The 110,796-nt window shown below is 65.7% G+C and carries 103 protein-coding genes and 5 pseudogenes (1 of these 108 only partly in view); 41 read left to right on the forward strand and 67 right to left on the reverse strand.

The features are described 5' to 3' along the window. Positions 1-508: 508 nt before the first annotated feature. The gene (yghU, locus tag MJ122_RS05705) at positions 509-1,345 is read right to left on the reverse strand and encodes a glutathione-dependent disulfide-bond oxidoreductase (RefSeq protein ID WP_239742873.1); all 837 of its coding nucleotides are present in this window, start codon (positions 1,343-1,345) and stop codon (positions 509-511) included. Between the two features lie 177 nt (positions 1,346-1,522). Next, positions 1,523-1,651: a hypothetical protein gene (locus MJ122_RS30015; RefSeq protein ID WP_275590610.1), complete on the reverse strand. Its 129-nt coding sequence runs from the start codon at positions 1,649-1,651 to the stop codon at positions 1,523-1,525. Positions 1,652-2,125: 474 nt separating this feature from the next. Here MJ122_RS30015 and MJ122_RS05710 point away from each other — a divergent pair. Then, positions 2,126-2,257 (forward strand): annotated as a pseudogene (locus MJ122_RS05710) (hypothetical protein); the annotation flags it as partial. 147 nt (positions 2,258-2,404) lie between these two features. Here MJ122_RS05710 and MJ122_RS05715 read toward each other — a convergent pair. The 12 genes and pseudogenes from MJ122_RS05715 to MJ122_RS05770 form a co-directional block, all read right to left on the reverse strand. Then, positions 2,405-2,848, reverse strand: a complete 444-nt coding sequence (locus MJ122_RS05715; protein ID WP_239742875.1) for a hypothetical protein — start codon at positions 2,846-2,848, stop codon at positions 2,405-2,407. Between the two features lie 964 nt (positions 2,849-3,812). Continuing rightward, a complete protein-coding gene (locus MJ122_RS05720; RefSeq protein ID WP_239742877.1) occupies positions 3,813-4,118 on the reverse strand; it encodes a hypothetical protein in 306 nt (101 codons plus the stop codon). Positions 4,119-4,576: 458 nt separating this feature from the next. Continuing rightward, positions 4,577-5,122: a hypothetical protein gene (locus MJ122_RS05725; protein ID WP_239742879.1), complete on the reverse strand. Its 546-nt coding sequence runs from the start codon at positions 5,120-5,122 to the stop codon at positions 4,577-4,579. 90 nt (positions 5,123-5,212) lie between these two features. After that, the gene (locus tag MJ122_RS05730; protein ID WP_239742882.1) at positions 5,213-7,477 is read right to left on the reverse strand and encodes a M23 family metallopeptidase; all 2,265 of its coding nucleotides are present in this window, start codon (positions 7,475-7,477) and stop codon (positions 5,213-5,215) included. Between the two features lie 22 nt (positions 7,478-7,499). Beyond that, positions 7,500-9,869: a type VI secretion system Vgr family protein gene (gene vgrG / locus MJ122_RS05735; RefSeq protein WP_239742884.1), complete on the reverse strand. Its 2,370-nt coding sequence runs from the start codon at positions 9,867-9,869 to the stop codon at positions 7,500-7,502. A gap of 157 nt (positions 9,870-10,026) precedes the next feature. Beyond that, positions 10,027-10,302, reverse strand: a pseudogene (locus tag MJ122_RS05740) (helix-turn-helix transcriptional regulator); the annotation flags it as partial. A 3-nt stretch (positions 10,303-10,305) separates the two neighbouring features. Beyond that, positions 10,306-11,046: a UTRA domain-containing protein gene (locus MJ122_RS05745; protein ID WP_239742886.1), complete on the reverse strand. Its 741-nt coding sequence runs from the start codon at positions 11,044-11,046 to the stop codon at positions 10,306-10,308. Between the two features lie 8 nt (positions 11,047-11,054). Continuing rightward, a complete protein-coding gene (gene pnuC, locus MJ122_RS05750; RefSeq protein WP_239742888.1) occupies positions 11,055-11,642 on the reverse strand; it encodes a nicotinamide riboside transporter PnuC in 588 nt (195 codons plus the stop codon). Positions 11,643-11,654: 12 nt separating this feature from the next. Then, a complete protein-coding gene (locus MJ122_RS05755; RefSeq protein ID WP_239742890.1) occupies positions 11,655-13,826 on the reverse strand; it encodes a TonB-dependent siderophore receptor in 2,172 nt (723 codons plus the stop codon). A gap of 112 nt (positions 13,827-13,938) precedes the next feature. Then, positions 13,939-14,814, reverse strand: coding sequence for a rhodanese-like domain-containing protein (locus MJ122_RS05760; protein ID WP_239742892.1), 876 nt, complete (start codon positions 14,812-14,814; stop codon positions 13,939-13,941). A 1-nt stretch (position 14,815) separates the two neighbouring features. Next, on the reverse strand, positions 14,816-15,961 hold the full coding sequence (locus MJ122_RS05765; protein ID WP_088421026.1) for a phosphotransferase: 1,146 nt from the start codon (positions 15,959-15,961) through the stop codon (positions 14,816-14,818). Beyond that, a complete protein-coding gene (locus tag MJ122_RS05770) occupies positions 15,958-16,878 on the reverse strand; it encodes an ABC transporter substrate-binding protein (protein WP_239742894.1) in 921 nt (306 codons plus the stop codon). Before MJ122_RS05770 ends, MJ122_RS05765 begins: the two co-directional genes overlap by 4 nt. Positions 16,879-17,087: 209 nt before the next feature. Here MJ122_RS05770 and MJ122_RS05775 point away from each other — a divergent pair. Beyond that, positions 17,088-17,247 (forward strand): annotated as a pseudogene (locus MJ122_RS05775) (class II aldolase/adducin family protein); the annotation flags it as partial. Positions 17,248-17,272: 25 nt separating this feature from the next. Here MJ122_RS05775 and MJ122_RS05780 read toward each other — a convergent pair. After that, positions 17,273-18,742 (reverse strand): sensor domain-containing diguanylate cyclase, encoded by a 1,470-nt coding sequence (locus MJ122_RS05780; protein ID WP_239742896.1) that lies wholly within the window; start codon positions 18,740-18,742, stop codon positions 17,273-17,275. A gap of 254 nt (positions 18,743-18,996) precedes the next feature. Between MJ122_RS05780 and MJ122_RS05785 the strand changes: the two genes are divergently transcribed. After that, the gene (locus MJ122_RS05785; protein ID WP_239742898.1) at positions 18,997-19,884 is read left to right on the forward strand and encodes a LysR substrate-binding domain-containing protein; all 888 of its coding nucleotides are present in this window, start codon (positions 18,997-18,999) and stop codon (positions 19,882-19,884) included. Positions 19,885-20,030: 146 nt separating this feature from the next. After that, positions 20,031-21,146, forward strand: a complete 1,116-nt coding sequence (gene aguA / locus MJ122_RS05790; RefSeq protein ID WP_239742900.1) for an agmatine deiminase — start codon at positions 20,031-20,033, stop codon at positions 21,144-21,146. 52 nt (positions 21,147-21,198) lie between these two features. On the opposite strand, the gene MJ122_RS05795 is transcribed toward aguA, so the two are convergent. Then, a complete protein-coding gene (locus tag MJ122_RS05795) occupies positions 21,199-22,380 on the reverse strand; it encodes a GGDEF domain-containing protein (protein WP_088421031.1) in 1,182 nt (393 codons plus the stop codon). 227 nt (positions 22,381-22,607) lie between these two features. Between MJ122_RS05795 and MJ122_RS05800 the strand changes: the two genes are divergently transcribed. Beyond that, complete coding sequence (locus MJ122_RS05800; protein WP_239742902.1) at positions 22,608-22,775, forward strand: hypothetical protein; 168 nt, start codon at positions 22,608-22,610, stop codon at positions 22,773-22,775. A 155-nt stretch (positions 22,776-22,930) separates the two neighbouring features. Next, the gene (gene hemN, locus MJ122_RS05805; protein WP_239742904.1) at positions 22,931-24,328 is read left to right on the forward strand and encodes an oxygen-independent coproporphyrinogen III oxidase; all 1,398 of its coding nucleotides are present in this window, start codon (positions 22,931-22,933) and stop codon (positions 24,326-24,328) included. Positions 24,329-24,373: 45 nt separating this feature from the next. Here the strand turns inward: hemN and MJ122_RS05810 are convergent, their stop codons facing one another. Next, a complete protein-coding gene (locus tag MJ122_RS05810; protein WP_239742906.1) occupies positions 24,374-24,868 on the reverse strand; it encodes a helix-turn-helix domain-containing protein in 495 nt (164 codons plus the stop codon). Between the two features lie 111 nt (positions 24,869-24,979). On the opposite strand from MJ122_RS05810, the gene fabF reads away from it, so the two are divergent. Beyond that, positions 24,980-26,251: a beta-ketoacyl-ACP synthase II gene (gene fabF / locus MJ122_RS05815; protein WP_239742908.1), complete on the forward strand. Its 1,272-nt coding sequence runs from the start codon at positions 24,980-24,982 to the stop codon at positions 26,249-26,251. Positions 26,252-26,310: 59 nt separating this feature from the next. Here fabF and MJ122_RS05820 read toward each other — a convergent pair whose 3' ends face one another. The 3 genes from MJ122_RS05820 to MJ122_RS05830 form a co-directional block, all read right to left on the reverse strand. Further along, complete coding sequence (locus MJ122_RS05820; protein ID WP_239742910.1) at positions 26,311-26,646, reverse strand: hypothetical protein; 336 nt, start codon at positions 26,644-26,646, stop codon at positions 26,311-26,313. A gap of 4 nt (positions 26,647-26,650) precedes the next feature. Continuing rightward, on the reverse strand, positions 26,651-27,250 hold the full coding sequence (locus MJ122_RS05825; protein WP_239742911.1) for an NAD(P)H-binding protein: 600 nt from the start codon (positions 27,248-27,250) through the stop codon (positions 26,651-26,653). A 95-nt stretch (positions 27,251-27,345) separates the two neighbouring features. After that, positions 27,346-28,128 carry a helix-turn-helix transcriptional regulator gene (locus MJ122_RS05830; RefSeq protein ID WP_239742913.1) on the reverse strand — a complete coding sequence of 261 codons (783 nt, stop codon included), beginning with the start codon at positions 28,126-28,128 and terminating at the stop codon, positions 27,346-27,348. A 135-nt stretch (positions 28,129-28,263) separates the two neighbouring features. On the opposite strand from MJ122_RS05830, the pseudogene MJ122_RS05835 reads away from it, so the two are divergent. Both MJ122_RS05835 and MJ122_RS05840 read left to right on the forward strand, forming a co-directional pair. Further along, a pseudogene (locus MJ122_RS05835) lies at positions 28,264-28,436 on the forward strand (VOC family protein); the annotation flags it as partial. 180 nt (positions 28,437-28,616) lie between these two features. Then, positions 28,617-28,871, forward strand: a complete 255-nt coding sequence (locus MJ122_RS05840; protein WP_088421038.1) for a hypothetical protein — start codon at positions 28,617-28,619, stop codon at positions 28,869-28,871. A gap of 33 nt (positions 28,872-28,904) precedes the next feature. On the opposite strand, the gene MJ122_RS05845 is transcribed toward MJ122_RS05840, so the two are convergent. The 5 genes from MJ122_RS05845 to MJ122_RS05865 all read right to left on the reverse strand — a co-directional run bounded on the left by MJ122_RS05845 (position 28,905) and on the right by MJ122_RS05865 (position 33,873). Beyond that, entirely contained in the window at positions 28,905-29,117 is a 213-nt protein-coding gene (locus MJ122_RS05845) for a hypothetical protein (RefSeq protein ID WP_239742915.1), read from the reverse strand. Between the two features lie 15 nt (positions 29,118-29,132). After that, positions 29,133-31,169 carry a pyridoxamine 5'-phosphate oxidase family protein gene (locus tag MJ122_RS05850; protein WP_239742917.1) on the reverse strand — a complete coding sequence of 679 codons (2,037 nt, stop codon included), beginning with the start codon at positions 31,167-31,169 and terminating at the stop codon, positions 29,133-29,135. A gap of 54 nt (positions 31,170-31,223) precedes the next feature. Further along, positions 31,224-31,847 (reverse strand): glutathione S-transferase, encoded by a 624-nt coding sequence (locus tag MJ122_RS05855; RefSeq protein WP_088421041.1) that lies wholly within the window; start codon positions 31,845-31,847, stop codon positions 31,224-31,226. Between the two features lie 215 nt (positions 31,848-32,062). Then, the gene (locus tag MJ122_RS05860) at positions 32,063-32,965 is read right to left on the reverse strand and encodes a LysR substrate-binding domain-containing protein (RefSeq protein ID WP_239742919.1); all 903 of its coding nucleotides are present in this window, start codon (positions 32,963-32,965) and stop codon (positions 32,063-32,065) included. Beyond that, positions 32,962-33,873: a LysR family transcriptional regulator gene (locus tag MJ122_RS05865; protein WP_088421043.1), complete on the reverse strand. Its 912-nt coding sequence runs from the start codon at positions 33,871-33,873 to the stop codon at positions 32,962-32,964. The genes MJ122_RS05860 and MJ122_RS05865 overlap by 4 nt, the downstream gene beginning before the upstream one ends. A gap of 188 nt (positions 33,874-34,061) precedes the next feature. Between MJ122_RS05865 and MJ122_RS05870 the strand changes: the two genes are divergently transcribed. Beyond that, positions 34,062-34,955 (forward strand): DMT family transporter, encoded by an 894-nt coding sequence (locus MJ122_RS05870; protein ID WP_239742922.1) that lies wholly within the window; start codon positions 34,062-34,064, stop codon positions 34,953-34,955. An 18-nt stretch (positions 34,956-34,973) separates the two neighbouring features. Here MJ122_RS05870 and MJ122_RS05875 read toward each other — a convergent pair whose 3' ends face one another. Beyond that, positions 34,974-35,663, reverse strand: a complete 690-nt coding sequence (locus MJ122_RS05875) for a GNAT family N-acetyltransferase (protein WP_239742924.1) — start codon at positions 35,661-35,663, stop codon at positions 34,974-34,976. Positions 35,664-35,809: 146 nt separating this feature from the next. Here MJ122_RS05875 and MJ122_RS05880 point away from each other — a divergent pair, with 146 nt between their 5' ends. Next, the gene (locus MJ122_RS05880; protein ID WP_239743299.1) at positions 35,810-36,754 is read left to right on the forward strand and encodes a Dyp-type peroxidase; all 945 of its coding nucleotides are present in this window, start codon (positions 35,810-35,812) and stop codon (positions 36,752-36,754) included. Positions 36,755-36,758: 4 nt separating this feature from the next. Here the strand turns inward: MJ122_RS05880 and MJ122_RS05885 are convergent, their stop codons facing one another. Further along, complete coding sequence (locus MJ122_RS05885; protein WP_017519157.1) at positions 36,759-37,664, reverse strand: LysR family transcriptional regulator; 906 nt, start codon at positions 37,662-37,664, stop codon at positions 36,759-36,761. 174 nt (positions 37,665-37,838) lie between these two features. On the opposite strand from MJ122_RS05885, the gene MJ122_RS05890 reads away from it, so the two are divergent. Both MJ122_RS05890 and MJ122_RS05895 read left to right on the forward strand, forming a co-directional pair. After that, positions 37,839-38,588, forward strand: coding sequence for a glucose 1-dehydrogenase (locus tag MJ122_RS05890; RefSeq protein WP_239742927.1), 750 nt, complete (start codon positions 37,839-37,841; stop codon positions 38,586-38,588). A 117-nt stretch (positions 38,589-38,705) separates the two neighbouring features. Next, a complete protein-coding gene (locus MJ122_RS05895) occupies positions 38,706-39,464 on the forward strand; it encodes a class I SAM-dependent methyltransferase (protein WP_239742928.1) in 759 nt (252 codons plus the stop codon). A gap of 33 nt (positions 39,465-39,497) precedes the next feature. Here the strand turns inward: MJ122_RS05895 and MJ122_RS05900 are convergent, their stop codons facing one another. The 5 genes from MJ122_RS05900 to MJ122_RS05920 form a co-directional block, all read right to left on the reverse strand. Next, positions 39,498-40,013 carry a hypothetical protein gene (locus MJ122_RS05900; protein ID WP_239742930.1) on the reverse strand — a complete coding sequence of 172 codons (516 nt, stop codon included), beginning with the start codon at positions 40,011-40,013 and terminating at the stop codon, positions 39,498-39,500. A 2-nt stretch (positions 40,014-40,015) separates the two neighbouring features. After that, on the reverse strand, positions 40,016-40,393 hold the full coding sequence (locus tag MJ122_RS05905; RefSeq protein WP_239742932.1) for a hypothetical protein: 378 nt from the start codon (positions 40,391-40,393) through the stop codon (positions 40,016-40,018). A 38-nt stretch (positions 40,394-40,431) separates the two neighbouring features. Then, a complete protein-coding gene (locus MJ122_RS05910; RefSeq protein WP_017519162.1) occupies positions 40,432-40,827 on the reverse strand; it encodes a hypothetical protein in 396 nt (131 codons plus the stop codon). After that, positions 40,824-41,411 (reverse strand): hypothetical protein, encoded by a 588-nt coding sequence (locus MJ122_RS05915; RefSeq protein WP_239742934.1) that lies wholly within the window; start codon positions 41,409-41,411, stop codon positions 40,824-40,826. Before MJ122_RS05915 ends, MJ122_RS05910 begins: the two co-directional genes overlap by 4 nt. 173 nt (positions 41,412-41,584) lie before the next feature. Next, entirely contained in the window at positions 41,585-41,854 is a 270-nt protein-coding gene (locus MJ122_RS05920; RefSeq protein ID WP_239742936.1) for a hypothetical protein, read from the reverse strand. A gap of 99 nt (positions 41,855-41,953) precedes the next feature. Between MJ122_RS05920 and MJ122_RS05925 the strand changes: the two genes are divergently transcribed. From MJ122_RS05925 to MJ122_RS30025, 3 genes are read left to right on the forward strand one after another with little or no spacing between them, the layout of a single operon-like run. Then, positions 41,954-42,319, forward strand: a complete 366-nt coding sequence (locus MJ122_RS05925; protein ID WP_088421051.1) for a hypothetical protein — start codon at positions 41,954-41,956, stop codon at positions 42,317-42,319. A gap of 19 nt (positions 42,320-42,338) precedes the next feature. Then, on the forward strand, positions 42,339-42,770 hold the full coding sequence (locus tag MJ122_RS30020; RefSeq protein WP_275590611.1) for a DinB family protein: 432 nt from the start codon (positions 42,339-42,341) through the stop codon (positions 42,768-42,770). Positions 42,771-42,786: 16 nt separating this feature from the next. Further along, positions 42,787-43,044 carry a DinB family protein gene (locus tag MJ122_RS30025; RefSeq protein WP_275590616.1) on the forward strand — a complete coding sequence of 86 codons (258 nt, stop codon included), beginning with the start codon at positions 42,787-42,789 and terminating at the stop codon, positions 43,042-43,044. Positions 43,045-43,072: 28 nt separating this feature from the next. Here MJ122_RS30025 and MJ122_RS05935 read toward each other — a convergent pair whose 3' ends face one another. Further along, positions 43,073-44,287 (reverse strand): MFS transporter, encoded by a 1,215-nt coding sequence (locus tag MJ122_RS05935; RefSeq protein WP_017519166.1) that lies wholly within the window; start codon positions 44,285-44,287, stop codon positions 43,073-43,075. A 313-nt stretch (positions 44,288-44,600) separates the two neighbouring features. On the opposite strand from MJ122_RS05935, the gene MJ122_RS05940 reads away from it, so the two are divergent. Next, entirely contained in the window at positions 44,601-45,002 is a 402-nt protein-coding gene (locus MJ122_RS05940) for a GFA family protein (RefSeq protein ID WP_239742938.1), read from the forward strand. Between the two features lie 213 nt (positions 45,003-45,215). After that, entirely contained in the window at positions 45,216-47,153 is a 1,938-nt protein-coding gene (locus MJ122_RS05945) for a tyrosine-protein phosphatase (protein ID WP_239742940.1), read from the forward strand. A 174-nt stretch (positions 47,154-47,327) separates the two neighbouring features. On the opposite strand, the gene MJ122_RS05950 is transcribed toward MJ122_RS05945, so the two are convergent. Next, positions 47,328-48,380 carry an AraC family transcriptional regulator gene (locus MJ122_RS05950; RefSeq protein ID WP_239742942.1) on the reverse strand — a complete coding sequence of 351 codons (1,053 nt, stop codon included), beginning with the start codon at positions 48,378-48,380 and terminating at the stop codon, positions 47,328-47,330. 93 nt (positions 48,381-48,473) lie between these two features. After that, complete coding sequence (locus tag MJ122_RS05955; protein ID WP_239742944.1) at positions 48,474-48,959, reverse strand: GFA family protein; 486 nt, start codon at positions 48,957-48,959, stop codon at positions 48,474-48,476. Between the two features lie 130 nt (positions 48,960-49,089). Between MJ122_RS05955 and MJ122_RS05960 the strand changes: the two genes are divergently transcribed. Beyond that, positions 49,090-49,989: a LysR family transcriptional regulator gene (locus MJ122_RS05960; protein ID WP_239742946.1), complete on the forward strand. Its 900-nt coding sequence runs from the start codon at positions 49,090-49,092 to the stop codon at positions 49,987-49,989. Between the two features lie 3 nt (positions 49,990-49,992). Here MJ122_RS05960 and MJ122_RS05965 read toward each other — a convergent pair whose 3' ends face one another. Further along, positions 49,993-51,174: an iron-containing alcohol dehydrogenase gene (locus MJ122_RS05965; protein ID WP_239742948.1), complete on the reverse strand. Its 1,182-nt coding sequence runs from the start codon at positions 51,172-51,174 to the stop codon at positions 49,993-49,995. Positions 51,175-51,277: 103 nt separating this feature from the next. After that, entirely contained in the window at positions 51,278-52,774 is a 1,497-nt protein-coding gene (locus MJ122_RS05970; protein WP_239742950.1) for an APC family permease, read from the reverse strand. A gap of 373 nt (positions 52,775-53,147) precedes the next feature. Here MJ122_RS05970 and MJ122_RS05975 point away from each other — a divergent pair, with 373 nt between their 5' ends. Genes MJ122_RS05975 through MJ122_RS05985 form a run of 3 tightly spaced genes read left to right on the forward strand, consistent with a single transcriptional unit; the run spans position 53,148 to position 57,330 of the window. After that, positions 53,148-53,924 carry an efflux RND transporter periplasmic adaptor subunit gene (locus MJ122_RS05975; protein ID WP_239742952.1) on the forward strand — a complete coding sequence of 259 codons (777 nt, stop codon included), beginning with the start codon at positions 53,148-53,150 and terminating at the stop codon, positions 53,922-53,924. After that, the gene (locus MJ122_RS05980) at positions 53,921-55,237 is read left to right on the forward strand and encodes an HlyD family efflux transporter periplasmic adaptor subunit (RefSeq protein WP_239742953.1); all 1,317 of its coding nucleotides are present in this window, start codon (positions 53,921-53,923) and stop codon (positions 55,235-55,237) included. Before MJ122_RS05975 ends, MJ122_RS05980 begins: the two co-directional genes overlap by 4 nt. Then, positions 55,237-57,330 carry an efflux RND transporter periplasmic adaptor subunit gene (locus MJ122_RS05985; RefSeq protein ID WP_239742955.1) on the forward strand — a complete coding sequence of 698 codons (2,094 nt, stop codon included), beginning with the start codon at positions 55,237-55,239 and terminating at the stop codon, positions 57,328-57,330. Before MJ122_RS05980 ends, MJ122_RS05985 begins: the two co-directional genes overlap by 1 nt. A 97-nt stretch (positions 57,331-57,427) precedes the next feature. Here MJ122_RS05985 and MJ122_RS05990 read toward each other — a convergent pair whose 3' ends face one another. Next, positions 57,428-58,273: a nitrilase family protein gene (locus tag MJ122_RS05990; protein WP_239742957.1), complete on the reverse strand. Its 846-nt coding sequence runs from the start codon at positions 58,271-58,273 to the stop codon at positions 57,428-57,430. Further along, complete coding sequence (locus tag MJ122_RS05995; protein ID WP_088421061.1) at positions 58,270-59,799, reverse strand: cytosine permease; 1,530 nt, start codon at positions 59,797-59,799, stop codon at positions 58,270-58,272. Before MJ122_RS05995 ends, MJ122_RS05990 begins: the two co-directional genes overlap by 4 nt. Positions 59,800-60,084: 285 nt before the next feature. Here MJ122_RS05995 and MJ122_RS06000 point away from each other — a divergent pair, with 285 nt between their 5' ends. Further along, the gene (locus MJ122_RS06000) at positions 60,085-60,999 is read left to right on the forward strand and encodes a LysR family transcriptional regulator (protein WP_088421062.1); all 915 of its coding nucleotides are present in this window, start codon (positions 60,085-60,087) and stop codon (positions 60,997-60,999) included. Between the two features lie 112 nt (positions 61,000-61,111). On the opposite strand, the gene MJ122_RS06005 is transcribed toward MJ122_RS06000, so the two are convergent. The 11 genes from MJ122_RS06005 to MJ122_RS06055 form a co-directional block, all read right to left on the reverse strand. Further along, positions 61,112-62,218 carry a response regulator gene (locus MJ122_RS06005; RefSeq protein WP_239742959.1) on the reverse strand — a complete coding sequence of 369 codons (1,107 nt, stop codon included), beginning with the start codon at positions 62,216-62,218 and terminating at the stop codon, positions 61,112-61,114. Continuing rightward, positions 62,208-63,971 (reverse strand): ATP-binding protein, encoded by a 1,764-nt coding sequence (locus MJ122_RS06010; protein ID WP_239742962.1) that lies wholly within the window; start codon positions 63,969-63,971, stop codon positions 62,208-62,210. The genes MJ122_RS06005 and MJ122_RS06010 overlap by 11 nt, the downstream gene beginning before the upstream one ends. Continuing rightward, the gene (locus MJ122_RS06015) at positions 63,964-64,938 is read right to left on the reverse strand and encodes an ATP-binding SpoIIE family protein phosphatase (RefSeq protein WP_239742963.1); all 975 of its coding nucleotides are present in this window, start codon (positions 64,936-64,938) and stop codon (positions 63,964-63,966) included. Before MJ122_RS06015 ends, MJ122_RS06010 begins: the two co-directional genes overlap by 8 nt. After that, the gene (locus MJ122_RS06020) at positions 64,935-65,285 is read right to left on the reverse strand and encodes an ATP-binding protein (protein WP_172419278.1); all 351 of its coding nucleotides are present in this window, start codon (positions 65,283-65,285) and stop codon (positions 64,935-64,937) included. The genes MJ122_RS06015 and MJ122_RS06020 overlap by 4 nt, the downstream gene beginning before the upstream one ends. A gap of 7 nt (positions 65,286-65,292) precedes the next feature. Beyond that, the gene (locus MJ122_RS06025; RefSeq protein ID WP_017519182.1) at positions 65,293-65,718 is read right to left on the reverse strand and encodes an STAS domain-containing protein; all 426 of its coding nucleotides are present in this window, start codon (positions 65,716-65,718) and stop codon (positions 65,293-65,295) included. Positions 65,719-65,728: 10 nt separating this feature from the next. Beyond that, complete coding sequence (locus MJ122_RS06030; RefSeq protein ID WP_088421066.1) at positions 65,729-66,571, reverse strand: STAS domain-containing protein; 843 nt, start codon at positions 66,569-66,571, stop codon at positions 65,729-65,731. Between the two features lie 98 nt (positions 66,572-66,669). Next, positions 66,670-67,356, reverse strand: coding sequence for a ligase-associated DNA damage response endonuclease PdeM (gene pdeM, locus MJ122_RS06035; RefSeq protein ID WP_088421067.1), 687 nt, complete (start codon positions 67,354-67,356; stop codon positions 66,670-66,672). Next, positions 67,353-69,953: a ligase-associated DNA damage response DEXH box helicase gene (locus MJ122_RS06040; protein WP_239742965.1), complete on the reverse strand. Its 2,601-nt coding sequence runs from the start codon at positions 69,951-69,953 to the stop codon at positions 67,353-67,355. Before MJ122_RS06040 ends, pdeM begins: the two co-directional genes overlap by 4 nt. Further along, the gene (locus MJ122_RS06045; protein ID WP_088421069.1) at positions 69,953-71,608 is read right to left on the reverse strand and encodes an ATP-dependent DNA ligase; all 1,656 of its coding nucleotides are present in this window, start codon (positions 71,606-71,608) and stop codon (positions 69,953-69,955) included. Before MJ122_RS06045 ends, MJ122_RS06040 begins: the two co-directional genes overlap by 1 nt. After that, complete coding sequence (locus tag MJ122_RS06050; RefSeq protein ID WP_239742967.1) at positions 71,605-72,618, reverse strand: ligase-associated DNA damage response exonuclease; 1,014 nt, start codon at positions 72,616-72,618, stop codon at positions 71,605-71,607. Before MJ122_RS06050 ends, MJ122_RS06045 begins: the two co-directional genes overlap by 4 nt. Before the next feature lie 87 nt (positions 72,619-72,705). Further along, positions 72,706-74,478 carry a S8/S53 family peptidase gene (locus MJ122_RS06055; RefSeq protein ID WP_239742969.1) on the reverse strand — a complete coding sequence of 591 codons (1,773 nt, stop codon included), beginning with the start codon at positions 74,476-74,478 and terminating at the stop codon, positions 72,706-72,708. Between the two features lie 672 nt (positions 74,479-75,150). Here MJ122_RS06055 and MJ122_RS06060 point away from each other — a divergent pair. Next, positions 75,151-76,135, forward strand: a pseudogene (locus MJ122_RS06060) (SDR family oxidoreductase). A gap of 85 nt (positions 76,136-76,220) precedes the next feature. Here MJ122_RS06060 and MJ122_RS06065 read toward each other — a convergent pair. Then, entirely contained in the window at positions 76,221-77,123 is a 903-nt protein-coding gene (locus tag MJ122_RS06065; RefSeq protein ID WP_239742970.1) for a MerR family transcriptional regulator, read from the reverse strand. 121 nt (positions 77,124-77,244) lie between these two features. Between MJ122_RS06065 and MJ122_RS06070 the strand changes: the two genes are divergently transcribed. The 7 genes from MJ122_RS06070 to MJ122_RS06100 all read left to right on the forward strand — a co-directional run bounded on the left by MJ122_RS06070 (position 77,245) and on the right by MJ122_RS06100 (position 82,776). Then, positions 77,245-77,697 carry a PAS domain-containing protein gene (locus MJ122_RS06070; protein ID WP_017519191.1) on the forward strand — a complete coding sequence of 151 codons (453 nt, stop codon included), beginning with the start codon at positions 77,245-77,247 and terminating at the stop codon, positions 77,695-77,697. 110 nt (positions 77,698-77,807) lie between these two features. Then, positions 77,808-78,230: a nuclear transport factor 2 family protein gene (locus tag MJ122_RS06075; RefSeq protein ID WP_239742972.1), complete on the forward strand. Its 423-nt coding sequence runs from the start codon at positions 77,808-77,810 to the stop codon at positions 78,228-78,230. Further along, on the forward strand, positions 78,227-78,982 hold the full coding sequence (locus MJ122_RS06080; RefSeq protein ID WP_088421076.1) for an SDR family NAD(P)-dependent oxidoreductase: 756 nt from the start codon (positions 78,227-78,229) through the stop codon (positions 78,980-78,982). The genes MJ122_RS06075 and MJ122_RS06080 overlap by 4 nt, the downstream gene beginning before the upstream one ends. A 3-nt stretch (positions 78,983-78,985) precedes the next feature. After that, positions 78,986-80,233 (forward strand): FAD-dependent oxidoreductase, encoded by a 1,248-nt coding sequence (locus MJ122_RS06085; RefSeq protein ID WP_239742973.1) that lies wholly within the window; start codon positions 78,986-78,988, stop codon positions 80,231-80,233. Beyond that, positions 80,230-81,045: a DUF1365 domain-containing protein gene (locus tag MJ122_RS06090; RefSeq protein ID WP_239742975.1), complete on the forward strand. Its 816-nt coding sequence runs from the start codon at positions 80,230-80,232 to the stop codon at positions 81,043-81,045. The genes MJ122_RS06085 and MJ122_RS06090 overlap by 4 nt, the downstream gene beginning before the upstream one ends. Next, positions 81,017-82,285 (forward strand): cyclopropane-fatty-acyl-phospholipid synthase family protein, encoded by a 1,269-nt coding sequence (locus MJ122_RS06095; RefSeq protein WP_239742977.1) that lies wholly within the window; start codon positions 81,017-81,019, stop codon positions 82,283-82,285. Before MJ122_RS06090 ends, MJ122_RS06095 begins: the two co-directional genes overlap by 29 nt. Further along, entirely contained in the window at positions 82,285-82,776 is a 492-nt protein-coding gene (locus MJ122_RS06100) for a DUF2878 domain-containing protein (protein WP_239742978.1), read from the forward strand. Before MJ122_RS06095 ends, MJ122_RS06100 begins: the two co-directional genes overlap by 1 nt. On the opposite strand, the gene MJ122_RS30030 is transcribed toward MJ122_RS06100, so the two are convergent. Genes MJ122_RS30030 through MJ122_RS06120 form a run of 5 tightly spaced genes read right to left on the reverse strand, consistent with a single transcriptional unit; the run spans position 82,741 to position 85,892 of the window. Next, on the reverse strand, positions 82,741-82,896 hold the full coding sequence (locus tag MJ122_RS30030) for a DUF2256 domain-containing protein (RefSeq protein ID WP_081596681.1): 156 nt from the start codon (positions 82,894-82,896) through the stop codon (positions 82,741-82,743). The two genes, MJ122_RS06100 and MJ122_RS30030, sit on opposite strands and share 36 nt — an antisense overlap. Beyond that, on the reverse strand, positions 82,893-84,434 hold the full coding sequence (locus MJ122_RS06105; protein ID WP_239742980.1) for a cryptochrome/photolyase family protein: 1,542 nt from the start codon (positions 84,432-84,434) through the stop codon (positions 82,893-82,895). Before MJ122_RS06105 ends, MJ122_RS30030 begins: the two co-directional genes overlap by 4 nt. Continuing rightward, complete coding sequence (locus MJ122_RS06110; protein WP_088421082.1) at positions 84,431-84,736, reverse strand: DUF6482 family protein; 306 nt, start codon at positions 84,734-84,736, stop codon at positions 84,431-84,433. The genes MJ122_RS06105 and MJ122_RS06110 overlap by 4 nt, the downstream gene beginning before the upstream one ends. Positions 84,737-84,783: 47 nt before the next feature. After that, a complete protein-coding gene (locus MJ122_RS06115) occupies positions 84,784-85,338 on the reverse strand; it encodes a DUF3833 domain-containing protein (protein ID WP_088421083.1) in 555 nt (184 codons plus the stop codon). Continuing rightward, positions 85,335-85,892 (reverse strand): chalcone isomerase family protein, encoded by a 558-nt coding sequence (locus tag MJ122_RS06120; protein ID WP_239742981.1) that lies wholly within the window; start codon positions 85,890-85,892, stop codon positions 85,335-85,337. The genes MJ122_RS06115 and MJ122_RS06120 overlap by 4 nt, the downstream gene beginning before the upstream one ends. Positions 85,893-86,180: 288 nt before the next feature. Here MJ122_RS06120 and MJ122_RS06125 point away from each other — a divergent pair, with 288 nt between their 5' ends. Then, entirely contained in the window at positions 86,181-87,245 is a 1,065-nt protein-coding gene (locus MJ122_RS06125) for a catalase family peroxidase (protein WP_239742984.1), read from the forward strand. Beyond that, positions 87,242-87,808, forward strand: a complete 567-nt coding sequence (locus MJ122_RS06130; RefSeq protein WP_345772974.1) for a cytochrome b/b6 domain-containing protein — start codon at positions 87,242-87,244, stop codon at positions 87,806-87,808. Before MJ122_RS06125 ends, MJ122_RS06130 begins: the two co-directional genes overlap by 4 nt. A 57-nt stretch (positions 87,809-87,865) precedes the next feature. On the opposite strand, the gene MJ122_RS06135 is transcribed toward MJ122_RS06130, so the two are convergent. Both MJ122_RS06135 and MJ122_RS06140 read right to left on the reverse strand, forming a co-directional pair. Beyond that, the gene (locus MJ122_RS06135) at positions 87,866-88,081 is read right to left on the reverse strand and encodes a hypothetical protein (protein WP_239742985.1); all 216 of its coding nucleotides are present in this window, start codon (positions 88,079-88,081) and stop codon (positions 87,866-87,868) included. Between the two features lie 214 nt (positions 88,082-88,295). After that, positions 88,296-89,795 carry a sensor domain-containing diguanylate cyclase gene (locus MJ122_RS06140; RefSeq protein ID WP_088421088.1) on the reverse strand — a complete coding sequence of 500 codons (1,500 nt, stop codon included), beginning with the start codon at positions 89,793-89,795 and terminating at the stop codon, positions 88,296-88,298. A gap of 486 nt (positions 89,796-90,281) precedes the next feature. Between MJ122_RS06140 and MJ122_RS06145 the strand changes: the two genes are divergently transcribed. Then, on the forward strand, positions 90,282-91,583 hold the full coding sequence (locus MJ122_RS06145) for an MFS transporter (RefSeq protein WP_239742987.1): 1,302 nt from the start codon (positions 90,282-90,284) through the stop codon (positions 91,581-91,583). A 15-nt stretch (positions 91,584-91,598) separates the two neighbouring features. Then, entirely contained in the window at positions 91,599-92,375 is a 777-nt protein-coding gene (locus MJ122_RS06150; RefSeq protein WP_239742990.1) for a substrate-binding domain-containing protein, read from the forward strand. Here MJ122_RS06150 and MJ122_RS06155 read toward each other — a convergent pair. From MJ122_RS06155 to MJ122_RS06180, 6 genes are all read right to left on the reverse strand, one after another. After that, positions 92,361-93,269 (reverse strand): LysR family transcriptional regulator, encoded by a 909-nt coding sequence (locus MJ122_RS06155; protein WP_088421091.1) that lies wholly within the window; start codon positions 93,267-93,269, stop codon positions 92,361-92,363. The genes MJ122_RS06150 and MJ122_RS06155 overlap by 15 nt on opposite strands. A 158-nt stretch (positions 93,270-93,427) precedes the next feature. Further along, complete coding sequence (locus MJ122_RS06160; RefSeq protein ID WP_239742991.1) at positions 93,428-94,483, reverse strand: ABC transporter ATP-binding protein; 1,056 nt, start codon at positions 94,481-94,483, stop codon at positions 93,428-93,430. Positions 94,484-94,497: 14 nt separating this feature from the next. Continuing rightward, a complete protein-coding gene (locus tag MJ122_RS06165) occupies positions 94,498-95,343 on the reverse strand; it encodes an ABC transporter permease (protein ID WP_239742994.1) in 846 nt (281 codons plus the stop codon). After that, the gene (locus MJ122_RS06170) at positions 95,340-96,248 is read right to left on the reverse strand and encodes an ABC transporter permease (RefSeq protein ID WP_239742996.1); all 909 of its coding nucleotides are present in this window, start codon (positions 96,246-96,248) and stop codon (positions 95,340-95,342) included. Before MJ122_RS06170 ends, MJ122_RS06165 begins: the two co-directional genes overlap by 4 nt. 101 nt (positions 96,249-96,349) lie before the next feature. Continuing rightward, a complete protein-coding gene (locus tag MJ122_RS06175; protein ID WP_239742997.1) occupies positions 96,350-97,453 on the reverse strand; it encodes an extracellular solute-binding protein in 1,104 nt (367 codons plus the stop codon). 361 nt (positions 97,454-97,814) lie between these two features. After that, positions 97,815-99,437: a 5-guanidino-2-oxopentanoate decarboxylase gene (locus MJ122_RS06180; protein ID WP_239742999.1), complete on the reverse strand. Its 1,623-nt coding sequence runs from the start codon at positions 99,435-99,437 to the stop codon at positions 97,815-97,817. Between the two features lie 182 nt (positions 99,438-99,619). On the opposite strand from MJ122_RS06180, the gene MJ122_RS06185 reads away from it, so the two are divergent. The 5 genes from MJ122_RS06185 to MJ122_RS06205 all read left to right on the forward strand — a co-directional run bounded on the left by MJ122_RS06185 (position 99,620) and on the right by MJ122_RS06205 (position 105,432). After that, positions 99,620-100,519, forward strand: coding sequence for a LysR substrate-binding domain-containing protein (locus MJ122_RS06185; RefSeq protein ID WP_239743001.1), 900 nt, complete (start codon positions 99,620-99,622; stop codon positions 100,517-100,519). Positions 100,520-101,056: 537 nt separating this feature from the next. Further along, entirely contained in the window at positions 101,057-101,899 is an 843-nt protein-coding gene (locus tag MJ122_RS06190) for a TIM barrel protein (RefSeq protein ID WP_239743003.1), read from the forward strand. Between the two features lie 25 nt (positions 101,900-101,924). After that, positions 101,925-102,968, forward strand: coding sequence for a 2-oxoglutarate and iron-dependent oxygenase domain-containing protein (locus tag MJ122_RS06195; protein ID WP_088421098.1), 1,044 nt, complete (start codon positions 101,925-101,927; stop codon positions 102,966-102,968). 32 nt (positions 102,969-103,000) lie between these two features. Then, positions 103,001-103,810 carry an ABC transporter substrate-binding protein gene (locus MJ122_RS06200; protein ID WP_239743005.1) on the forward strand — a complete coding sequence of 270 codons (810 nt, stop codon included), beginning with the start codon at positions 103,001-103,003 and terminating at the stop codon, positions 103,808-103,810. Between the two features lie 65 nt (positions 103,811-103,875). Continuing rightward, a complete protein-coding gene (locus tag MJ122_RS06205; protein WP_239743006.1) occupies positions 103,876-105,432 on the forward strand; it encodes an amino acid ABC transporter permease/ATP-binding protein in 1,557 nt (518 codons plus the stop codon). A gap of 251 nt (positions 105,433-105,683) precedes the next feature. Here MJ122_RS06205 and chrA read toward each other — a convergent pair whose 3' ends face one another. From chrA to MJ122_RS06220, 3 genes are all read right to left on the reverse strand, one after another. Next, positions 105,684-107,048 (reverse strand): chromate efflux transporter, encoded by a 1,365-nt coding sequence (chrA, locus tag MJ122_RS06210; protein WP_239743008.1) that lies wholly within the window; start codon positions 107,046-107,048, stop codon positions 105,684-105,686. A 224-nt stretch (positions 107,049-107,272) separates the two neighbouring features. Next, positions 107,273-108,565, reverse strand: coding sequence for a glycosyltransferase (locus MJ122_RS06215; protein ID WP_239743010.1), 1,293 nt, complete (start codon positions 108,563-108,565; stop codon positions 107,273-107,275). An 86-nt stretch (positions 108,566-108,651) separates the two neighbouring features. Next, positions 108,652-109,584 (reverse strand): GntR family transcriptional regulator, encoded by a 933-nt coding sequence (locus tag MJ122_RS06220; protein WP_239743012.1) that lies wholly within the window; start codon positions 109,582-109,584, stop codon positions 108,652-108,654. 202 nt (positions 109,585-109,786) lie between these two features. On the opposite strand from MJ122_RS06220, the gene MJ122_RS06225 reads away from it, so the two are divergent. Next, on the forward strand, positions 109,787-110,796 hold the 5' portion of the coding sequence (locus MJ122_RS06225; protein WP_239743014.1) for a spermidine/putrescine ABC transporter substrate-binding protein. The gene runs 40 nt beyond the window's last position; the window shows 1,010 of its 1,050 coding nt (coding positions 1-1,010); it begins with the start codon at positions 109,787-109,789; its stop codon lies beyond the right edge, outside the window.

The following is a 110,796-nucleotide window of genomic DNA, read 5'->3' on the forward strand; positions in this document are numbered from 1 at the left end:
TGGTTTCCCGCGTCGCTTCGGCGTGCGCGCGAACTTCCTGTTTCGCCCCCTCGGGCGACCTTCTTTGGCAAACGCCCCAAAGAAGGCAAAGGTCTTGCCCCGGACATCCGGTTTTTCGCCTAGGCGAAAAATGCCCTCGTTGAATCGAAGTTTCAGGGGCACGAACTAGGCGTCCCCCCACGAAGGGCCATCCCTGGCCCATCGCCGCTCTCGCGGCATCCATGCCGCTCAACCCCTGAAACTTCAATTCAACGAGGCCTCCTGAACGGGCAGTTCGGAGCGTGCGGATGTTTCTATGGAAACCCTCAAAATCCAGAGCCAAAGCCGGGATTGAAGGCACGCCTTCGCAGGAACAGAAAGTTCGTGCCTGCGTTTTCCCCTCTCCCCAGCCCTCTCCCTTCAGGGAGAGGGCTGGGGAGAGGGCAAGCCTCCGCTGAGGAATACCAAACTACGTAGGAGCGGGCCCTGCCCGCGATCCGCCGGCAGGAACGGCGTCAGGCCGGATGACTCAGCGCGTGAAATCTTCCGCGCTGTGCCGCTCCGGCAACGCATCATCGCCCCAGGTGCGGTTGACCCGACGGCCTCGCTGCACGGCCGGGCGCGCGGCAATTTCGTCGGTCCAGCGGCGCACGTGGGTGTAGCTCTCCACGTCGAGGAACTCGGCCGCCTCGTACACCTGGTTGTTCAGCAGCGCGCCATACCAGGGCCAGATTGCCATGTCGGCGATGCTGTATTCGTCGCCGGCGATGTAGCGGTTCTCGGCCAGCTGGCGGTCGAGCACGTCGAGTTGGCGCTTGACCTCCATCGCGTAGCGGTTGATCGGGTACTCGTACTTCTCCGGCGCGTAGGCGTAGAAGTGGCCGAAGCCGCCGCCGAGGAAGGGCGCGCTGCCCATCTGCCAGAACAGCCAGTTCAGCGTCTCGGTGCGCTGGGCCAGGTCCCTGGGCAGGAAGTGGCCGAATTTTTCCGCGAGGTACACCAGGATCGAGCCCGATTCGAAGATGCGCAGCTCCGGCTCGACGCTGGTGTCCAGCAGGGCGGGGATCTTCGAGTTCGGGTTGATCCCGACGAAGCCGCTGCCGAACTGGTCGCCGTCGCTGATCCTGATCGGCCAGGCGTCGTACTCGGCGCCGGTCACGCCCAGCTCCAGCAGTTCCTCGAGCAGGATGGTGACCTTCACGCCGTTGGGCGTGGCCAGCGAATACAGCTGGAGCGGGTGCTTGCCGCGCGGCAGATCCTTGTCATGGGTCGGGCCGGCGATGGGCCGGTTGATGCTGGCGAAGGTGCCGCCGTTGCTCTTGTCCCAGGTCCAGACGCGGGGGGGAATGTAGGTTTCGTTCGCCATCTCGACTACTCGCTTCCGGGTTGAATGCTCAGGATGCTAACCGTCCTCCTGCGGACGCGTCAGCCGTTTTTTTGGCCGCTATTGCTGGGCGAACAGCGAGGGGCGCTGCTTGCTGATCTTCTCCTTGCCGTGCCCCCGGACCAGCGCGAAATACAACTCGGTGTGCAGCCACTGCGCCTATGCCGCGCGTGTGGGGGCGCCCTGCAGGGTCGAGCTGTTGGGGTTGGTGGTATGGACGGAAGCAGCGGGGGGAGCGCAGCCGAACAGCGACAGGGCGAGGCTGGCGGCGAACAGATGGCGCAGCATCGGACTTCCTTGCGATGGGGAAATTTGAACCAGGTCGCCACTATAGAAGCTCGTCTGTTATTTCCCTAAATATTAAAAGTGCATTTCCATATGCCTGAATTGGCGGGCCAGAAAATGGCGTGAAAGCGCTCTGGGACGTGGCTCGCCGCCGGAAACGAAATTTTGCAAGCGGGTTAGGTTCAATATTCACGACAGTTCTTTCTACACACTGGATGGGATATCCATGTTGCCGGAGCTCACTCCAGGGATTCGCTGGAATTTGTTTCAGCGTCGTGAGTGAAGCTATTGCGAATAACACCGCCATCATCGAACCGCGAATCGCGGGAAGACACGACAGAAACCGCCGTTCCCCCGCCATCTTGTCCCGCCGCCGCGCCTTCCTAGAATCGACCCCATTCGCAGCACTTCATTCCAATCGATTCAGGGAGCTCCACCATGATGAACGCCATGCAGATGCCGATGAACACCGACGCCGTGATGCCGATGATGGGCATGAACATGGACATGCTGAAGAACTGCTGCCAGCTGATGAACAAGATGATGGACTGCGGCATGCCCATGATGATGAGCTGCAACGGCATGCCGATGATGTGCTGCACCTGCTGATCTCGGGGCGCGGAAATGAGAAAGGCCCGGCAGGGGAACCTGCTGGGCCTTTTTTATTCAGGGGAGCTGAAAAAATGTGGACGCACTTTTGCCATAGGTACGGTTGGTGTTGGAGCAGTGGTAGTAAGCAAATGTATTCCCAAGTTTCTATAGTTTTGTGTGGCAGAGCTTTGGGATGTTGTCTTCAAATATGGTGATTACGATTGTCTTTGTTTTTTTGTCTGTTCTGATGTTTATGAATTCGTCTCCACACTTGGACTGTGCTTCAGAGAAGGTTTTGGTTTTTTTGTTGTATAGAAATATCCTGTATATCTTGTGCGTCCCCATTCCATCGTCGGAATGCCATATGGAAAAGTCCAGAGCTTTGTCAAAGTTATAATCAGAAATTTCTATGTTCAATGGTTTTTCAGTGTCGAATTCTATTTTCTTTTCCAGGGCGTTGGCGTTAAGTATCTCAACTTCGTTGTTTTCAATTTTTATTGTGGCTTTGTTTTCGCCTGATGGGAAGAAGTCAATAATTTCTGCTCTTGTGGGGGTGCAAGTAAAAAGGGAAAGAATAGGAATTGCCAATAGGTGGGGTTTTATATTCATTTCGATATCTGCATATTTGTTAATGTGCGAAAGTGGATGGATTTATTTCTCTGCTATTGGTCTGATTGATGAGTCAGGGTGTGAAATAAATATTTTAACTTTCTGTTCTTTTTAATATAAGAGAAGTGGTTCAATTAGCCTCCCCTTGTGGATTGTTTAGAAAGTCTTGAAGTGCTTCGCAATTTTCTTTTCTTGCTAATGTCTGCCTATGATTGTCGCGCCAAACACAGATAGGATTACTGTAGGAGCCTATCATTGTTGTGCAATGGTTAGATGTTCTCGATCTATACACGCATTGTGAGTCAGAGAATACGAGTTCGTAACTGGGTTGGGAAATAGTCAATTGTCGACCATCTATTTTGTATGTTGTCTGAAACAGGGAGCCTCCTACTTGGAATATGTCTCTGAAGGTTCCGCCGCCCACGAAGTCTGCTCTGATTGGGATTGAACCGATGTTTTTCGCGATTGACTTGTCTGATGTTGCCAGGTAGATATCATTCTGCGCATTGATCCCCAGTTCGTCTGTGTCAGGCCCTACAAGGATTATGAGACTGTCATCGTTGATTGGAATATATGCGTAATTAACTTTGCAGTCTTTGTCTCCTGTCTCAAGGAGGTAGGATTTATGTTTTAATATTATAGTTATGTTGTTCTTTGGTTTCGTGTTTTCTTTGCAGATTGGTTGCTCATATGGTTTATCGGCTAGTGCGTTAGTTGCGGAAAGGAGTGTGAAAATAAGGATGGTTTTTGATGGAGTGTGCATGGCTTTGTTTGTGTTAGTGGTTATGGGGTGTTGATATATCTTTTATGATATTTTTAATTTTCAGGGCTTCTCTTTTGGATAATGGAGTGGAAGGGTCTATGTCTATATAGAAGCACGGATTCCTAGAGTTCTTTGGGCATGCTAGGAATTGGTCGGGAGTGGCGCTTCTCTGTCTGTCCCAAAATATTGAGTTGACGTAGGTCATGGTTCCCTGCCAGTTGCTTCCGTGTATTTCTTTTCCCAGTTTACTATTCGATAATATCGGCCGCCGGAGTCTCCTTTTTCTATTTCCAGCTTTGCGCTTGTGGATTCTTCTGTTGTGATTGGAATGGGGTTGTAGCAAGAGATATTTATTCTGGCTAGTATGTTTTTGTCGCCTGCTCCTATTGTTGTTGATATTTTGTTTGTTTGTTTGTTTGTTTGTTTGTTTGTTTGTATTCTGCTGCTTGGCGTTGATTCGATATTTTTAATGTTATTTAATGTTTTTCTCTGATTTTGTAGCCGCAAATAATATTCTTTTCATTTTCAGTGGTGGCCTGTGATTCTCCCCTAATAGGGTTTGACAATAAAAGTGCTGTTATTGTCGTAGCGATATATATTGCTCTCATGGTAGTTTCATGGGTTGGCTGTGTATTTTGTTACTTACCGCTTCCAGCGGTAGCCTGATTCGGTGCTGATTTCGGTGTTTGGGTCTAGCGTGAAAAAATATTTCTCCCCATTCTTGCGTTTAGTGTAGTTGAAATCATAAGCATAATACTTCGGTTTTTATGTCTCCGAGAGTTGTATCGGAAATGCATAGAGGAATTGGCGTGTGTTGTTCGTGTCATGGCTGAGTTGGCAGGTTTTTGATTTAAAGGGGTGGTTTAAAGAGGTTGATTTGTTTTGTAATCTCAAGTGGCTCGGGTATTCATGGTTGGATTGGGAGTGTAAGTCCTTATTTAGGTTGAGTGGGTTTCATGGTGAGGTTATTTCAGGTTGTTTTCAAGGTTATTTATTTCCTGGATGTCCTCTTCATAGAAATCGCTGCATTTTATCAATGCTTTGATTGTCTTCTTTTTTGTATTCAATAACGTTAGACAGACCAAGGTCTGTCCGTTTTCTTCATTTGCGCCTTTATATTCGATTGTTCTCATGTCAATTAGTTTCCAGTCTGGGTGCGCGATTTTTTTTCTCGCTGTTGATGAGGAGGGCGATGAGTTATTAGGTGTTGGTAGATTAAATAGCTCTGTATAGATTTTTGAGGATGATATTCTTCTTGTAATGAAATGCGGTTTGTCACCAACAATTAAAGTTGTTGGGATGTTGTCTAAATTTGTTGCGTATGCGGATTTTTCGACGTTTCGTTGTGCCGTAATTATAGTCATTTCCTCTGTTTTTTTGCACTCCGTTCTGTAGTTTGATGGAAACACTCCTCTCGCATCGCAGTACTGGCTGTCTTGGTCTGCTAGGGCTGGGTTGGATTGAGCTGCGTTCGCCAGAAGTATGAATATAATTCTATTCAGTTTTGTCATTTAGTGTTCTCCAGATTATGGCAAATGCTTGAGTTCTTAAGCTGTTCCCGTGAGGTGTGCCATTTGGATGGCCTAAATTGACAATTGATCCTACTTTTCTGGAAACGTCGGGTGTCGCTCCGATGTCTGCACTTCTGTTGATTTTTTCTCTCCCCCAATAGAATCCGGATGCATCGCATGCATTGTAATCATTAGTGGCAAGAAGGTTTGGGTTCGGGTCTGAGGTGAAGTCTTTACTTCGATATATTGGTATCCTCGATAGTTTCTTCGCCCTGTGATTTGGAGGAAACCCCTTCCGTGGAACCTAGCGCCGTCGCCTACTCGTCCTCCATGCGTTGAGTTTGCAACTCCGTTGTCCATTCCAGCTGCTTTTTGAGATATCTGTCCGGGGCGTGAGTTTATATAGTTTGGTTTGTTTATTGTTGGCTGTGGGTTTGGGCCGGGGTTGGCGAGCTCAATCGGTCTTCTCCCTGATGGGAGATTTCTTTGCAAGGTTAATGCTCGGTCATAATCTTCTCCTGCTTCAGTAGGTGTGATTACCTCGTACATAGTTCTAAAGTAACGTTCATTGCCGATTTCTTCCCGGTATTGCCACCATCCAGTTTCTACTCCTACTTGAGATAGGAAGTGGGAGATTCGGGTTTTTGATGTGTTTATTAGATACTTTGAGAGCATTAGGTTCATTTGAGGTCTTAACTCTTCTGCGCGTTGAATGCCAATGGTTGGTGCTGGCTGAAGAGATATCTTTAATTCATCTTTGGAAAACCATCCACACTTTCGCCATACTAGAACTATTTCTTTCGGTGGAAAGTGCCAATGTTTGTTTTTTATCTCCCCTAAGCCAACCTCCTCCCAAAACGCCAACGCGTGATGGTGTCGCTCAAGTTTCTTGAAATCATCCTCAGACATTGGCCCGTTATCCGCGACCCGCTTCAACCACCCATAGCGAAGCTCAAAATCATTCTTCGACCATTCAGTGGGGAACTTGCAGATCAGGCGTTTGAGCTTGCCCTGGTTCTCAGGCTCTTTCAGTCGGGTCGTGTTCAGCTCCCTCTCGGCCACGTACTGCTCGGACAGCCGCCGCCGGTCGCCCTCATACATGCTCTCGTACTCCGCCGAGGTGGCAATCGTGGCGGCATCGGGTTGGCGCGGTGGCGGGTCGCTCACGTAGCTCGGCGGTTCGAGCAGGCCGCGGATGTAGTCGGATTGGCAATGGCTGTCGGAGTCTTGGTCATCGTCGATCAGGCGCCAGCCCATCCAGTGAGGGAAGTCGGCGTCGCTGAACCGGGTGACGCCGGGGGCGTTGAGGTTGAACCAGGCGCTGGTGGCGGGCGGGTTGGTGCGCTCCGGCAGGCTGATCTTCCGCCAGTGCGCGGCATTGGCCGGTTGCAGGGTGTCCGGCCCCAGTACGCGGCCGAAGCGGAGCAGTTCATAGCCGGCGCTGGGGCAGCCGGGGTAGCGGCGGGTGGCGGTAGTGTAGAGGTTGTATTCGAAGTCGGTGTCTTCCTGCTGGGTGCCGATGAGTTCGCCGCTGGCGAAGTAGGTGGTCAGGGTGCATTGCCCTCGGTCGTAGGCCATGCGTACGAACAGGCCTTCCTTGAGTTTTGCGCCGACCAGGGCGTTGTAGCCTTCGCTGCCGATGAAGCCGTCCACGCTGTTCCAGGCGCCGGTCGGCTGCGGGCAGCGGTAGGTCACTTCGGCCTGGTTGCTGGTTTGCGTGGGAGCAGTTGGCGCTGTGGCGTAACCCAGCGCGGTGGCGGGAATGTAGAAGTACATGTCACCCCAGCAACTGTCGGTGCGGCCATCGTGAGTCTGGTAGTCGAGGTCGCGTTGCTGGCGGCCGGTGAGGTGGGCGATCTGGCTGTCGTCGGCGATGATCTCGAAGTGGATCTTGCCGGTACTGCCGTAGATCTGCCCGGCTTCGCCCATGCTGTCCTTGCGGTAGATGCGCTGCTGGAGCTGCGGATGGGGAATGTTGATTTTCGACAGGTGCATGTAGATCGAATAGAACACCACTTGGCCGCGTTCGCCTTCGCCGATCTCGGTTTCGTGACGCAGGACGATGCAGCCGTTGTCGGTCCAACCGTCGCCGTAGTTAAGAGCATGCGTGGGGTCGTCGGTTTTTTCTGTCGGCGGGCGGAAGTAAGCCAGGGTCCCATCTGCGATAGCTCTGACGGGCAACACGCGGCCATTTTCCTGGGGGGCGCGCAAGTGCACGCCGCCATGCCAGTTGAGATCGAAGCTCAGCGGGTAGGCACCATCGCCGACCGCGCCGCCAGGCATGGCGCGTTCGACGAAGGCTTCGTCGGTTTCTCCCGCTATCGGGGCGGGAAGGAAGGGAGGGCTGATGATCATCGAAAGGGTCCTTGCACTTCGCTTACAGGGAGAGGCGGTAGTCGCTTTGCGACTTGGCTTCGTCGTTCAGGTCGCGGGGTAGCCAGGGGACGTCCGGATGCAGCTTGGCCGGCCCGCGCATGTCGAAGTGCGCCGACTTGATCAGGTGGTCACCCTGGGTGCCGGACTCTATGCCGCAGTTGTCCATCGTTATGTAGGTGCCGCCGGCGTTGAGGATGATCCTCTTCTTGGCGGTGAAATGGATTTCGTCTTCCGTGCTGACGATGTCCATCCCCATGCGGGAGAGGATTTCCATCCGGTCGTTCTGCGCCTGGATGCTCACCGGGCCCTGGTTGGCGAAGAGCTTCATGCCCAGCTTGCGCGCAAAGACGCTGATGTTCTGGCCGACGGCGGCGGTGAAGCGCTTGACCACACTGACGTCCATGTTGCCGCCAGCGGTGGCGAGCAGGTTCTGCGCGGCGGCGATCTGCAGGTGCTGGCCGCTGGTGAGGGCGATGCCGTCCGGGGCGCTGGCGAGGATGCCGGGTTGCTGCAGCAGGTCGAGGGCGCCCTTGAGTTGTTCGGGGGCATACAGGTCCGGCGCTTCGACGATGGCCAGGGCGGCATCGCGGGCCATGTTGCGCAGTTGTTCGAAGGACTCCTGCAATTCCCGCAGGGCAGCCTGCATGTCCAGGGTCTGGCCCTGGGCGCCGGGCTGGGCGTCGGCGCTGATGAACAGGCCCTTGCCGGCACGCACGGCGCCGTGGCCGTCGGTGCGCAGCTCAAAGCCTTCGCCGCGTTTCTGTTTCTGCGCGTCCACCAGGTGCCCGAGGTTGAGCTGGCTCTTGCCGCTGTGCTCGGTGCTGAGCTTGATATGCTCCTTGCCCCGCGAGTCCTCCATGCGCAATTTGTTGTTGGCCGGCGTGCGCAGGACGTTGCGTTTGTAGTTCTGCAGGGTGACGAGGTCGGGATGCCGCGAGTCGTGCATGGCGTGGGCGATGTAGGGCCGGTCGGGGTCGCCGTTTTCGAATTCGACGCGGATTTCTGTGCCTTGGATCAGCGGAAAATGCAGGCCATAGGTATCCCCGGCATAGGGGCGCGCCAGGCGCAACCACAGGGATTCACGCCCGGCCGGCCAATGGTCGCGGTCGAACAGAAAATGGCATTTGTAGCGGCCTTCCTTGTCGATGTGGCCGTAGAGATCGTTCGGCTCGGGGCTGGTGACACGCGCCGGGAGGCTGCCGGCGATGACGGGTTTGGCCGGTACGTCGGGGCGGAAGCAGACCTGCTCGTGATAAGGGATGGCCTCGAACTGCACCTCGAAACTGCGATCGCGGGCGGCACTGCAGTTCAGGCGGACGACCACCGCGCCCTGCAAGTAGGCCGCGTCGACGTCATCGAGTTTCAGCACCTGGCCGGGGAGCAGGACGGGGCTGCTGGTGCTGCCGGTCAGCCGCGTGCGCGCGTTGAGGTAGCGCTCGTGGGCGAGGCGCGCGTAGAAGTAACCGCTCTCGCTCTCCAGGTCTTCGTCCTGGGCGTAGGCGTCGCCGAGGGTCTGGTGCGGCTCGCCGTAGTGGTAGGCCTCGCCATAGGTGGTTTGCGGCGACTTGAGCAGGTCGACCTGTGCATCCAGCGACGCGCCGGCATCGCGGTAGTGATAGGCCCGGTTGCTGACTTGCTGCGGTACCCGTTCGTAGCGGCTCTGTAGGCCCCAGACGGCATCCTGCCCGCTGGACTCCAGCGATGACAGCGGACGCAACGGCAGGGACGGCGCGGGCAGGTAATGGCGTTGGTCGTCATGGAACTCCACCGTCTCGATGCGCAGCTCCGGGTTCATCGAGAAGCGATACCAGATGCCTACTTCGGCAGTGAGGCGCTGGATGAAGGCGAGATCGTCCTCGCCGTACTGCATCACCTGTTCGCGCTGCGGGTACTCGCGGGTCAGCTGGAAGAGGAAATCCTGCCCGGCGAAGTCATTGCGCCGCAGCACCTGCTCGACGATCTCCGGCACGCTCTGGTTCTGGTAGATGCGGTACTGGCGGGCGAGCCCCAGCAGCTTCAGGCGCGGCACGAAGGTCACTTCGTAGCGCGACTCATCCCGCGAGACGGCCAGCAGGGCGAAGCGAGTGATGGTGCCGTACAGGGTGCGCAGCGGCGGGGCAATCGGTGGCGTGTAGCCGGGGATGCCGAGTTGCTCGGGCGGGGCGCGCAGGCTGAAGCTGGCGTCCTTGAGCAGGAAGGTATCGGCAGGCAGATCGAGGTGAGTGCTGGTGAATTCGATGCGGTAGGCGAAGGGCTGGCTGAGGGCTTCTTCACCCTCGAAGGCGAGCACGTCGAGCGGGGCTTCAACGCCCCGGATTTTCAGGGTATGGCGGCTGTGATCGAAGAACCGGTGAGCGGCGTTGATGAGCATGGCGGGCGTCCGTTCCAGGGGAACGACGATCCCACCAGTTGGGCAGCAGCCTTGTCATTCAGACCTGTCCGGAAACTCCGTCCGACCCTTCGTTAGGTACGACGGACTCAACCTCAGTCCAACTCCTCAGCAAGTCGTCACCCGATACGCCACCGCCTTGCTGTCCGGGTGCGTGGCCGTTGGAGTGTTCGCTGGTCAGGCCCTTGAGGCGCAGTTCGTAGAGTTCCACCTGGCGCGAGACGTCGAAGGGGAACAGCGCGCGGCTGACGAAGGCGGCGACCGAGACCTTCAGGCCCTGGGCGATCTTGCATAGCACCTTGATCGACGGGACGCTGCGCCCGGATTCGATCTGCGCGAGCATGGTACAGCTCATGCCGCAGAGCCGGGCGAGGCCGTCGAGGGAGAGGTCGCGCTTGGCGCGCAATCGGGTCATTACTCATTCATGAAGCCGCGACGGGAAATCCGCCTGCACGGCCACCGACACGGCGTCCGGCCGCCAGAATTCCTGGTCGAACTCCACCAGCAGGCCGTCCTCGGCGTAGTTCAAGCGCTCCAGCACCAGGTTGCTGGCGCCCGAGGCCAGTTGCAGCAGCTCGGCCTGGTCGTCGTTGACGGTGCCCAGGCGCAGGTTCAGCGTGCAGCGCGTCTGCACCTTGCCGAAGCGCTCGCGCAACACGGTGGTCAGCGAGCGGTCCAGGCGCGCGTCGAGCAGGTCAGGGCACCAGCTGGCGAGCAGGGTATTGATCTCCACCAGCACCGGGCGGCCGTCGATCAGCCGGCGGCGGTGCAGGCGGAACACCGGTTCGTCCGGCGAGGGCAGGCCCATGCGCGCGGCCAGCCAGGCGCCGGCACGGCGGCGTTCGGCGCTCAGGCATTCGGTGAGCGGCTCGCGGCCCTGCCGGCGCACGTAGTCCATGAAACTGACCAGGCGCGTCGGGTCGTAGTCGATGCGCGGCGGGCTGAGGTACCAGCCGCGACGGTTCTCGCGATAGATCAGGCCTTCGGTTTCCAGTTGCTGCAGGGCCTGGCGCAGGGTCACGCGGGTGCAGTCGAATCGCTCGGCGAGGTCGCGCTCGGGGGGCAGTTTCTGCCCGGCGAGGAAGCGCCCCTGGGCGATGTCCGCGGCCAGCTGGTCGCGGATACGCGCGTAGTGTGGCGGGATGGCCTGGTAAAGCATGGCAATCCTCAGGAATGGCCGGCGGCGAGGGCTGGCGGTTGCTCGTGCAGCTCGCGCTGCCAGGCCAGCAGGCCGTAGATCGCCAGCACCACGAAGCCGGCGTAGAGCCCGGCGGTGAGGTACAGCGCCTTGTAGAGGAAGACCCCGGTGTAAACGACGTCGAGGATGATCCACAGCCACCAGCTGGCGACGTACTTGCGCGCCGCCCAGAAGCTCGCCACCAGGCTGAAGGCGGTCAGCGCCGCGTCCAGCCAGGGCAGGGCGGCGTCGGTGTGGGTATGCATTGCCCAGCCCAGCGCGAAGGCGCCGACAGCGCCGGCCAGGCAGCTGGTGACGGCGGTGGTGAGGGGCAGGCGTTCGATGCGCACCTTGCCGTGGTCGCTGCCGCCCTGGCTCCACTGCCACCAGCCGTAGAACTGCAGCACCACGAAGACCAGCTGCAGGAGCATGTCGGAGTAAAGCTTCACGCTGAAGAAGATCCACGCGTAGAGCAGCACGGCCACCACGTTCACCGGCCAGCACCAGCGGATGCGCCGGGCGGTGAGCCAGACGCCGAGCACGTTGACGATCACCGCGATGATTTCCAGAGCAGACATCTTGCGCTTACCTCAGAAGTTGACGCTCGCCGTCAGGCGAGCCGTGCGCGGCGCACCCTGGAACAGGTAGCCGTCGCCGAAATATTCACCGACATCGCGCCAGTAGCGCTTGTCGAACAGGTTGTCGACGCTCAGCCGCAGCACTGTCGGGTAGTCGCCGATGCGCGTGCTGAAGCGCGCCCCGGCGTCATAGACGGTGTAGCCGCCGACTTCGACGGCACCATCGCGGTCGGCGTACTTGGCGCCGCTGTAGCGCGCCGCGCCGAGCAGGGAAAGTCCCGGCACGCCGGCCAGTGCATAGTCCGCTTGAAGACTGGCGCGCAGGCGCGGGACGTTGATCGCCTGGTGGCCTTCGTAGTCGTCGGTACCGCTGTTCACCACGCGCGAGCGGATCGCCGCGACGCTGCCGCTCAGTTGCAGGGCGGAGGTTACCCGGCCACTGGCGGACAACTCCAGCCCGCTGTTCTTCTGCTGGCCCTGCTGCACGTAGGTGAAGGTGCCGTCGCCGTTGGGCCGGGCGAACTGGTAGGCCTGGTGGATCTGGAACAGCGCGGCGCTCCAGTCGAAGCCGACCAACTCCTGCTTGATGCCGAACTCGACCTGGCGCGAGGAGGTGGGCGCCAGGGTATCGCCGGCATTGCTGGCAAACCACGGCGCTTCGCCGCCCAGGGACAGGCCCTTGCTGTAGCTGCCGTAGATCGAGATATCCGCGCGTGGCTTGAAGATCACCGCGCCATTGGGCAGGAACTCCGAGCGGCGGGTATGCCGGGTGGTGTCGCCTTCGCTGTCGAAGGTGCGTTCGTCGAGGCGGACCTGGCGACCACCCAGCACGACCTGCCACTGGTCATTCAGTGAGACACGGTCGCTGGCGAACAGGCCGTACTGGCGGCTGTCGAGGTGGCGGTAGCTGTGGCCGGGCTCGCCGTCGAAAGGCTCCACCGCGCCGATGCCGGTGTAGATGTTGCCAGTGCCGACCCATTCGTTGAGTTCCGGGCGGCTGTCCAGCACGCGGCGGAAGGCCGAGGTGCCGACCGTCAGCTCGTGGCGCAGCCAGCCGGTGGCGAACTGGCCGTGCAGGGCGGCTTCCAGTTCGTCGTTGCGGCGGGTGTCGTCCGGGCTGCGGAAGTCGTAGAGGTCGTAGTCGCCTTCCGGGCTGAAGTAGTTGGGTACTGCCGAGTCGGCGCAACTGGCGGCGCCGTAGCAGCCCCAGGGGAAGGCGCTGTAGTCGTCGATCACCACCTTGCTGCGCGAGGCGCTGAGGGTGCCGGTCCAGGCGTCGTCGAAGCGGTATTCGAAGCGCGTGTTGAGGTTCAGCGACTCGATGCGCACCGGGTCGGCCCAGCTCTGGTAGCCGAGGCGGTCGTGCGGGTCGATGCCGTGGGGCAGCTGCGTGCCGCCGAGCAACTGGTAGCCGGGCGCCGAGGGCTGGCGGCGGTTCTGGTATTCGGCGTCGAACTGCCAGAGGGCGTTGGCCGAGAGGTTCCAGTCCAGCGCCAGGGAGGCGAAGTCGCGCTGGCCGTCGGTGTGGTCGATGTACGAACGCAGGTCGTCGTGGGCGAGGTTCACGCGCACGCCGACGGTCTGCTCGCTGCCCAGCCAGGCGCCGACGTCGGTAGCGATATAGCGGCCGCCTTCATCGTCGGTACCGAGGGTCACCGAGCGCACGTCCTGGGGACGCTTGGTGACGTAGTTGATCACCCCGCCGGGTTCGGAGACGCCGCTCTGCAGGCCCGACAGCCCCTTGAGCACCTCGACCTGCTCCTTGTTCTCCAGCGCCACGTTCTGCTCGCCGGTAATGGTGCGGCCGTTGATCTTGTAGCTGCTGGCGGCGTTGAGCGAGTAGCCGCGGATCTCGAAGTTCTCGTAGTAGCCCACCGGTGCGTAGGCCTCGCCGGTGGAGGCGTCGTTCTTCAGCACGTCGCTGAGCAGGCGCGCCTGCTGGTCCTTGAGCAGGGCCTGGTTGAACACCGAGATGGACGCCGGCGTGTCCAGCAGCGGGGCTTCGCCGAAGCCGCCGACCGAGGCGCGATTGCTGGCGTAGCTCTCGGTGTCGTGGCCGACTACCGTGATGGTATCCAGGGTCGTAACGTCTTCGGCGTGGCCGGGACCGCTGGCCAGCAGCACGGCCAGGGTCAGCAGGCTGAGGGGAAATCTCGTGCGCGCGGGGCGCGACAGGTACTGCATGAAACGCTCCTGAATAGTGCCGGGGCGTGCGCCGGGAATGCACGGGGCCTAGCCCCTCCCGCGCGAAACGGTTGGCCTTGGATGTGAAACGGGATGGCCCGTGGAAGGGCTGTCAGGCCGGAGCTGCTCCGGTGGTCAATGGCAGCGAGGGCTCTGCGGCCCACTCCTGCAGCGAGCCGTCGTAGATCGCGACCCGCGTTTCCCCGGCCAGTGTCAGCGCCAGGGCGAGGGCGGCGGCGGAGATGCCGCCACCGCAGTACAGCAACAATGGCGGCTCGGCCTGGCACAGCCCGGCAAGGGCTTCCCCCAGCGCCGCGCCGCGCCGGTAGCAGCCGTCGTCGTCGAACAGGCTGCGCGCCGGCAGGTTGCGGCTGCCGGGGATGTGCCCTCGGCGGGCATAACGGCTGACCGCGCTGCCGTCGAACAGGGCGGCGGACAGGGCGCAGACCAGCGTGCCGTCAGCTTTGCCGGCCACGACTTGCTCGACGTCGCGGCGGTCGATCCAGAAGCCCTCCCGGTAGTTTGCCGGGGTCGACAAGGTGCCGCTTTCCGCCTCGGTGGATTCGCCTTGCTGCAGCGCAAAGCCGGCGGCGATCCATGCCCGCAGGCCACCATCCAGCACGGCCGCGTCGATGCCCAGGCTGCGCAACATCCACCACAGGCGCGCCGCCCAGAAGCCGTCGCTGCGGTCGTAGATCACGATCAGCGAATCGTCGTGAAGGCCCAGTTTGCGCAGGGCGTCCTGCGCCCGTTGCGGATCAGGCAGGGCGAAACTGAAGGACGCTTGCGGGTCGGCCAGGTCGCTGAGCAGATCGGCATGCCGCGCGCCGCGAATGTGCCCGGCGAGCCAGCCGGCGTGGCCGCTCTCGACACGGTAATCGCCGTCGAACTCCGGTGCCGCAAGTTCGACGCTGGCGTCCAGCAGGCACAGGCGCGGATCGTCCAGCGTGGCGGCGAGTTCCTTGGCGCTGATCAGAATGTCGCTCATTTCAATCCACCTTCGCGGCCAGTTGGCGGATATGGTCCAGCAGGCGCTGGCCTTCGCGGTCGAGGAACCAGCGCGTGTGGCCGATCAGGTAGTTGTCGTAGGCCAGCGAGGCGCTTTCGGCCGAGCCGAGGATGCCGTGGAAGTAGATGACCTCGGACAGCGCGAAATCCGCATGCACCAGCGGCAGCAGCGCCGCCAGGGCGAGCAGGTCGTCGCGGCTCAGCGGGCGCACGCTGGCATAGCCTTGCAGCAGGGCGTCCAGTGCATCCAGGTCGGCGACGGCGGCGCGGCCCTGGTCCAATTCCAGCCAGGGCACCAGGTTGCGTTCGATGGCGGTGGCCAGGTCGAACAGCGCGAAGCTGCGATCGCTCAGGCCGAAGTCCAGCACCGAGGCCACTTGCGCCTGCGGGCCGTCCTCGCTCCACAGCAGGTTCGAGGCGTGCCAGTCGTTGTGGGTCCACAGCGATGGCTGGCGCTGCAGGTAGGGCAGCAGTTCGCGTTGCAGCGGCAGGTGCAGCTCGCTGAGGGTTTCCTTCCATGGGCGTGCCTGCAGGTACTCGGCAAGGGCGGGCGCCTGCTTGAAAGTCGCCTCGATGGCGGCCAGCGGGTCCGGCGCGCCGAACAGTTTGAGGTTGCTCAGCAGCACGCCGGCAGTGCGCGAGGGGGCGTCGAAACCTTCGGCGGCGCGGTGCAGTTTCGCCAGCGCGGCGCCGGCAGCGAAGGCGTGGGCGTTGTGCTGGAACGGCGTCCAGGACAGCGCGTCGCGGTACAGGTCCAGGCCTTGGGCTTTCTCGTGGACTTCATAGGTCCAGCCGTCGCGTTCGATAGCGCTGCGCCCCTGGCGATCACGCAGTACCTGCGCCACTGGCGCACCGCGCCGGGCCAGGTGATCGAGGAAGGCATGCTCCTCCGCCAGCCATGCCGCCGTGCGCACGCGGGGCGAGTGGCGTTTGACGAACAGCGTGCCGCTGGCGGACTCCACCAGCGCGGCGGCGGAGAAGGGCCGGGGGCTGTGCCAGGTCAGGCGTGCCTCGTCGCCGGCGGCCGGAAAGTCGGCGAGCAGCGCGCGGACTTCCGCGGCGGTCAGCACCGGCCAGTCGGGCTCCACCGGGTCCAGGCCCATGCCGTGGCTCAGGCGTTTGGTCATGCTGGGTTCTCCACTTGCCAGGCATTGCTGGTCGCGCCGCGCCAGACCTCCGGGTCGCGCAGCACGCCGTATTCGTGCAGCCACTGGGCGTAGGGCTGCAGCAGTTCCTCGCGCTGCTCGCCCCAGCGGCCCTGGTGCAACCAGCTGGGCGCGATGCGCCGCAGGGATTCTGCCAGCATCGGCTGGGGAAAGTAGGGAATTGTGCGTTCGTAGACCGGCAGCGCGGCTTCCGGATCGGCCGCTGCCGCGAGGAATCCGCGCGCCGTGACCGCGAGGAAACGCCGTGCGATCTCGGCGTTGGCGTCGAGCCAGTCCTCCCGCGCGCCGAGCAGATAGCTGTGGTAGGGCGGGGCGCCGATTTCGTCCACCGGCAGCACCACGCGGCGCTCCTCGGCGATGGGGCTGGGCAGCAGGGCCTCCCAGGCCCAGTAGCCGCCGAAGCTGGCGTCGGCGAGACCGGCGGCCAGGTCCTCGGGGCGCAGCTCGCGGAAGCCTGCGTCGACCAACTCCACCGCATCCGGGTCGCCGCCATCGCGGGACACCAGGTGCCGCACCATGGCCAGGCCGCGCGGCGTGGGGTTCAGCGCCAGGCGTTTGCCCTGCAGGTCACGGGGGCGGCGGATGCCGCTGTCCGTCAGGGTCTGGATCGACTCCAGGCCGCGATGGTTGATCGCCGCCACGCCCAGCAGCGGCTGGCCCAGCTCGCGGCGCACCAGCAGGCGGTTGCTGGGGAATACGCCGAAAGTGGCGGCACCGCGCGCCAGGTGTTCCAGGGTGTCGCCGTGGTAGGGGTCGTGTACCACCAGTTCCACGTCCAGCCCTGCCTCGCGGTACCAGCCGCGTTCACGGGCGAGATAGAAACCGGCCGAATTGGGCCAGGGATGGAAGTATTCGAGCATGACCCGCAAGGCAAACATGGAAGCTTTCTCCGATACGGCCAACGGCCGGCTACTGCGATGGGCGTATTGAAGAGGAGGCTATTTGGTATATACCAATATGAATTTTACTGGTTTTTATAATTTAAAAGAATAACAGGGGCTGGTCGTTGCCAGCAAATAGAACCGCGACAGAAGTTCGGCAACTCGCTCTGGCGCGGGCGTCGCGGGTCATGACCTCATGTGATCGTGACCAGGACGTCGCCCGCCTGGCCGCCCGGGTGCAGCCCCGGCTGGAGGCCCGGACTGCCCCGGCTTCCTGATTCGCGGCCATGGCCTCTACACCTGGGAGCGCGCATGAGCGATGCGTTGCGCCAGGTAGAGGCGTTCGAGTTTCTCTTCGAGTGCGAACCGAGAAGGTGCGGAGCCTGCGCGGCTAGGAGGCCTCGACTTCGGCGCAGTGGAAGGCGACCACCCGGTTGCGTCCGCCGTTCTTGGCCTGGTACAGCGCACTGTCGGCGGATTGCAGCAGCTCGGCCCAACTGGACGGCTTGCAGCGTGAGGTGCTGGCTACGCCGATGCTCAGGGTGAGCATGCCCAGCGGGCCGTGCTCGTGGGGTACCGCGAGCGCCTGCAGGCTGGCGCGTATCTGCTCGGCCAGCTCCAGGGCTTCCGCTTCGCCGCTGTCGCCCAGCAGCACGACGAATTCCTCGCCGCCAAAGCGCGCCGCGCAATCGGCTGGCCGCCGCGACCATTGGGCGATCACGCCGGCAACCGTCCTCAGCGCAACGTCGCCGGCCGGGTGGCCATAGTGGTCGTTGTAGGCCTTGAACTTGTCGATATCCATCAGCATGACCGACAGCGACGCGCCGCTGCGCTGGTAGCGCGACCATTCATGGTCGGCGCGCAGGTCGAAGGCGCGGCGGTTGTTCAGGCCGGTCAGCGGGTCGGTGCTGGCGGCCAGGCGCAGCTCGGCTTCCTGGCGATCGCGCTCGCGTATCTGGCGCAGGGCGATCATTGCCAGACCCATCACCGTGCCGACCAGGGACATACCCAGCAGGCCGATCAGGCCGGCGCGCCAATACCAGTCTTCGTAGATCTCGTCGGAGGGCAGGGCGACGCTGAATACCAGCGGGTAGCCCTCGACCGGGCGGAAGTCGTGCCAGCGCTCCAGGCCGTCGCTGTTGGTGTCGAAGAAGTTCTCCGCGTCGTTGCTGCGGTAGTGCTCGAAGGATTCGTTCAGCGTCTCCACCGGCACCGAGTCGGGCCAGTGCGCCAACAGTGTGCCGTCGCGCATGTGCAGGCTGACGGTGCCTCTATCGCCCAGGTTGAGGCCGCTGAACAACTCGTTGAAGTAGGCCAGTTCCAGGTTCGCGCCGACTATCCCGGAGAAGCTGCCGTCCTCGCGCTCCAGCCGGCGGCTGATGGCGATACTGTTGCGGGCGTCGCTGGAGTAAGGGATGTAGGGGTGGCTGAGATAGGGCGCATCCGTCCGCGAAATGCGCAGCGCCTGGAAGTACTCGCGACCGGAGAGGTCCATGCGCGTGGGGATTTCCTTGCCGAAGCTGTAGGTGGCGATGCCGTCGGCGTTGGTCAGGAATACCGAGCCCATCCCGCGGGTGGGGGCGGTGTAGGCCCGAAGCAGCAGGTTGCGGGTTTCCGTGGACAGGCCACGTATCTCCGGCTGGGTGTGAGCGCGGGCTATGGCCTGCAACGTCATGTCGTAGAGGTCGAGGTTGCGCTGGATGTCGCGCTGCACCAGCAGGGCGATGTTGTGGCCGTTGGCGCTGGCGACTTCCAGGGCGTCGTGGCGCATTTCCAGAATGGCAGAGAATGACAGCGCGCCGATGGCGGCGGTCAGACCCAGGCTGGCAAGAAGGACGGTGCTCGAATGGCGGATCGGCATGCCGGTATCCATACAAGGCCACAATGGGGGCGGCGGCATATCAGTACGCGCCTCAAGGCATATAGCAGCTAATGGACGGGTTGTCCGGTATTCCACGGCCTGCTCCCAGGGACTGGTCGGGGGGCGTCACGTGTCGATGAGCGGCCCTGCTACAGACCGGTGGTTTGAAGCACGGGGCTCGTTATCGCCTTGCGCTCTGCGCGGCGCCTCGGTCAGCATGCCGGCCGCCACTTTGCTGAAAAGAACCGCCGACCATGCGCCGCCTGCCTTCGCTCACCGCCTTGCGCACCTTCGAATCCGCCGCCCGCCATGCGCACTTTGGCCGCGCTGCTGCCGAGCTGTGCGTGACCGACAGTGCGGTCAGCCACCAGATACGCCAGTTGGAAGAACAACTGGGGGCAACGCTGTTCGAGCGCCAGGGCCGCCAGGTGCAGCCTACTGCCCAGGCGCGGAAACTGCTGCGCAGCCTGCAACAGGCGTTCGAGCTGATCGGTTCGGCGTGCGACGAGTTGCGCGACCCCGGTTCCCAGGCGCAACTGCATATCGCGGTGACGGTGGAGCTGGCGCAGAAGTGGATGGTGGGCCGGCTGGCCGACTTCGCCGAGCGTCATCCGGAGATCGTCCTGCACCTGCATGAACAGCCGCTGGAGGCAGCGGGGCCGGCGGCGGATATCGATCTGGCGATCACCTACGGCACCGGGCCGGCGGACGCCAGCACCTATTTCGTGCGGCCGTTGCCGACCCTGCAGTTCTTCCCGGTGTGCAGCCCCGGCCTGTTCAACCAGTCGCCGCTCAAGCACCCGCGCGACCTGGCGCGCCATTGCCTGCTGCACGACGACCAGGACGGCAAGTCCTGGACCGCCTGGCTGACCACCCACGCCGGCGACATCCGCCCCAGCCGCCATGTCTATCTCGGCCACGCCGGACTGACCATGGAGGCAGCCGTGCGCGGGCAGGGCGTAGCCATTGGCGACAACCTGACGAGCGCCGAAGACCTGGCCAGCGGGCGGCTGGTACGGCCCTTCGCGGCGCAGATCACTTCCCTGGGGCAGTACGCGCTGGTGTGCGAACGGTTGCGCCTGGAAAAACCGGCGGTCAGCGGTTTCATCGAATGGTTCACCGACCAGTTGAGCGAGACCTGACCTTGGCCTATGTCACTGTTGGATTCATCGATTTCCTGGTGGAGTGTTGAATCCAATTCAGGTATTCCGCGAATTTCATCAATGGTCCCCGGCGCTCCGGGCGGGCAATCTTGGGCCATACCCTGACGCATTCCGGAGTACCGCCGATGTCCCGCACCCACAGCACAATGCCCAAGGCCGACGGCTTCCGCCTGCCCGGCGAGTTCGAACCCAAGGCCCGCTGCTGGCTCGGCTGGCCCGAGCGGCCGGATGTCTGGCGCAATGGCGGCAAGCCGGCACAGAAGGTCTGGGTCGAGGTGGTGAGCGCCATCGCCAGCAGCGAGCCGGTGACCGTCTGCGCCTCTGCCGCGCAATATGCCAACGCCCGCCGCATGCTTCCCGAGCACGTGCGGGTGGTGGAGATGACCTGCAACGACACCTGGTTCCGCGACAGCGGCCCGGCTTTCCTGGTCAATGACGCCACCGGCGAGAGGCGTGGCGTGGACTTCCAGTTCAACGCCTACGGCGGGCTCGATGGCGGCCTCTACTATCCCTGGGACAAGGACGACCAGATCGCGCAGAAAATCCTCGAAATCGAGGGTCTTGACCGCTACCGCGCTTCGATCATTGCCGAGATGGGCAGCATTCGCAGCGACGGCCAAGGCACGTTGCTGACCACCGAGCAATGCCTGCTCAACCGCAACCGCAACGCCCATCTGGGCAAGGAAGAGGTTACCCGCCGGCTCTGTGACTACCTGGGCGCCGAGCAGGTGATCTGGCTGCCGCGCGGCTGCAGGTTCGACGAAACCGATGGCCACGTCGACGACCTCGCCTGCTTCGTGCGGCCGGGCGTGGTGGTGATGCAGTGGACGGACGACCGCAGCGACCCGCAGTGGGAAATCTACCAGGAGGCCTACGACGTGCTGCGCAGTGCGCGCGACGCCCGTGGCAACTCTTTGCAGGTGCACAAGCTGCCGCAGCCGCAGGTGCTGGAATGGACGGCTGCCGAGGCCGAGGGCCTGGATCAGGTCGATGGCAGTTTCGACCGCCAGGAAGGCACGAAAATATGCGCCTCCTATATCAACTTCTACACCGGCAACTCGGCCATCGTCATGCCGTTCTTCAACGATCCCAACGACCGCATCGCCCAGGGCGTGCTGGCTGAGCTGTTCCCGGACAAGCGCGTGATCGGCATCGACAACTCACGGGAAATCCTCCTGGGCGGCGGCAACATCGGTTGCATCACCATGCCGCAGTACGCGGCGCCGTCGCGCCGCGGCTGAGGTTCCCGCACGGCCCGCCCCGTGCAAGCCGCGTTGTTCGCATCAGCGCGAATCAGCCCAGCCGCAGCGGGTCGCCACCGGTAACCGTGCGGTCCATCAGGCGGATGCTGTCGCGGCCGCCGCGCTTGGACTCATAGAGCGCGGCATCGCCTTGCTCGATCAGCGCGGCAAGGCTGGTCGGCGGCTGGTCGAACAGGTTGGCGCCGATGCTCAGGGTCACCGCCTGAGGCGTGGCGAAGTTCTGCGTGGCGGTGTTCTGGAACTGCTCGCGCAGCTTGCCGGCCAGCTCCATCACCTGTTCGCCGCCGACATTGCTCAGCAGGATGACGAACTCGTCACCGCCCAGGCGCGCCGCCACGGCCCGCTCGGGCAGTGCGGCGCGGATCATCTCGCTGAGCGCCACCAGCAGGCGGTCGCCGGCGCTATGCCCGTGCAGGTCGTTGACCTGCTTGAAATTGTCGATGTCGATCAGCAGCAGCGCACCGGGGCGCTCCGGGGAGATGTCCTCGAACACGCGGGGCGCGCGGACTTCCAGCGCACGGCGGTTGTACAGGGTGGTCAGCGGGTCACGGGCGGCCAGTCGGGCGATGCGTTTCTCTCGGCGATAGCGCTCGGTGCCGGTCATCGACAGGGCGATCAGCATGATCGCCATCGCACCCTCGACCAGAGAAATCTGGATGATCTCGCCACGGAAGGCGGCGAGGTCGATCAGCGTGCCGGGGATGATCACCGTCGCACCCTTGGCCAGGTAGAAGGCGCCGTGCACCAGCATCACGTAGCGCAATTGCACCGCGCCCACGCTCAGGGACTTGCCGTGGGAGCGCAGCAGGTAACTGGCGCGCAGGGAGAGCAGGGCGACCAGCCAGGAGTTGGCCAGCAGCATGAGCTTGGACCACAGCGGGCCACCGTCGGGCAGCGCCAGCAGGGCTATCCAGGTGAGTGGGACGAGCAGCCAGCCGCGTGACAACCGCGCCTCGGTGAACTTCGCCACGCCGCTGAGGAAGAACCAGTGGGCCAGCACCAGCAGGCCGTTGGCGAACCAGACGCCGACCAGCAGGTAGCCGCTCATGCGCAACAGGGCGAGGGTAGAGCCGAGGGTGATGGTGGCGAAGCCCGCGCTCCAGTAGAGCAGCGAGCGTTCGCGCACGCTGCGCCATTCGATGGCCAGATACAGCGCTGCGGCCGCCGCAAGGGCGACCGAGATAGTCAACATGGTGGGTGGATCGAGCGCCATTTTCGAAAACCGTACTGCACGAGCGGCAAAACCGCGATTGTAAGCGCCCTTGCTGGCCTTTCGGTACGCCGGCAGGCCTCATTCGGTCGGGTTTGCACCACTCCCGTCGCCTCCACGATGCTTTTGCCGGGCGTCTCTGCAGCTCAGCTCGGATGGCCAGGGCAGCCAGTGGCCATCAGGCTGTCCGGGTTCACGAGTGTTCGCTCTGGGGCCGGGAGGCCGGAACCATGGAAAAGCCACCGCGCCGGCGCTGGAGCCCGCTCTGGTTGCTGATCGTTGTCGCCAGCTACCTGCCGCTGGGCAGCGGCGGCGTGATGCTGGCGGTGTCGGCCTGCACTCTGCTGATGTCGATTCCCACCCGCTTCATCTCCACCATCCGCCGCGACGATTCTTGAATCCGTGCCGGCTGTCGGTTGCCACCGCATGAGTGCCGCGCTGTGCCTGACTGGAGGGAAGTCTTGATCCTGCGCAGGGCGTGGGATCGGGGACAGCGGTAAGGTTGCCGCGCGACTCGCAGCGTCAGACTGCCAGCGCCTCAGGAGCCCGTGTCATGCCCGAATCGATGAGTTTCAACCGCGCGCTGGTGGAGAAGTACGACCGTCCCGGCCCGCGCTATACCTCCTATCCCACCGCACCGCAGTTCCATGGCGCGTTCGCTGCCGACGACTACCGAGCGGCTGCCCGGCGCAGCAACCATCCTGCCGACGGGAGCCCGGCCAAGCCGCTCTCGGTGTACATCCATATCCCGTTCTGCAGGAGCCTCTGCTACTACTGCGCCTGCAACAAGATCATCACCCAGAAGACCCACCGCGCCGTGGAATACCTGGACTACCTCAAGCGCGAGATTGCCATGCAGGCCGAGCTGTTCGACGGCACCCGCAAGCTTACCCAGCTGCACCTGGGCGGCGGCACGCCGACCTACCTGACCAGCGAGCAGTTGGGTGAGGTGATGGACAGCCTGCGCCAGCACTTCAACCTCGACGAAAGCGACGCCCACGAGTTCTCCATCGAAGTCGACCCGCGCACCATCAGCCGCGAGCGCATCGCCGAGCTGCGCGCCCAGGGCTTCAACCGCCTGAGCTTCGGCGTGCAGGATTTCGACGAGCAGGTGCAGCAGGCGGTCAACCGTGTGCAGAGCGAACAACAGGTCTTCGACCTGGTGCAGGCTGCCCGCGAGGCGAAGTTCAAGTCGGTGTCGGTGGACCTGATCTACGGCCTGCCGCTGCAGACCGTGGCGAGCTTCGACACGACGCTGGCCAAGATCATCGCCCTGCGCCCCGACCGCATCGCCGCCTACAGCTATGCGCACCTGCCCGAGCGGGTGCGCGCGCAGCGGCTGATCCGCCGCGAGGATATGCCACCGCCGGGGCGCAAGCTGGAACTGCTGGAGCTGACCATCCAGCGATTGACCGAGGCGGGCTATGTCTACATCGGCATGGACCACTTCGCGCTGCCCGACGACGAGCTCGCGGTGGCTCGCAGCAACGGTACCCTGCAGCGCAACTTCCAGGGTTATTCGACCCATGCCGATTGCGACCTGATCGCCCTGGGCGTGTCGTCCATCAGCAAGGTCGGCGATACCTACGGGCAGAACGTGAAGGAGCTGTCGCAGTACTACGCGCGGCTCGACGAAGGCCTGCTGCCGGTGCACAAGGGCTACGGCCTGACCGACGACGACCGCCTGCGCCGCGACGTGATCAGCACGCTGATGTGCCATGGCCGCGTGGACTACGCCCCGCTGGAAGAGCGCCACGGCATCCGTTTCGGCGACTACTTCGAGGGCTCGCTGCGGCAACTGAGCGAGCAGGTCGGCGATGGCCTGGTGGAGCTGCACGACGACGCGCTGGTGCTGCTGCCGCAGGGCCAGCTGATGATGCGCAGCGTGGCGATGGCCTTCGATGCTTACCTCGGTGGCGCGCAGCAGGAGCGCTTCTCGCGCACCATCTGATGCGGTTCGCGCAGTCGGAACAGCCCGTCGTGAGAGCGGGCTGTCTTACTCCTGACGGGCCCTGATCCCGGCGATCCTCTCGCGCATTTCGTCGCTGGCGCCAGGGCCTGCGATCACCTCGCAGTCTTCCCAGGGCACGACTTTGCCCGACTCGACATCGACCATCATCGGTTGAACGGTCCTGCCCGTGGCTTTCTCGACTACCCGGACACTGTCTTCACGCTGGGCGAAGTGCTCGTTGCCCCACGCGATGAAGGCAAAAATCACCCCGATCAGGTCGCGTCCTCGTCCAGTCGGGACGTATTCGTGGCGCAAGGGCCGGACGCTGTAGGCGCGTTTCTCCAGCAGCCCGGCTTCCACCAGGGCGTTGAGCCGGCGGGTCAGCATGTTCGGGGCGATTTCCAGGCTTCTGGAGAACTCATCGAATCGACGCAGGCCCTGCAGGGCGTCGCGCATGATCAGCAGGCTCCACCATTCGCCGACGTGTTCAAGGCTCAGCGCCACGGGGCATTCCGAATTCAACAGTGTCTTGCGCTGCATCGAGGTCGCTCGCTCCTGTCTGGAAAAAAGTGAAGACAGATTGTTACTTTCATTATGATAGTAACGTCTTTCATCCAGATCGTACCAAACCGCGAGAGGAATGAGGTCTTCATGAAAAAGCGCATCGTCGTTACGGGAATGGGGGCGGTCACGCCGCTGGGTTGTGGCGTGGGTCTGGTCTGGGAGCGGCTGCTGGCGGGCCGGTCCGGCATTCGGGAACTGCCGGTGGAGCTGGTTGGCGACCTGCCGGTGCGCATCGGCGGCCAGGTGCCCGGCCGGGGCGAGGACCCGCAAGGTGGTTTCGATCCTGATCGGGTGCTGCCCGCTAAGGAGCAGCGCAAGGTCGATCGTTTCATCCTGTTTGCCCTGGCAGCGGCCGAGGAAGCGCTGGCGCAGGCCGGCTGGCATCCCGAGCAGCCCCACCAGCAGGAACGCACCGCCACCATCATCGCCTCGGGCATCGGCGGCTTCCCGGCCATCGCTGAGGCCGTGCGCACCACGGACAGCAAGGGCCCGCGCCGACTGTCGCCCTTCACCATTCCCTCCTTCCTGTGCAACCTGGCGGCCGGCCAGGTCTCCATTCGCCATCGCCTGAAAGGGCCGCTCGGCGCGCCGGTGACCGCCTGTGCGGCGGGCGTCCAGGCGATCGGCGATGCGGCGCGGATGATCCTGGCAGGCGAGGTGGACGTGGCGCTCTGTGGTGGAGCGGAGGCTGCCATCCACCGTGTCAGCCTCGCCGGATTCGCCGCCGCCAGGACCTTGGCCAGCGAATTCAACGACCGCCCCGCATCCGCCTCGCGGCCCTTCGATGAGGCGCGCGAAGGTTTCGTCATGAGCGAGGGCGCCGGGCTGCTGGTCATCGAAGAACTCGAACACGCCCTGGCGCGAGGGGCGACGCCGCTGGCGGAACTGGTGGGCTACGGCACCAGCGCCGACGCCCACCACATCACCTCGGGCCCGGAAGACGGCGAAGGCGCCCAGCGCGCGATGAGGCAGGCCTTGCTGCAGGCCGGGGTCTCGCCGGAGCAGGTGGGGCACCTGAACGCCCATGCCACGTCAACCGCGGTGGGCGACAAGGCGGAGCTGGCGGCCATCAGGGCGGTCTTCGACGGCGTGGCATCGCCTGTCATCAGCGCCACCAAATCCTCCACGGGCCATCTGCTGGGGGCTGCCGGAGGGATCGAGGCGATCTTCACCGTCCTCGCGCTGCGGGACCAGGTGGCGCCGGCGACGCTCAACCTGATCCACGCGGACCCCTTGGCCGCAGGGCTCAACATTGCGGCAGGAGAGCCCCGCGCGCTGGATACGGACTTTGCCCTGTCCAATGGTTTCGGCTTTGGCGGAGTCAACGCCAGCGTGCTGTTCCGTCGTTGGTCTGCATAGCGGCAGTCACCTTGCCGCTCGGCCCGGTGCAACCCGGGCCATCAGCGGGCGGCGGGGCTTCAACGGGGGCGTCTTGCACGCCCTCCCGCGCCCTTGCTCTCGCGCATCATCCGCCGCAGCACGTAGGCGACGCCCGCGCCGAGAATCCCGCCCACCAAGGTGGCGAGTACCTGCGCCAGCAGCCCCATGGCGCTGTCCAGGCTCGTCTGACGGAAGAAGGTGCCCAGCTCCGGCCAGAGCGCGAGCCAGAGGCCGACGAAAACCAGCACCAGGTCATACCAGAGAGCGCTGACGCCTGCGGGGCGGTAGCCGCGCACGAAGAGGATGAAGGCGCTGAAGGCCAGTGCCAGAAGCAGGGTGGCCAAGGATTGGCTGAGCGCATCGGGCCCGGACATGACGTTACTCCTCGCCGCTGCGCAGGCGCAGGCATTGACCGCTGTGCAGGCTCAGCTGCATTTCGTCGAGCAGCGCCTCGGCATAGGAGAGCGCCAGCGTGGTGTCCTGCTCCGAGGCGGAGCCGGCCCGGCTGAAATCATCGATGCGCAGCCCCTCGGGCATTGGCGGCGCTTCCACCAGTGTCCAGTCGAGCCCGCTCACTTCCAGGCTGCGGGCAAGACCTGCGGCGAGCTGTTCTTCATCGGCGTCGGCCGGTTCCACCAGCCATCGCCAATGGCCGATCAGCAGCAGGCGCGGCACTTCCGAGCGCAGCGCGCCATCGATCAGCGCACCGCAGATCGGCGGCAGTTTTTCCGGTGGCTGATCGGCGAGGAAGGCGAAGATCACGTCGAGCCCGGCCACCGCCTCGCTGACCGAGATCGAGGATTCCAGCGTGCCCAACTTGCAGCGCAAGCCAGGGCGCGCCTGAAAGCGGTTGAGGTCGTCCAGCAGCGCGGTAACTTCCTGCTGGCGGCGCAGGGCGCCAGCGATCAGCGCCTGGCCAAAGCTGTCGAAAGGGTGGAACAGGCCCAGCTTCAGGGTCGGTGTTTCCAGGTTGTGCATGGTCACTCCTGCAACGGCGGTGGTGCGGCGGATGCGCCATGTGCATATCGAAGGAGCGAGGTGGGCCGGGGTTCCGTCAAATTGCCTGAGCGGCGCTAGGCCCCGGCGCTGGCTCTTGCAACCTGATAGCTGCTGGGCGCCACGCCCAGGCTGCGGCGGAACATGCTGGAGAAGGCGCTCGGGCTGTCGTAGCCCAGCTCCAGCGCCACGCGGGTGACCGCACTTCCCGCCGCGAGACGGGTGACGGCAGCCAGCAGGCAGGCTTGTTGGCGCCAACCACCAAAGGAAAGACCGGTCTGCTGGCGGAACAGGCGGCTGAAGGTTCGCGTACTGCAATGCAGTTCGGCAGCCCAAAGGTCCGCCGTGACGCCGATATCCGGGGTGCGCAGGAAGTCCCGGCAAAGCTGCGCCAGTCCTGGATGCGCAGGCAGCGGAGCGAACAGCGGCAGGCTCGGTGCCTGGCGCAGCTCGTGGAGCAGGAGGCGGATCAGGTCGCCGTCACGGCCCTGTTCGTCATGCAGCGCCGGCACTTCCACGCTTGCCAGCAGCAGCTGGTGCAGCAGCGGCGAAACGGTCAGCGCCTGACATTGTGTTGTCTCGCGTACCGGCACTCGCGGGTCGATGTACAGGCTGCGCGTGCTGACCCCGCGCATCAGCACCCGATGCAGCTTGCCCGCAGGAATCCATACGCCGCTGTAGGGCGGGATCACCCAGGCGCCGTCCTCGGTCTCCACCTCCATCAACCCGCTCATGCCGTAGAGGAACTGCGCACGGCGATGGGAGTGGGGCCGCAGCAGCGTGCCGAGTGGGTAGTCGGTGCCAATGGCGAGCACGGCGCGGTCGACATCGTCGACACTGGCAAGGGGGACATTGAGCATGAGGGCGAGTCTGGCTGGGTTGCGATGATTATTCGTTAATCAGCGTGAAATGGCCAATCCCCCTGCGGCTGACAGGTGCGGCGCGCTTGTCATCGGAGAATTTGCCCTAGGATCAGGCCGATATGACTTGCCAGGCGCCGGGGCGGCCCGCGGGTGATCCTCCAGGCCGACGACCACGCGCAGACCCAGGCGCGCCTGGAAACCGCCGGCGCCACCATCAGCCGCGCGACCTTTGCCTTCCCCGTGGCCGCCGCTTCCACTTCGTCGACCCGGACGGCTACCAGCTGGCGGTGTGGTCGGCGGACTGAGACCGCACCTTGAACTGCCCGCCGCCACGTCCGTTTGTCCGCTACCTCCGACAGGGGCTCTCGCTGCAGGAACTGTCGCTCGCTCCCCTGGGTCAGGAAATCAGTGGGGGCCGGACTTCGCGCCCACCACTGCCAATCCAGAGCAGAACAGGCCCATCCGCGGGCCGGGGGGAGAATCAGATGCAGCAGTCAGTCGAGCCGCCGTTCATGGCGCCCAGTGAATACCTGACGTCCACGGGCATTGCCGTGCTGATGTCGCCGCGCTACATCGCTCCCGGCAAGGTGGGAGAAGTGCTGCTGTCACTGGCCAAGGTGCCGGCCGGCGTCTCGCCGCTGGACGTGGTGATCGGCCCGTGGGAGTCCCATGAGGAAGCCTTCCAGGCGTCTCATGACGCAGCGGAGCGTTGGGTCGAGCGTCTCGACGAAGGGGACTGATTCCTCCTGGCACCTCTCGCGGGCACGACGCTCCTATACGGCGCGTCTGAACCAGCGAATGAGTGCCGCGCCTAACTCCACGGTGCGCGAGCGCGACGGGCAACCGGGCGTGGAGAGCAGCTGCGGCAGCAGGAAGCCTACTTCCGCCTCGTTCGGCCCGCAGAGCCCGGGTGCCGCTTCGACGACTTCCTCGTCCCAACGCGGGAAGCGTTCGCTCCCGCTCTCGAATGCTGTCAGTGCGTTCATGATCGATACGCCTCCCTAGAGGTCCAGCATCAGCGGTTGCACGCCGCTGTCGTCCTGCGCCGGGATGGCGCAGCAGATCAATGCGCTGCCCGCTTCGGGCAGTTCCGCCGGCGGGTTGGGGTAGTGCACCTGGCCGCTGACGATCTTCGTGCGGCAGGTGCCGCAGGAGCCACCGCGGCAACTGAAGTCGGGCGCAAGGCCCCGGGCCTCGGCCAGTTCCAGCAGGGTGCCGCTCTCGGGCTTCCAGCGCGCCTCCTTGGCGGAGCCTGCGAAGTACACCGGCACCGGCTCGGTGGCGGCGGGCGGCTGCACCCGCGTCGGCGCCTGTCCGTCACCCCGGCGCTTGAGCGTCGAGGGACCGAAGGTCTCGGCGTGGATGCGGGCATCGACGATGTTCAACCCGCGCAGGCCGTCGTAGATCGCCTGGGTGAATTCGCCGGGGCCGCACACATAGAAGTCGTAATCGTCCAGCGGCAGCCGCGCCTTGATGACCTCGATATCCAGGCGTCCGACCTGTTCGAAGTCGCGGCCCAGCTCGGCTTCCGGCTCGGGACGGCTGAGCGCGCGATGGACCTGCAGTTGCGGCGCGCGCTGGCGCAGTTCGGCGATCTCCCGCTGGAATGGCAACTGACCCAGCGTCCGCGCGGACTGGAACAGGTCAACGCGCCTCACAGGGCCCGCCACCAGTTCGCGCAGCATCGACAGCAGCGGGGTGATGCCCACGCCTGCGCCGATCAGCACTACCGGGCGCTCGCTGTCGCGCTTCAGGGTGAAGCTGCCCATGGGCGCACGGACCTGCAGGTGATCGCCGACAGCAATCTGCTCATGCAGGTGCCGGGATGCCGGGCCCTGTGCCTTCACGCTGATGCGCAGCTCGCCGTCCGACGGCGCGCTGGAAAGGCTGTAGGTGCGGATCAGCGCCTGGTCGCCGGTGGCCAGGCGCACGGGCAGGTGCTGGCCCGGCGCGAAGTTCACCACAGTGCCGGCTGGCGGTTGCAGGTAGAAGGAGCGGATGTCTTCGCTTTCCGGCTCTACGCGCAGCACCTGCCAGCGCTGCCATTGCTGGCGCTGCTCGCGTTCCTGCAATTTGGCGTCGGCCTCGGCCCAGGTGCCAGTCATCAGGCTGGTGGGCGAGTATTCGCGGAAGCTCCAGCGCAGCGCCAGGGCGCCAGGGCGCAGAACAGCGTGTTGCACGTCCAGCGTCCACAGGCGTTCGGCGCCTTCGAAGGCGGTCAGCAGCGGGCTGTCGAAGAGGATTTCGCTGCGGCCATGGACCTGCAGCACGTCGCCGCTCACGAAATCGACGAAGAGCAGGCCGGCCTGCGGGTTGGCCTGCAGGTTGCCCAGGGTGTTGAAGTGCAGGTTGCCGGCGTAGTCGGGGATGGTCAGGCGGTTGCCGGTGACCCGGACGAAGCCGGGCCGGCCGCCGCGATGGGAGACGTCCACCGACCGCTCGCCATCCTCGTGCTGCACGTAGCTGGCGACGAAGAAAGTGTCGGCGTTGCGGATGATTGCGGCCAGTTCCTCGTTCAGCGCGCTGAAGTCCTCACGCGGGGCGCGCTGGCTGTAGCGCTGCTCGTCGCGGCTCCAATCGCGTTTCTGGATGTACTGCGGACAGTTGCCGAAGGAGTGCTCGACGGCCACCGTCAGCAGGCCGCCGTCCACTTCGCTGAGGACGCCATTCATGCGGTTGCGCCGGCGGGTGTGCAGTTCGATGCCCAGCAGGCCGATGGGGTGGCCGGCTTGCAGACCACTGGCGGCGGGGTCCTGGCTGTCAGGCACGCTGTCGATCAGCAGGCTTTTCGGGTCGGGCGAGGTGACGAAGCCCTCCGCGCCTTCGAGCAGGGTCGCCCAGGGGCGGCCCTGGTCATCCACGGCACCGGCGATGATGAACGGCAACTGGTGGTAGAACTCACGGTGCTGGTCGGGCATGTAGTCGCGGATGACTTTCTGGCCGTGGACCTCCATGCGCTCCGAGACGCCAACGCGCTCCTGGATCGCCTTCTCGCCGGCGTGCCAGGGAGAGGTACGGTGTTTGGGTAACTGGAACATGGCGGCACCTCGCGACTAAGGGGCTGCCGGGTCACCCCGGCAGCGAAGGTTGCATCAGGCTTGCAGGCCGATGGCCGTGCGCTGCATCGGCACGAAATGCGGCAGCGCCTCCACGCGGGCCAGCCAGGCGCGCAGGTTCGGGTACTCCTGCAGGGACACGTTGCCTTCCGGCGCATGGGAAATGTAGGAGTAGTTGGACACGTCGGCGATGGTCGCCTCGCTGCCGGCGAGGAAGGGCGTCCTGGCCAGCTCGCGCTCCATCACCTGGAACAGGGTGTGGGCGCGGGTGATGACTTCCTCTGGGTTGAAGGCGGCGCCGAATACAGTGATCAGCCGCGCGGCGGCGGGGCCGAAGGCAACCTGCCCGGCGGCCACCGACAGCCAGCGTTGCACGCGGGCGGCGCCGACCGGATCTTCCGGCAGCCAGCGGCCGTTTCCGTATTTCTTCGCCAGGTAGACCAGGATGGCATTGGAGTCGGCGACGATGACGCCTTCGTCGTCGATCACCGGCACCTGGCCGAAGGGGTTGAGGGCGAGGAAGTCCGGGTGCTTGTGCGCACCCTTGGCGAGGTCCACCGAGATCAGTTCGGTGGGCAATTGCAGCAGCGAGAGCATCAGCTCGATGCGATGGGCGTGGCCGGACAGCGGGTGGCGGTAGAGCTTGATGGTGTGGGACATGAGTGTGGCTCCTTGGCTTGAGTGGGTATGCAACGCGAGTCTGGCCGTGGCGGGTTGCTCGAGCTGATGGGTGAATGCTGCGCCGGATGCGGGTTGCGCAGAATCGCCAGGGCGGGCAATCCAGCGTTTCAGAATGCGGAACAATCGGCTGCGAATCGGGCCGCAAATGCCTGCGGACAGCGGTGCCGTCTGCCGGCGCCGTGCGTGACTGGGGCTTAGCCGCGCAACGCCGGATGCGCGCGCAGACGCGGCACCACGAAATCGACGAAGGTGCGCACCCGCGCTGCCGCGCGGCGACCTTCGCGATAGATCAGCTGTACCGGCAGCGCTGGCGCCGCGTAGTCCTGCAGTACCAGTTGCAGGCGCCCGCCGCTCAGTTCGACGTGGGCTTCGTGGCTCATGCAGCGGGTCAAGCCGAGCCCCAGGCTGGCGGCGCGGATTGCTGCGTGGGTCGTGCTGCATGTCAGGCGCGGGGCCAGGCGCACCGAGCGTGCTGCGCCCTGATGGCGGAAGCGCCATTCGCTGACCACGCCCTGGCTGCCTGCGACGATGATGCGGTGCGCCTTGAGGTCTTCCGGCGCCTGCGGCATGCCATGGCGCGCGAGGTAGTCGGGCGATGCGCAGATCACCGGCCGTACCGTGCCCACCGGCAGGGCAAAGCCGGAGGAGTCGGGCAGGGCGCCTATCACCAGGGCCACGTCGATGCCGTCCTCCAGCAGACGCGGCAGGTCTTCGCGGTGTTGGCTGACCAGGCGAATCTCGGGGAAAGCGGCCAGGTAGTCCAGCGCGATGGGCGCGAAGATCCGATCTGCCATCAGCAACGGCAGGGAAAGGCTGAGTGGCCCGGCCGGATGCGCCTGCAGGCCGCCAAGCGAATGCTCCGCCTCAGCGATGCCTTCGAGAATCCGCTGGCAACTGGCGGCAAATGCCTCGCCGCTTGCGTTCAACTCGACTCCGCGTGGGCCGCGCAGCAGCAGTTCGCATTGCAGGCGGGACTCCAGCGCGGCCACCAGGCGCATCACCGTCGCGGTGGATAGCCCCAGTTGCCGCGCCCCCCCAGCGAGGCTGCCGGAGCGTGCGACGGCATCGAATGCCTGAATTTCGCGGAAGCGGTTCACGGCTTCGCGGGCTGCAGGGCCGGGTCGGCGCGCAGGCGTTCCGCGCAATGCGTGACGAAGCTGCGCACCTTGGCCGGCAGCCGCGTGGCGTCCTGGTAGAGCAGGTGGATCGGCAGCGGCGCCGTGGAAAATGCGTCGAGGACGATTTCCAGCTCGCCGCGCGCCACGGCCTCGGCGGCCTGGTACGAGAGCACGCGGGTAAAGCCCCAGCCCAGGCGCGCCGCATGGATCGCCGCATTGTTCGAGCTGACCGCGAAGCGTGACGGTGGGCGCAGGGTCAACGGCCCTTCCGGGGTGACGAACTGCCAGTCGGTCAGCAGCACGCTGGTGGTGGCCATCACCACCGGCGCGTCTAGAAGTTCCTCGGGATGTCGAGGGCGCCCGTGACGGTCGAGGAAGTCGGGCGACGCGCAGACCACCGGGCGGATCTCGCCGACCTTCAGCGCGGTCAGGCTGCCCTCGGGCAACCGGCCGATGCGCACGGCGACGTCGATGCCCTCGTCGAGCATGTTCACCACACGGTCCACCAGCAGCGCGTTGACGGTCACCTCGGCATGGGCGTCCAGGTAGCTGGCGATCAGCGGGATCAGGTACAGCTCGCCGAACAGCACCGGGGCGGTCACCGTCAGGTTGCCGCGCGGTCGCAGGGCGCTACCGGAGGCCAGTTCCTCGGCTTCCTCCAGCTCCTGCAGGATGCGCCGGCAGTCTTCGACATAGCGCTGGCCAGCCTCGGTCAGCCGCACGCTGCGCGTGCTGCGGGCCAGCAGCAGGGTGCCCAGGCGTTGCTCCAGCGCGGCGATGGCGCGGGTCACGCTGGGCGGCGACAGGCCCAGCTGTTTGGCGCCTGCGGCGAAATTACCGGCCTCGGCCACCGCCAGCAGCACTGTCATTTCCTGAAACCTGTCCATGGATCACCGTTGTCGCCTTGAGCGGGTCGCCAGACTGTAGAGGGAAGCGGCGTCGGATTGAAGTGCCGAGGCTTGCGGGCGACATCGGCGTGCTTGCCAGCGCCCTGTGGCTTGACCATGCACGGCGCTCTGCTGCACAAGCCTGCGAGGTGCCCGGCAGGGCGCCGCAACTGCCACGAGCCTTTTCCATGACCAGCAAGACCACGGCCAACGCGCTGGCCGCCGCCAACAGTTCGCGTCTCGGCATCGCCCTCTGCCTGTTGTCGATGTTCATCTTCGCCTGCCAGGACGGCATCACCAAGGTGCTGGTGCGCCACCTGCCGGTGGGCGAACTGGTGATGGTGCGCTACTGGGTGTTCGTGTTGTTCGCGCTGCTCGTTTGCCACTCGCAGGGCGGGCTGCGGCGAGCCAGGCATAGCGCCAGCCCCGCCTTGCAGATCGTCCGCGCACTGCTCGGCGTGGGCGAGATCGCACTGTTCGGCATTGCCCTGCGCCACCTGGGCCTGGCCGAGACGCACGCGCTCTACGCGGTGTTCCCGTTGATGACACTGGGACTGGCGCGGCTGATCCTTGGCGAACGAATGGTGGGGCGGCAATGGTTGGCGGCGCTGGTGGGCCTGGGCGGTACCCTGCTGATCCTGCGTCCGGGCAGGGGTGTGTTCGAGCCCGCCGCGCTGATCCCGTTGGCGGCGGCGCTGACGTTCGCCTTCTTCAACATCCTCACCCGGCGCATCGGCCAGACCGATTCCTTCGCCACTACCACGCTGTACATGGCGGTGGTGGGCGCCGTGGCGGTCACCAGCGTGGGGATTCCCGCCTGGGTCACACCGACGCCCCGTGAGGCAGTACTGATGTCGATCGTCGCCGTCTCGGGTGTGGTCGCCCAACTGCTGCTGATCCAGGCGCTGAAGTACGCCCAGGCTTCGACGCTGCAGCCGTTCAACTATTCGCTGCTGGCGTTCGCCACGCTGATCGGCCTCTTCGTCTTCGGCGAGGCGCCGACCCTGTGGACGATCACAGGAGCGCTGCTGATCCTGCTGGCGGGGCTCTACTCGATCAGGCCGACAGGCCGGCGTGCCTGAAGGGGCCGTGGCCCGGTTTCAGTGGAGAGTCGGTCGGCGCTCCCTGACCAGCTCTGCAGCCTGCCAGGTCATCTGGTCGAGCAGGCGGTCGCGCTTCTTCTCGGCCTCGCGCATCGCCTTGCTGCCGTTCTGCTGCACCAGGTAGGTGTGGATCTGCCGCACTTCCTTGGACTGGTAGATCGGCGCCAGGTCCTGCACCGCCACCATGCCGTCCGAGCGCTGGTCACGGGTGTTCATCAGGACGTGCGGGCCCTGCGCCGCCAACACCCTGAAGCCCTGTGCCTCGAAGACCGGCACCTTGCCAGCCGCGCAAGCCAGCTCGGCGTGGGGGCGGTGGTCGAGCATGCGCTGCAGCAGGGCCCGGCCGATCCCGTGCCGGCGATGGCTGGCCCGGACCGCGAGGTAGGCGAGGGTGCATGCCTGGACATCGTCCGGGCTTGGCAGGTAGAGGGCAAAGCCCAGCACCTGCGACGGGTCTTCATCGTCCAGGGCGAGGATCAGGCGCGCCGTGCTGTCCCGGGTGCTGTCCATGGCCTGCAGATACAGGTGTACCTCATAGCCGATCACATACTGGTACAACTGGAACAGCGGATTGCTCGGCGTCAGCGGCACTGGGCTGATGTCGCTGAAATAGTCCACGACCATCTGCAGCACCTGGCTCTTCAGGGATTCGGGGGGAGAGGTGTCGAGGCTGGCGAGGGTGAACATCTGCAACTGGCTCCGGGATGGCCCCATTCGGTCGGGGTGGCGATGGCGGCATTGTAACCTTCCTTGTGCGGCTGGCTCGTTGTCACGCTGGCTGGCGATCTGCTTTGATATCCGGATACTCACTTCGCAGGCGGCGCATGGACGATATGCTCAACGAATTCCCCGAACCCCAGGCGGTCGACAGCCCCATCACCCGCAGCGCAATCTTCCTGGTCGCGACCCTGACGCCGGGCAAGGACTGGAGCCCGCTGCGCGCGCTCTGCGAGGACGTCTCCGCCCTGGTGCGCTCGGTCGGCAAGCGCGTGCCGACGGGTAACCTTTCCTGTGTGGTGGGCTTCGGTTCAGCGGCCTGGGATGCGTTGTTCGGCGCACCGCGGCCGGCTTCCCTGCATGCCTTCCGCGAGATCGGCAGCGGCGAGCGCGTCGCGGTATCCACGCCGGGCGACCTGCTGCTGCATATCCGCGCGGAGCAGATGGACCTCTGCTTCGAGCTGGCAACGCAGCTGGTCGCGCGCCTGGGCGATGCGGTCACGGTGGTCGATGAGGTGCAGGGTTTCCGTTACTTCGACATGCGCAGCATCATCGGCTTCGTCGACGGCACCGAGAACCCGGAAGGCCGCGAGATTCCGCACTTCACCCTGATCGGCGAAGAGGACTCGGCGTTTGCCGGCGGCAGTTATGTGCTGGTGCAGAAGTACCTGCACGATATGACCGGCTGGAACCAGCTCTCCACCGAAGCCCAGGAGCGCATCATCGGGCGCACCAAACTGGCCGACATCGAACTGGCTGACGAGGTGAAGCCCAGTTGTTCGCACAGCTCGCTGACCACCCTTGAGCGGGACGGCCAGGAGGTGAAGATCCTGCGCGACAACATGCCGTTCGGCCGACCCGGCGCCGGAGAGTTCGGCACCTATTTCATCGGCTATGCGCGCTCGCCAGCGCCGGTCGAGGAAATGCTGGAGAACATGTTCATCGGTCGCCCGGCCGGCAACTACGACCGCCTGCTGGACTACAGCAAGGCGGTGACCGGCAGCCTGTTCTTCGTACCCTCGGCGGAACTGCTGGAGGCGCTGGCCGACAGGCAGCCCTGAGGGCTCAGCCGGCAACCCTGGCCGGGAAACACTCCACCAGCCAGTCGATGAACACCCGCAGACGATGCGTGACGTAGCGGTTGTGCGGGTAGACGACATGGAAGGGGTAGGGCGACGGGCGCCAGTCCGCCAGAATCTCCACCAGCGTACCGTCGCGCAGGGCGGCGCCGGCGGCGTAGGAGAAGGTCTGGATGATGCCCAGGCCTGCAACGCAGGCGGCCAGGTGTGCGTTGCTCTCGTTGACGCCGATGCGGTGCTCGAGTTTCAGCTCGCTGCGTTCGCCGTCGCGCTCGAAGCGCAAGGGCACTGCCCGGCCGTTCTGCGGCGACAGGTAGCTGACCAGCCGGTGGCCATTGCGCAGCTCTTCGGGGTAGGCGGGGACGCCGTTGTGACGCAGGTACTCGGGCGAGGCACAGGTGACCATGGTCGCCTGGCCGATGCCGCGCGCCACCAGCGATGAGGCGTCCAGCGCGCCGCCACGGATCACGCAATCGACGTTGTCGCCGATCAGGTCCACCGAGCGGTCGGAGACCCCCAGGTCGATGCGGATGTCCGGATAACGCGCGAGAAAATCCGCCAGCAGCGGCACCAGCACGTCCCGCGCGGTGGAGCCGCCCACATCGATGCGCAGGTGCCCGCGTGGCTTGCTGCGGGCGATGTTGAAGGTCGAATCGATGTCCTCCAGGTCACGCAGCACGCGGGTGGCCTTGGCGTAATAGTCCTGGCCCTCGGGCGTCACCGTGACGCGCCGCGTGGTGCGCTGCAACAGGCGCACGCCCAGGTGCGCCTCCAGCTCCTGGACCAGCTTGCTGAGGGTGGCGTTGGGCATGTCCAGCGAGTCGGCGGCGCGGGTGAAGTTGCCGGCTTCCACCACGCGGGCGAATGCGCGAATGGCCTGGAGCTGATCCATGGGAACTCCTCTGAGGGATCGCCTGATTATCCATGGCTATGAATAGTTATTCCATTGTATGCGCTTTTTCCATTAATCGCAGAGCCCTAGAGTAGCGCCATGCCTCACCGCAAAGCCGCGCCACACGCCGGCCAGGAGGCAGAACCCTCAACTCGGAAAGCTTTGGAGCTCATCATGAACAAATCCCTCACTGGTAAAGTTGCACTGGTCACCGGCGGCAGCAGCGGCATCGGCCTTGGCGCTGCACAGGAACTCGCCGCGCAAGGCGCCCGGGTGTTCATCACCGGCCGCCGCCCGGCTGAACTGGATGCCGCCGTGGAAGCCATCGGCCCGGCCGCCACTGCGATCCGCGCGGACGCCTCGGTGCTCGCCGACCTCGATGCGGTGTATGCGCAGATCGCCAGGACCGCCGGCCGCCTGGACATCCTCTTCGCCAACGCCGGCGGTGGCGACATGCTGCCGCTGGGCGCCATCACCGAGGAGCATTTCGATCGCATCTTCGGCACCAACGTGCGCGGCGTGCTGTTCACCGTGCAGAAGGCGCTGCCGCTGCTGACCGATGGCGCGTCGGTGATCCTCACCTCGTCCACCACCTCGATCCAGGGCACCGCCAACTTCAGCGTCTATAGCGCGAGCAAGGCCGCCGTGCGTAACTTCGCCCGCTCCTGGGCGCTGGACCTGAAGGACCGCGGCATCCGCGTCAACGTGGTCAGCCCTGGCCCGGTGCGCACTCCCGGTCTCGGCGACCTGGTGCCGGAAGAGGCGCGCCAGGGGCTGTTCGATGCGCTGGCCAGCCAGGTGCCGCTGGGTCGACTGGGTGAGCCTCGGGAGATCGGCAAGGCAGTGGCTTTCCTGGCCTCCGAATCGGCCAGCTTCATCAACGGCATCGAACTGTTCGTCGACGGCGGCATGGCACAGGTCTGACCGCACAGCGGGCCGGGCAGGGCGCAAGCCCTGCATCGGTCGGCGTGGCTCTGGCCTGAACGCTGGTTTGCCCAGTACAGTCATGCCGGACAACCGTCAGGACAGGAGCCGCCCATCATGAATTCCCCGTCTGCCGACCTGCGCAACTGGTTCGACCAGGGTGGGCAAGCCTATGCGCGCTTCCGTCCCGAGTATCCGGCGGAGCTGGCCGCCTACCTGGCTTCAATGGCACCCGACCGGGCGCTCGCGGTCGATGTCGGTTGCGGCAGCGGCCAGCTGACACGGCAACTGGCCGAGCACTTCACTGCCGTGGTCGGCTTCGACCCCAGCGCCGACCAGATCGCGCACGCGGCACCGCAAGAGAACGTCAACTATGCCTGCGCCCCGGCCGAAGAACTCCCGCTGCCCGGCCGCAGCGCCAGCCTGATCACCGCCGCGCAGGCTGCGCACTGGTTCGATCTGCCAAGGTTCTACGACGAGGTGCGGCGAATCGCCGGGCCCAACGCGATCCTGGCGCTGATCAGCTACGGCGTGCTGCATCTGGATGGCGCGCTGGGCGAGCGTTTCGAACAATTCTACTGGCAGGAAATCGGCCCCTACTGGCCTGCTGAACGCAAGCTGGTGGACAGCGGCTACGCCACCCTCGACTTCCCCTTCGCCGAGTTTGCGGGGCCACCGATCGCCATTCGCCTGGAGTGGAGCCTCGAGGAGTTCCTCGGCTACGTCTCCACCTGGTCGGCGCTGCGTAGCGCGCGCGAGGCTGGGCAGGAGCACCTGCTGCAGACCTTTGCTACCGACATGGCCGAACGCTGGGGCGACCCGGCTGTTCGGCACCGCGTCTGTTGGCCGATCACTATGCGGATCGGCTGCGTGTGATCGCCCGACTCTCTCCCGGCGTCGGGCGGCGTATCAGTTCTGCTCGATCAGACGGGGCGTCTGCGAGCCTTCCAGGGACAGGTGGATCACGCCGGCGCGGCTGGGGAAGTTCGGCCCGTCGTCCTCGCTGTTCTCCATCACCGGGATGTCGATCAGGGTGCGCTTGCCCGTCGGATCGGCCACCAACCGGGCGTCCAGCTTTTCGATGGAGCGCCAGCCACCGCCGCCGATCTGCATCGCGTCGAGCAGGCTGTAATGCTCCTGGCCTTCCTCGTTGGGTGTCGAGGAAAACACCGCGAGGTACTGGTTGTAGTTGTTGCCCATGTCGAAGCCTTCGACCGTGAAAACCGCCAGGATGAACTCGTTGTCACCTGCCTTCAGGGTCTGCACATGGGTGGCTTCGGGGTAGCCGGTGGCGAAGCTGTCCTTGTACAGCTCCACCAGGCGGCTGACCTGTTCTTCGAGGGGCTTGGGGACTGCCGGTTGGTCGGCGGCGTGGGAAAGGGTGCAGGCCAGCAGCAGGCCGGCGGGTAGCAGACGCAGTTTCATGGTCATCCTTGGAAAAGAGGTATTCGGTCAGCATCGGCGATGCTGACCTTCTGGCGATCACTGACCGGCGTTGGGCATCGCCCCGTTCTGCAGGACCCAGTCGCCGACCGCCGAACAGGAGTAGGTGTTGGAGTAGTTGTAGTAGCGCTGCAGCGGCGCGCCGTTCTCATAGGTGGCGCACTGATAGACCGACGTGGCTTCTGCAGGATCAGGAAGTGGATCTGGGTGATCCGGCCCGGCGCCACGTAGGCCGCCTTCACTTCATAGCCGCTGCGCAGCAGCTCCGTCACCTTTACCTCTTCGGCAAAGGCCTGCGGGCCGATGGCCAGCAGGCCAAGCAGCGCAAGGGTGGCTTTCGCCAGGTAGCTCATGCTTTGCATAATTTTGTCTCGTCCTTGAGGGAGGGAGAAGTCTGGGCTCAGGCTTGCGGCCGCAGCGGGATACCGCCGCAATTGCCGCGGGTCAGCAGGTAATCCACCTGCCGGGCGCGGTTGATGGCGACGCGGATTTCGCAGCTTGCCGAGTGGACTACGTCGCCCCAGTACTCGGTGTGCACCAGCTGGCCGTTCTGCGGGCCGGTGTAGGTGCCCAGCGCTTCCCGCGAGGTGTACGAGGTGTCGCGGCGATAGATCAGCACGACCCAGTCGTTCTCAGGCGCCAGGGCGATATCGCTGGGCGCGCCGAAGTGGTCGATGGCATCGCCGGCCGGGCGACCCTTCCAGTAGCTGCGGGCCTGCGCCTCGGGCAGGGTGGGAATGGCGGAGCAGCCGCCGAGCAGGATGGCGATCATCCCCAGTGCGAGTAGTCCTTTCATTGCACGCCCTCCTTGGCCGGTGCGTTCTTCACGGGCATCTGCTCGAAGCCCTTGTCGACCATCTGCAGGATCAGATCCTTGGCGTGCTCGCGGTTGCGCAGCTGGAACAGGCCGGGCGCGGCCGAGACCAACTGCGCAGTGGGCATCTTGCCCAGCGGGTACATCTTCTGCTCGACGTGGGCGTCAGGCTTGCAGAGGAAGTCACGGCTCTGGGCGATCCAGGCTTCGGGCTTCTTCTGCCACTCCTTGGAGACTTTCTTCTGACGGATGTCGTTGTAGAACTTGTCGTAGTTCTGCGCGCCGTTGAGGCGCACGCGGTTCTTCGCGCAATCGACCTCGACGTCATAGGCGGTGAAGGTCGGCTTGGCGCCTTCCTCGTAGAACTGATAGACGCCCAGCGAGCGCACGCCGTTCTTGCGGTCGTAGATATTGGCGGGGTCGCCATCGACGACGAAGATTTCGTTCTTGTAGAGGCTGCCCTGCTGGTGAATCAGCCAGAAATCGCCAGAGGGACCTTCCGCTTGCGCGGCGAGCGGGCTGCAAAGCAGCAAGGCAGGCAGCCAGGGCCTGTGGGGCTTGAACATAACGGGACATTCCTTTGCCGTTGTGATCGCCAGGTCACAGCGCACCCCGGCGAGGAAGGGAGGAATCTAGTGGCGCGAAATTTGATGGTCAACCTGAGGGTAGGATTTCTGTGACGGACGGCAGCGAACTTTTCCGGAGCTGGAAATCTTCCAGCTGCTGATCCGCCGAGATTTCAGTTGCCGTCCCGCTTGCAGGAGAACATGTCCGGGGGGGCGCAGGTTCCGTGGTGCTGGCCGCAGAGCGCTTGCACCGTTTCGGGCAGCAAAGCCTGGGCAAAGGCGTTGGCGATGCCGAGGCTGGTCTGGACGGCCAAGGCCCTGATACGCGGCTTTCGAGGCGCCTGTGTATTCCAGTGTATCTGGCGGCCGTGCAGACATTCGCCGAGACGGCGGTGGCCGTTCTTCGACACTTTGCAGATACCCCAAGGGCTCTTAATGAGCACCAACAGCTCCCCGGCACGACACGCACCCCAAGGCTCTGCAGTGCGATGTGTCTCGCTCCGATGCGCTGTTTCCCCTAGCCCCCCTTGAGGATCGATGCCATGAAAAACCTGAAAACCTTCGTAACCGCCGTTGTCTTCTCGCTGGCTGGCGTTGCAGTGCACGCCAATGCTGCTGCCGAGGCAGGGTGCTCCGGCGCCGTCTGCTTCCAACTGACGCCGCTGGCCGACAAGAACACCGTACCGCAACTGGCGGAAGACGGTTTCAGCAGAACGCCCCTGGGGATGCGCGTGGATTCGGCAGCGCCGGAGCAGGAAACCCTTGCCGAAGACGGCTTCAGCAGGACGCCGTTGGGTATGCGGGCAAACCTGCAAGCGCCGGCGCAACAGACCATTGCCGCCGATGGTTTCGGCAGAACGCCGCTGGGCAAGCGAGCAGCTTCGTCGCAGGGCTCGGGAATCGCCTGATCACTGCCAACGGTGAGCGATGATGGTCGCCTGGGTAGTGCAGCCGCCGTCGGCAAAGCGGGAGAAACTCTTCAGCTCAGCGACCGGCAAGAAGGCGCGGATGCCTTCTATATCGGGGTTTTCATGGCGGCGAATCGTGCGTCGGTCTGCCGCCAGTCTGGCCGCTGGGCTGGCACAACCCAAGCCCCGGATGCGCTACAGTGCCGCCTTTGTCTTCAACAGCCGCAGACAAGGAATTGCGATGCTGACCCAGGCCTTCGCCTACAAATGCTGGTCGGACCGCCGAACGCTGGACGCCGTCGCCCAGATTGACTCCGGGCGCTTCCCGGAGGAGTACGCCTTCGCACTCCAGCAGCTCAACCACATGGCGATAGTCGAGGACCTGTTCCGGGCGCGCCTGAGCGGCGCGGCAGACCCGCACCCGGCCCGAGGCAGTTCCCGGCCTCGATGAGCTGCGCGAGCGCCTGCTGGTTTCCGGTCAGTGGTACGTCGAGCAACTCGCCGCGCTGACGGCGGAGCGTGCGCGGGAGGTCATCCGCTTCCGCTTCACCGATGGCCGCAGCGGCAGCCTGACGCGCGAGGAGATGTTCTTCCACATCCTCAACCACGCGACATACCACCGCGGCTCCATCGCCCGCGCGCTGGACCAGGCTGGCGTGGCGCACCCGGCCGACACCTACACGGTGTTCGTGCACGCCACCCAGCCGGAGCGCCGCGAGGGTTGAGGGCTCTGCGTCCCCGCGGCAGGAAGGGTCAGGCCTTTTTCCTGGTGGACGGCAGCAGGATGGTCAGGCAGCCCAGCAGCGGCAGGTAGGAGCACAGCTTGTAGACGTACTCGATGCCATGGATGTCGGCCAGGTGGCCGAGGAAGGCCGCGCCGATGCCGCCGAAGCCGAACATCAGACCGAAGAACACCCCGGCGATCATGCCGACGTTACCCGGCACCAGTTCCTGGGCGTATACCACGATGGCGGAGAAGGCCGAGGCCAGGATGAAACCGATCACCAGGCTCAGGATGCTGGTCCAGAACAGGTCGACGTAGGGCAGCGCCAGGGTGAAGGGCGTGACGCCAAGGATGGAGAACCAGATCACCGCCTTGCGGCCGATGCGGTCGCCCACCGGGCCGCCGAAGAAGGTGCCGGCCGCCACCGCGCCGAGGAAGCCGAACAGGTAGAGCTGCGAGCTGGCCACCGAGAGGTCGAACTTCTCGATCAGGTAGAAGGTGTAGTAGCTGGTGAAGCTGGCCATGTAGAAGTACTTGGAGAACACCAGCAGGGCCAGTACCACCAGCGAGGCGGTGACGCGGCCCTTGGACAATCCGTGGGTGGCCACGCCGCCGGCTTTCAGCTTGAACAGATTGAGGTGGTGGCTGTACCAGCGGCTCAGCCCCCACAGCACGCCGACCAGGAACACCGCGAACAGGCCGAAGTACGCCACGTTGCCCTGGCCATACGGAATGATGATGGCTGCCGCCAGTAGTGGGCCGAAGGCGCTGCCGGCGTTGCCGCCGACCTGGAAGGTGGACTGCGCCAGGCCGTAGCGCCCGCCGGAGGCCAGCCGCGCGATGCGCGAGGTTTCCGGGTGGAAGGTCGAGGAGCCGATGCCCACCAGCGCCGAGGCCAGGAGGATGGCGTGGAAGCTGCCGACGAAGGCCAGCATGAGGATGCCGATCAGCGTGCAGACGCTGCCCAGTGGCGCGAGCCAGGGCTTGGGATGGCGGTCGGTGTGGTAGCCGACCCAGGGCTGCAGCAGCGAGGCGGTCAGCTGGAAGGTCAGGGTGATCAGGCCGACCTGGGTGAAGCTCAGGCCGTAGTTGGTCTTGAGCACCGGGTAGATCGACGGCAGCACGGCCTGGATCAGGTCGTTGGTCAGGTGGGCGAGGGCGCACGCGCCGATCACGCGCATGACCAGCGGGCTGGCCTGGGCGGCCACCGACGGCGTGGCCAGGGGGGAAGCGGTGGTAGACATGGGACTCCGGGGCAGCAAGGTAGGGCGCGCGGGCAGGGCGCGCCGGGCTCTTCATGTTGGGGATGCCTATGCTAGGCGTGGCAGCGGCGGCTGTCTCACGCGATCCGGACGACGAATATCGCGAAACGGCCAAATCGGCCGTGTGTCGGCTCGGCGGAGTGCGTGCCGGCCTGGCAAGTCGAACGCAGCAGAGGCCGGAAAGTCCGGAGATCAGCCCGCCACGCTTTCCCCAGCCCTCTCTCTTCGGAGCGGGGCGCGCAGCCAGGGGCAGGGAGAGGGAATCCCCGCGCCCTATACATCAGGAGGCATGAACATGGACAACAAGGACAAGGTCACTGGAGGCTGCCTGTGCGGCGACCTGCGTATCGAGATCAGCGGCCAGCCCAACCGGGTCGGCATCTGTCATTGCCTGGATTGCCGCAAGCACCACGGCGCGCTGTTCCACTCTTCGGCGATCTTCCCCGAGGACGCCGTGCGGATCGACGGTGAGTCCCGGGAGTTCAAGGGCCGCTGCTTCTGCCCGCGTTGCGGTTCGTCGGTGTTCGGCCGTAGCGGCGACGAAATCGAGGTGAGCCTCGGCGCGCTGGATGCAGTGGACCAGTTCCAGCCCACCTACGAGCTGTGGATCTGCCGGCGCGAAGCCTGGCTACCGGCTTTCCCGATGCGTCATCGCTATGAACACGACCGCGAATCCAGCAGCCCGCACGACGATTGACCGCCGTAGGGCAAATGACGCCCGAGGCGTTATCCGCAATGGTGGCCGGTAACCCGTTCCGGGTCATCCGCCCTGAGCGGCTGGTCTTGATGGACAGAAAGCGCAGGCCATGGACAGATCGCGCGCCCATTTACCTGGGGCGCGTGACTGTCACATTCGGGTCCTGTGCGCCACCGATAGTAGCCCCGCCAACAAGCTCAAAGAGGCTACATCGTGTTTCATCGCGCTCTGCTTTCCGCATCCACCCTCGGCCTGTCCCTGCTCAGCCTGTCCATCGCCTGCGCCAACGCGGCCGAGACCTACAGCCTGGACACGCCGCACCTGGCCGGCATCGACAACTTCCGCGACATTGCCGGCACCACCACCGCGTACACGACCCGCAACGACGGCGTGATGCGTTCCGGAGTGTTCTACCGATCCAACGCGCTGACCCCCAGAGGCACGGACCTGGCGGTGCTTGACACCCTCGGCATCGGCAACGTGTTCGACCTGCGCACCCCGAGCGAAATCGCCGCCACGCCGGACACCCTGCCGGCCGGCGCGGCCTACCAGAACATCGACATCATCGGCAGCACCACCTCCGGTGCCGACATCACCAACATTTCGTTCACCAGCGCCGCGCAAGCCGTGGCCATGATGGAGCAGACCAACCGCGCCTTCGTCAACGACGCCGGTATGCGCGGCCAGTTCACCGCGCTGTTCAACGAACTGGCTGCCGCCGACGGCGCCGCGCTGTTCCACTGCACCGCTGGCAAGGATCGCACCGGCTGGACCGCCGCCGTGCTGTTGAGCATCGCCGGCGTGGACAGCGCCACCATCATGGAAAACTACCTGGCCACCAACGACTACACGGCGGCGCGGGTCAAGGCGACGCTGGCGATGCTGCCGGCGAGCATGGCGGCCATCTACGAGCCGCTGCTGGGTGTACAGGCCAGCTTCCTGCAGGCCGGCCTGGACGAAGTGACCGCCGAATACGGCACGATGGACAATTACCTCAAGGACGGGCTCGGCCTGTCCCAGGAAACCATCTACGTGCTGCGCGGCAAGATGGTCTACTACAGCGCCCTGCCAGGCGTCGAAGGCCTCTCCGGCAACGCCGCCGCCGGTGCCCGACTGCTGACCCAGCTGCAGAACAGCAGCCTGTCCGGCAACTACACCGCCTACAACTACTACCTGCAATCGGCCATCGACGCTGGCACCCTCGGTGGCGTCGAGTCCACCGTCGGCGGCCAGGTGCATGCCGACGCGGCCAGCTACCTGCTGCGCCAGGACGCTCTGATTGACAAGGCCGCCGCGCCCTATGCCAGCGGCGTCGACCTGAAGGCCGGGCAGACCCGCCTGTGGAGCACCGCGCTGGCCGGCTACCAGGGCAACTCCGCCACCTCCAATGCCCAAAGCAGCAACGAGCACACCCAGGGCATGCTGATCGGCGTGACCCAGCGCTTCTCCGACCAGCTCAGCGGCAATGCCGGTTTCGGCTACAGCAAGGGCAGCGTCGGCGGCGCCGGGGGTGACGTGGATACCGACCTGACCTTCGTCCGGGGCGGTGCGCGCTTCGCCCTCGACAGCCTGGAGCAAGGGCTGTTCGTCGACGCCGACCTCAGCTATGGCTGGCTCGACTACGACAGCAAGCGCGACATCGGAGGCGGCCTGGGCAAGGCCAAGGGCGACACCAGCGGCAATCTCAGTGGCGGCAGCATTGCGCTGGGCTATCGCACGGCGGTGTCCACCGTGACCCTGGAACCGAGCATCGGCCTGCGCTACAGCCACCTGGACCTGGACGGCTTCCAGGAGAAGGGCAGCGAGCTGGCGCTGGACGTCGACGACATCAGCGAGAACCGCCGCAGCGCCTACGCGAACCTCAAGGCCTCGTTCGCCGCAGCAGAGCTGGGCGGCGGCTGGCAGATGGTGCCGGCGCTGGAAGTCGGTTACGACCATGCACTGGGCGACTACAAGGTCGATAGCGAAGGCCAGTTGCTGGGCCTGGACGTCTCCCAGCGTGCCGCCTTCGATAACCGCGACCAGTTCAGCGGCGTCTTCAGCCTGACCGCCAGCCAGGGCGACTTCAGCGTCGGTGCCGAGGTTGGCGCGCTGGGTGGCAGCGGCAGCCATGGTGCCAGCGGTAGCCTGAAGGCCAGCTACCAGTTCTGATCGGCGTCACCATGGGCAGACGGCCCGCCGCGTTCCGCGCGCCGGGCCGTTTGCTTTCACAGCGCAGGCCGTGGTGGTGCGGAAACAGCGGGTTGCGTAGGGGCGGACTCTATCGGCGAGGTGTCACCGGCAAGTTCGGAGCTGCCGGAAATCGATCGCGGACGGAGTCCGCTCCTACGGTGCTGGATGCTTGGGAGCTGTCTTGTTGGAGCGAGCTTGCTCGCCAAGCGGGCCGAGTACGCAGGGTGCCGGCAGGCTCTTGCGCAGGTCCGCAGGACTCATGCCGTAGGCCCTCTGGAAGTACTGGCAGAAGCGCCCGACGTTGCTGAAGCCCAGGGCCAGGGAAATCTCGCTGACCGACTGCGCGCTGTCCTGCTGCAGAGCGTCATAGGCGCGCTGCAGGCGCACTTCGCGCTGATAGGCGACGATGGAGCTGCCGACGAAACGACGAAAGCCGTCCTGCAACGCGCGCAGGCTGACATGGCTCAGCTCGGCCAGGTCGCTGCCGCTGACCATCGCCTCGGGATGCTCCTGGATGTATTCCATGGCCAGCTTCACGTGGCGGGGTGCGATCTGCGGAGCTGGCCGCCGCAATGCAGCGCTGTAGTTGTGCGGCCAGATGTCCAGTACCGCGTCGACCAGCATTTCCTGCAGGCGCGCTGGCATCAGCGCGCTGGAATGGATCAGCCGGTCGAACTCGTTGCCGGTCGCCATGGCGACAATCGCCTTGATGCCCTGGTAGGCCTCGTTGCCCAGGTCCACCCGTGGCTGGAAACGCACCTTGTGGGTGATCGGCCGGCCCAGCAGCATGGCCAGGCGGCGGGCGAACAGCGAGCGGCGCACCGACAGGCCGTGGTGTGCATGGCCGTCGATGAAGCCCACCGAGCGCACCTGGGTCTTCTCCATGGCCAGGCCGACGTTGGGCAGGCCGACACTGTCGCTGCACTGATTGAAGACGACGCGCCCGGCGCTGGGGAAGATGAAGGTGATCTCGTCTTCCAGGTCCGGCATTTCGGCCAGCAGGTCGCCGCGAAAGCTCAGGCGGCGAAAGCTTACGCCTTCGTAGCGGCCGTAGACCCCGCCAATGGCAATGGGCTTTCCGGGGCGCGGCATCCCCGTGTAGAGGTTGCCGAACATGCGCGTGTACAGCTCGCCGAAATCGTCGGCGCTCATGTTCTCCGAGCGGATCAGGAACTGCTTGCGGGCGGGGGTGGTGTCTGCCGTCATGGTCCGTCTTCTGGCTGCGCCGGTCGGCGAAGATGGACGAGCACCTTAGCCGGCAAGGGTTACAACTGCGTGTCGGGGTAGCTCGTCCATGCGTTACCGCTCCACGCCCAGGCGCTGGTGCCACTGGGCGATGGACTCCGACGGGTAGTCGTCGAATTGCAGGTCATGCGGGCCGGCCTGCACCTCGACCCAGCTGGCCTTCGAGCGGAGCAGCAGGTGTGTGTGCTCGGGGGGAACCGGCAAGGGCGTGTCGATGGCCGAGGCGAATGGGTGGATCAGCTCCGGCCAGCGTGAATCGTAGAGCCACAGCCCGCTGCCGCACTGGCTGCAGAAATGCCGTTCGGCGCCACTGGTACGGGTGCGCTGGCCTGCCTCGCGGATCTTCGCGTGGTAGATGCTGATGTGCTTCCGCCCACGTACCTTGAGGCTGGCGGCGTCGCCGCCAAGGTTGATCGAATAACCACCGCCGCCCTGGGTCTTGCGGCAGATCGAGCAGTAGCAGCGCTGGTAGGGGTAGGGATGAGCGCTGTGCAGGCTGAAGTGCACGGCGCCGCAGTGGCAGGAACCTTCGAGCAGCATGGCTTCTCTCCATCAGGCTTACCTGGGCAAGGACCCGCGGGCGCGCTGGGGATTCCATCGGATCGCACCGGCGGGACTGGCGGTGCCCCGTACAGTAGACTAGCCGTCCGCCCAGCGCCGGACTCTGCCCATGCTCAGGAATTTCACCGACCTCGATCTGCGCCTGCTGCGCATCTTCGCTTCCGTGGTGAAATGCGGCGGCTTCACCGCCGCGCAGGCCGAGCTGAACATGAGCCAGTCGAACATCAGCATGCACATCGGCAGCCTGGAGAAACGCCTGGGCTATCGCCTGTGCGAGCGGGGCAAGGGCGGCTTCCGCCTGACCGCAAAGGGCCAGCGGATTCTCGAAGCCTCGCAGGCGATGTTCGACGCCATCGGCCTGTTCCGCGACCAGGCTCAGGCACTCTCCGGCCAATTGGTCGGCGAGCTGTACCTGGGCCTGGCGGACAACGTCACGACCCTGCCGCAGGCGCGCTTCGACGAGACCCTGGCGGCCTTCCACGCCCGTGAGCAGGACGTGCAACTGAACCTCTATGTGAACTCGCCCACCGAACTTGAGCTGGCGGTCATCGACGGCCAGCTGGACCTGGCGATCTCCTACTTCAGCCGCACCCGGCCTACGCTGGATTACCTGCCGCTGTACGCCGAGGAGATCGGCGTGTTCTGCGGCGAGCGCCACCCGCTGTTCACGGCGCGCAAGCCGACGCTCAGGCAGATCGCCGAGTACAACTGGGTACGCCATGGCTTCCTGCCGGCGGACCAGGAGCTGCCGTTCCGCCCCGAGCGCAGCAGCGCCACCGCCCATCACATGGAGGCGGTGGCGCATTCGGTGCTGGCCGGTACGCACCTGGGCTACCTGCCGACCCACTACGCGAACATCTGGGTCGAGCGCGGGCGGATGAAGCCACTGCTACCGGAAAAGCTCTGCTACGAGGTGACCCACAGCATGATCACCTACGCCGGGCGGCCCCGCAGCGAGGCCGCCCGCGCCTTCATCGAAGACCTGCTGAGCGTGCACGGTCTCGGCTAGCCCTCAGGCGAGCACGCCGTTGACGGCGTTGAGGTAGATGCGCGAGTAATCCTCGGCCTGCAGCGGCAGGGCGTTGGTCTCGGAGGAGGAGATGTCTGCCACCGCCTGTTCACCGACCCATTGCGCATCCTCGCCAGTGAGGCCCAGCTCCTTGAGCGTGTGGGGAATGCCCACCGCCGAACGCAGCTCCAGCACCCAGCCGAGCAGGCCCTCGAAGCTGGCTTCCGGTAGTTCCAGGTAACGCGCCAGACGCGTGGCGTCCGCTTCGATGGCCGGACGATTGGCTACCAGCAGATAGGGCAGCAGTACCGCATTGAGCAAGCCGTGGTGCTTGTGGTGCTTCGCGCCCAGCGGGTGCGCCAGCGCATGCACGCCGCCCAAGCCTTTCTGGAAGGCCACGGCGGCGCTGGCCGAGGCCACCAGCATGCCTTCGCGGGCGGCCAGGTCGGTGCCGTTGTGCACGGCGCGTTGCAGGTGCTCCTTCACCAGGCGCACGCCTTCGAGGGCGACGCCGGCGGACATGGGGTGGTAGAGCGGCGAGAACAGCGATTCCAGGTGGTGGGTCAGCGCGTCCATGCCGGTGGCGGCGGTGAGCGACTTCGGCAGGCCGACGGTCAGCGCCGGGTCGAGGATCACCGAGCGGGCCAGCAGCTCGCGATGGCCGACGACGATCTTGATGCCGCGCGCCGTGTCGGTCAGCACCGCCTCGCGGCCCAGCTCGGAGCCGGTGCCAGCGGTGGTGGGAATGGCGATCAGCGGCGGCAGGTCGAGGGCCGGGTGATCGCCCAGGGTCGGGTAGCGTTCGATCAGCTGCGACCATTCGAAGTGGTGCAGGCCCTCGGTGTCTCGGCTGAGCAGGGCGATGCCCTTGGCGGCGTCCAGTGCGCTGCCGCCGCCCAGGGCGATCAGCGAGTCATGACCGCCCTCGGCCAGGGACAGGGCGCCGCGGGTGACTTCTTCCAGCGCGGGGTTGCTGGAGAAAGCGTGGAACAGCGCGTAGTCGATACCGGCGGCTTCCAGGCGGCGTCGCACTTCATGCAGCGGCGCCAGTTCGAGCATGCCGGGGTCGGTGACCAGCAGCGGCTTGCGCATCCCGGCAAGGCGGCAGCGTTCGGCCAGTTGGTCGAGCGCTCCGACACCGCAGAGGATTTCCGTGGGGTAGTTCCAGTAGTTCAGGGTGGACATGACAAGCTCCGGATTTCAGGCATGACCTGTCCGTGCCGGCTTTGCGGGGCCAGCAGGGCAGGGCGTGGGAACAGAGGCGCCGGCCAATGCCGGCGCCGATGAGTCAGCCGGCGCGGCCGGCGAAGCTCAGGCTGGTGGCGAGGCGGCGGTGCGGTTTGGCGATGAACAGGTAGGCCAGGCCGAACAGGGCGAGGGCGGAGAACACCACGATCACCGCCCAGACCTGGAACCAGGGCGCGCCGGGCGGGGCGAGCATTTCCCGCGGCCAGGCCACGTTGATTGCCTCGAACACTAGCCAGACCACGGCGACGACGTTGACCAGCAGGCCCTTGCGGCCAAGCTTCAGCGCGCCCTTGTCAGGGTCCCAGCGCCCAGTCAGGCGGGCGTAGAGCGCGCTGGCGGCGACGATCAGGAAAACGAAGAAGAAGCCGCCGCTGCCGAAGGCGATCAGCGTGCCGACCGCAGTGGCGTTCAGCCCCAGCGCGAGGCCCAGGCTGGCCAGCAGGGTGCTGCAGACCATCGCCGCCATCGGCACCTTGCGCTTGTCCACGCGGCGCAGCAGGGCAGAGCCGGGGAGGATTTCATCGCGGGCCATGCCGAAGATCGCGCGGCCGATGTAGGTCTGCACCGAGACGACGCAGGCGACGAAGGCCACCAGCACGATGGCCACGAAGGGTTGCTCGGCCCAGGCGCCGAAGGCATCCACCACCGCGGGTGTCACCGGGTCGATGATCTGCCCGCTGACGACGGCGGCCGGGTCCTTGTACGACAGGGTGACGGCGAAGGCGGTGAGCATCACGGTCAGCCCGACCACCAGCATCGAGCGCAGGATGGCGCGCGGCGTGGAGACGCGGGCGTCGGTGGTTTCCTCGGAAATCTGCGAGCAGGCGTCGAAGCCGAGGAAGGCCCAGCCACCCACCGCCAGCGCGGTAAGGAAGCCGCTCCAGTAGGACCCGCCGGATGCCTCCAGTGCGCCAAGGCTGCTGAACAGGATCTCGACGGAGTGGTTGCGGAAGAACAGCAGCAACAGCACGCCGATGCCGATGGAGGCGATGGCCTCGGCGAAGATGCCGGCGTTGACGAAGTACTTCAGCGGGTTGATGCCCAGCAGGTTCACCCCCAGCCCCAGGGCCAGCAGCGCTGCGCCGCAGAGCACCTGGGCGTTGGCCGATGGCGGCTCGCCGGTCACCAGCAGGCCGAGCCAGAAGCCGCCCAGGTAGGCAACGGTGGTCAGCGAGGCGAGGGCGGAGGCCAGGTAGAGGAAGCCGGTGAACCAGGCCGCGCGGTCGCCGATCAGCCGCCGCACCCACTGGTAGCAGCCACCGGCCAGGGGAACCTGCGAGGACAGCTCGGCATACACCAGCGCCACGGTCAGCTGCAGTAGCAGGCACAGCGGCACGACCCACACCCAGGACGGCCCGACGCTCATGGCGCCCAGGGACATCACCGAGTAGATGCCCACGACCGGGGAAATGGTGGCAAAGCCGACGGAGAACGAGGACCACAGGTTCAGCCCGCGGTCCAGCTCCTGGCGGTAGCCGTGGCTGGCGAGCAGGCTTTCATCGCCATTGACGGCGGTGGAGCTGCGAAGGTCAGACATGCCGGCCTCCGATGTTCAGGGATAAGGGGGATTCACGGCCAGGCATGAGCGGGCGAAGGCGCATGGGAGATCCTCGGGGCAGTTGGAGTTGTTATCGAGAACCCGCGTCTCTTTAGGACGGCTGAGTAGCTGGCGCTGTCAGTACAGCACGTGGCCAGATTAGGGGGCTGCAGCATCAGGAAAAATTCATATTTGATTGGGCTGACATCAGCTCGGGCTGATGTTTATCGGGCGGCTGCCGGATGGATGTCAGGGCGGGCGGTGGATTGCCCATGGCGCCAGCGCCAATAAATACTGGCAGAATGCTCTACGGATATTTCCTACCGCCCATGGCTCACATAGACTCGCGCTTCGTGATTCGGGAGAGCGAAGGATGCGCAGGCAAGTGCAGTGGGGATTCTGGAGTTTGCTGGCCTTGGCTGGCAGTGCGCAGGCGGCCGAACCCGTGCCCGATCCGTTGTTGCCGGTCGCCACCGGCGAGGCTGGCAGCAGCCGGGACATCCGGGGTGTGCTGCATGCCCGCGATCAGGCGATGCTCTCCAGCGAGCTGGCGGGGCGGATTCTCGAGATGCCGTTTGCCGAGGGGCAGCCTTTCAAGAAGGGCGATGTCCTGGTGCGCTTCGACTGCTCCGCCTATCAGGCCCAGCTCAACGCTGCCCAGGCGGGTGTGCGCGCCGCGTCTGAGGAACTTTCCCATAACCGTCAGTTGGCTGCGCTCAATTCCGTGGGGCGCTACGAAGTGGCCCTGGCCGAGGCCAGGCAGGCCGAAGCGCAGGCCCAGGCCCAGGTTTATCAGGTGCAGGTTCGCCGCTGCGGTGTGCAGGCGCCCTACGACGGCCAGGTGGTGCAGCGCAAGGCGCAACCCTTCGAAAGCGTGGCCAGCGGCGCTCCCCTGCTGGAGATCGTCGACAACCGCAGCCTGGAAATCCGCCTGCTGGTGCCCTCGCGCTGGCTTTCCAGGCTCAAGCCGGGGGAGCACTTCAGCTTTACCCCGGACGAAACCGGCCAGCCGCTGCAGGTCGAGGTCAAGCGCCTGGGAGCGCGTATCGACGAGGCCAGCCAGACCCTGCTGCTGATCGCCAGCGTACCGCCCACCGCGGGCCTGGTCGCCGGGATGAGCGGCACCGCGCAGTTCGCGGAGCGCCCATGAACGCATCGGTCGGCGGCGCCGAGCGGGTCTTCGCGCTGTTCCTCGGGCTGGAGCGCCAGGCGCGCCAGGCTGCCAGTACCGAGCAACTGGCCTTCGCCATGGTTAACGACGGCCAGGCCTTGTTCGGCTTCCATCACGCCGCCCTGCTGATCGCCGGCAAGGCGCGTGCGCTCACCGGAGTCAGCGTGGTCGAGCCGAACGCGCCGTTCGTGGCGTTCGTCGAGCGCGCCTGCGGACAACTGCAGGCCAGCGGTTCGCATACTGCGCCGGGCATGGTCGAGCCCGAGGTGCTGGATGCCGCATGCCGGAGCGACTGGCAGGCATTGTCAGTTGCCCAGGCCTATTGGCTGCCCTTGAAGACTCGCGCCGGTGAAGTCTTCGGTGGACTCTGGATCGCCCGCGAGCAGCGCTTCAGCGAAGCGGAACAGGCCCTGCTGAGCCAGCTTGGCGATACCTATGCCCATGCCTGGCTTGCCCTGCAGCCGGGCAAGCCCTGGCGCCTGCGCTGGCCGAGGAAGAAGCTGCTGGTGCTTGCCGGTGCGCTTTGCCTGCTGCTGCTGTTGCCGGTGCGCCAGTCCGTGCTGGCTCCGGCGGAAGTCGTACCGCAGGGTGGCCGGGTCGTCGCCGCTCCGCTGGATGGCGTCATCGCCGAGTTTCTGGTCAAGCCCAACCAGCCGGTGCTCGCCGGCGACCTGCTGGTGCGCTTCGAAGCCACCACCCTCAAGGCCCAGGTCGACGTCGCCGAGCGTGCCCTGGGAGTCGCCGAAGCCGAATTGAAGTCGAGCACGCAACGGGCCTTCACCGACGCGGAATCGAGCGCGCGCATCGACCTGCTGGCCGCCCGTGTCGAACAGAAGAACGCGGAGCTGGAATACGCCCGGCAACTGCTCGCGCGCAGCGAGGTGCGCGCCGAGCGAGCCGGCATCGCGGTGTTCGCCGATGCCGAGCGCTGGACGGGCCGGCCGGTGCAGACCGGCGAGCGATTGATGCAGATTGCCGACCCGGCGCAGGCCGAGCTGCGCGTCGAGCTGCCAGTCGGCGACGCGATTGCCTTGCAGCCCGGCGCCGAGGTGGCGCTGTTCCTCGACAGCGATCCGCTGAACCGTTACGACGCCCGTCTCGAACGCTCCGCCTACGAGGCCCAGGCCACCGCGGCCGGACAACTGGGCTACCGCCTGGACGCCAGCTTCATCGATGCCGTGCCGCGTATCGGTCTGCGCGGTACCGCCAAGCTGTCGGGTGACCGTGCGCCCCTGGCCTATTACCTGATGCGGCGGCCGCTGGCGGCAATGCGCCAGAGGCTCGGTTTCTGATGCTGCCCGCGCTGCGCCCCGACCTGAGCCTGTCGGTGGCCGCGCCGAACTTCGACGGCTCGCCGCAGTGGACCCTTGCCGACCCCCTGCGCGGGCGCTACTTCAAGCTCGGCGCCAGTGCCGTGCGGCTGTTGCAGCACTGGGCGCTGGGCGATCCCCAGCGCGTGCTGGCGGCAGCCAACGGCGAACCCGGCGGGCCACTGGGCGACAACGAGCTGGAAGAGTTGCTGCGTTTCCTGCGCGGGCACGACCTGATCGCCGCCGTCGATGCCGAACAGCGCGCCAGCTATGCCAGCAAGGCGGCTTCGATGCGCCAGAGCCTGTGGCAGCGCGTCCTGCACCAATACCTGTTCTTCCGCGTGCCGCTCTGGCGCCCGGATGTTTTCCTCAACCGCGCCTGGCCGGTCCTGGCGCGCAACGGCGGCTGGCTGTTGCGCTGGGGCCTGCCAACCGTGCTGTGCCTGGGATTGTTCCTGGTGGCGCGCGACTGGGATCGCTTCGTCTCGACCTTCCCACACCTGTTCAGTTTCGGCGGGGCACTGGCTTTCGGCGTGGCCCTGACCTTCGCCAAGCTCTGCCACGAGTTCGGCCATGCCCTCATGGCCAAGCGCGCCGGCTGCCGGGTGCAGAGCATGGGGCTGGCCTTCATGGTGCTGCTGCCGATGTTCTACACCGACGTCAGTGACGCCTGGCGCGTCAATGACCGGCGCTCGCGGCTGCTGATCGGTGCCGCAGGCGTGCTCGCCGAGCTGGTGCTGGCAGTGCTGGCGTTGCTCGCCTGGTCGCTGTTGCCGGACGGGCCGGCGCGTACGTCGGCCTTCATGCTCGCCAGTGCGACGTGGATGACCACCCTGGCAATCAACCTGAACCCCTTCATGCGCTTCGACGGCTACTTCCTGCTCAGTGACCTGTGGGGCGTGGAGAATCTCCAGGCGCGCGCCTTCGCCCTGTGCCGCTGGCGTCTTCGCGAGGCCCTGTTCGGCTATGGCGAGCCCAGGCCGGAACCCTGGTCGCCAACCATGTCGCGGCGCTTGCTGATGTGGGGCTACGGCTCCTGGCTGTGGCGGGCCGTGCTGTTCTTCGGCATTGCCCTGGCGGTGTACCACCTGTTCTTCAAGGTGCTGGGCATCTTCCTGATGCTCGTGGAGCTGGTGTGGTTCATCGGCCTGCCGATCTGGAAGGAGTTGCGCGAATGGTGGAAACGCCGCGACCAGGCCGAAACCGGCAAGGTCCTGCGTACCGCCGGCGGCCTGTCAGTGGTACTGGCGCTGCTGGCGCTGCCGTGGAACGGTTCGGTGGAGGTCCCGGCGCTGCTCGAGTCTTCGCGTACCAGCGCCTTGCACGCGCCGGTGGCGGCGCGCCTCAAACAGCTGCACGTCAGGGACGGACAAACGGTGGCGCAGGGCGAGCTGTTGCTGGAGCTGGAGTCCCCGGACCTGGATTCGCGACAGGCCATTGCCCGCCGCAAGATCGAGATACTCCAGTTGCTGCTGCGCCGCCAGGCGGGGCGCAGCGAAACCGTGGCGGATGCCGGCATTCTCGAACAGCAGCTGGCTGAGGCGGTGGCCGAATACCGTGGCTTCGCCGCCCAGCGCGAGCGACTGCAGTTGCGAGCGCCCCAGGCCGGGGTCGTGCGCGACCTGTTGGCCGATCTGAGCATGGGGCGCTGGCTCAAGCCCGCCGACCCGCTGGTGCGTATTGTCGAGCCCGGCCTGCGCCTGCGTGGCTACCTCGCCGAGGACGATCTGTGGCGGGTGGAGGCGGGGGCCGAAGGCCGTTTCATCGCCGACGATCCGACCCGTTCGGCGTTGCCGGTGCGCCTGGATGACATCGATGCCAATGGCGTGGCCTTCGTCGAACTGGAAGCGCTCAGTTCCGACCACCAGGGCCCGATCGCCGTTCGCCGGGATGGCCAGCAGCGTGCCGAACCGGTGCGGGCGCAGTATGGCGTACGCCTGAGTCCGCTCGAAGCTGCGGCCGAGCTCGCCCAGCCGATACGAGGCGTGGTGGTGCTGGACGGTCGCGGGCAATCGGTGCTGGGCTATGCCTGGCGCCGGCTGGCGGCGCTGGGTGTGCGCGAGAGTGGATTCTAGTCGACACCCTCGATAGTCCTCGGGAACAAGGAGCCGAACCTGTTCGCTGGCCGGTCGCCCGCTCCATCCTCCCTGGGTATCGCGCCACCTGCCAAGCTCAGGCGCCGAGCAATCCCTGCTCGCCATAGAGCCTGGGACGGCGGTCCTGATGGAGATGGTTATGGCGGCTGATGCGCTTGTTCCGCGCCCGGGCCAGGTCCAGCGTGGCGAGCAGTATCTGCTCGCCGCCCTCGGCCGGGCCGGCCAGCGGGAAGCCGTCGGCATCGACTATCACCGAGCCTTGTACCCAGTCCACGCCACGCTCATGGCCATGGCGGTCGCACGCGGCGATGAACAGGCGGTTCACCGATGCGTTGGCCTGCACCCGCACGACTTCCGCCGCCCGCTCCTGGTCGGGGCGAGGCCCCCACGGCCAGTTCACCGGGGCGCACAGCAGCTCTGCGCCGGCCAGGGCGGGCAGGCGTACCCACTCGGGAAATTCCAGGTCGTAGCAGATCATCACCGCGATCATCCCGAAGGTGGTCTCCACTACCGGCGGTGCTTCGCTGCCGGGGGTGAAGATGGCGTTCTCGCCATCCCACAGGTGCGCCTTGCGATAGACCGTACGCAAGCCGCGGGCATCCACCAGTGCAGCGCTGTTGGCGACCCGTTCGTCTTTCAGTCGCTCGCAGAAGCCCCCCACGATGACGATGCCCAGTTCGCTGGCCAGCCTTTGCCAGAGCTGCAGCGTCGGGCCGTCCTGCGCTTCGGAGAAGGCGAGCGCTTCGGCGCGGTCTTCGAAGACGTAGCCGCTCTGCGCGAGCTCCGGCAGGACGATGACCTGCGCGCCGCGCAGCGCGGCGGTGCGGATCGCCCGTTCAGCGACGCGCCGGTTATGGGTCGGGTCCCCGACGATGGGCGCCAGTTGGCAGCAGGCCACGGTGACCGGTTTCGATGCAATCATGGCTGGGGTTCCTGCAGGGGGCGTGGTTGAGGGCCGGCGCAAGGGCGGGCCGCGGAAAGAATGTCGGCTTCGCTGATTGCGTCGATGACGCGGCGTTCGGCTTGCAGATCCAGCGAGCGGCTGAGCATGAAATAGGTCAGGCCCGATACCAGCAGGCCGACCAGCCAGGCGATATCCACGCCATCGAGCATCCGCGCGATCGGGCCGACGAAGACCTCCTTGCCGGCCGAGGCGTCGTAGATGTAGAAGAATGGGATCATGCAGGCGAAGCCGACGACATACGCCAGGATGCCGCGCATCTGCCAGGCGCCGTAGAGGCCGTCGGGCGTGAAGAAATGCGGGATGGCGTAACGGCCCTTGCGCACGGCGAAGTAGTCCACCAGGTTCACCGCGGTCCAGGGCACCAGGAAGTAGAGCATCAGCACCAGGAAGGTATTGAGGATGGAAATGCCGTTGCCGCGGATCGAGAGCACGCAGGCCAGCAGCACTGCAGTGATGGCCAGGATCGACAGGACGCGGGCGCGGGGGGTGGGAGAAATCCGCCGCACGGAATCCACCCCGGTCAGCAGCGTCAGCATGGCGCTATAGGTGTTCAGGGCGATCACCGGCAGGAAGCCCGCCACCGACACCAGCACCAGTACATGGCCGAGGCCCGGCAGCAGCGACGACCCGACCCGGTCCAGCGCCACCAGGGCGTCGGAGGCCTGCAGCAACTGCGCAAGCCAGGCGCCAAGGCCGATCATCCACGCACCCGACAGCGATGCGCCGAGAAATACCGCGGCGATCAGCCTGGCGCGGCTCGTGTTCTTCGGTAGATACCGCGAGTAGTCCGATACATAGGGCGCATAGGAAATGTTGTAGCTGGCGGCAATCGCGAACTGCGTGGCGAAGGCTACCCAGTGGAAGCCCGGCGGGTTCGCCGGCGCCGCCGGCACCTCTGCCTGGCCGGCCCCGAATATCAGCGCCACGGTCACCAGGGAGTAGAGCGGCAGGGTCAGCATCAACGCCCATTTGAAGGCCTTGTGCATCAGGTCATGACCGTAGATCGACAGCAACGCGCCCACGGCGATCACCGCGCAGGCGACCGGCAACGGTTCGAGGCCGAAGACGTTGTGCAGTCCATCCATGATCAGCGAGACGTTGACCACGTTGAAGCCGACGAAGACGAAGAGGGTGGCCAGCAAGGCGAGCACGACGCCGCGATAACCGAACTGGGCCCGCGACTGGATCATCTGCGGCAGGCCCATTTCCGGCCCCTGGGAGCCGTGGAAGGCCATGAACAGTGTGCCGAACATGATCCCCAGCGCGCCGGCGAGGGTCGTCCACAAGGCGGAGAGGCCCAGGCTGGGGCCGACGAAGCCGATGGAAATGGTGAAGAAGTGGAAATTGCCCAGGAACCAGAAGGGACCCTGGCTGGAGAGCCGCGCATGGCGCTCGGATTCGGGAATGTAATCGATGGAGTGGCCTTCGATGGCCAGCCCGATGCCGGCTTCGGCAGTGTGGGCGGTATGGCTGGACCCGGACATGGGAACGCTCCTGCTCAAGGCGATATTGTTTTTGTGAAGGATCGACACCGCCACTTACACAGGGTATCCATCTATGCTGCGCTGCGGGTGGCTGCCTTGTCGAAGCGGGCCCGCGCTTCCCCCGATGATTCCCTGCAACCCTTGATGGCAAAGGTTGCTCGCGCTCCTCGGGGGTGCATGTTGGTGTCGTCCTGGGCAGAATCTAGGCCTGCTCGAAGCGCCGTAAAATACGACGCTTGCACTGTTTACATAGATCGAAGCCTATTTAATGCGCTCGGGGGCAAGATGCTCGGAAACGTTTCGGAACTGGATATCCGCCTGATCCGCGTCTTTCTCGCGGTGGTCGAGGCGGGCGGCATCTCCGCGGCGCAGGGCACGCTCAATACCACCCAGCCGACCATCAGCGCCCAGTTGGCGTCGCTGGAAACCCGCCTGGGTTTCCGTCTTTGCCAGCGCGGCCGCGGTGGGTTCGCCCTGACGCCCAAGGGCAGCCAGTTCCTCGATGCTGCCCGGCGTCTGCTGGCAGCGGCGGAGGGTTTCCGGCTCGAAGTGCAGCAGATCAACCGCACCCTCAGCGGCACGCTGAACATCGGCCTGCTCGGGCAACTGGACCCCCAGGCGAACAAGCAGATCGCGCTCGCCGTCGCGCGGCTGCGGGCTTGTCACCAGGGCCTGTGCTTCCAGTTCACCGAACTGTCCTCGAGCTTTCTCGAAGAGAAGCTCATCAATGGTCATCTCGACCTGGCGATCGGCTATTTCTGGCGGCGGCTGGACACCCTGGATTACCTCCCGCTGTTTCGTGAAACGCAGATTGCCTATTGCGGCGCTACCCACCCGCTCTACGGGCAGGCCGGCGGGCTGGAGTACGCCGACGTGGCCGACCACGAGTGGGTCTGGCCCAGTCATCCCCTTCCGGAAATGCCGGCTCCCACCGCACTGGAACGGCTGACGGCGCTGACCGACAGCATGGATGGCGCTGCGCTGCTGATCCTGTCGGGACAACACCTGGGCTTCCTGCCCGAACACTATGCAGCCCGGCATGTCGAGCAACAGCAACTGCGCGCCCTGAGTCCGGGTCTGCTGCGCTATGAGGTGGACTTCCAGGCTGCCACGCGCCGCTCATCCCGTCCGGGTGAACTGGTTGGCGCGTTCCTCGAGGAACTGGTCGAAGTGTTCGACGTGCAGGCAACGGCACGGTAAGGCCCCCTGCCGTCCATTGACCGGGTGGCGAATCTCGGAGGGTTGGCTCTTGTTCCAGGGCCGCCTCGCAAGCAGATCGCGACAGACCAGCGTATCCGGTGATGCTTGCGCTTCAGTCCAGGCTTGCCGGCACTTCGATCTCCACCACGGCGCGATGGTCTTCGTTGCGAAAGCCCACTTCGCCGCCGAAGCTCTCGCAGAGCGCCTTGACGATGGGCAGCCCCAGTCCCCAGCCCTTGGTGTCGCTGCGCGTGGAGATGAAGTAGGGCGTGGCGAGGTTGTTCAGCACTTCCACCGGGAAGCTGCCGGCGTTGCTGACGCTCAGGCGCACCCTCTGCTCTGCCCGTGACAAGGCGATGCGTATCGGTTGCTCTGCCACTCCATGCTTGGCCGCATTGCCCACCAGGTTCTCCAGGATGCGCAGGAATGCCGTGGTATCCCAGATCACCTCACCGAGCGCACCCTCCAGTTCCAGCGACAGCGGATTGGAGACCTGCAGGCCGAGGGTGCCGATAGAGTCCTGTATCCAGGCCGCCAGGTCGATTCGCTCGCCGCTCAGCTTGATGCCCCCGCCGATGCTGACGTGGGAGATATCCAGCAGGTTGGCGACCATGCTGTCCACGCGGCGCAGGTTGTCCTCGACGATCTTCAGCAGTTCGTCGGTCCGCCGGGTCGGGCGGCGCAGCATGAGCCCGGTGGCCATGGTGGCGGCAGCGAGCGGGGAGCGCAGATCATGGCTGAAGGAGCGCATGAAGCGCTCGAGCATGATCTTTTCCTTGCTGATCTGCTCGGTGCGCGCCTCGGCCCAGTCGCGCTGGCGCTCCACCCGTTGCAACCGCGTGTTGCTCTTCATCAGGCTGCCGATGGTGGCGATCAGCTCGTCGGGGTTGATCGGATGGGTCAGGTAGGCGCGGGCGCCGACGTTCAGGCCGGTGGCCTTGTCCTTGCCGCTGACGAAGGTCGCCGAGATGTTGATGATCGCCGGCAGGCGTTTCGGCCCGAGGCGGCGCTCGGCCTTCTGGATCAGCTCGAAGCCGGTCATGTCCGGCAGGTTGATGTCCAGGATGACCACGTCCACGCCCTGCAGGATCAGCTCCAGTCCCTCCGCGCCGGTGGCCGCTTCCAGCACCTGGTACTGGGAGCCGTCGGCGACTATCTTGCGCAGGATGTAGCGGTTGGCCTCCAGGTCGTCGATGACCAGGACCCTCTTAGCACCCATGCTGTTGCTCCTCCATCAGCCGCGACACCTCGCGCAGGACCTGCTCGCCATAGTCCGCAGCGGACTTCTGCACGATGGCCCGCGAATGGCGCGCCAGGTGCTGGCGAGTCGAGTCGTCCAGTGGCTTGGCGGTGTTGATCACGACACGCGAGTGCATGCCCCAGTCCATGTTCTCCAGCAGGTCCTCGCCGGCGATGTCCGGCAGGTCGAGGTCGAGGAAGATCAGGTCCGGACGCACCTCGTAGAGCATCTCGATGCTCGCCGCGCCGTTGCTGGCCTCATGGATCGAGGCCTGGCAAGGGCGCAGCAGTGTCGCCAGCAGGTAGCGATCCGCGTCGCTGTCGTCCACCACCAGGATATTCATCCCACTGAGATCGACTGCCGGTACCTCGATGGTTGCCTCGTCATGCTCGCGTCTGATGCGCAGCAGGAAGCGGCTGCCGAGCCCCGGGCTGCTGTCCAGGGTGATGCCGCCATGCAGCAGGCTGGCCAGGCGTTGCGCCAGCGGCAGGCCCAGTCCGGTGCCCTGCACCTTGCCCAGCTCGGGGTTGCGGATGCGCGAGAATTCCTCGAAGACCCGCGCCAGGTTTTCCTCGGCGACACCGATGCCGGTGTCCTCGACCAGGAACTCCACCGTGTCGTGGTCGGGCAGGTAGGCGCGCACGCTGATGCGGCCTTCCGGGGTGTACTTGAAGGCGTTGTCGATGAGGTTGCGCAGGGCCTGGAACAACAGGTGCCGGTCGGTATGCAGCAGGACATCGCTCGCCGGGACTGCCACTTCCCATTGCAACCCGGGATAGCGCAGCGCGATGGCGCTGGCGCACTGGCGCAGCTGCTCGGTGAACTCGGCCAGGGTGAAGCGCGTGGGCGCGATCTCGATGCGACCGGACTCGGCCTTGGACAGGTCCAGCAGTTCGTTGACCAGGCCGGACAACTCGGAGGCGGCTTCGCTGATGAAGGCCACCTGGCGCTGCTGCTCGGGGTTGAGCGGCCCGTCGTGGCCGTTGAGCAGCAGTTGGCTGATGTTCTCGACGATATTGATCGGCGTGCGTATCTCGTGGGTCATGTTGGCGAAGAAGCGGCTTTTCGAGGCGCTCGCCTCGCGGACTTCCTCGTTGGCCTTCTCCAGCTCCGAATACAGCGCGACGACCCCCTTGTTGGTGTTCTGCAGCTCCAGGTTGATCGCTTCGAGCTCGAGCTGCTTGTTCTGCAACTCGGCGGTGGTCAGCAGCAGTTCGCTGCCGCTCAGTTGCAGTTCGACGAAGGGATCGGCTGCGCCGTTGTGCTGAAGTTGCAGGCGGATGGCCTGGACCTGGCCGGCACCGGGGGCGGCGCGGGAACCTGAAATGTACTTGCAGGCACGTATCCGTGTGCCCTCCGGTGAGGTGCGGATGTCGAGCTCGTCCATCAGCCGCTGCGCGCCCCGCAGGCCCAGGCCCATGCCGGTGCGGGAGACGTAGCTGCCCTCGAGGATGCGCTCGACATCCTCGATCCCGGGCCCCTCGTCCCAAGCTTCCACGCATAAGCGCTCCAGCACGCCGCCGGGGCTGCTGGCAATGTCGAAATGAAACAGGCCGCCGCCGGCGTACTGGTAGGTGTTGCGCGCCAGCTCGGAAACCGCCGTGGCGAAGCGGATCTGCTCAAGGTTCGGCAATTCCAGCCAAGCTGCGATCTGCCGCGCGCTCTGGCGGCAGGTGACCACATCGATCTCCTCGCGGATGCGAACGGTGGCGATGCGAAGCGTGTCAGACATGTTTGAGAACCACCAGGGTTGCGTCGTCGTTGTGCCGTCGAAAGTCACGGTGCAGCACGCCGGCAATGACTGCCGGGTGACGCGTGGCCAGGCCCGGATAGGCGCCCAGGTCGAAACGGCTGCCGATGCCATCGGAGGCCATCAGCAGGACGGTGGACGGCGACCAGGGATAGCTGAAGCTCTTGATCCGGCCGATCCGGTAGCCCACCGTGCCGTTGCCCGAGACCATGCTGCGGCTGCGCCCGTCGTCGAGCACGCCGAGGATGTTGCCCATGGCGCAGAAGCGCACCTCACATTGCTGCGGCAATACTTCGGCCAGCGCCACGGCGCCGCCACGGGTCGAAGCCAGCGCATGGTGCATACGTTCGAGCAACGTTTCCTGTGGCAGGTTCAGATCATGTTGCAGGAAGATTTCCCGCGCCCGCGAGCTGGCCAGGCTGGCGGCGTGGCCATGGCCCAGGCCGTCGCAGACCATCAGCCGGTGGCCCTTGCAGGCCCAGGAGTCGCCGCAGCTTTCCTCCCCAGGGTAGGGCGTGCTGAGGCCGGCGACCGTCAGCGGGGCGCTGGGGGCCTGCAGGTCGAAACCGGCGAAGACCACGGTGCCCTGGCCGGGCTGCGAGTAGAGGTCGAAGGTGTCGGCCAGGCGTTTGATGGCGCCAAGGCCCGCACCCATGGTGCCGGCCGTGGAAAAGCTGTCGCTCAGGCAACGCGCCACGTCCTGCATGCCCGGTCCGCGATCCACCGCGAGCAGTTGCAGGCAGCGCTCGTTCTGGAAGTACAGCATTTCGCCGCCATGGGCGTGCAGCACCAGGTTGCGCGCCATTTCCTGGATCACCAGGGTCAGGCGGTCCAGCAGCGGTTGCCCGGCGCCGGCGTCGCGCGCCAGGTTGACCGCCGCGCGGCGCGCGGCGTCGATGTGGGCGGTATGGGAAACCGCCAGGTTGAACTGCAGGGCTGCGTCGTTCATTTCCATTTCCAAAGCTCGATGGTGGTCCCTGTCCCTGGCGCGCTTTGGATGGTGAACTGATCCACCAGCCGGCGCGACCCGCTCAACCCCAGCCCCAGGCCGTTGCCGGTGGTGTAGCCATCCACCAGCGCCTGCTCGAGGTTGGCGATGCCCGGGCCCTGGTCGCTGATTACCAGATGCACGGCCGCGCGGCCTTCGCGATGGGTGATTTCCAGCAGGCACTCGCCGCCGCCGCCGTAGAGCAGGGCGTTACGCGCGATTTCACTGGCCGCGGTGACGATCTTGGTCTGCGACACCAGGCCCAGGCGTACTTCCTCGGCGGCTTTGCGGACCTTCTGGCGGATCACGACAATGTCAGTTTCCTGCTTCAGTGGGAGCGTTTGTGTCGTCGTCACTCTCCGGCCCCCTGTCGTCCGCCTCGTCATCCAGGCTGTTTTCCAGCCAGCGCATGCCTTTTTCGATGTTGAGCGCCGTGGCGATGCCTTCCAGCGAGAGGCCGAGTTCGACCAGGGTGATGGCCACCGCCGGCTGCATGCCGACCACTATCACCTTGGCATCGAGAATGCGCGACACGTTGGCGATGTGGGAAAGCATCCGGCCGATGAAGGAGTCGACGATTTCCAGCGCCGAGATGTCGATCAGCACGCCGCGCGCCTTGTGGCGGACGATCTGCTCGGTGAGGTCCTCCTGCAGGTCCATGGCCAGCTGGTCGTGCATGTCCACCTGGATGCTGAGCAGCAGGTACCTGCCCATCTTGAGAATCGGGATGCGATCTACCATGGCGATATCCTCAGCGAGCCCTGTCCGCGTGGGTGATGCGTACGCCCAGCTGCTTGAGGGCGAGCTTGAAGGCGTCGGCCAGCGAGGCCTTGGTCACCACTTCGCCCAGTTCCACGCCCAGGTGCACGATGGTGGCGGCGATCTGCGGGCGGATGCCGCTGATGATGCACTTGGCACCCATCAGCTTGGCCGCGGTGATGGTCTTGAGCAGGTGCTGCGCGACCATGGTGTCTACCGTCGGCACGCCGGTGATGTCGATGATCGCCAGGTCCGATTCGGTCTCGACGATCTTCTGCAGCAGCGATTCCATGACGATCTGCGTGCGGTTGCTGTCCAGCGCGCCGATCAGCGGCACCGCCAGCACGCCGTCCCAGAGCTCCACCACCGGCGTCGACAGCTCCAGCAGGCTTTCCTGCTGTTCGCGGATTACCGCCTCACGGCCGCTCATGAAGTATTCCAGGCTGAACAGGCCGAGCTGGTCGATCAGCTTGCTGATCTGCCAGACCGACTCGAGGGTGGCATCGGGCTGCTTCTGCAGCAGCGAGAACAGCGGCTCCTTGAGGGAAAAGATGAAGGTGGCGGTTTCCGATGGGCTGAAGCCCTGCCGCGCCTGGGCCAGGGAGAGGCGCTCGAGCTGCGACTTGAGCGGCTTCCAGATCGCCGACTCGAAGTTCGGTACGCCCTGGGCCAGGGCCATGGTGAAGGCCTTGAGCAGGTCCTGGGAGTTCTGCTGGACCGCGCGCTCGTCGATCAGGTCCAGCCGCAGCCCTACGGCTCGCTGTGCCTCCATCCAGTCGGCGAGGAGCTGTTGTTCGTTCTGTTTGAAGAGTTCTGCAAGCGAAGTGTCGAGCATGGTCGGCTTCCCGGTTGTGTGAATGGGCGAAACGGCATGGCGGAACCGACTCGGGAAAAAACCGTGAAGTTCAGATTATTTGCACGAAAGTTCTGAAATCATTTGCTCCGACGCGCCGATGGGACCTCCCAGACGCCACCATCACCGACCACGAAAACCCGTTCGTTTTCGTCGATTTTCCAGGTCATGGCCCCGGTGAAATTGCCGAAGGCGGGCAGCAGGCTCAGCCCTTCGCCGATCACGAAGCATGGCAGGCGCACCTGCTGTCGGCCGCGGCCGCGCAGCACGAAAGCCGGATGCAGGTGACCGGCCAGTACGTGATGGCTCGCATGGGGAGCAGGTTCGTGTTGCAGCGCGAAGGGGCCGAGCAGCAGCGGCTCGCCGACCACCTCGATATTCCATCGGGCGGGCGGATCGCCGGCGCGCTTGTCATGGTTGCCGCGTACCAGCGTGATGGGTAGCGCCGCATGGCGGTCGCGCCACAGCTCCAGCGCTTCCAGGGTGCGGGCGGTGCGTGCCTCGCGGCTATGCAGGAAGTCGCCGAGGAAGATCAGCCGCCGGCACGGTAACCGCGCCAACAGGGCGTCGAGCCGCTTCAGATTGCCGGCGGTGGTGCCGCCGGGCACCGGCTGCCCCAGCGCGCGATAGCTCGCCGCCTTGCCGAAGTGGATGTCGGCGACCATCAGTACCTGCCCGGTGGGCCACCACAGCGCTCTCTCCGCCAGCAGCCAGAGTTCGCTGCCGGCCACCTGCACGGCCTGATGGGACGGATGCGGGTGGCTCATCGGTCAGGGCGCTGCTTCGGTGGGCGCGGACGGCCGTCCTTGGTTCGCCGGGGCCGCCGCACGCGCGGCATGCGCGGGTCGCTTTCGACGCTGACCGGCACGGCCGTGTCGCTCGCAAAGGCGCCCGGGCCGGCGGCCTGCTCCAGATCGGCGACCATGCGCCGGATGCGGTCGGCGAGCTTCTCCGAGGTCAGGCTTTCGCGGAAGCGTTCCACCAGCAGCGGAAAGGCGAAAGGCGTGGCGCGCGGGATCGGCCGCAGGTCCAGCTGCAGCGCACGCATGCGCTGCAGGGTCTGTTGCAGGCGCTGCACTTCCAGCTCCTGGCGCAGCACCTCCTGCCGGGCCTGCATCAGCAGCAGGTTGTCCGGGTCGTACTGCCTGAACACGTCGAAGAACAGCCCGCTGGACGCCTGCAACTGGCGCGCGCTCTTCGGCGCACCGGGGTAGCCGGTGAAGACCAGGCCGGCAATCCGCGCAATCTCGCGAAAGCGCCGCCGCGCCAGCTCACCCGCATTCAGGCTGGCGAGCACTTCGGGGAGCAGGTCGTCGCTGTCGAACAGCGCCGGTGTCAGCGCCGCGGCGAAGTCCAAGGGGCTGGCGCTGAGCAGCTCCAGGCCGTAGTCGTTGACCGCCAGGGAGAAGCTCAGCGGCGCATGCCGCGCCAGGCGCCACGCCAGCAGGCTGGCGAGGCCCAGGTGCACCGAGCGTCCGGCGAAGGGGTAGAGGAACAGGTGCCAGCCTTCGCGGGACTTCAGCGTCTCGGCCAGCAGGGTGGCCCTGCCGGGCAGCGCCGACCAGGCTTTCTGGATATCCAGCAGCGGCCGCAGCAGGCGCATTTCCGCGCCGATGAATTGCTCCTGGTCCGCCGCATCGAGTTTGTCCAGCATGGCGTCGGCCAGCTCGCTGGAGAGTGGCATGCGCCCTCCGTTCCAGCGCGGGATGGCAGCCTTGCGGACGGTGGCGCGGCGCACGTAGACGGTCATGTTGTCCACTTCCACCAGCTCCAGGGTGCGTCCGGCGAAGAGGAAACTGTCGCCGGGGCGCAGGCGGGCGATGAAGCCTTCCTCGATGCTGCCCAGGGAGCCGGCATTGCTCCTGCCCCAGAACTTCACCGTCAGGCTGGCATCGCTGACGATGGTGCCGATGCTCATGCGGTGGCGCCGCGCCAGGCGCGCGTCGGGTACCTGCCAGAGGCCGTTCGCGTCCGGTTCGGCACGGCGATAGTCGGGGTAGGCGGTGAGCGAATGGCCGCCGTGGCGGATGAATGCCAGCGCCCACTGCCATTCGCTGTCGCCAAGTTCACGGTAGGACCAGGCACTGCGGACCTCCGCGAGCATGTCCTGAGCGAGGAAGCCGCCGCCCAGCGCCATGCTCACCAGGTGCTGCACCAGGACATCGAGCGGCTTCTCCGGCGCCTGGCGCGCCTCGACCTTGCCTTCGGCCACTGCCGTACGCGCGGCGGCCGCTTCGAGCAATTCCAGGCTGTGGGTCGGCACCAGGGTGGCGCGGGAAGGGCGCCCCGGCGCATGGCCGGATCGCCCCGCGCGCTGCATCAGCCGCGCCACGCCCTTGGCCGAGCCGATCTGCAGCACGCGCTCCACCGGCAGGAAGTCCACCCCGAGGTCCAGGCTCGACGTGCAGACCACCGCCTTGAGCTGCCCCTGCTTGAGCGCCACTTCCACCCAGTCGCGCACTTCCCTGGCCAGCGAGCCGTGATGCAGGGCGAGCAGGCCGGCCCAGTCCGGGCGCGCTTCGAGCAGGGCCTGGTACCAGGTTTCCGCCTGCGAACGGGTGTTGGTGAACACCAGCGTGGTGCTGCTGGCCTCCAGTTCCTCGACCACCTGCGGCAGCATGCGCAGCCCGAGGTGCCCGGCCCAGGGGAAGCGCTCGAGGCCCGGCGGCAGCAGGGTATCGATGCGCAGGTCCTTGGCGGTCTTGCCCTGCACCAGGCGCCCGGCGGGCATCAGCACCTCGCGCGCATGGTCCAGGTTGCCCAGCGTGGCGGACAACCCCCACACCAGCAGGTCTGGCTGCCAGCGGCGCAGGCGGGCGAGGGCGAGCTGCAACTGCACGCCACGTTTGTTGCCCAGCAGTTCGTGCCATTCGTCCACCACCAGCATGCGCAGGCGGGCGAAGGCCTCGCGGGCATCGGCGCGGGTCAGCAGCAGGGTCAGGCTTTCCGGTGTGGTGATCAGCGCGCTGGGCAGGCGCCGGTCCTGGCGGGCACGTTCGGCGCTGTCGGTGTCGCCGGTGCGCATGCCCACGCTCCAGCCGATCTGCAGGTCATCCAGCGGCGCCTGCAGGGCGCGTGCGGTATCGGCGGCCAGCGCGCGCATCGGGGTGATCCACAACAGCGTCAGCGGCGCCATGGCCGGTTGGCGGCGGCGCGGCGGGGCATCTGCCGCAGGCGCTTGCCGGACGAAACGGTCGAGCGCGGCGAACCACACCGCGTAGGTCTTGCCGGCGCCGGTGGAGGCGTGCAGCAGTCCCGACTCGTCGTTCGCGACGGCCCGCCAGACCTCACGCTGGAAGGCGAAGGGCTTCCAGCCCTGGCCGGCGAACCATTGTTTCGAGGGACGCTCCGCCTGTCGCGGCATCAGAGCAACCCCTGCAGGGTGGCCAGGGTGTCGGCTTGCTCCACGGACTTGTCGGTACGCCAGCGCAGCATGCGCGGAAAACGCACCGCAACGCCGCTCTTGTGCCGTTTGGACAGCGAGATGCCCTCGAAGCCCAGTTCGAAGACCAGGGTGGGGGTGACGCTGCGCACCGGGCCGAATTTCTCCACGGTGGTCTTGCGGATGATCGCGTCGACCTTGCGCATCTCCTCGTCGGTCAGCCCCGAGTAGGCCTTGGCGAAGGGCACCAGCACGCGCTCGCCGGGCGCCGAGTCGTCCCACACGGCGAAGGTGTAGTCGCTGTACAGGCTCGCGCGGCGGCCGTGGCCGCGTTGCGCGTAAATCAGCACGGCGTCGACACTGAAGGGATCGATCTTCCACTTCCACCACAGGCCGAGGTCGCGGGTGCGGCCCACTCCGTACAGCGAGTCGCGGCGCTTGAGCATCATCCCTTCGACGCCAAGCCGGCGCGATGCTTCGCGTTGGCGGGCGAGGTCCGGCCAGTCGGCGCCGCTCAGCTGCGGCGAGAGCCGCAGGTGGCTGTCGGCGATCCGGGCGACCAGCAGTTCCAGGCGTGCACGGCGCTCATCCTGGTGGCGATTGCGCCAGTCCTCGCCGCGCCACTCCAGCAGGTCGTACGCCAGCAGCGCAGCCGGCACGTCCTCCAGCAGCTTCCGGCTCAGGGTCTTGCGGCCGATGCGCTGTTGCAGCAGGGCGAAGGGTTGGATGCCGAACTGCGCGTCGCTGCCGACGGGCGGCTCCTTCCACACCACCAATTCGCCGTCGAGCACCGTACCGTCGGGCAACGCGTCGGCCAGCGCGCGCAGTTCCGGGAAGCGTTCGGTGATCAGCTCCTCGCCGCGCGACCAGAGCCAAGCCCGGCCGTCGCGTTTCACCAACTGCGCTCGGATGCCATCCCATTTCCATTCCACCAGCCAGTCCTGCGCGGGGCCCAGCAGGCTCTCGAAACGTTCGACCGGTTCCTGCAACGGATGGGCGAGGAAGAAGGGGTAGGGCTGGCCACCGCGCTGGGCGTGTTCGTCGCCGGTCTCGGCAGCGATCAGCGCGAGGTAACGCTGCGCCGTCGGCCGGTGCGACAGGTCGGTGTAGCCGACCATGCGCTGCGCCACGCGCTTGGCGTCGACGCCGGCCAGGGCGGCGAGGGCGCGGGTGACCAGCAGCTTGGAAACGCCGACGCGGAAGGCGCCGGTGAGCAGCTTGATGCTGACCATCAGGCTTTGCCGGTCCAGACGTGTCCACAGTGCCTGCAGGCGTTCACCCAGTTCCTCGGGGGGCAGGCCGCGCAGCGGCAGCAGTTGCTCCAGCCACCACTCCAGGCCTTCTGCGCAAGCCTGTGCGGATTCGGGCAGCAGCAGCGAGATGGTTTCGGCCAGATCGCCCACGGCCTGGTAGCTTTCCTCGAACAGCCAGTCCGGCAGCCCCGACAGCCGTGTTGCCAGTTCGCGCAGCAGGCGCGTCGGCACCACCTGCCGCGGTCGCCCGCCGGCGAGGAAGTACACCGCCCAGGCCGCGTCCTGCGGCGGGGCGGCGGCGAAGTAATCCTGCAGCGCGGCGAGCTTGGCATTGCTCGAGGTGGTGGCGTCGAGGCGGGCATAGAGTTCGGCAAAGGCTTTCATGACGCGCTCTGCTCCAGGGTGTCGTCTTCTTCGCCGTATTCGGTCCGGAAGGCGCGGGCGTCCAGGCCTTTTTCGCCGAGGTAGCGCACCAGCACGTTGACCTGCCCATGGGTGACCATCACCCGCTCGGCGCCGCTCTGCTCGATGGCCCACAGCAGACCGGGCCAGTCGGCGTGGTCGGAGAGCACGAAGCCGCGGTCGACGCCGCGCCGCCGCCGCGCCCCGCGCAGCAGCATCCACCCGCTGGCGAAGGCGTCGCTGTAGTCGCCGAAGCGGCGCATCCAGGTGCTGCCGCCGGCCGAGGGCGGCGCGAGGATCAGCGCCTGGCGCAGTCGCGGATCGTTCCTTGCAATCTCGGTGGCGAGCGCGGTAGGTGGAATACGCACGCCCGCGGCGCGATAGACCTGGTTGAGCGGCTCGACGGCGCCATGCACGAGAATCGGCCCGATGCTGTCGTCGATGCCGTGGAGGATGCGCTGGGCCTTGCCGAAAGCATAGGCGAACAGCACGCTGGCGCGGCCGGCGGCGGCGTTGGCGCGCCACCAGGCATCGACCTCGGCGAACAGCTGTGCCTGGGGCTGCCAGCGGTAGATCGGCAGGCCGAAGGTCGACTCGCTGATGAAGGTATGGCAGCGCACCGGTTCGAATGCCGCGCAGGTACCATCGGGCTCCACCTTGTAGTCGCCGGAAGCCACCCAGACCTCGCCGCCGTATTCCAGGCGCACCTGCGCGGAGCCGAGTACGTGCCCGGCCGGGTGGAAACTGAGCGTCACGCCGTGGTGATCCAGGCGCTCTCCATAGGGCAGGGTCTGCAGGTCGATGTGCTGGCCCAGGCGCGAGCGCAGGATGCCCTCGCCGGGCGCCGCCGCCAGGTAATGGCGATTGCCCCAGCGTGCGTGATCGCCGTGGGCGTGGGTGATGACCGCGCGCTCGACCGGGCGCCAGGGGTCGATGTAGAAGTCACCAGGCGGACAGTAGAGACCTTCAGGGCGAGCGATGACCAGATCCATGCGGCGCACCTTTCGCGGTGGGGGTGGGTTAAAGCTCAGAGCGCCGCTGCGATGTCGAGGTTCCTTGTTTGATTGCCCGCCACCGCCTCAGCGCACCCGCTCGCGGCTCTGCACGGCCAGCTCCAGGGCCTTCTGCATGTCCAGCCTGGCGGAGCGGCCAACATCCTTGTCGTCCAGCCGATAGTTGCGTTCCGACGGCAGGATGGGGGCGGTGAGGTCTTCGGCATCCATCGGTTCGAAGTCGTAGTTGTCGCCGATGCTCATGGCGCTGCGGCGCAGCAGCATGCGCAGTTGCTCGGGCTGCAACTGCGGGTTGATCGACAGCATCGCGGCCAGCAGGCCGGCCACCATGGGAGTAGCGTAGGAGGTGCCGCAATGCACGTCGCCTTCCTGGCCCGGCGCGCGGGTGGAAGCGTGGGCGCAGGCCGACGCGGTGATGTCCACTCGCATGTCGATGTTCGAGGAGCTGCGCTTGACGGCGAACGCCGAGTCGTCGACGGCCAGGCCAGCGCGTTCGCTGCGCTGGTGCCCGCCGACCACGATCAGTTGCTCGGTGATGAAGGAGGAGGGCAGCCGATACTCGTCCGTGCCGGAGAAGGACGAGCCGTTTCCCGCCGAGTTCACCACCACCACATCCGGGTGCTCCTTGCGCAGCCAGAGGAAGAACTCCTCCAGCAGTTCCTCGTAGCCGCCCATGGCTATCCCCGAGCGCAGCAGCGAATCGACCTCGTCGCCCTCGACGTTGCGGGCGCCGACGCGGTGGATGCCCCAGCTCCAGTTCAGGATGCGCACGCCATCCTCCACCAGGTTCACCGAGGCGGCGATGTTGGCGGTGATGCCGGCATCGGAGTTGCGCTCCACCATGATCTCGAAACCGCCGCCGGCCTTTTCCAGGCCGCGCAGGAAACCGGTGTTGCCGCCGTCGTCCCAGCCTGCGGCGAGGATGCCGGCCACCGTGGTGCCGTGGTTGTCCGGCTTGTCCGCATCGCGGGCGTAGACACAGAGACGCGGCGTCGCGCACGGGCCCAGGTAGCCGGCGAAGTCGGCGCTGTCGAAATCCACGTCGCGCTCGATCAGGCCGATGCGGACAGGCTGCGGACGGATCGGCGCCTGCTTCGCGGGGATGCGCCGCTGGTAGTAGTTCACCGCGTCGAGGAAGCGGTTGGCCGCCCACTCATCCGAATTCGGGGCGGGCTTGCCGGGCGACTCGCGAGGTGCCGCCTGCTCGCTGTTTTCCGCGGCCGATTCCTCGATCACCACCGCGTCCACGCTGGTTTCGCTGCCCAGGCGCAGAACCAGGGCGTCGCGCTGCACCAGGTCCCTGGCCGGCAAGCGCAGCTGGTAGAGGTTCAGCGGGGCGATGCTGCCGACCACTTCGGCCCCGTACTTGCGCGCCAGCCGCTGCGACTCCTTGCGGCCATCATGGTTCTCCTCGATCAGCAGGCTGACCAGGTCCACGTAGGTCGTCAGGCCATCCATGTTCGTAGCGACCGCGTCAGGGCCGGCCGCCACCACGTGGCTGTTGCGCAGGGTCAGCCAGGCTGCGTTGCTGGTTCGCGAGCCGTCCTGTAGCCAGAGCGGACCGCTGCGCCGGCTCGCGCTGTCAACGCGAATGCGCAGGTTGCCGCCATCGCGCTGGATGGCTTCGTCGGGCAGCGCCTGGCCGTCGAGCATCACCTGGGGCGAACCGGTAGCCAGCCCGCGCACTTTCAGGCACCAGTCCTGGCGCTGGTCGTCCAGCAGGTTGCCGCAGCGCTTGAGCGCCTGCAGGCGCAGCGGCTCGCTTGCGCCGGCCAGGGGGGCGACAGACAGGGCAGACAGGAGAACGGCAACGGCGAGCAATGCGGGGCGTGGCGGCATGGCCTGAGGTCCTTGGCGGGGTTTCCCGGTTTCGGACTGGCATCGGTGCGCTTTCGTTCAGCTGGAAATGATCTGCCGCGGGCCGCTGCGCTTGCCATCCGGCTGTCCGCCTAGCGGCTGTGGTCGAGCCGGGGCGATCTCTCGCGTCTTGCCGGCGAACGTTCTGCCGCCGCCGGAAACGGCGCAGGCAGCCGATATTTCCCCGCGCCCTGCACTTGCAGGTAGTGCTGGGCGGCGGCTGCCCAGGCCTGGGCTTCTTCCTGTGTTGTGCATGACCAGAAAAACGTCCCCAGGAAGACCTTCCACGTGGGCGGATCTCCAGCCACACACTCGATTCGAATGTTCATGGCGATCCGTTGGGCGCTGGATGACGCCGCCGACAGGGGCCGTCGAGGCGGCGAAGAGTCGTTCAAACGCAGCAAGAAATTAGCGCGCTCAGCCAGGACAGCAACCCCTGCGTCCGCTGCCCCGACAAGCGGCCTTGCCCTGGCTGGCGCGCCGTTTCGCTGCGCGGCGCGGCGATCCGGGTGGGCCGGCGGGGAGAATTTCTGAACCTCGTGCGCTCAGCCCTCTCCACCGTGCAGACGTCGCCAGGCGACCTGTGGGCGCACTGGGCGATGAACCGCAGACCGCGCCTCCCGGCAAGCGAGGCGATACATGAGGAGACCGACGATGCCGGAATTCTACCCATTCAGAGACCGAACCGTGGTGATCACCGGGGCCTCCAGCGGCATTGGCCGGGCGGCCGCTCACGCATTCGCCCGCCATGGGGCGCGGGTGGTGCTGGCCGCGCGGGACGAGGCTGCCTGCCAGGAGGTCGCCAGCCAATGCCGTGAGGCCGGCGGGCAGGCCTGGGTGGTGCCGACGGACGTCACCCAGGGCGAGTCGGTCATGCAGCTGGCGGAGCAGGCGGTGCAACTGACCGGCGGGATCGACGTGTGGATCAACAATGCCGGCGTCGGCAGCGTCGGGACATTCGAGGAGACGCCGCTGGGAAGTGCATGAGCGGGTGATCCAGACCGACCTGCTGGGCTACGTGCGCGGAGCCCGCGCCGTGATGCCGCATTTCAAGCAGCGCGGCAGCGGCGTGTTGATCAATACGCTGTCGGTGGGTAGCTGGGTAGCTCAGCCCTATGCAGCCGCGTACTCGGCGGCGAAATTCGGCCTCGTCGGTTTCACCGAGGCGCTGCGCGGGGAACTGGTGCAGTGGCCGCGCATCCATGTCTGCGATGTCTATCCGGCGGTCATCGATACCCCCGGATTTCGCGATGGCGCCAACTTCACCGGGCATGAACTGGCGCCGCCGCCGCCGCGCTACGACCCCGAGCAGGTAGCGGCTGCCATGGTCGACCTGGCGCTCAATCCGCAACCCAGCAGAACGGTGGGCGGCGCGGCGCACCTGCTGCGCCTGGCGAGGTTGTTCACGCCGGGCTTTTCGCGGCTCATGGGCTGGGGCACGGCACGCGCCATCGAGCGTATGCCGCGAAGCGCCAACTCCACGGGCAACCTGTTCGCCCCTCCGGGCGGACCGCGCCAGGTACACGGCGGATGGAAGCGGCAGCAGGGCCACTCTCCGAGTCCCTTGTTGTTGGGCGTCGCAGTCGCGGCGGCGGTCGGTATCGTCTGGGCGCTGGGCCGGGACGAAGATCGACGCTAGCGAGCAATGGGTTGAGGTGGGGAGAGCTGTAATTCTGTACGAACTTAAAGGGGTGTACAGATTGTCCGTGGAGCGGTTTTTCCGGTCAAAGCTGCAGCGCACCCCGTAACAAGAGGCGCAGGGGCTGCGCGCTGCTTGCCGGGCTGCTGCCCAGCGCAACCAGGGGAACGCCGGGTACGCTGGAGGCGATGTGCTCGGCCGCCTCGCCGACCAGTGCCAGGGGGCATTCGATCGCCATCTGCAAGCGCTCCAGCCGCTTGAGCAGGTCGCTGGACAAAGCCACGGGGTTGAGCAGCACCAGCACTGCCGGCCGTGTGGCGTCGCAGATCAGCGCCAATTCTTCCAGCGGAGCTCCCGGCCCGATGGCCTGGACGCGCACGTCCTCGCCGCCCAGCAGCAGGCCGGCAGCGAGCAGTTCGAATTCCTGAGTGCTGCCGGTGGCATCCGCGAGCACCACACTGACGCATTCCGCGCGGCTCATCTGCAGGCGCAGGAGCACCCGGGCGCGCAGGAAGGCGTCGAGAAACACCCATTGGCTGCGAGCGCCGTAGGCATTGAGTGTCAGCAGGGAGCGCCACAGCGGCAGCAGGATGTCCTCCAGCAGCGTGGCGTTCGGAAAGATGCTGTAGGCCTGGCCGTAGAGCCTGTCGAGCTCGGCCTGGTCGAAGGCCGCCGCGGCGCGGGCAAAGGCTTCGCGCCAATGCTCGCGCTCATCGTCGGGCTTGGCCGGTTCCTGGCGCTGGCGCTGGGCGAGCAGCTCGCCGATCTTGCCCACCGCCATGCCTCGGCTGGACCACAGCAGGATGTCCTGGATGGTCTGCAGGTCCCGGGGCGTGTACAGGCGGTGCCCGCCGTCGGTACGCAGCGGGCTGACCAGGCCGTAGCGGCGTTCCCACGCACGCAGGGTCACCGGATTGACGCCGGTGAGGCGCACGACCTCGCGCATGGGCAGGAGGTCGCTGGGGTCGATATCCGAGAGATCGTTCATGGCGCAGCCTGGCGGCAAAGAAGCATGGATTGTAAACCAGCAGCAGGGCTCGTGGCCGAGCTAGGCAGCACCCGGCAGCCCGACTACCCTAGGCGGATCGCAGCAAACCGGATGGAAAACCATGATCAACGCCAAGCTCCTGCAATTGATGGTCGAAGCCTCCAACGACGGCATCGTGGTGGCCGAGCAGGAGGGAGAGGACAGTATCCTGATCTACGCCAACGCTGCATTCGAGCGCCTGACCGGGTACGCAGTGGACGACATTCTCTACCAGGATTGCCGCTTCCTCCAGGGCGCCGAGCGGGCGCAGGCCGGGCTTGCGGCGGTGCGCGAAGCGATCCGTACAGGGCAACCCTGTCGCCAGGTGCTGCGCAACTTCCGCAAGGACGGCACGCCGTTCTGGAACGAGCTGTCGATCACCCCGGTGCGTAACGAAGCGGACCAGCTCACCTATTTCATCGGCATCCAGCGAGACGTCAGCCGGGAAGTCGAGGCGCAGGAGCGCGTCCGAGAATTGCAGGACGAAGTGCAAGCGCTCAAGGAGCAGCTCGCCGCGCTGAATCCTGCGGAATGATCCGTCGTTAAAAATTCTACAAGATGACTTGATTTGTACAATTAATGCCGTAGGCTTCGCTTATACCTGTACAGAAAATAAAAAATGTACAGGATTTGCCGGAGCCCACCATGCCCTCGTTTCTGCAGTCCTTTGCCGAGCGTTTCGCCGCCCTCGACGCCGCCAGCCTCCATCGCCTGGACGAGTTGTACAGCCGGGGCGTGAGCTTTCAGGACCCGTTGCATCGGGTGGAAGGGCTCGGCGAATTGCGCCGTTACTTCGCGTCGCTTTACGCCAACGTGCAGGAGCTGCGCTACGACTTCCACGGATTCGACGAGGTCGCCCCGGACCACGGCTACCTGCGCTGGACCCTGCATTACCGCCACCCACGCCTGGGCGGCGGCAGGCTGATCGCCCTGGAAGGCTGCAGTCATTTGCGCTGGGGCGAACGAGTTGAGTTTCATCGGGACTATTTCGATGCCGGCGCGCTGCTTTATGAGCACCTGCCGGTCATGGGCGGCGTCATCGGCTGGCTCAAGCGGAGGCTGGCATGAGCCGCATCTGGCTGACCGGCGCCAGCAGCGGCATTGGCGCGGCGCTGGCCGAGCGACTGCTCGCCGCCGGCCATAGCCTGGCGGTGACGGCCCGCCAGACGGCAGCGCTGCAGTCTCTGGCGGAGCGTTACGGTGAACGCGTGCTGCTGGTCCCCGGCGATGTCTCTGACGCCGGTCAGGTCGACCAGATCGCGCGATGCATCCGGCAGGCCTGGGGTGCGCTGGATCGTGTGGTGCTCTGCGCCGGAACCTGCGAGTACCTGGAGCCCGGCCAGTTCGATGCGGCCCTGGTGCAGCGAGTGATGAAGACCAACCTGTTCGGCGCTGCGCTGTGCATCCAGGCCTGCGTGCCGCTGCTTCGCCAGGGACTGCGCCCGCACCTGGTGGTCATTGGCAGCGCAGTGACCTGGCTGGCACTGCCCCGTGCCGGCGCCTATGGCGCATCCAAGGCGGCGCTGCGCTATCTGCTGGAATCCCTGCGCATCGATCTGGCGGCCGAGGCCATCGACACGACCCTGGTGAGCCCGGGTTTCGTCGACACTCCGCTGACCCGGCGCAACGATTTTCCCATGCCGATGCTGTGGCCGGTGGAGCGCGCCGCCGATCATATCGTCCAGAGCCTGGAGGCTCGCCCGCTGGAACTGGCCTTCCCGCGCCGCTTCGTCCTGATGCTGCGGTTGCTGGGACTGTTGCCCGCGCGTTGGCGCCTCGGCCTCGGACGCCGCCTCGCGCGTCGTCCGGCGGAGGCCTGAGCCATGCGCATCGCGATCATCGGCAGCGGTATTTCCGGCCTTACCTGTGCGCACCTGCTGGCCCGCCGGCACGAGCTGACCGTCTTCGAAGCGACGGACTGGATCGGCGGCCACACCCACACGGTCGACGTCGACTGGCAAGGCCAGCATTACGCCGTGGATACCGGTTTCATCGTCTTCAACGACTGGACCTACCCCCGCTTCATCCAGTTGCTGGAGCGGCTGGGCGTCGCTTCCCGGCCGACCCTGATGAGCTTCTCGGTGCATGATCCGGCCAGTGGCCTGGAGTACAACGGCCACGACCTCAATACCCTGTTCGCCCAGCGGCGCAACCTGCTTTCGCCCGGTTTCTGGGGCATGCTGCAGGACATCCTGCGCTTCAACCGCGAAGCGCTCGATGACCACGCCGAGCAGCGCATTCCGTTGTCGCTGACGCTGGGCGACTATCTGCGTGCCGGTGGCTACGGCGATCGCTTCATCGAGCATTACATCGTGCCCATGGGCTCTGCCATCTGGTCGATGTCGCGGGCGCGCATGCTGGATTTCCCGTTGCAGTTCTTCATCCGGTTCTTCGCCAACCATGGCCTGCTGTCGGTGAACAGAAGGCCGCAATGGCGGGTAGTGGAGGGTGGCTCGCGCAGTTACGTGGCGCCCCTGACGGCGGGCTATCGCGAGCGGATCCGGCTGAACTGCCCGGTGCAGTGCGTCCGACGCGATGTGCAGGGCGTCGAGGTGATCAGCGCGGCCGGAAGCGAGCGCTTCGACAAGGTGGTATTCGCCTGCCACAGCGACCAGGCGCTGGCCCTGCTGCAGGCTCCCTCCGCGGAGGAGCAGGCGGTGCTTGGCGCGCTGCGCTATGCCGGCAACGAGGTCATCCTGCATACCGACACCCGCCTGTTGCCGCGGCGTCGGCTCGCCTGGGCGAGCTGGAACTACCGCCTCGGCGGCCCGGAGCAGGCACCTGCCGCGCTCACCTATGACATGAACCTGCTCCAGGGGATCGAGGCGCCGGTGACCTTCTGCGTCAGCCTCAACCAGACCGAGCAGATCGATCCGGCCAAGGTGCTGGCGCGCTTCGAATACGCCCATCCGCAATTCAGCCTGGCCGGGATCGCCGCACAGGCCCGGCGAGGCCTGTTGCAAGGGCAGCAGCATAGCTACTTCTGCGGCGCTTATTGGGGCAACGGCTTCCACGAAGACGGCGTGGTCAGTGCGCTGGAAGTCGCCGGTCACTTCGGGGAACGCCTGTGAAGAGCAGCCTGTGCCGCGGCTGGGTGATGCACCGGCGCCTGCTGCCCCGCGTGCACGCCTTCCGCTATCCGGTGGGCATGGTCCTGCTGGACCTGGCCGAACAGCGCTCCCTGATGCGGCTCTCGCCACTGCTGCGGCCTGGGCGCTTCGCCCCGTTGAGCTGGCGGCAGAGCGACTACCTCCCCGCCTGGACGGGGCAGGGGATGCCGCTGGACGAAGCGGTGCGCGGCCTGCTGCGCGAAGCCTTGGGCGAGGCGCCCACAGGCCCGATTCTCCTGCTGACCCAGTTGCGCAGCTGGGGCCTGTGGTTCAACCCGGTCAGCTTCTACTTCTGCCACGACCGTGACGGCCGGCTGGCGGCGATTCTGTGCGAAGTGCGCAATACGCCCTGGCGCGAGCGCTTCCACTACGTGCTGCCGGTTACTCCCGGCGCGCCGCAGGAGTTCGCCGTGGCCAAGGCCTTCCATGTCTCGCCGTTCTTGCCCAGGGAGATGGAATACCGCATGCGCTTTCTCATCGAGCCCACCCGCGTGCATGTGCACATGGAGAACTGGCGTGATGGCGAACTGGTGTTCCTGGCCAACCTCGATCTGCGCCGCGAGGACCTGGACGCCGGATCGCTGCGCCGGCACCTGCTGGCGTTTCCCTGGATGAGCCTGCGCACCGTTGCGGCCATCTACTGGCAGGCGCTGCGCCTGCTGTTCAAGCGCGTCCCCCTGCACGACCACCAGGCCAGCGAGCATCACCTGGGGGTCGGCCATTGCGCCGTCGAGGAGCCCGATCATGTCCGAACCCACCCTGAGCGCCGATAAGGCCGGCGCCGCCGCGCCGCTGACCGGCAACCTGTTCCGTCACGCGGTCACTGCGCGCTTGCGTCAGCTGCGCCATGGCTGGCTGCAGGTTCGCCGCGGCGAAAGCCTGCTGGATTTCGGCGATCCGCTCAGCTCCCTGCGTGCGGTGATCGACATCCACGACGACGCAGTCTGGGGCATGGTGGCCTGCAATGGCTCGATAGGCGCGGGGGAGGCGTACATACAGGGCTACTGGAGCAGCCCGGAGCTGGCGGCCGTCACCCGCCTGTTCGTTGCCAATCTGGAAGTGCTCGATGCCATGGAGGGCGGCCTGGCACTGCTCGCCAGGCCGGCGCTACGCCTGTTGCACTGGCTCAATCGCAATAGCCGCAGCGGCTCGCAGCGCAACATCCGCGCCCATTACGATCTGGGCAACGACCTGTTCGAACGCCTGCTCGACCCGACGATGATGTATTCCTCGGCCCTGTTCGAACACCCCGCGCAGAGCCTGGAGCAGGCGCAGATGAACAAGCTGGAGACCATCTGCCGCAAGCTGGACCTGCAGCCGCAGGACCACTTGCTGGAGATCGGCACCGGCTGGGGCAGTTTCGCGCTCTATGCCGCCACCCGTTACGGTTGCCGCGTGACCACCACCACCCTGTCGAAGGAGCAGTACGCCTGCACCCAGCACCGCATCCGCGAGTTCGGCCTGCAGGACCGCGTGACCCTGCTGCTGGAGGATTACCGGGAATTGCGCGGTCGCTACGACAAGCTGGTATCCGTCGAAATGATCGAGGCGGTCGGCCATCGCTACCTGCCAGACTACTTCCGCCGCTGCGCCGCCCTTCTCAAGGAAGACGGATTGATGCTGCTGCAGGCCATCACCATCCGGGACCAGCGCTACGAGCAGGCGCGGCGCTCGGTGGACTTCATCCAGCGCTATATCTTCCCTGGCGGCGCGCTGCCCTCGATCACCACGCTTCTGCAGACTGCCACGGCGCACACCGCGCTCAACCTCGTGCATCTTGAGGATTTCGCCGGGGACTACGCCCGCACCCTGCGGCATTGGCGAGACAACCTGCGGCACTCGCGCGCCGAGTTGCTGGAGTTGGGCTACGACGAAAGCTTCCAGCGCCTGTGGGAGTTCTACCTGTGCTATTGCCAGGGTGGCTTCGAGGAGCGCGCCATCGGCGTGGCGCACCTGCTGTGGGCCGGGCCGGCGGCGCGCAGGGCGAGCCTGGTGGAGCCGCTGGAAGCCTGATGGACCGGCGCCTGCCGCTGCTGGTCAACGCGATCTGGCTGCAACTGGGCTGGTGGGGCTGTGTGCTCGGGGCGCATCGCCCGGTCCTGCTCGGCGCAGTGGCTGTCGGGTTGATGGTGCACCTGGGAGTGTGTCGGCAAAGGAAGGAGGAGGGCCTCGCCATCCTCCGGGTCGGCCTGGCCGGTTGCCTGCTGGATGCTGCCCTGGGCTGGCTCGGCCTGTTCGAATTTCACGGAGCGCTTCTACCCGGCTGGCTCGCCTTGCTGTGGCTGGTCTTTGCCAGCGGGCTCCGGCACAGCCTTGCCTGGGCCGAGCGGCCGGCCTGGCGCGGAGTATTCATGGGGGCCGTAGCCGGCCCGCTGGCCTATTGCGCCGGTGCGCCGCTGGCGGGAGTGGGGCTGCCGTTGGGCGTGGGCGCCTCGGCGCTGCTATTGGCCGTGATATGGGCGGTATGGCTACCGCTGATGCTGCGTCTGGCGCTTGGCCGGTGAGCGCCGACAGCGCTCCGAGCAGTAGCGCACCTCTTCCCAGCAGCGCGCCCAGCGTCGCCGCCAGGCGAAGGGGCGGCCGCAGGCCACGCAGATTTTCTCCGGCAACTGGGCCTTTTTCATAACGCTTGCCCGGCATCCAGGCGCGCCAGCAATGCTTCGCCGCGCTGCCAGAGGGCGAGACTGCGCGCCTCGTCCATGCGCTGCAGATTGCGATAGGCCAGGGCGAGCCTTGGATTGGCGCCAAGCCGCTCGCGGTGCCGCATGAGGAAATGCCAGTACAGCGCGTTGAAGGGGCAGGCATCGTCCCCGGTCGCCTTGTCCACCCGGTAGCGGCAGGAGCCGCAGTGGTCGGACATCCGCTGGATATAGCGTCCGCTCGCGCAATAGGGCTTGGAGCCCAGGTAGCCGCCGTCGGCATGCATCACCATCCCCAGCGTATTGGGCAGTTCGACCCAGTCGAAGGCATCCAGGTAGACGGCCAGGTACCAGTCGCAAATGGCCGCAGGGGCGATACCCGCCAGCAGGGCGAAGTTGCCCGTGACCATCAGCCGCTGGATGTGGTGCGCATAACCCAGTTCCAGCGTCTGGCCGATGGCCTGGGCCATGCAGCGCATGTCGGTCCTGCCTGTCCAGTAGAACTCCGGCAGCGGCCGGCGGTTACCCAGCACGTTGAGCTGCGCATAGTCGGGCATGCGCAGCCAGTAGATGCCACGCACGTATTCCCGCCAGCCGATCAACTGGCGGATGAAGCCTTCGGCGGCATTCAGCGGGGCGCGCCCCTGGCGATAGGCCTGCTCCACATCGCCGGCGAGCTGGCGCACGTCGAGCAGGCCGATGTTCAGCGCGGCGCTGATGCGGGCGTGGAAGAGAAAGGGCTCGCCCTCGGCCATGGCGTCCTGGTAATCGCCGAATGCGGGCAGGGAGAACTCCAGGAAGTGCTGCCAGAGTTCCTGTGCCTGGGCGTGGGTCACCGGGTAGTCGAAGCCCTCCAGATGCCCGTAATGACTGCTGAAACGCGCGCCGACCAGTTGCATGACGTCGCCGGTGATCCGGTCTTTGGCGAAGCGCGCCGCAAAGGGGCCGCGCAATCCGCGGGGCAGGGGCTTGCGATTATCCCCATCGAGGTTCCAGGCGCCGCCGACGGGTTGGCCATCGGGTTCCATGAGCAACCCGGTACGCCGGCGCATATCGCGATAGAAGTGCTCCATGCGCAATTGCCGACGCGACCCTGCCCAGCGCGCGAACGCGTCGCGGCTGCAGAGGAAGCGGCGGTCCTCGTGCCAGATCAACGGCACCCAGCCGTTTCGCAGGGCCTGCTCCAGGCGCCACTCGCCGCATTCGGTGAAGTGCACCTGCGGCTCGCCCAGGGCGGCATGCCAGCGTTCGACTTCGCCGCGGATGCTGCCACTGTTGTCGGGATCGTCCAGCGTTACGTAGATCACCTGCCAGCCCCGTTCCCGCAGCGCCTGGGCGAAGTGGCGCATGGCGCTGAAGATCAGCACGATCTTCTGCGGGTGATGCGGCACGTAGCGGGCTTCCTGATCCACCTCGGCCATCAGGATCGCGTCCTGTGCCGGGTCCAGCGCGTCGAACAGCGACAGGTCGAAGCTCAGCTGGTCCCCCAGCAGCAGGCCCAGCCGACGGGGCTTGCGCGTCATTCGCGGGGCTCCAGCGAAAGCGCTACGCGCAGCGGCTGGACCGCAGTTGGATGCGCAGAGCAGATCTCGTCATGGGCGCAATGCTGCACCAGTTCGCAGGGGAGCGACGCCCAATCGCGCAGCGCCTCGCGTACCTGGGTGGTGGAGCGCAGGTGCAGCACCTGGCCGTCGTCGTCGCGAACCGGGCGCAAGCCCTCGGCCAGGCGCGCCTGCAGGACATAGAAACCGCCTTCCAGCGAGATTGCCTCGAAACCCAGGACGCGCCCGGCCGCTGCGGCCTGCGCCAGTTCCTGCATGGTCATCGTTGACTCCTGTCCGGCGCGGCCGGAGAAAGTAGCGGGCGGCTGCCTCAGCCCCTGTCGGGATCGGCGCCGGCCCCGCGGCGGAAGAACAGGGTCACCTGGCCCAGCTCGACGCCGAACTTGCGCATGCTCGAGCGGTTGATCAGGGTGTCCTCGTCCATCAGGTACATCCAGTCGTCGAAGCTCACTTTCCAGGTGCTGTCATCGACGACCAGGTTCAGCTCGTAGCGCCAGCGCAGCGCATTGCCGGCGATCTCGCCCACGGCTTCGCCGACGACATCGGCGGCGCGCCCACGCCAGCGGCCGGCGCCGTCCGGCGTCAGGGTCCAGATGCGCTGCTGGCGAGTGCCGTCGCTGTAGCGAAAGCGCTCGTCGAGGATCAGCCGTTCGCCTTCGCGGCGGCTGCTGATGTCCACCACGAAGCGCTTGACCACCTCCCCGGACGGCTTCTGGAAGATGCCCCAGGCTGTTACCGGCCCGGCGAAGAACGCCGGCAGGTCGAGGGTGGGGCGCTCGTTGGCGTAATGCTCGACGCCGACGTTGCCGCAGCTGCCCAGCAGCAGACAAAGGGCGAGTTGAAACAGGCGCAGGGTCAGCTTCATGGTGGGTCTCCGTTCAAGCCCAGCAGGTCGCGGCGCAGCTCGGGATTGCGCGTGCGCGGGTCCAGCCAGATGGAAAAGAACGCCCGGGCGAAGCGGATGTCGCCCACCGAATGGCGCAGCTTGCCATCGACGTAGAAGCGGCAGCCTTCGCCGGGCAGGAAGACGCCGGTGATCCGTTGCCCGGCCTGCACGTCGACGAAGGCCTGGCGCATCTCGACGGCCCAGCTCGCCAACTGCGTTTCGTCGTCAGTGCCCAGGCGGCGCATTTCCTCGAGGCTGGCCTGCACCAGGGTGTCCCGCGATAGTTCGCGACGGTAAACCAGCTCAAGCGCGAAGGTATGGGACCAGCCCGGCGAGGTTTCCGCGCTCCACAGATGCGCCTCGTACACCACGAAGCCGAACCAGCTGAACTGGCCCTGGCCAATCTGCATGGCCCCGGGAACCTCGCTGCGCCAGTCCGCGCAGGCCGTCGGCGTCCACAGGCCGTAGAGCAGGGCGATACTCAGGGAGAGCAGGGCGATACTCAGGGAGAGCAGGGTGGTGGTCGCGCGCATGAAAGCCAGCTCCAGGTTCCTGCACTAATGGTTGTACAAAATAATATAGTTGTACAGATATTGGATGAATGGCAATGACAGCTTCTCAGTGAATTCGCGGTGCGGAAGGGGGGTGTCTCAGGCGGATAGCCAGCGATGACGCTTGAAACGAGGCAGGCGGGGAAATCGAGGGTGCGTACAAGTGCTTCGTTAATTGTGTGCATATTTGTGTGTTTGTATAGATAATTCCCCCCCCTGAGCATTCCGCCGATGACGGAGTGATGTCTTTCGCCTGCCGATGACGAAACCATGCCTGACGCCCCTTCCTTGACTCGAAACCAACGCCTGCTGCGCAGCGCCGCCATCGGCTGCGTCTTGTGCGGCGCCATCGGCCTGTTTGCCTGGAGCGCGGGCTGGCTGGGCGCTCATCCGCTCACCAGCGCACAGTTGATCGACCGCATGGAGGCCAATGCCGGGGTCCATCCGGGGTATCGCCGCGCCCATCCACGCGGCATCTGCTTCAGCGGTTACCTGGAGGTGAACGGCACGCTGGCTCCACTCTCCCGCGCGGCATTGCTGGGAGCGGGCCGGGTGCCGGTGCTGGGGCGTTTGTCAGTCGGTGCGGGCAATCCTCACGCCGGGGATACCAGCGTGCCGGTGCGCAGCATGGCGCTGCTGCTGCGTCAGCCCGACGGGCAGCAATGGCGCATGGCGATGAACAACCCGCCCGTGCTCGCGGTGCGCACGCCGGAGGATTTCTACGAGCAGATGGGGGCGATGCGGCCAGACCCTGCGACCGGCAAAAGCGATCCGCAGCGCGTCAAGGCATTCTTCGACGCGCATCCCGAAAGCGCAGGGTTCCGGGCCTGGGCGGCGTCCTACCGGCCCAGCGACAGCTTCGCCAGTACCGCCTACAACAGTATCAATGCCTTCGTTCTGGTCGATGGCAAAGGACAGCGCCAGGCGGTTCGCTGGTCGATGGTGCCGCAATTGGCGGCCACGCCCCTGGCCGCCGCCGGCGTGGCCGACGATGCGCTGCAGCAGGACCTGCTGCAGCGCCTGCAAGCGGCGCCGCTGCGCTGGACCTGGCGTTTCGTCCTGGCGGGTGCCGGCGATCCGGCGGACGATCCGACCCAGGCCTGGCCTGCCGAGCGCAGGCAGGTGGACGCCGGCACCCTGGTGGTGGAGCAGGCACGCGCGCAGCTGGGCGGCGATTGCTACGGCTTCAACTTCGATCCGCTGGTCCTGCCTGACGGCGTCGAACCCAGCGGGGATGCCATCCTGCGCGCCCGCTCCTCGGCCTATGCGCAGTCCTACCGGCGGCGGACCCTCGAAGGGCAGCCGTCCAGCCAGCACCTGGGAGCACGACCGTGAGCGCGCCTGTCGATTCCTTCCATCCGTTGCTTCGCCTGCTGCATGGCCTGATGGCTGTCCTGGTGATCGCCATGCTCTTCATCGGCGTCGCCATGGTCGCCAGCGTCGACGGCAGCCAGCCGCAACTGGTCGCCTGGCACAAGCAGCTGGGGCTGGCGTTGCTGGTTCTTCTGTTGGTCCGCCTGCTCGTCCGTGCTCTGACGGCGCGCCCGGCGCTGCCGGCCTCGGTAACGCCCTGGCAACGGCGCATGGCGGGGGCTGTACATTTCGCGCTGTATGGCCTGCTGCTGGGACAGATCCTGCTCGGGTGGGCCATGCAGGGCGCCGCGGACTATCCGCTGCGTCTTGCGTCGTGGCGCATTCCGGCACTGGTCGACGCCGATCCGGACCTCTACGGCATCCTGCGCTGCGCCCATGGCTGGATGGCCTATGGTCTCTTCGCCCTGATCCTGGTGCACGCTGCGGCGGCGCTGGTCCATGGCCTGCTTCGCCGTGACGGTGTCTGGTCGAGCATGTGGCGCTTTCGCCAAGGCGAGGAAGAGCCTGGGAATCCGGGGCGCTGAGCGGCAACGCGGGCGGCGCTCACCCAGCGCAGGACGTTGTCTGCGCCGCGCCGGGCGTCAGTTTCCGGCTTGCCGCGCGATCCATTCTGCCAAGGCTTCGCTGATCGGCCGGGCGTTCGCTTCCAGCACCATCAGGTGACGCCGGACGGCTTGCGCGGTTTCCGGTGATCCGCTTGCCTCCGCCCAGGCGGCGAGCTCCCGAATGGCGGCGCTGGTGGCATTGATGTTCTGGTTGATGCGGCAGACCAGCGAGGGGAGGGGATGGGTATTCATCATGACCTCCGGCAACGGGGACGTCAGTGCACTCAAAAGCAAGAAAGGCCGTATCGATCGATACGGCCTCTGGCCGTACGGCTGCTGCTCTCCAAGCCACACGGCAGAAAAAATTTAGCAAAAACAATTCTGGAATCAAGCCCTGCCAGGCGCTTTGCCCCGGCGTGCCTGGCGTCCGGGCTCTGTCCCATCGGGCGCGCGCCTTCGCCGGGCTTCAACCGGCCTGGAGCCGGTTGCGGCCCATTCTCTTGGCGGCATAGAGCGCGGCATCGGCGCTGTCGAGCAAGGACTGCCAACCGTCCAGTTCCGCACCCGAGGCACTGGCGATGCCGATGCTCAGGGTCACCCTTGCGAACGGGCTGGAGCGGTGGGGAATGGCTTTCTCCTCCAGTTGGTCGAGCATCATCTGCGCAACCACTGCCGCCCCGGCTTGATCGGTGAGCGGCAGCACCACGGCCATCTCCTCACCGCCATACCGCGCTACCAGGTCGGTTGGGCGGCGTACGCAGGCTGCGAGAAGCTTGCCGACCTCCTGCAGGCAGGCATCGCCCGCGGGGTGGCCGTAGGTGTCGTTGAACAGCTTGAAGTGATCGATATCGACCATCAGCAGCGCGAGCGGGGTTTTTTCGCGCTGCGCCCTGCGCACCTCAACATCCAGCGTTTCGTTGAAGCAGCGACGGTTGGCCAGCCCCGTCAGCGGATCGTTCAAGGCCAGGTGCGCGAGCTTCTGGTTGCTGTCGAGCAACTGCTGCTGGGCGATGCGCAACTCGCTTTCCACGGCCACGCGACGGCGGATGTCGCGGATCAGCATCCAGCCGACGAAGCTGGTGAGCATCAGCAGGCCGGACACCACCAGCAGCGACAGCAGCGCTTCGAAACGCCAGGCGGCCAGCGCCTCGTTCCGGCCCAACGCGACCGTCGTCACCAGCGGCAGCTTGTCGCTCTTGCGGAAGGCATAGAGACGCTCCACGCCATCCAGGCTGGAGGTGAACGAGGCGGTGCCGACCGAGCGATCCACCAGGTACTTGGCGTAGATCGGCGACTTCGAGAAATTGCGCCCCATGTCCTGCTCGCGGAAGGGGTAGCGCACCAGCAGCGAGCCGTCGGTGTAGGACAGGCCGATGGCGCCTTCGCGGCCGATGTCGAGCTGGCCGAAGAGGCGCAGGAAGTTCTCGATGCCCAGGGTCACCGCGACGACACCGGCGAACTCGCCGTTCGGATCATCGAAGCGGCGGCTGACGGTGATCACCCATTCCTGGGTCGAGCGGCTGCGAATCGGCAGGCCAATGAACGGCTCGCGGGAGGGATCGTTGCGGTGGTGGATGAAAAAAGCCCGGTCACTGCTGTTCGCGCCGGCGGGAATCGGCCGGTTCGACGCCATCAGCCAGCGGCCGTCGCGGTCGTACACCGTCACGCCGCTCAACTGAGGCATCAGCGACTGCTGGCGGCCGACGAGCTGTCGCAGTCTTTGGATCTGCACCGGCCCGCTGCCCTCGGTTTCCAGTCGCTCGACCAGGCCGAGCAGGATCAGCGAGCTTTGCCGGACTATGCCTTCGGAATAGGTCGACAGCGCCTGGGTCAGGTTGAGGCTATGGACATTGATGTCGTCCAGCACCTGCTTGCGGGAGGCCATCACTTTCCAGAGCGTCAGCGAGGCCAGCGAGCTGCCGATGATCAGCAGCAACAGAAACACGAGGTGGATGTCACGCTTCACGACGGTGACCGGGGCGGTCCCGCTTTTCCCTGGGGCAGACAATCGCAAGATATTTCCTTATCAGCAGCGTTCCGGTGATGTGCCTGTCTCGGCCAGTTTCCAGGGAGCCATGCGCTTCATGCCATTCAACCAACGTCCTGGCCTTGAGCGCCATCAAGCGAACCCCCTGGGCCTGCGCAGAGGAGCGGCAATTATCTCGCAAAAGCGGCGGAAGCATCGCACCGGACAGCGGCGTTACAGGTTAGCGAAGCGTGCACTGGACGAGGGGATCGGCTCATCTGAGGGAAGCACGGCGCGGCCTGTGGCGGCTGTCCTGCATTCGTGGCGGGAGCCACGGGGCCCGATCACAGTGTCTTCTGCATCGATTGATCAGCGACATGCATCAATGCATGCAAACATAGCACTTATCGTTTCAAAGTGTGTCCAGCAGAATCGGGCTGTCGCAAGCGCCAACAAGCCCAAATAAGATCGCTGGAGAAATGACCTATGCATGCCTTCCCACAATCGGGCTCGCCGTCCGCACGCTCAAAGGCGGGCGCCGTGTTTCGAGTGACCTCGGGTAACTTCCTCGAGCAGTTCGATTTCTTTCTCTTCGGCTTCTACGCCACACAGATAGCTGCCGTTTTCTTCCCGTCCTCCAGCGAGTTCGCCTCGCTCATGATGACCTTTGCGGTGTTTGGCGCGGGGTTCCTGATGCGTCCGCTCGGCGCGGTGATCCTCGGCGCGTACATCGACGATGCGGGGCGCAAGAAAGGCCTGATCGTCACGCTGTCGATCATGGCCAGCGGCACGCTGTTGATCGTCCTGGTGCCGGGTTACACCACCATCGGTCTCTGGGCGCCGTTGCTGGTGCTGGTCGGGCGGCTGCTGCAGGGCTTTTCCGCTGGCGCCGAGCTTGGCGGCGTCTCGGTCTACCTGGCGGAAATGGCGACGCCGGGGCGCAAGGGCTTCTACACCAGTTGGCAGTCGGCGAGCCAGCAGGCGGCCATCGTGGTGGCCGCGGCACTGGGCTACGCGTTGAACCAGTTCATGGCGCCGGCGGTGGTGGCCGACTGGGGGTGGCGGATTCCCTTTGCGGTGGGTTGTGTGATCGTCCCCTTCATCTTCGTGCTCCGCCGCAGCCTCGAGGAAACCGAGGAGTTCACCCGGCGCGCCCAGCGTCCGACGATGAAACAGGTGTTCGCCACGCTGGGGCGGAACTGGAACGTCGTCGTGGCTGGCATGCTGATGGTGGCCATGACCACCACCGCGTTCTACCTGATCACCGTGTACGCACCGACCTTCGGCAAGAGCGTCCTCAACCTCAGCGCCACGGATGCCTTGCTCGTCACTCTGCTCGTCGGCGTCTCGAACTTCGTCTGGCTGCCCATCGGCGGTCATCTGAGCGATCGTTTCGGGCGCAAGCCCATGCTCATCGCCATGACGCTCCTGGCTGTCTTCACGGCTTATCCGGCACTGTCCTTCCTGGCAGCTTCACCCAGCTTCGGACACATGCTGCAGGTCCTGCTCTGGCTGTCCTTCCTCTATGGCCTCTACAACGGGGCGATGATCCCGGCCCTCACCGAGATCATGCCGGTCGAGGTTCGGGTCGCGGGTTTCTCGTTGGCCTACAGCCTGGCGACGGCGGTGTTCGGCGGCTTCACGCCGGCGATCTGTACCTGGCTCATCCACCTGAGCGGCGACAAGGGCGCACCGGGATACTGGATGACCTTCGCCGCGCTTTGTGCGCTCTGCTCGACCCTGCTGCTGTATCGCGACAGCTCCGCGCGCGTTGCGCAGCCAGCCTGACTGAGAGACCCCCTGATGAAGAGATTGGCGAAACACCTTGCCGCGCTCGCCATCGGCCTCTGCGCGCTCAATGGCGCCGCATCGGCCGAGGAGCTGGATGTCATGACCTCCGGCGGATTCACCGCGGCATTCAAACAGTTGAGCGCGAACTTCGCCGAGCGCAGCGGCGACACGATCCATACGGTGCTTGGCCCGTCCATGGGGCAGGCCCGCGAGGCCATACCCAAGCGGCTCGAGCGGGGCGAGAACGCCGATGTGGTGATCATGGTGGGCTATGCGCTGGATGAGCTGATCCACCAGGGCAGGGTCGACCCGGCTTCCAAGGTCGAACTGGCGGATTCGCGCATCGGCATGGTGGTGAGGCAGGGGGCTGCCAAGCCGGACATCGGCTCCGAAGACGCGTTCAGAAAGACCCTGCTCGATGCCAGGTCGCTTGCCTACTCCGACAGCGCCAGCGGGGTGTACATCCAGAACGAGCTGTTCCGCAAGCTGGGTGTGCAGCAGTCGGTAGCCTCGAAGGCCCGGATGATCGAGCGGATACCGGTGGCTTCGGTGGTGGCCTCGGGGCAATACGAGATCGGCTTCCAGCAGGTGGCCGAACTGCTGCCCGTCCCCGGGGTGACGTTCGTCGGCAGGATTCCGGAAAGCCTGCAGTCCATCACCCGTTACTCCGCCGGTATTGTGCGCAACGCCAGGCATCCGGAGCAGGCCAGGGCGCTGCTGGCCTACCTGTCCTCGCCGGCTGCGCAGCCGGTGATCCAGTCGAGCGGGCTGGACTCAATCCCCCGCTGACTGCACCGGCATGTCCCTGACCAGCCGCTCCAGCTCCAGTGCCGCGGGCGTCAGCGCGCGTCCGCGGCACTTGATCAGGCCGACGTTGCGCACCACCTGCGGCTCCTCCAGCGGCACGGCGGTGAGCAGCGGGTGATGCGTCCGCGGCATGGCGATCGACGGCACCGCCGCAACGCCCAGTCCGGCCTCGACCAGGCCGATGGCCGTGGTCACATGCCGCGTTTCGCAGATGCTTTGCCGGGTTGGGTGCAGGCGCTTCAGGGCCTGGCTCAGGATCAGGCGATTACCCGACGTCTTGTCCAGCGAGATGTAGTCGTGCTCGTACATCTGGTTCCAGGTCACCGAAGGCCGGTCGGCCAGGGGGTGGTCGCGCCGGCAGGCCATCACATAGCGCTCCTCGAGCAGCAGCTCGAAGGTCAGCCCCGGGTCCAGGTGAGCGCTGAAACTGACGCCGAAGTCGGCTTCGCCGCTGGCCACCGCCGCGTTGACGTCATTGGCGCTGGAGTCCAGCACCATGATCTTGATGCGCGGGTAGAGGCGATGGAATTCGCTCACCACCTGGGGCATGAAGTAATAGGCCGCCGAGGGCACGCAGGCGATGGTGACGCGCTCGGTCCTGCTCGAGGCGACCTCGGCGATGCTCATCAAGGCACTGTCCAGGTGATCGAGCACCCGCTCGACTTCCGGCAGGAAGGCGCGACCGACCGGGGTGAGGCTCACCTTGCGGGTCGTGCGCTCGAACAGCCGCACGTTCAACGCCGATTCGAGTTTCTCGATGCGCCGGCTGAGCGCGGGCTGGGTAATCTTCACAGCCTCGGCCGCCTTGCGGAAGCTGCCTTTCTCGACGACGGCACGGAAGGCTTGAAGGTCGTCCAGGTCGAAATTGATGCTCATCGAAATGCCGCGCTATTGATAAATGTCCGGCATCAATAGCATGTCGGGACGAACCAGGGAATGCCGTCACCCAACCCACCGTCCCATACGGCGATACCCGCACTGCGAAACCGGTGTAACGGCGCGCCGGCGACCTCCCAGCGGCCGGCGCGGCCACATCAGGCGCCGAGTACGCGGCAGGCCTGTTCGGGAATGGTCACCGATACGGCCTGGCCCACGCGCAGGCCCATGTCATGGCAGGGCATGCTGAGGGCGGTCAGCGAGATGCCGGAACACTGGACGGTGGTCTCGATGGTCGCGCCTATGTCGCGGATGAAGGTCACGGTTCCATCCAGGCGATTGGCCGCGGCTACCGGCTCCGTCGACAGTTGCAGGTCCTCCGGGCGCACCAGCATGCGCACGCTGGACCCAGGCTGGATGCTGGGGCAGTGCGCCGCGTTCAGTGCCCCGCCGCCAGGCAGCCCGACCACTCCGTTGCCCAGCGCGGTCGCGGTGAAGATATTGCCCGAGCCGATGAAGTCGGCGACAAAGGCGTTGGCCGGATTGCGGTAGATCTCGATCGGCGTGCCGACCTGCTGGATGCGGTGTTCGCCCAGCACCACCACGACGTCGGCCATGGTCATGGCCTCGCGCTGGTCGTGGGTGACCATGATGGTGGTGATGTTCAGGCGCTGCTGCAGCTGGCGAATCTCCACCTGCATCGACTCGCGCAGCTTGGCATCGAGGGCCGACAGCGGCTCGTCGAGCAGCAGCAGCTTGGGATGCGAGGCGATGGCGCGGGCGATCGCCACGCGCTGGCGCTGGCCGCCGGACAGCTTGGCCACAGGCCGGTCGACCATCTGCTGCAGCTGGATCAGCTGCAGCAGCTCGGCGACGCGCGCCTGCTGCTCGGCCTTGCCGACTCCGCGCAGCTTCAGCGGATAGGCGATGTTCTCGCCGACGGTCATGTGCGGGAACAGCGCCAGCGACTGGAACACCATGCCGAAGTTGCGCTGGTGCGCCGGGATCCGGCTGATGTCCTCGCCGTCCAGGAGTATCTCGCCGCCGCTGAGGCTTTCCAGGCCGGCGATCATGCGCAGCAGCGTGGTCTTGCCGCAGCCGGAGGGGCCAAGGAAGCAGACCAGCTTGCCCTGCGGCAGGTGCAGGTTCACGTCCTTCACGGCGCAGGCGGTGCCGTAGTGCTTCTCGACGTTTTGCAGTTTCAATCCATTCATTTCTTCACCTCGAATCAGAACGACACGCCACTTTCGCCAACCAGCTTCTCCAGCGCCCAGATGAGGACGAAGTCGATCAGCACGATCAGCACGGCGAACGAGAACACGGTGGGGTCGAGCGAGGACACGGTGCGGCTGTACATCCAGATCGGCACGGTCATCACGTCGATGTTGTAGAGGAAGTAGGTCACGGTGAATTCGTTGAACGAGACGATGAAGGCCAGCAGCATCCCGGCGAGGATGCCCGAGCGCATCAGCGGCACGACCACATCGACGATGGCGCGCAGCGGCGCGGCGCCAAGCATCTGCGCGGCTTCCTCGACCTCGCTGCCGATGGCGACCATGGCCGCCGTGCAGTTCTTCACCACGAAGGGCAGGGCGAGGATCACGTGGGCGATGACCAGGCGCGAGGTGTCCAGGTGCAGCGGCAGGCTGTCGAACACCAGCAGCAGGGCCAGGCCCAGTACCACCATGGGAAACACCAGCGGCAACGACATCAGTTGCAGGGCGACGGCCTTGCCGCGGAACTCGCAACGGGTCAGCGCGTAGGCCGCAGGCACCGCGACCAGGGTGGCGAGAACCATCGTCAGGCAGGACACCAGCAGGCTGGTGCTCAGCGCCTTGCCGAGGCTGAGCACGTCGCTGGCATCGGGCGAGACGAAGGTGTGCCAGGCCGCCTGGTACCACTGCAGGCTGTAGCTGCTGGGCGGGAAGTCGAGGTTCGCCGCGCCACTGAAGGACATCACGATCATTGTCAGGATCGGCAGCACGGCGAGCAGCAGGATGATGCCCGAAAGCACCAGGGCGAAGCGGCCGGTATCGCCCGGCAGGGTGGGCTGGCGGCGGGACAGGTTGCTCATTGCGAAGCCTCCAGGATGCGCCGGCGACGACCGGTGACGACTTCCGACAGGGTCATGATGGCGAGGGTGGTGACGATCAGCACCACGCCGGCGGCGGAGGCGGCCGGCCAGTTCATCAGCGGAGCGATCTGGTCATGGACCATCACCGCGAGCATCGGCACGCGCCGCCCGCCCAGCAGCAGTGGGACCACGAAGCTGCTGGCGTTGTAGGCGAACACCAGGGTGGCGCCGGTGAGAATGCCGGGCAGGCTCATGGGCAACACCACCTGGCGGAACACCTGGAAGCGGCTGGCCCCAAGGGTCGCTGCCGCTTCCTCGTAGCTGCGCGAGATGCCGCGCATGGCGCTGGCGATGGGCAGTACGGCGAGCGGGAACGCGGTCTGTACCAGCCCCATCAGTACGCCGTTCTGGTTGTACAGCAGCATCACCGGGCGCTTGATCAGGCCCAGGGCAAGCAGGGCCTTGTTGAGCATGCCCGCCGGGCCGAGGATCACCAGCCAGCCGTAGCTCTGCAGCAGCAGGTTGACCAGCAGCGGCAGCAGCACGGCGGCGAGGAATATCCGCCGCAGCAGGGGCGATTGCAGGCGCGACATGCTGTAGCCGACCGGGGTGGCCAGCAGCACGGCGATCAACGCGCTGACGAAGGCCAGGCGCAGCGTCAGCAGCAGCGATTTGAGGTAGTAGGGCTGCAGCAGCTGGGCGTAGCTGGCCAGGCTGAAGCCGCTCCACTCGGCGCCGTTCTCGCCGACGCTCATGCGCACCACCAGCAGGCTGGCGGCGATGAGCACGATAAGGAAACACAGGGACGGGGTGAGGAACAGCCAGGCTCGCGCCGTGGGTGAAAACGCCCGGGCCGGGCGCAGGGGCGCCACGCCGACCGGGCGGGTCGGATTGCTCGATTGCATATCGCGTCTCTCGTCAGAACGGAGGATGTCCGCATCGCGCGCAGGTGGTTCCGGCCACTTGCGCACGAAGGTTCATGGCCGCCGTGGCGACCATGGCTGCATCAGGAAGAGAAGATTTCCGTGTAGCGGCGGATCCACTGGTCGTGGACGGTGGAGAGGAAGGCGTTGTCGTGCATGATCGCCTTCTCTGCGATCTGCTCCGGGGTGAGGATGTACGGGCTCTTGCGCGCTTCGGCGGAGATGATCGCCTTGGCGTTGACCGGGCCGTTGAAGATGTCCTCGGCCATCTTGCCCTGCACGTGGGGGTCGAGGGAGTGGTCGATGAAGGCGTGGGCCAGGTCGATGTCGCCCGGACGGCTCCTGGGCAGCACCGAGAGCATCAGGTCGGTGTAGAAACCTTCCTTCATGCCGAAGGTGGCGCCCAGGCCGTAGTTGGGATCGCGGATCTGCTTGGGGAAGAACGCCGGCGCGTAGAGGCCGCCGATATCCAGCGAGCCGGTGCGGAACAGCTCGGCGATCTGGTTGGGGTTCTCGCCCAGGGTCATGACACGGTCCTTGAGCTCTTCGAGCTTCTTGAAGCCGGGCTCGATGTTGTGCTCGTCGCCGCCGGCCAGCTTGGCGGCGATGATGATCAGGTCCATGGCCTCGGTCCAGTTCGGCGGCGGCAGGAACAGGCGCCCGGCGTAATTCTCATCCCACAGGGCCGCGTAGCTGTCGGGCACGTCCTTCACCGTGCGCGTGCTGTAAACCAGGCTGTTGCACCACAGCAGGTAGCCGATGCCGTGGCCGTCGGCGCCGGTCTGGTACTGCGCCGGTACGTCCTTGAGGTTGGGGAGGCGGTTGAGGTCGGGTTTCTCCAGCAGCCCGGCGCTGGCCAGGCCCTCGGCGCCGACGCCGGCCAGGGTGATGACGTCGTACTGCGGGCGGTCGCCGCCGGCCTTGAGCTTGGCGACCATCTCCGAGGTGCTGCCGGTACGGTCGGCGATCACCTTGGCGCCGGTCTTGGCCTCGAAGGTCGCGGCGATATTGCGCAGCGCCGCAAGGCCGGTGTCGTCGGACCAGGTGAGCAGGCGCAGGGTCTTGCCCTGGAAGCGGTTGTCGCTGGCGCTGGCCCGGATGAAGGGCATGGACAGGGCAGCCGCGGCCACCGAGGCAGCGCCTACCGTTTTGATGAATTGCCTTCTGCTGAAATCACGCTCGCCCATCGGGGACTCCTTTGCTCTTATCGCTTTTGTTTAGGAAGGTCACGGGTGTGCTGCGGGAGGTCAGGGCTGTCGACCCCCGCGGGCCGGATACGCCTGGCGGTCCCGGAATCCGGGGGGCGCAGGCTGTTCGGCGGGGTCATCCTGCGACCTCGGCGTAGTGCCAACAATCGAAAAAATGTCATCGAAGCCATGTCTTGCATGCATGGCTGGCGTGCGCCCATGCGCGGGCTGCAGACCTTCCCTGAAAGGCCCGCCACAGAGCGGTTCAACGAAAAAAAAGACGCGCCGTGGAATCGGCGCGTGGCGGGAAAGTTTCCCGGAAGGACCCCTGCCGCCCGGGTGCGGCAGGGAGAGTGAGGTGTCAGCCCTGGCTGCTCATCCAGGAGGCCTGGTCGATCTCGATCAGGGTGGGCAGTGAGCAGGCGCTGGCTTCCCGCAACGCGGCTCGCAGCGCCGCTTCGTCGCTGGCGCGATGGGCTTTGCAGCCCAGCGCCCGGGCCGCGCCGACGAAGTCGGGGGTGTAGATGTCGACGCCGACCGGCTCGATGTCGCGGTTGACCATGTAGCGCTTGATTTCCTCGTAGCCGTGGTTGTTCCACAGCAGGACGATCAGCGGGACGTGCGCTTCCACCGCGCTGGCCAGTTCCGGCAGGGTGAATTGCAGCCCGCCGTCGCCGATCAGGCACAGCACCGGGCGTCGCGTGGCGTCTCCCAGCCAGGCGCCGATGGCGGCCGGCAGGGCATAGCCGAGGGTGCCGTAGCCGGTGGAGGAGTTGAACCAGCGGCGTGGCTTCTCAAGGTCCAGGGTCAGGTTGCCGGTGTACACCGGTTGGGTCGAGTCGCCGACCAGTACCGCGTCGGGCAGCTCCTCCAGCGCAACGCGCAGGAAGCGGGTCTGGGCACGCAGGTTGTCGTCCAGCGAGGCCAGCACCGCTTCGCGCAGGCGGCCGGCACGGCGGCAGCCCCAATGCTCCGTATCGACCGCCGGATTCCGGTCCTCCAGGGCGCCCAGCAGAGCATCCAGGGCCAGCCCGGCGTCGGCCACCAGCGCGGCTCGCGGCGGATAGTTGCGCACGGTCTGGTCGGGATCGATATCGATGCGCAGCAGCGCGCCAGGGATCTTGAACCCGCCGGCGAAGGTCACGTCGTAGTCGGTTTCGCCGAGCTCGGTGCCGACCGCGAGCACCACGTCGGCCTCATTGACCAGTTCGCGGGTGGCGTCGGTGGACTGCGTCGAGCCGATCAGCAGGGGATGCTGCGAGGGCAGCAGGCCCTTGGCATTGATCGTCAGCGCCACCGGCGCCTGCAGGCGCTCGGCCAGTCGCTGCAGAGCCGGTCCGGCGTCGACGGCACCGCCGCCGGCGAGGATCAACGGGCGTCGTGCGCTTGCGAGCAGGCCAGCCATTTCGGTCACCGCCTCCGGCGCTGCGCCGGCGCGGGATACCCGGATCGGTTGGCTCGACAGCAGCGCGTCGGCGTCTTCCACCAGCACGTCGAGGGGAATCTCGATATGCACCGGACGCGGCCGGCCAGCCTGGAACAGGGCAAAGGCGCGGGCCAGCACGGCCGGCAGTTCGGCGGCCGACATCAGGGTGTGGGAGAAGGCGCTGCAACCGGCGACCAGGCTGCTCTGCGAGGGCAGCTCGTGCAGCTTGCCTCGACCGCCGCCTAGCTGGCTGCGCGCTTGTACGCTGGAGATCACCAGCATGGGAATCGAGTCCGCGTAGGCCTGGGCCATGGCCGTGGCGATGTTGGTCATGCCCGGGCCGGTGATGATGAAGCACACGCCGGGCTTGCCGCTGGTGCGCGCATAGCCGTCGGCCATGAAGCCGGCGCCTTGTTCGTGGCGCGGCGTGACGTGGCGGATCTTCGAGCGGGCGAGCCCGCGATAGAGCTCCACGGTATGCACGCCGGGGATGCCGAACACCTGCTCGACGCCGTAGCCTTCGAGCAATTTCACCAGTACTTCGCCGCATGTGGCCATGGACTTCATCCTTATTGTGGGTCGTCGGTCCGGCGCGTCATCGCGGTGTCTCCACCTGGAAAACCGGGCGGCAGGCAGAGGCGGGAGCGCGCGGGGAGACGGCATTGGACCTGTCGGGCGAGGGCGCTGACAAACCAAAATTTGTCATACTAGGCATGTCTTCACCTCATGCCTGAGCCCCGATGAAGCGCTTGCCCCCTCTGCCTGCCCTGCACACCTTCCTGGTCACCGCGCAATGCTGCAACTTCACCCGCGCGGCCGGCCTCCTGCATATCACCCAGGGCGCGGTGAGCCGGCAGATCGCCGGTCTGGAAAGCCATCTGGGCTATACGCTGTTCCAGCGGCAGGCACGCGGCCTGACCCTCACGCCCCAGGGGCGCGAGCTGCTGCCGCGCATCCAGCAGGTGTTCGCGTTGATCGAAGAGGCGATGGAGGAGGTCGGTGGCAAGCGCGAGGCACTGCAACTCAAGGCGCCAACCTGCATCATGCGCTGGCTGTTGCCACGGCTGCTGCAATGGCAGGCCGAGCGTCCGGACGTGCCGGTGGAGCTGACCACCACCGTACAGCACTCGGTGGATTTTCGTAGCGAGGAGTTCGACGCCGCGGTGGTCTACAGCGTGCAGAAGAAGGACGGCCCGGCTTGCCATCGGCTGTTCGACGAGCAACTGACGCCGGTTTGCGCCCCGCAACTGCTGCACGGCCCGCTGCCCCTGGGCGCCCTGGAGGACCTGGAGCGGCACATGCTGCTGCACCCGACCCGCGACCAGCGCGACTGGGAGGCCTGGCTGTCCGCGGCCGGCACCCGGGTCAGCAACATGGGCAAGGGCCAGCACTTCGACACCCTCGACCTCGCCGTTTCGGTGGCCACCCAGGGCGCCGGCGTGGCCATGGGCGACTGGGCGCTGATCGGTGATGACCTTCGCGCTGGGCGACTGGTGGCGCCTTTCGAACTGAAGGTGCGCACGGGGGCGGCGTATTACCTGGTGTATCCCGAACGCCGCGAGACGTCGCCGCAATTGCGCGAGCTGATCGACTGGCTGCTGCTGCAAGCGGCGGAGCCACAGCACTCGCCCACTGCCTGATGCCGCCCGGCGTCAGGCATTTTCCCTCCGGGTGTCGGACCACCCCCAGACGGCTCGCCAGGGCGGCGCGCCACGATCGGACGACCTGTCCGGTGCTGTGTTCTGCCGAGCGAATTCCCGCTTCATTCAAGGAAAATTACTTTTGAAAAATCTGAAGTAATTATTTGCACAGGGCTATTTTCTCCAGCCCATCAAGCTGCGACAACTGCATTCACACCAGGCCGCTGAGGTCTGGTCTACGCGGACCGGAGCGTCTGAAAAGCTCCGGCCGTGCTGTTGTTCCTTACTGCCAAAGCCCGGCGACCACACGCCAGGCATACAACAACAATCGGCGAGTACAGGCCCGCGAAGCAGCGGTCTGTCAGAGGAATATCACCATGTCCATGCTTGCGCAGTTTTTCCGCTCCACCTCCTTCCCAGCATCCGCCGACGCGTTTCGACGCCTGACGCTTTCAGCCGCCGCGCCCGTGCGCTGAACCTCCTGCCGAATTCTTCGCCGTGCCCGACGGCGCGGTTAACCCTGCCCGGAGTTCGTTCATGCGACTCGAAATCTTCCGCACCCTGTGGGGCTACACCCGTGGCTGGCCGCAGGCCATCGCCGAACTGCGCGAGGCCGGCTTCGACGGCCTGGAAGCGCGGCTGCCCCTGGAGCCTGCCATCCGCGCCGAATATGCACGATTGCTGGCAGCAGAAGGGGTGCCCTATATCGCGACCCTGTTCACCGCCCACGACGTGCTGCCCGACCAGGCGGCCAGCCCGCAGAATCACCTGGACGACCTGCAGCGCAAGCTGGGTTACGCCGCCGAACTGTCGCCGCGCCTGGTCAACACCCTGGCCGGCAACGATCGCTGGCCGCTTGCCGCGCAGGTCGACTTCTTCGGCCGCGCCCTGGAGCTGGCCGCCGCGCAGGAACTGACCTGCCTCTTCGAGATTCACCGCGCACGCTCGCTGTACAGCCCCTGGGTGACCCTCGAACTGATCCGCCAGGTGCCCGAGCTGCGCTTCACCACCGATATCAGCCATTGGGTGGTGGTCTGCGAGCGCCTGCTCGACGACCCCGCCGATGATCTCGCGCCTTTCGTCGAGCGCGTGCAGCACATCCAGGCCCGCGTCGGCTACGACCAGGGGCCGCAAGTGCCGCACCCCGGCGCGCCGGAATACGCCAAGGCGCTGGCCTTCCACCAGCGGCACTGGGAGGCCGTGTGGCGTGCCCAGCGGGCTCGCGGCCAAGAGACAACGACTCTGACCCCGGAATTCGGCCCGGACGGCTATTTGCACCACCTGCCTTTCACCAATGCCCCGGTCGCCGATCTGTGGGCCCTGAACCGCTGGATGGCCGACGAAGAGCGACACCACTTCCAGCGTTTCCTCCAATCCTGAATCCGAACCGATGGAGCCATCGAACATGCAGGAGCAAGCGAGCAGAGCCTTCACCTCCATTCCCGTCATCGACATCGGCGGGCTGTTCAGCCCGCGCCTGGAGGAACGCCAGGCGGTGGCGGACGAACTGGGCAAGGCGGCCCGAGAAGTGGGCTTCCTCTACATCCGCAACCATGGTCTTGATCCGAAGCTGATCGAGGGCCTGCAGGCGGCTGCACGGGACTACTTCGCCCAGCCGCTGGAAGCCAAGATGCGCCACTACATCGGCGTCTCGGAAAGCCACAAGGGCTTCGTCCCGGAAGGCGAGGAGGTCTACGCCAAGGGCAAGCCGGACCACAAGGAAGCCTTCGACGTCGGCTTCGAAGTGGCCGCCGACGACCCGCTGGTGCTGGCCGGCACGCCGCTGCTCGGGCCGAACCGCTGGCCGGACTTGCCCGGCTTCCAGCAGCAGGTGAGCGCCTACTACCAGGCGGTGTTCGCCCTCGGCCGCAAGCTGTTCGACGGCTTCGCCCTGGCGCTGGGCCTGGAGGAGGGCTATTTCGACCCGCTGGTGAGCCGGCCGCCGTCGAAACTGCGCCTGATCCATTACCCCTTCGACGGCGAGGCGCAGGACGCACCGGGCATCGGGGCGCATACCGACTACGAGTGCTTCACCATCCTGCATGCCACCCAGCCGGGCCTGGAAGTGATGAACGAGGACGGCGAATGGATCGACGCGCCGCCGGTGCCGGGTGCCTTCGTGGTGAACATCGGCGACATGCTGGAGGTGATGACCAACGGCGCCTTCGTCGCGACCGCCCACCGGGTCCGCACGGTGCGCGAGGAGCGCTACTCGTTCCCGCTGTTCTACGCCTGCGACTACCACACGCAGATCCGTCCGCTGCCCCAGTTCGACAACGGCGCCCAGGAGTACGAAACCATCGCCATCGGCGAGCACATGTGGAGCCAGGCGCTGCAGACCTACAGCTACCTGCGCCGCAAGGTCGCCGACGGTGAGCTGGCACTGCCGGAGCGGGCGCGCAAGCCGTCCAGCTTCGGCCACCTGAAAAAACAGACGCAGCCTTCCTGAGCCGCGCGCAACCCTAGACTGGAGCAATCACCATGCTGAAAACCCCCCGCACTCTCCTGGCCGCCGCCATTGTCGGCGCCGCCCTGTTGGGTACCCTGCAGACCGCCAGCGCCGCCCTGACCGCCACGCCGGGGCAATTCAAGGTCGGCATGGAAATCACCTATCCGCCCTTCGAGTCCTACGACGGCGACAAGGTGGTGGGGTCCGACCCCGAGCTGGCCGAGCTGCTGGCCAAGCATATGGACCTCAAGGCGAGCTTCGTGAACACCAAGTTCTCCGGGCTGATCCTGGGTCTGAACGCCGGCCACTTCGACGCCGTGATCTCCGGCATGTACGTCACACCCGAGCGTACCGCGCAGGCCCTGGCAATCCCCTACGCGCAGACCGGCGCAGCCATCATGGTCCCGGCCGACAGCACCGATCGCCCGGCGAAGCCCGAAGACCTCTGCGGCAAGAAGATCGGCCTGGAAAAGGGCACCACCTGGGTGCCGAAGTTCGAGGAGCTGTCCAAGACCTACTGCGTACCCAACGGCAAGGGCGCCATCAGCGTGAGCGAATACCCGTCCGCGCCGGAAGTGACCCAGGCGTTGCTGTCGAAGAACGTCCAGGCCCAGGTGGAGATTTCCGGCGCCGCGCACATGATCGCCGAGCGCTCCAAGGGCCGCGTGGTGGTCAGCTCCAGCGAGCTGATCTACAAGCAGACCCTGGGCATGTACGTGAAGAAGGGCAACCAGGAGCTGTACGACGCACTCAAGAGCGCCTTCCAGAAGACCAAGGACAGCGGCGAATTCGCTGCCCTGCTGAAGAAGTACGCTCTGGAAGAAGCTCCGGCGACCGAGTGATTTCGCTTTAACGCAACATGAAAGACGGGGCTGGCCTCGCGCCAGCCTCGTTCGCCGAGGTCTCCATGCAATTCGACTGGTCCTACTTCTTCTCCCTGTTCTCCTTGCCGGATTTCTGGAAAGCGTGCGTCACGGTGATCGAGCTGAGCACTCTGACTTGGCTGATCGGCATGGTCCTGGGTTTCTTCCTCGCCTGCGCCAAGCTCTCCGGATCGCGCTGGCTGCGTGCGCCGACAGCGCTGTACATCTGGTTCTTCCGCAGCGTGCCGTTGCTGGTGCTGGTGGTGTTCGTCTACAACCTGCCGCAGCTCTTCCCGGCCAGCGGCGTGCTGCTGTCCAACCCGTTCATCTCCGGCCTGCTGGCCCTGGTGCTGACCGAAGCGGCGTACATGGCCGAGATCCATCGCGGCGGCCTGATCTCCGTGGCCAAGGGCCAGAAGGAAGCTGGTCGCGCCCTGGCCATGGGCGGCATCGGCATCCAGCGCCTGATCGTCATTCCGCAGGCGTTCCGCATCTCGCTGCCGACGCTGATCAACGAGTACGTCACCGTGGTCAAGCTGACCTCGCTGGTCTCGGTCATTTCCCTCACCGAGCTGCTGCAGGTCGGCGAGCGCCTCTATGCGCAGAACTTCCTGGTCATGGAAACCCTCTCGGCGGTGGCCATCTACTACGTGCTGATCGTCACCCTGTTCGGCTGGGGCCTGCAGTACCTGGAGCACCGCCTGGACCTCAGCGCCCGCAAGCCGGACACCCTGGCCGCCGAAGCCCTGGACAGCCTGCGCAAGAACCTGCCGGCAACCCCCGTGGCCAGTCGTGAGGTCGCCCCGGCCGGTGCGCCGCCCGCGCTGAAGCTCAAGGGTATCCGCAAGAGCTACGGCACCCATGAAGTCCTCAAGGGCGTCGACCTGAGCGTGGGCAACGGCGAGGTGGTTTCGATCATCGGTCCGTCCGGCTCCGGCAAGACCTCGCTGATTCGCACCGTCAACGGCCTGGAGAGCATCGACGGCGGCGCTACCGAGCTGTTCGGCAAGCCCTACATCGAAGCCGGCAAGCCGGACCCTGCGCGCCTGCGCGAGGGCGTGCAGCACATCGGCATGGTGTTCCAGAACTTCAACCTGTTCCCGCACCGCACCATCCTCGACAACGTCACCCTGGCGCCGCGCTTCCACGGCCTGGCCGGGCGCGACATCTGCGAGCAGAAGGCCCTGGCGCTACTGGACAAGGTCGGCCTGCTGGCCCATGCGAACAAGTACCCGCACCAGCTCTCCGGCGGCCAGCAGCAGCGCGTGGCCATTGCCCGCGCGCTGGCCATGGCGCCGGCGATCATGCTGTTCGACGAACCGACCTCGGCGCTGGACCCGGAGCTGGTGGGCGATGTGCTCAACGTGATCCGCGACCTGGCGAAGGAAGGCATGACCATGGTGATCGTCACCCACGAGATGGACTTCGCCCTGTCGATTTCCGACCGGGTGATCTTCATGGAGCACGGCCAGGTGCAGGTCGACGCCGCGCCGGCGAGCATCCGCAACGGCGACTGCGGCGAGCGGGTGATGCGCTTCATCGGCCTGGAACGACAGGCCGAGCAGGACCTGGCGCAGCAGCGGGCGTTCCTCGCCGGCTGATCTGCGGTGGCCTGGCGGCGGGGCGCGCCGCCAGGCAAGTTCCGGAACGCCGCAGCTTCTCAGCGAGCTGGCCGTGCATATCCCTGCGTCATCCGGTCGATCACCATCGCCAGGGCGGCGGCAGGGGCGTAGATCAGCGTGGTGTCCGCTGCGGTGTCTGTGGAGCGAGGCGGAGAAATCCTGCAGAACCTTTAGGCATGACCTTTTGGCCTGGCGGTCATCATGCCCTGCGCCTGCCGTTGGCGCTGCTGTCAGCCGCGCAGCAAATGCACTGCCAGACCCGCGAGCGCGCAGCCAAGCAACACCTGGATTACGCCGCGCTTGAAGCGGAACAGCGCAACTGCCGCGGCGATGGCGATCAGTGCCGAGGGCCAGTCGAACGTGCCTGCGAAGCCTTGCGGCCAGAGCACGTGATAGCCGAAGAACAGCGCGAGATTGAGGATCACGCCGACCACGGCGGCGGTGACGCCGGTCAGCGGTGCGGTGAATTTCAGCTCGTTATGCGTCGACTCCACCAGCGGGCCGCCGGCGAGGATGAACAGGAACGACGGCAGGAAGGTGAACCAGCTGACCAGGCTGGCGGCGACGGCGCCGGCAAGGAAGGCGTGATCGGCGCCGAACATCGGATGAACATAACCGCCAACGAAACCGACGAAGGCCACCACCATGATCAGCGGGCCGGGTGTGGTTTCACCCAGGGCCAGGCCGTCGATCATCTGTGTCGGCGACAGCCAGCCATAATGGCCGACCGCGCCCTGGTAGACGTAGGGCAGCACCGCATAGGCCCCGCCGAAGGTCAGCAGCGCGGCCTTGGTGAAGAACCAGCCCATCTGGGTCAGCGTGCCGTTCCAACCGAAAGAAGCGGTGAGCAGGGCCATGGGCAGAACCCACAGGGCGGCGCCGATCACCGCCAGCCGCAGCAGGTGTTGCCAGCGGAAGCGCACGTGCGCGGGCGTAGGCGTATCGTCGTCTATCACCGCCGGGCCATAACTGGTCCTGGCGGCGTTGTGTCCGCCGCCGATGACGAAGTGGCCCGGCAGCCAGCGACCGCCCAGGTAACCCAGCACGGCTGCCATCAGCACGATCAGCGGGAAGGGCACGTTGAGCGCGAAGATGGCCACGAAGGACGCCCCGGCCATGGCCCATAGCCAACCATTCTTCAGGGCCCGCGAGCCGATGCGATGGGCCGCGTGGAGCACGATGGCCGTCACCGCCGGCTTGATGCCGTAGAAGATGCCGGCAACCACCGGCACTTCGCCGAAGGCGATATAGACCCACGACAAGGTGATCAGGATGAACAGCGAGGGCAGCACGAACAGCGCCCCGGCGATGACTCCGCCCCAGGTCCGGTGCATCAGCCAGCCGATGTAGGTGGCCAGTTGCTGGGCTTCGGGGCCGGGCAGCAACATGCAGTAGTTGAGCGCGTGAAGAAAGCGTCGCTCGCTGATCCAGCGGCGGCGCTCCACCAGCTCCTGGTGCATGATCGCGATCTGACCCGCGGGCCCGCCGAAGCTGATGAAGCCCAGTTTCAGCCAGAACAGGAAGGCCTCGAACAGGCCGACGGGCTCGGGGGCTTGCGCCGCTTCCTCGCCGCCCTGCAGGGTCGATTCAGTCATGCATTTTCTCGTCGTTCGCGAAGGCGGCCGCTCGTCGCCTGAGGCTTCGGCGGGTTGGACGACGCCGAAGTCGAGGTGGCGCAGTCGCTGGGGTATCCAGGCACTCTACAATTTTTGTCGTGCCGTGCAAATTGAAGGCGCTGCTGTCCTGCGTCCGCCAGGAAGCGGCGAGGGCGGAGCGGCGGTCCATCCGCATGTGCACGGAGCGAGCGGGATCGAAAGGCTCAGGCCTGGTCCGAACAGATGCCCAGAATTGCCCTTGCCGCCGCCTCGGTGCCGCGCGAGGCCTGCATCTGTTCGCGCACGGCGCTCAGGCGTTGCGCCATGGCCTTGTCAGCGAGCAGTTCGGCCAGGGCGGCGGGCAGGACTGCCAGCGGGTCCTCGAAGCGCGGCAGGTAGCGCGCTACGCCCACTTCCTCGGCGCGCCGGGCGTTGTCGTGGCCATCCCAGCAGTAGGGGATGATCACCGACGGCAGGCCGAAGTACAGCGCCTCGCAGAAGCTGTTGTTGCCGCCGTGGTGGATGAACAGCTGGCACTCGCGCAGCACCGCCGGCTGCGGGTACCAGCTGTCGAGGTAGACGTTGTCCGGTACCGTGTCGTAGTGCTCGCGGTAGGCGCCGACGTTGATCAGGAAGCGGTAGGGCAGCTGCGCCACGGCGTCGATCAGCCGGCGCATCATCGCCACGTCGGCGGCGCCGAGGCTGCCGAAGCTCACGTAGATCAGCGGTGCGTCGTCATGCCGGGGGAACTGAGGCGGGACGTACGGCGCCTCGCTGCGCACGCAACCGTCCAGGTACAGGTAGCGCTCGGCGGGCAGCGGTTTTTCGCGCGCGTAGCGCACCGGCGTCGGCGACAGCAGCAGGTTGAGCCAGGGCGAATCCTCGAGGAACTGGCCGGCGGGCAAGGCGGGGTGGCCGCACTCGGCGAGGAAGCGGGCGAAGCGCTCGTGTGCGGGCTTGGTCGCCTGCAGATAGTGCTCGCGGTAGATCGCGCAGGCCTGCCCATCACTGCTGCTCGCGCCGGACAGGTAGGGCGGCACGGCGGCGTCGGGCAGCTCGGTTTCCGCGCACGAGACCATGCGCACCCAGGGGCAGCCGGCGGCGGCGATGGCCGGGAAGCTGACCACGTTGTCCAGCACGATGGCGTCGGGCTTGAGCCGGGCGAGCAACTGCTGCAGCGGTTTTTCCGACTCGATGGCGGTATCGATGATGGCTTCCCAGGCCGGTACCACGTAGCTGTCGATCTGCGCCAGGGGCGGCTGGTCGAAGTAAGGCACGTTGCGCTCGATGAAGCGCTCCCAGTAGTGCTGGTGGTCGGCGGCGGACAGCGGCGAGTCCAGTTGCAACGGGTACTCGGCGAAACCGTACTCGGCGAAGATGCCCTGGAAATGCGCATGGCAGATGAACACCGGGCGCGCGCCAAGTTCGCGCAGGGCCTGGGCGATGCCGATGCAGTTCAGCGCGGCGCCGAAGCTGGCCTCGGGGAAGAAGGCGATGGTTCTTGTTCTTTGTGTCATGGGCACATCCGGGTGTTGCTCACGGGCACTGCGTGAAACTGATACTGCATTTTTTCGTTAAAAAAAACACCGTGAGTGAAAAATACTTAGCGGCGCGCTCCGGCGAGTGACTGCGGAATCCCGCGGTTGGCGGTCTGCGGACGCTGCGCGAAGGACAGCCGCAGGTGCAGGCGCATCAGGTCGGCGGCGATATCCAGCTGGCCGCGCTCGATCTGCTCGATGATCCGCAGGTGTTCGCGCAGGGCTTCCTGCAGGCGGTGCACGCTGACCATCGGCAGCAGGTTGGGCAGGCGGCGCAGGCGCTGGTGCTGCAACAGGGCATCGCCGACGAAGCGGTTGCCGCAGCCCTGGGCGATCAGCTCGTGGAAGCCGATGTCCAGCTCGCGGAACTGCGCCACGTCGAAGCGCTCGATGGGCGCGCCGAGCAGGTCCTGCATGGCGCCGCGCAGCAGCGCGAGGCGTGCAAGGTCGGGGTCGAAGCCGGGCGCCAGCAGCGCCTCGGGCTCCAGGATCAGGCGGTAGCGCAGGCTGTCTTCCAGCGCCGCGAGGTTGTTCAGCAGCGGACGAAATGACCAGCTCTGCCCGGCGCCGCGCTCCAGCACCTGGTCTTCGCTGAGCTGCGCCAGCACCTTCTGCGCGGCGGCGCGGCCGATGTCGTAGCGGCGCATCAGCTCGCTGGCGCTGAGGCTGTTGCCCAGCCGCCCGGCCATGCGGTCGCGCAGTACCGAGGCGGCCAGCGCTTCCTCCTCGGCCTGGGGCAGGGCGGGGCCGAGCACCTGGGCGGAAGGGTCGGCCGCCAAGCGATAGCCCTTGCCCGGCTCATGGGCCACCAGTTGCTGTTCCAGCAGCAGGTCCAGCCCTGCGCGGATCAGCGTGCGCGACACACCGAAGGTGCGCGCCAGTTGCTGCTCGGACAGCCCGTCGCCATCTCCCAGCCCGCTGTCCTGGGCGTGCTCGATGATCCGCCGGGCCAGTTCCAGGTGGTTGGTGCGCGGTTTTTTCTCGGTGTCCTTGCTCAAGCGGCTTCTCTCCAGCAGGCCCGTCATAGAGGGCGACCCCTTATGCCATAGCGAGGATGGTCCAACAAGAATGTGAGAAATGGTTGTAGGAAATTGTTGACTTCGCCAGTCATTCGGTTTTTATTTTGAAAAAAAGACATGTAGTACGCTTTTCGTTCCGCTGCCGTCGACACACAAAAACAACCATCGTCAGGTGCGCAAGATGAAGCTGAAGACCATGCTCTACGCAGGGGCGACCCTCGCGCTCACGCTGTCCGCCACTACGGCCAGCGCCAAGGATCTGGTGATCTCCATCTGGGACGGCTACATGGCCCCGGACAACCTGGAGAAGTTCCAGAAGGCCACTGGCCTTGAAGCCGACAAATCCCTGCACGCCACCAACGAAGAGATCATGGGCAAGCTCATGGCCTCCGGCGGCGAAGGCTATGACGTGGTGTTCGTTTCCTCGCCCTTCGCCGAGATCCTGCACAAGCAGGGCCTGCTCGCCGAGATCGATCCGGCCAAGGTGCCGAACCTGAAGAATCTCTACCCCGAAGCGCAGAAGCTGGAGTACGACGTCGGCAACCATTTCTCCGTGCCTTACACCTGGGGCACCACCGGCATCTGCTACCGCTCGGACAAGGTCAGCCCGGCGCCGACGAGCTGGAGCGACCTGCTCAAGCCTTCCGATGCCTTGAAAGGCAAGACCACCATGCTCGCCACCGACCGCTGGCTGCTGGGCGCGGGCTTCCTGGCCAACGGCTGGTCGGTGAACGATGGCAACCCGGACCAGATCAACGCGGTGCGCGACCAGCTGATCGCCACCAAGAAGCGTCTGCTGTCCTTCGACGACACCACCTTCTATTCCAAGCTGGCCTCGGGCGAGGCGCTGATGGCCCACGCCTGGGACGGCTGGTGCAACTACGGCACCCAGGCCAACGAGTCGATCAAGTTCGTGGTGCCCAAGGAGGGCTCCGACCTCTGGGTAGACACCATGGTCGTGCTGAAAAGCTCGAAGAACCCCGACGCCGCCTACCGCTTCATCAACTACATGCTGGAGCCGGCCAACCACGCCTGGGTCGCGGAGAACATCCTCTACAAGGTGCCCAACCAGGCGGCGATGGCGACGCTCAAGCCGGACCTGCTGGCCAAGTACCCGAACCTCACCACCACGCCGGCCGAGCTGGTCAAGCAGCAGCAGTTGCGTGACGTCGGTGGTTCCACGCAGAAGGC

The organism is Pseudomonas sp. DP-17 (assembly GCF_022380625.1).
In the GTDB taxonomy this organism is placed as follows: Bacteria; Pseudomonadota; Gammaproteobacteria; order Pseudomonadales; family Pseudomonadaceae; genus Pseudomonas; species Pseudomonas nitroreducens_A.

What these genes read in the sequence shown, in the direction of transcription:
- MJ122_RS30015 (WP_275590610.1), bottom strand. Translation starts at nt 1,651, where the DNA reads ATGCTGCGCCATCTGTTCGCCGCCAGCCTCGCCCTGTCGCTGTTCGGC.
- MJ122_RS05755 (WP_239742890.1), bottom strand. Translation starts at nt 13,826, where the DNA reads ATGCAGTACCTGTCGCGCCCCGCGCGCACGAGATTTCCCCTCAGCCTG.
- fabF (WP_239742908.1), top strand. Translation starts at nt 24,980, where the DNA reads ATGAAAAAGCGCATCGTCGTTACGGGAATGGGGGCGGTCACGCCGCTG.
- aguA (WP_239742900.1), top strand. Translation starts at nt 20,031, where the DNA reads ATGTCCCGCACCCACAGCACAATGCCCAAGGCCGACGGCTTCCGCCTG.
- MJ122_RS06010 (WP_239742962.1), bottom strand. Translation starts at nt 63,971, where the DNA reads ATGTCTGACACGCTTCGCATCGCCACCGTTCGCATCCGCGAGGAGATC.
- MJ122_RS05880 (WP_239743299.1), top strand. Translation starts at nt 35,810, where the DNA reads ATGCTCAACGAATTCCCCGAACCCCAGGCGGTCGACAGCCCCATCACC.
- MJ122_RS06115 (WP_088421083.1), bottom strand. Translation starts at nt 85,338, where the DNA reads ATGAAGCTGACCCTGCGCCTGTTTCAACTCGCCCTTTGTCTGCTGCTG.
- MJ122_RS05830 (WP_239742913.1), bottom strand. Translation starts at nt 28,128, where the DNA reads ATGCTCAATGTCCCCCTTGCCAGTGTCGACGATGTCGACCGCGCCGTG.
- MJ122_RS05825 (WP_239742911.1), bottom strand. Translation starts at nt 27,250, where the DNA reads ATGCACAACCTGGAAACACCGACCCTGAAGCTGGGCCTGTTCCACCCT.
- MJ122_RS05760 (WP_239742892.1), bottom strand. Translation starts at nt 14,814, where the DNA reads ATGAGCGACATTCTGATCAGCGCCAAGGAACTCGCCGCCACGCTGGAC.
- MJ122_RS05870 (WP_239742922.1), top strand. Translation starts at nt 34,062, where the DNA reads ATGACCAGCAAGACCACGGCCAACGCGCTGGCCGCCGCCAACAGTTCG.
- MJ122_RS05865 (WP_088421043.1), bottom strand. Translation starts at nt 33,873, where the DNA reads ATGGACAGGTTTCAGGAAATGACAGTGCTGCTGGCGGTGGCCGAGGCC.
- MJ122_RS06185 (WP_239743001.1), top strand. Translation starts at nt 99,620, where the DNA reads ATGAAGCGCTTGCCCCCTCTGCCTGCCCTGCACACCTTCCTGGTCACC.
- MJ122_RS05955 (WP_239742944.1), bottom strand. Translation starts at nt 48,959, where the DNA reads ATGCTGCTCGAAGGTTCCTGCCACTGCGGCGCCGTGCACTTCAGCCTG.
- chrA (WP_239743008.1), bottom strand. Translation starts at nt 107,048, where the DNA reads ATGACTGAATCGACCCTGCAGGGCGGCGAGGAAGCGGCGCAAGCCCCC.
- MJ122_RS05840 (WP_088421038.1), top strand. Translation starts at nt 28,617, where the DNA reads ATGCAGCAGTCAGTCGAGCCGCCGTTCATGGCGCCCAGTGAATACCTG.
- pdeM (WP_088421067.1), bottom strand. Translation starts at nt 67,356, where the DNA reads ATGAGCCACCCGCATCCGTCCCATCAGGCCGTGCAGGTGGCCGGCAGC.
- MJ122_RS05725 (WP_239742879.1), bottom strand. Translation starts at nt 5,122, where the DNA reads ATGACAAAACTGAATAGAATTATATTCATACTTCTGGCGAACGCAGCT.
- MJ122_RS05890 (WP_239742927.1), top strand. Translation starts at nt 37,839, where the DNA reads ATGAACAAATCCCTCACTGGTAAAGTTGCACTGGTCACCGGCGGCAGC.
- MJ122_RS05925 (WP_088421051.1), top strand. Translation starts at nt 41,954, where the DNA reads ATGAAAAACCTGAAAACCTTCGTAACCGCCGTTGTCTTCTCGCTGGCT.
- MJ122_RS06120 (WP_239742981.1), bottom strand. Translation starts at nt 85,892, where the DNA reads ATGCGCGCGACCACCACCCTGCTCTCCCTGAGTATCGCCCTGCTCTCC.
- MJ122_RS05980 (WP_239742953.1), top strand. Translation starts at nt 53,921, where the DNA reads ATGAACGCATCGGTCGGCGGCGCCGAGCGGGTCTTCGCGCTGTTCCTC.
- MJ122_RS06005 (WP_239742959.1), bottom strand. Translation starts at nt 62,218, where the DNA reads ATGGGTGCTAAGAGGGTCCTGGTCATCGACGACCTGGAGGCCAACCGC.
- MJ122_RS06190 (WP_239743003.1), top strand. Translation starts at nt 101,057, where the DNA reads ATGCGACTCGAAATCTTCCGCACCCTGTGGGGCTACACCCGTGGCTGG.
- MJ122_RS05845 (WP_239742915.1), bottom strand. Translation starts at nt 29,117, where the DNA reads ATGAACGCACTGACAGCATTCGAGAGCGGGAGCGAACGCTTCCCGCGT.
- MJ122_RS06040 (WP_239742965.1), bottom strand. Translation starts at nt 69,953, where the DNA reads ATGCCGCGACAGGCGGAGCGTCCCTCGAAACAATGGTTCGCCGGCCAG.
- MJ122_RS05990 (WP_239742957.1), bottom strand. Translation starts at nt 58,273, where the DNA reads ATGATTGCATCGAAACCGGTCACCGTGGCCTGCTGCCAACTGGCGCCC.
- MJ122_RS05995 (WP_088421061.1), bottom strand. Translation starts at nt 59,799, where the DNA reads ATGTCCGGGTCCAGCCATACCGCCCACACTGCCGAAGCCGGCATCGGG.
- MJ122_RS05895 (WP_239742928.1), top strand. Translation starts at nt 38,706, where the DNA reads ATGAATTCCCCGTCTGCCGACCTGCGCAACTGGTTCGACCAGGGTGGG.
- MJ122_RS06135 (WP_239742985.1), bottom strand. Translation starts at nt 88,081, where the DNA reads ATGAATACCCATCCCCTCCCCTCGCTGGTCTGCCGCATCAACCAGAAC.
- vgrG (WP_239742884.1), bottom strand. Translation starts at nt 9,869, where the DNA reads ATGCTCATCAACGCCGCTCACCGGTTCTTCGATCACAGCCGCCATACC.
- MJ122_RS06095 (WP_239742977.1), top strand. Translation starts at nt 81,017, where the DNA reads ATGTCCGAACCCACCCTGAGCGCCGATAAGGCCGGCGCCGCCGCGCCG.
- MJ122_RS05770 (WP_239742894.1), bottom strand. Translation starts at nt 16,878, where the DNA reads ATGTTTGCCTTGCGGGTCATGCTCGAATACTTCCATCCCTGGCCCAAT.
- MJ122_RS06195 (WP_088421098.1), top strand. Translation starts at nt 101,925, where the DNA reads ATGCAGGAGCAAGCGAGCAGAGCCTTCACCTCCATTCCCGTCATCGAC.
- MJ122_RS06160 (WP_239742991.1), bottom strand. Translation starts at nt 94,483, where the DNA reads ATGAATGGATTGAAACTGCAAAACGTCGAGAAGCACTACGGCACCGCC.
- MJ122_RS06030 (WP_088421066.1), bottom strand. Translation starts at nt 66,571, where the DNA reads ATGCTCGACACTTCGCTTGCAGAACTCTTCAAACAGAACGAACAACAG.
- MJ122_RS05875 (WP_239742924.1), bottom strand. Translation starts at nt 35,663, where the DNA reads ATGTTCACCCTCGCCAGCCTCGACACCTCTCCCCCCGAATCCCTGAAG.
- MJ122_RS06105 (WP_239742980.1), bottom strand. Translation starts at nt 84,434, where the DNA reads ATGACGCGCAAGCCCCGTCGGCTGGGCCTGCTGCTGGGGGACCAGCTG.
- MJ122_RS05810 (WP_239742906.1), bottom strand. Translation starts at nt 24,868, where the DNA reads ATGCAGCGCAAGACACTGTTGAATTCGGAATGCCCCGTGGCGCTGAGC.
- MJ122_RS05800 (WP_239742902.1), top strand. Translation starts at nt 22,608, where the DNA reads ATGGAAAAGCCACCGCGCCGGCGCTGGAGCCCGCTCTGGTTGCTGATC.
- MJ122_RS05965 (WP_239742948.1), bottom strand. Translation starts at nt 51,174, where the DNA reads ATGTCCACCCTGAACTACTGGAACTACCCCACGGAAATCCTCTGCGGT.
- MJ122_RS05785 (WP_239742898.1), top strand. Translation starts at nt 18,997, where the DNA reads ATGCGCCGCCTGCCTTCGCTCACCGCCTTGCGCACCTTCGAATCCGCC.
- MJ122_RS06025 (WP_017519182.1), bottom strand. Translation starts at nt 65,718, where the DNA reads ATGGTAGATCGCATCCCGATTCTCAAGATGGGCAGGTACCTGCTGCTC.
- MJ122_RS06155 (WP_088421091.1), bottom strand. Translation starts at nt 93,269, where the DNA reads ATGAGCATCAATTTCGACCTGGACGACCTTCAAGCCTTCCGTGCCGTC.
- MJ122_RS06050 (WP_239742967.1), bottom strand. Translation starts at nt 72,618, where the DNA reads ATGGATCTGGTCATCGCTCGCCCTGAAGGTCTCTACTGTCCGCCTGGT.
- MJ122_RS05900 (WP_239742930.1), bottom strand. Translation starts at nt 40,013, where the DNA reads ATGAAACTGCGTCTGCTACCCGCCGGCCTGCTGCTGGCCTGCACCCTT.
- MJ122_RS05885 (WP_017519157.1), bottom strand. Translation starts at nt 37,664, where the DNA reads ATGGATCAGCTCCAGGCCATTCGCGCATTCGCCCGCGTGGTGGAAGCC.
- MJ122_RS06085 (WP_239742973.1), top strand. Translation starts at nt 78,986, where the DNA reads ATGCGCATCGCGATCATCGGCAGCGGTATTTCCGGCCTTACCTGTGCG.
- MJ122_RS05905 (WP_239742932.1), bottom strand. Translation starts at nt 40,393, where the DNA reads ATGCAAAGCATGAGCTACCTGGCGAAAGCCACCCTTGCGCTGCTTGGC.
- MJ122_RS06065 (WP_239742970.1), bottom strand. Translation starts at nt 77,123, where the DNA reads ATGAACGATCTCTCGGATATCGACCCCAGCGACCTCCTGCCCATGCGC.
- MJ122_RS06080 (WP_088421076.1), top strand. Translation starts at nt 78,227, where the DNA reads ATGAGCCGCATCTGGCTGACCGGCGCCAGCAGCGGCATTGGCGCGGCG.
- MJ122_RS05780 (WP_239742896.1), bottom strand. Translation starts at nt 18,742, where the DNA reads ATGCCGATCCGCCATTCGAGCACCGTCCTTCTTGCCAGCCTGGGTCTG.
- MJ122_RS30020 (WP_275590611.1), top strand. Translation starts at nt 42,339, where the DNA reads ATGATGGTCGCCTGGGTAGTGCAGCCGCCGTCGGCAAAGCGGGAGAAA.
- yghU (WP_239742873.1), bottom strand. Translation starts at nt 1,345, where the DNA reads ATGGCGAACGAAACCTACATTCCCCCCCGCGTCTGGACCTGGGACAAG.
- MJ122_RS05910 (WP_017519162.1), bottom strand. Translation starts at nt 40,827, where the DNA reads ATGAAAGGACTACTCGCACTGGGGATGATCGCCATCCTGCTCGGCGGC.
- MJ122_RS05975 (WP_239742952.1), top strand. Translation starts at nt 53,148, where the DNA reads ATGCGCAGGCAAGTGCAGTGGGGATTCTGGAGTTTGCTGGCCTTGGCT.
- MJ122_RS06110 (WP_088421082.1), bottom strand. Translation starts at nt 84,736, where the DNA reads ATGACCATGCAGGAACTGGCGCAGGCCGCAGCGGCCGGGCGCGTCCTG.
- MJ122_RS06150 (WP_239742990.1), top strand. Translation starts at nt 91,599, where the DNA reads ATGAAGAGATTGGCGAAACACCTTGCCGCGCTCGCCATCGGCCTCTGC.
- pnuC (WP_239742888.1), bottom strand. Translation starts at nt 11,642, where the DNA reads ATGTCTGCTCTGGAAATCATCGCGGTGATCGTCAACGTGCTCGGCGTC.
- MJ122_RS05985 (WP_239742955.1), top strand. Translation starts at nt 55,237, where the DNA reads ATGCTGCCCGCGCTGCGCCCCGACCTGAGCCTGTCGGTGGCCGCGCCG.
- MJ122_RS06055 (WP_239742969.1), bottom strand. Translation starts at nt 74,478, where the DNA reads ATGCCGCCACGCCCCGCATTGCTCGCCGTTGCCGTTCTCCTGTCTGCC.
- MJ122_RS06000 (WP_088421062.1), top strand. Translation starts at nt 60,085, where the DNA reads ATGCTCGGAAACGTTTCGGAACTGGATATCCGCCTGATCCGCGTCTTT.
- MJ122_RS05960 (WP_239742946.1), top strand. Translation starts at nt 49,090, where the DNA reads ATGCTCAGGAATTTCACCGACCTCGATCTGCGCCTGCTGCGCATCTTC.
- MJ122_RS05850 (WP_239742917.1), bottom strand. Translation starts at nt 31,169, where the DNA reads ATGTTCCAGTTACCCAAACACCGTACCTCTCCCTGGCACGCCGGCGAG.
- hemN (WP_239742904.1), top strand. Translation starts at nt 22,931, where the DNA reads ATGCCCGAATCGATGAGTTTCAACCGCGCGCTGGTGGAGAAGTACGAC.
- MJ122_RS06175 (WP_239742997.1), bottom strand. Translation starts at nt 97,453, where the DNA reads ATGGGCGAGCGTGATTTCAGCAGAAGGCAATTCATCAAAACGGTAGGC.
- MJ122_RS05855 (WP_088421041.1), bottom strand. Translation starts at nt 31,847, where the DNA reads ATGTCCCACACCATCAAGCTCTACCGCCACCCGCTGTCCGGCCACGCC.
- MJ122_RS05795 (WP_088421031.1), bottom strand. Translation starts at nt 22,380, where the DNA reads ATGGCGCTCGATCCACCCACCATGTTGACTATCTCGGTCGCCCTTGCG.
- MJ122_RS05915 (WP_239742934.1), bottom strand. Translation starts at nt 41,411, where the DNA reads ATGTTCAAGCCCCACAGGCCCTGGCTGCCTGCCTTGCTGCTTTGCAGC.
- MJ122_RS05940 (WP_239742938.1), top strand. Translation starts at nt 44,601, where the DNA reads ATGGACAACAAGGACAAGGTCACTGGAGGCTGCCTGTGCGGCGACCTG.
- MJ122_RS06070 (WP_017519191.1), top strand. Translation starts at nt 77,245, where the DNA reads ATGATCAACGCCAAGCTCCTGCAATTGATGGTCGAAGCCTCCAACGAC.
- MJ122_RS06015 (WP_239742963.1), bottom strand. Translation starts at nt 64,938, where the DNA reads ATGAACGACGCAGCCCTGCAGTTCAACCTGGCGGTTTCCCATACCGCC.
- MJ122_RS05745 (WP_239742886.1), bottom strand. Translation starts at nt 11,046, where the DNA reads ATGCTTTACCAGGCCATCCCGCCACACTACGCGCGTATCCGCGACCAG.
- MJ122_RS06215 (WP_239743010.1), bottom strand. Translation starts at nt 108,565, where the DNA reads ATGACACAAAGAACAAGAACCATCGCCTTCTTCCCCGAGGCCAGCTTC.
- MJ122_RS06170 (WP_239742996.1), bottom strand. Translation starts at nt 96,248, where the DNA reads ATGCAATCGAGCAATCCGACCCGCCCGGTCGGCGTGGCGCCCCTGCGC.
- MJ122_RS05950 (WP_239742942.1), bottom strand. Translation starts at nt 48,380, where the DNA reads ATGACGGCAGACACCACCCCCGCCCGCAAGCAGTTCCTGATCCGCTCG.
- MJ122_RS06205 (WP_239743006.1), top strand. Translation starts at nt 103,876, where the DNA reads ATGCAATTCGACTGGTCCTACTTCTTCTCCCTGTTCTCCTTGCCGGAT.
- MJ122_RS06045 (WP_088421069.1), bottom strand. Translation starts at nt 71,608, where the DNA reads ATGAAAGCCTTTGCCGAACTCTATGCCCGCCTCGACGCCACCACCTCG.
- MJ122_RS06125 (WP_239742984.1), top strand. Translation starts at nt 86,181, where the DNA reads ATGCCTGACGCCCCTTCCTTGACTCGAAACCAACGCCTGCTGCGCAGC.
- MJ122_RS05765 (WP_088421026.1), bottom strand. Translation starts at nt 15,961, where the DNA reads ATGACCAAACGCCTGAGCCACGGCATGGGCCTGGACCCGGTGGAGCCC.
- MJ122_RS06200 (WP_239743005.1), top strand. Translation starts at nt 103,001, where the DNA reads ATGCTGAAAACCCCCCGCACTCTCCTGGCCGCCGCCATTGTCGGCGCC.
- MJ122_RS05715 (WP_239742875.1), bottom strand. Translation starts at nt 2,848, where the DNA reads ATGAATATAAAACCCCACCTATTGGCAATTCCTATTCTTTCCCTTTTT.
- MJ122_RS06100 (WP_239742978.1), top strand. Translation starts at nt 82,285, where the DNA reads ATGGACCGGCGCCTGCCGCTGCTGGTCAACGCGATCTGGCTGCAACTG.
- MJ122_RS06145 (WP_239742987.1), top strand. Translation starts at nt 90,282, where the DNA reads ATGCATGCCTTCCCACAATCGGGCTCGCCGTCCGCACGCTCAAAGGCG.
- MJ122_RS05730 (WP_239742882.1), bottom strand. Translation starts at nt 7,477, where the DNA reads ATGATCATCAGCCCTCCCTTCCTTCCCGCCCCGATAGCGGGAGAAACC.
- MJ122_RS05820 (WP_239742910.1), bottom strand. Translation starts at nt 26,646, where the DNA reads ATGTCCGGGCCCGATGCGCTCAGCCAATCCTTGGCCACCCTGCTTCTG.
- MJ122_RS06075 (WP_239742972.1), top strand. Translation starts at nt 77,808, where the DNA reads ATGCCCTCGTTTCTGCAGTCCTTTGCCGAGCGTTTCGCCGCCCTCGAC.
- MJ122_RS06180 (WP_239742999.1), bottom strand. Translation starts at nt 99,437, where the DNA reads ATGGCCACATGCGGCGAAGTACTGGTGAAATTGCTCGAAGGCTACGGC.
- MJ122_RS06165 (WP_239742994.1), bottom strand. Translation starts at nt 95,343, where the DNA reads ATGAGCAACCTGTCCCGCCGCCAGCCCACCCTGCCGGGCGATACCGGC.
- MJ122_RS05935 (WP_017519166.1), bottom strand. Translation starts at nt 44,287, where the DNA reads ATGTCTACCACCGCTTCCCCCCTGGCCACGCCGTCGGTGGCCGCCCAG.
- MJ122_RS30030 (WP_081596681.1), bottom strand. Translation starts at nt 82,896, where the DNA reads ATGAAAAAGGCCCAGTTGCCGGAGAAAATCTGCGTGGCCTGCGGCCGC.
- MJ122_RS05970 (WP_239742950.1), bottom strand. Translation starts at nt 52,774, where the DNA reads ATGTCTGACCTTCGCAGCTCCACCGCCGTCAATGGCGATGAAAGCCTG.